We start from the raw sequence: 112,954 nt of genomic DNA, 5'->3' as shown, positions 1-112,954 counted from the left end.
GAGCGCCCCGACCACCGCCCTGACCGCCGAAGAACGTCTCGAAGATGTCTCCGAATCCGCCGAAGCCACCGAAGTCGCCACCACCAGCGCCGTCTCCGCCGCCCATGTCGTAGCGGCGGCGCGAGTCGCCATCGCTGAGCACGTCGTAGGCGTGCGTGACGAGCTTGAACTTCTCGGCGGCATCGTCTCCCGGGTTCACATCCGGGTGCAGCTGCCGAGCGAGCTTGCGATATGCCTTCTTGATCTCGTCCGTCGTCGCATCCTGCGACACTCCGAGAACCTCATAGTGGTCCGCCACAATCACCTTCCTGCCTGTGAGAACGACCCGCCTCAGCGGCTCGCATCGTCTTCGTCGAGCAAACGCGACAGGTAGCGGGCGACGGCCCGTGCTGCGGCGAGATTGCTCGGATAGTCCATTCGTGTTGGCCCCATGACGCCAACACGTGCTGTGCCGCCGGGTGCCAGATAATTGCTCGCGACAATGGATGCCTCGGGCAAGCCGAAAGGTTCATTCTCGGCACCGATGCTCGTCGCGAGACCGTGCTCGTCAGTCACCATCTCGCTCATGAGACGCAGGAGCGTCACCTGCTCTTCGATCGCTTCGAGGAGTGGATGGATGCTGCCGCGAAAATCTTGCTCGCGCCTGGCCAGGGTTGCCGCCCCCGCCATCACGAGGCGTTCCTGTCGGAACTCCGCAAGCTCTTCGCTGATGATTCCCGCCACTGTGCGCAGCGCGATATCGGTGCGGGAACCTGCGGTGGAATCGATCAGCCCCTGAACACGATCAGTAGCCTCACGCACCGATTGCGCGGTCAACAGTGCGGACAGTCGTGCACGCAGCACCGCGACATCGGCGTCCTCAAGATCAAGCGGTAGTCCAGCGATGCGCTGCGATACGCCACCCGCATCCGTCACCAGGATCACCAGAAGCCGATTCGGGGCAAGGGAGACGAGCTCGATGTGGGTGAGATGGGCGCGCGCAAAGGACGGATACTGCGCCAGCGCCACCTGACCGGTCACCTGGGTGAGCACGCGAACAGTGCGCGCCATCAGATCGTCAAGGTCTGCGGGGTCGGCCAGGAACGTCTCAATGGCGCTGCGCTGCGCGTTCGACAGCGGGCGCAGCTGCGCCAGGTGGTCCACAAAGACCCGGTAGCCCTTGTCCGTGGGCACCCGCCCTGACGAGGTGTGCGGAGCGACGATGAGATCCTCATCTTCAAGCTGCGCCATGTCGTTGCGAATCGTCGCAGCGGAGACCCCGAAGGAATGGCGTTCGACGATCGACTTGCTGCCTACTGGCTCATGCGTGGCCACATAGTCCTGCACGATCGCTTGGAGGACCTGAAGTCCACGTTCAGAGACCATCTGCCGACCCTCCCCTCTGGCACTCAAACACTTAGAGTGCCAATTCTAACCCGCCGTGCCGATGCCGCAGCGCTAATCCGTGAGCTCGCGAACCACGGCATCCGCCAGAAGCCGACCGCGCAAAGTCAGTCGAATCCGGCCCTTGAGGGCTGCCGCAGCATCCACCAGACCGTCGGCGATGAGTCCGGCCACCCGTGGGCGGTTCTGCTCGGGGATAGCTGCGACCGCGATGCCCTCGGCGAGCCGGCTCTCAAGAAGAACCCGCTCCAGCAACCGCGCCCGGGCATCGGGGCGCTCGGTTCCGGCGGCCGGCGATTCGGATGCCGCGAGCCGCTGGGCATACGCCGCCGGATGCTTGACGTTCCACCAGCGCAGGCCAGCGACATGGCTGTGCGCACCGGGGCCAAAGCCCCACCAGTCACTCCCCCGCCAGTAAGCGAGGTTGTGGCGCGACCGATTGCCTGCGGCGGACTCTGCTCCGTGCGATGCGCGCGCCCAGTTGCTCAGCTCGTACCATTCGAAGCCGGCCGCCGCGAGGCGTGAATCTGCGAGCTCGTACATGTCCGCCTGCAGGTCGTCATCGGGCGCGGGCACTTCACCTCGGCGGATCTGGCGCGCCAGCTTCGTGCCGTTCTCGATGATCAGCGCATATGCCGAGATGTGATCGGGTTCCAGAGCGACGGCAGCCTCCAGCGAAGCTTCCCAGTCGGCGAGGGACTCCCCCGGTGCCCCGTAGATCAAATCCACGCTGACGGCGAGACCGGCATCCTGCGCCGCTTCTACCGCGGTGCGGACGTTCTCCGGCTGATGCGTGCGATCCAGCGCGGCCAGCACGTGCGGCACGGCAGACTGCATGCCCACCGAGAGCCGGGTCACGCCGGCATCCACCAGCGTGCGCACGACCGCGGGAGTGACCGTATCGGGGTTGGCTTCGACGGTGATCTCGGCGCCTTCGGTGAGCCCGAACGCATCCACAGCGCCGTCCAGCATCCGCGCGAGATCGCCGGCTGGGAGCAGAGTGGGCGTACCGCCGCCGAAGAACACCGTGTTCATCGGGCGCAGTGCACCGGCATCCGCCAGCACCCGCTGGGCCAGCGCAATCTCGAGGCCGAGCGTGTCGGCGTACTCGTCCTGCCTCGCGCCGCGCAGTTCACTCGAGGTGTACGTGTTGAAGTCGCAGTAACCGCAGCGCACCCGACAGAACGGCACATGCAGATACGCCGAGAACGGCGCGCCGACATCGATCGGCAGGTCCTCAGGAAGTCGGCCGTCTGACGGCGCCGGATCTCCGAGCGGCAGGGGTCCGGCCATCAGAGCGGCGTCGCGTACAGCGGAGAGATCGCACGCAGGTATCGGGCGAAGAGCTCTTTGCGACGGCGCTTCACCAGACCCGGCACGAATCGATACAACCAGGAAGTCGGCGCGTCGAAAGCGCGCACCGTGAACCACACCTCATCGTTGTCTTCGCGCCATTCGACCTCGAACAGCTCCTCACCGCTGACGACCGAGCCGCTGACGGTGCCGAGCACGAAACCGATCCGCCGTGCGTCTTCGGTGACCGAGATCACTCGAAGCTCAGCATCCGCACGCATCCCAGAGACGCGTCCGCGAACGCGCAGCGTCATGCCAGCGCCGGCATACGGGGTGCCTTCGGCATCGAAACGCTGCTCGATCTCGCGTTTGCTGGGCACGACCGGATTTCCGTCGGCATCGAAGCTCACACCGGCATAGGTGGGACCGGCCGCCGGACGTACGTCCTCGAGCACGAGTCCCGCCGCCCGCTGTGCGGTCCAGGAAAGAAGTGCGTCGCCGGCGGTACGGAAGCGCTCTTCGCCGCTGCCCAGTCGCCACGCAGCTTCTGCCGGGATGCTGCGCTCCGGCGGATACTGCATCAGGTCAGGGGCATGGGTGGCCCCGACGGCTGCATAGTCAACCGTCTCGTCTCGGAAATTCCCGCGCCGCATGAGTTCCAGACTAGTTGGGCGTAGCTGAGTGATCGCCCCCACTCGCCGTGGGAGCGCACACCACTACTTCTTCTCTTTACCTTCGACGTCTCCGGAGAGCGCAGCGATGAACGCCTCCTGCGGGACCTCGACACGACCGACCATCTTCATACGCTTCTTGCCTTCCTTCTGCTTCTCCAGAAGTTTGCGCTTACGGCTGATGTCGCCGCCGTAGCACTTGGCGAGCACGTCCTTGCGCAGGGCACGGATCGTCTCTCGGGCGATGATTCGTGCGCCGATGGCCGCCTGAATCGGAACCTCGAAGTTCTGGCGAGGGATGAGTTTGCGCAGACGGTCGGTCATCAGCGTGCCGTAGGCGTACGCCTTATCCCGGTGCACGATCGCGCTGAACGCGTCGACCTTGTCCCCCTGAAGCAGGACGTCGACCTTCACCAGATCTGCCGTCTGCTGCCCGGCAGGTTCGTAATCGAGGCTGGCGTAGCCCTGCGTCTTCGACTTCAGATGGTCGAAGAAATCGAACACGATCTCCCCGAGCGGCATCATGTAGCGCAGTTCGACGCGCTCCTCCGAGAAGTACTCCATCCCCAGCAGCGACCCCCGTCGTGACTGGCACAGCTCCATCACTGTTCCGACGTAGTCCTTCGGAAGCAGGATGGCCGTCTTCACCATCGGTTCGGCGACCGAGGCGACACGCCCGTCCGGGTACTCACTCGGGTTGGTGACCGTCACCGTTTCGCCGGTATCGGTCGTGACCTCGTAGATCACGCTCGGAGCCGTGGTGATGAGATCGAGATCGAACTCGCGCGAAAGCCGCTCGGTGATGATCTCGAGGTGCAGCAGCCCGAGGAATCCGCACCGGAAGCCGAAGCCGAGGGCCACCGACGTCTCCGGTTCGTACTGCAGCGATGCGTCGGAGAGCTTCAGCTTGTCCAGCGCCTCGCGCAGATCCTCGTAGTCACTGCCATCGATCGGGTACACGCCGGAGAAGACCATGGGCTTCGGGTCGGTGTAGCCGGGAAGCGCTTGGGTGGCGCCATCGCGCACGGTGGTGACCGTGTCTCCGACCTTCGACAGGCGCACGTCCTTCACACCGGTGATCAGGTAGCCCACCTCGCCGACGCCGAGGCCCTGCGACGGAATCGGTTCGGGGCTGGAGACACCGATCTCGAGCAGTTCATGATGGGCGTGCGTCGACATCATCTGAATGCGCTCACGCGGGGACAGTGTCCCGTCGATCATGCGCACATAGGTGACCACGCCGCGGTAGGAGTCGTACACCGAGTCGAAGATCATCGCTCGCGCCGGGGCATCCGCATCACCCTGCGGAGCCGGGATCTCCTGAACGAGACGCTCCAACAGCTCCTCGACACCGACGCCGGTCTTACCTGAAACGCGGAGCACGTCCTCGGGACGCCCGCCGATCAGGTCGGCGAGCTCCTTGGCGAACTTGTCTGGATCAGCGGCAGGCAGATCGATCTTGTTCAGCACGGGGATGATGTGGAGGTCATTCTCCAGCGCCAGGTACAGGTTGGCGAGCGTCTGGGCTTCAATGCCCTGAGCAGCGTCAACGAGCAGGATCGCGCCCTCGCACGCGGCAAGAGAGCGCGAGACCTCATAGGTGAAGTCGACGTGCCCCGGGGTGTCGATCATGTTCAGAGCGAAGGTTTCACCGTCGACCGACCACGGCATCCGCACGGCCTGGCTCTTGATCGTGATGCCACGCTCGCGCTCGATGTCCATGCGGTCGAGATACTGAGCGCGCATGTCTCGGTCGGAGACCGCCCCCGTGATCTGCAGCATGCGGTCAGCGAGGGTCGACTTGCCGTGATCGATGTGAGCGATGATGCAGAAGTTTCGGATCTGCGAAGGCGGCGTCGCGGCAGGCGAGAGCGGAGTGAGAGCGCGTGGTGACATGTCCAGATGATTGTACGGTGACCACCTCACAATCATCGATTCGCGCCAAGCGATGATAGTCTCACGAGGTTGCCCTGCACGATCTCGGCGGAACCGGGTGTCATGCACAACCCGACTCCGTCCCAGGCGTTAGGACTGAGATCGGTCGCACAAACGAGTTGAAGATGTTTGACTACTTCGACTCAGCGCACCGTCGGCAGATCCCGAGCGCGCCTGCAAAGAGAAAGACAAAACCTTGATCAAGTATCTCCTGCGCCGTACTTTCGGCTGGCTGTTGATGATCGTGATCGCGACCAACATGACGTTCTTCCTGGCTTGGGGTTTCCTCAACCCACGGAACAACTTCGTCGGTCGACGCCCACCGCTCAGTGAAGAGCAGATCGTCAACCTCCTGGAACCACGAAACCTCAGCGATTCCGTACCCATCTGGGAACGGTGGTGGAACTGGTTCAGCGGAATCCTGTTCCGCTGGGACTGGGGCGTGAGCCCCACCGGCGGTTCGGTCAATGAGCAGGTCGCTTATCGCATGTGGGTCAGCGCTGAACTGGTGCTCGGTGCAACCGTGATCATGACCGTGCTCGGCATCGCTCTTGGTGTCTACACCGCTTCGCGCCAGTACAAGCTCGCCGACCGCATCGGCCAGGCGACCTCGATCATCACGATGAACATCAACATCATCGTCGCAGCCCTCGGCATCGTGCTGCTGGCGATCGCGCTGAACGACCTCGTCGGCGTCCGCATCTTCTACGTGACCGGAGCATCCAGCAAGGGGGTCGAGGGCTTCTTCCCGGTGCTCTTAGACAAGCTCCAGCACGTCACACTGCCCACGATCGCTTTGGTCATCACCGGGTACGCAGGTACGCACTTCCTGCAGCGCTCCCTGCTGCTGGACAACATCAACGCCGATTACGTCCGCACCGCCCGTGCCAAGGGACTGACCAAGCCGCAGGCTATCCGCAAGCACGCCCTGCGCACCTCGCTCATCCCGGTCGCAACGCAGGTCGCGTTCAGCATCCCCGGTGTGTTCACCGGCGCTATCCTCACCGAGCAGATCTTCGCTTGGAACGGTATGGGTGAGTACTTCATCGAGACGATCACGAAGAGTGACATCAACGGCGTGGTGGCCATCGCCGCCTTCGCCGGACTTTTGACCGCACTCGGAGCGATCCTCTCCGACATCGTGGTCGTCGTCCTTGACCCGCGAGTGAGGGTGAACTGATCATGGCAAACACCGCAACCGATACTGCCGTCGTCACGACGAGGCCGATGTCGAAGTGGACGCTGTACACGCGGCGGTTCATGCGCAACAAGCCGGCAGTCGCCGGCATCGTCATCTTCATCCTGCTCGTGCTGTTCGCGATCATCGGACCGCTGATCGCGAAGTTCGATCACGTCGAACTCGACTTCCTCGCGCTGAGCGAAGGCCCATCCGCGGACCACTGGTTCGGCACGACCGCGTCCGGTAACGACACCTTCGCCCAGGTCGCCGTCGGACTGCAGCGTTCGCTGATGATCGCCGTGAGTGTTTCGCTGGGAACCACTATCCTGTCGGCCATCATCGGCACCGCTGCCGCGTACTTCGGCGGTCGCACCGAGAAGATCACGCTGACTGTCATCCACTTCATGATGGTGATCCCGAGCTTCCTGATCCTCTCGCTGCTGTCGAACCGTTCCGGCGGCGACTGGCGAATCATCGCCCTGATCATGATCTTCGTGGTCGGCTGGTACTTCCCCGCGCGCGTCGTGTGGACAACAGCACTGTCACTGCGCGAACGCGAGTATGTGCATGCTGCTCGATACATGGGAGTGGGCGGCATGACCATCGTCATGCGGCACCTGCTGCCGAATATCGGTTCGCTCCTCGTCATCAACTTCACGCTCGGCATCGTCGGTGCGGTGATGGCTGAGACTGGCTTGTCCTTCATCGGCTTCGGCGTGAAGATCCCGGATGTCTCGCTCGGCTCCCTCATCGGATCCGGAGCGAGCACGATCACCAGCGCGCCCTGGCTGTTCTATTTCCCAGCCGCTGCGCTGACCATGCTCACCGTCTCGATGTCCCTGGTCGCCGACGGACTGCGCGACGCCCTCGATCCCACCTCGGCAGCCGGAGGACAAGCATGAGCGCCATCATCTCAGTACGTGATCTGAACGTCAGCTTCGCCTCGGAGGCAGGTCGCGTCGACGCCGTGCGTGGTGTTTCCTTCGACCTCGAAGCGGGCAAGACTCTCGGCATCGTCGGCGAGTCCGGCTCGGGCAAGTCGGTCACCTCTCTCGCTATCATGGGCCTGCTCGATGAGAACGCCCGTGTCTCCGGCTCGATCATCTACGACGGTGAGGAACTGCTCGGCAAGAACGACAAGCAGATGTCGGTCCTCCGCGGCAACGGCCTCGCGATGATCTTCCAGGACCCGCTGACCTCGCTTACTCCCGTGTTCACGATCGGTGATCAGCTGATCGAAGCGCTCACAGTGCACCGCGGTCTGTCCAAGAAGCAGGCGTGGGACCGCTCGATCGAGCTGCTCAACCTGGTCGGCATTCCGCAGCCGGAGAAGCGTATGAAGGGCTTCCCGCACGAGTTCTCCGGCGGAATGCGTCAGCGCGTCGTGATCGCGATCGCGATGGCCAACAACCCGAAGCTGATCATCGCGGATGAGCCGACCACGGCACTCGATGTGACCATCCAGGCGCAGATCCTCGACCTCATCGAGAAGGCGCAGGACGAGACCGGCGCCGCCACGATCATGATCACCCACGACATGGGTGTTGTTGCGCGTATGGCCGATGACGTCATGGTTATGTACGCGGGTCGCCCCATCGAGCATGCCCCCGTGAGTGAGCTCTTCCACCACACCCGGATGCCGTATTCGATCGGGCTTCTCGGCGCCATCCCGCGCGTCGACAAGTCCGAGAAGGAACCGCTCGTTCCCATCAAGGGCAACCCTCCCCTGCTGATCAACCTCCCCGACGCGTGCCCGTTCGCGAACCGCTGCCCGATCGTGATGGACGCCTGCCTCACACGCGAGCCCGACCTCGTCGCGGTGCAGACCGGAACCGGTGCCTCGCATCAGGCTGCCTGCATCCGCGCTCATGAGATCGAGGACGGCGGCCTCATCGGAGGTCTTCCCGTCTACCCGGTGCCGGAGATCCCGGAGAGTGACCTGACCCGCACTCCGCGCGAGCAGCGCCCCATCACGCTGGAAGTGCGCAACCTGAACAAGTCGTTCCCGCTCATGAAGGGCGCTTTCTTCAAGCGCAAGGTCGGCGAGGTGCATGCCGTCAAGAACGTCACATTCGACGTGCGCGAGGGCGAGACAATGGCCATCGTCGGCGAATCCGGATCCGGCAAGACGACGACGCTGCTGCAGATCATGGATCTCGTCAAGCAGAACGACGGCGACATCATCATCAACGGCACCAGCGTCAACGACATCACCAGTCGTTCCATCGAGCGCCAAGTGCGTCGCGACATCCAGATCGTCTTCCAAGACCCGATGGGTGCGCTCGATCCGCGTATGACGGTCTCCGATGTGATCGCCGAGCCGCTGCGTGCCATCGGTACTCCCAAGGCCGAGGTGCACCGCCGCGTTCAGGAGCTCATGGACCTGGTGGGGCTCAACCCTGCTCACATCGACCGATTCCCGGGTGCCTTCTCCGGCGGTCAGCGCCAGCGCATCGGCATCGCCCGGGCGATGTCGACCAATCCGAAGATCATCGTGCTCGACGAGCCGGTCTCGGCGCTCGATGTATCGATCCAGGCCGGCGTCATCAACCTGCTCGATGAGCTGAAGGTGAAGCTCGGGCTGTCATACCTGTTCGTGGCTCACGATCTCTCCGTGATTCGTCACATCGCCGACCGGGTCGCCGTCATGTACCTCGGTGATTTCGTCGAGCACGGCGACGTTGAGACGATCTTCGAGAACCCGCAGCATCCGTACACCAAGGCGCTGCTATCGGCGATTCCCGTGCCGAATCCCGACATCGAGCGCACTCGTGAACGTCTCATCTTCAACCCGGAAACGATGCAGGCTGAGCCTGTTACGCGCTGAGACTGTTACCGGCAGGTAACAGTCGGTCACTGTCCGATAACAGTTAAGCGCGATTCACTGTGCGCGGGGGAATTCGGGCGGTGTGCGAACTATTCTCGCCTTATGACACGCCGAAAGGCGAAAGGAGCACCATGAAGCAGTACAAGCTGATGGGGGCGCTCGCATTCAGCGGAGCCCTCGCACTTGCCCTCTCGGGCTGTGCAGCCGACACCGGAAACAACAAGGGTGACGGCGGCGACAAAGACGCAGCCCCCGTTGAGACCAAGTCCGCGGATTACAACCCGCAGGACCGCGAGAACCTTGCCAAGGGCGGCGAAGCGCGGTTCCCGATCAACGAGATCCCCGAGCAGATGAACGCCTTCCACGGCGATGGTTCTGCGGACACTGCCCGCGTTGCCGCGTGGTACATGCCGCAGGTCATGCTGCAGGAGGCCGACGGCACCCCGTACAAGAACGATGCCTACCTCGACGAGTGGAGCATCGACGAGGTCGACGGCAACACCCAGATCACCTTCACCTTCACGGATGAAGCGCACTGGAACGACGGCACCGACATGGACTGGACTGCCATCGACGCCACGTGGAAGGCCAACCGTTCCATCGACGAGGGCTTCGTCCCGAACGCCACTGATGGCTACAAGGCCATCAAGTCGGTCGAGCAGGGCGACAGCGCGAAGACCGCGATCGTCACCTTCGACGGCATCTTCGCCTGGCCGGAGATGCCCTTCCTGACGGGTGTCCTGCACCCCGCACTGGCAGACCCGACCACCTTCAACGAGGCTCTGATCGGCGAGCCGCACCCCGAGTGGGGCGCCGGCCCGTACAAGATCGAGGAGTTCGACAAGAACTCGCAGTACATCTCGTTCGTTCCGAACGAGCTGTGGTGGGGCAACGAGCCGCTCCTCGACCGCGTTTCCTTCCAGGCGATGGAAGCCTCCGCCTCGATCAACGCCTTCAAGGCTGATGAGATCGACATGGTCGGCGTGGGCACCAAGGACCGCATGGAGCAGGTCAAGGACATGGAAGACATCACGATCTACCGTTCCACGCAGACCGCGAACACTCTGCTCGAGATCGACGCTGACAAGCCGCAGTTCGAAGACGTCAAGGTCCGTGAGGCGTTCTTCAAGGCTGTCAACATCGACCAGCAGAAGGAGATCGCCTGGAACGGTCTGGACTACGAGGAGGAGCCGGCCGGCTCGTTCACGCTGTTCCCGTTCCAGCCTGGCTACTCCAACGCTCTTGCCGAGGCCGGCTGGGAGTACAACCCCGACGCCGCCAAGGAGCTTCTTGACGAAGCTGGCTGGACCGAGGGCGAAGACGGCATCCGCGAGAAGGATGGCGAAAAGCTCTCCGTCGTGTACCCGATCTTCGGCGATGACCCGACGACCGAAGCACTCGCCAAGGCACTTCAGGCGCAGCAGAAGGCTGTCGGCATCGACGTCCAGATCGAGGTTCGCCCCTCGACCGATTTCTCCAACGACTACGTGTCGAAGAACTGGGACATCGCGTCGCTGCGCTTCACCTCCTCTGACCCGTTCGGTGCTGCCTGGTTCTGCCAGCTGTACTGCATGGACATGGGCCTGAACCTCTCGGGCGTCCAGACGCCTGAGATGGACGAGCGCATCCACGAAGAGGTCGAGTCGCTTCCGACCGCCGACGAGCAGACGGCTGCGGCCATGAAGCTCGAGGCAGAGATCTTCCAGGAGTGGGGCCTGATCCCGCTCTACAACGGTCCGTCGATCTCGGCTGTCAAGACCGGTCTTGCTAACCTCACCCCTGAGCCCTACGTGGGCCTGGATGGCTTCGGCGTCCAGCCCGTAGAGAACGTGGGCTGGGAGAAGTAATCCCCTAGCCGTTCCCTGAGATTCTCGAAGGGGCGGCCGCGAAGCGGGGTCGGTGGTTTTCCACCGGCCCCGCTTTCTTTATGCTGGAGGCGTGAGCATCCAGGTTGTCCTCGTGCATGGCATCCGCACGTCGCAAACGATGTGGCGTTCGCAGCTCGCGCATCTCGCTGAACGCGATATCGAGGCCACAGCGGTCGAGCTGCCCGGGCACGGTACGCGCATGGCCGAGACATTCACCCTCACCGGTGCACTGTCCGCGATCGATGAGGCTGTGCAGGATTCGGCCGGCCGCGGGCCGGTGCTGCTCGTGGGGCATTCGATGGGTGGCCTGCTCTCGATTGCGTACGCCGGAGACGCATCTGCGCCGCCGGTCGCCGGATTCATCGGGGCGTCCTGCACCGCTTTCCCCCGCGGTGTCGGGCTGACAACCTATCGCACCCTCGCACGGACGTTCAATGCGCTCCCCGATCAGGGCATGTGGCTGACGAACCGGGTTCTTCAGGCGACGCTCCCCCGCGATACGCGCGCCGACTTCGCTGCCGGCGGCTATGCCTTCGATGCGCAGGACATCGCTCTGGCGAGTCTCGGCGCGCTCGATCTGGCCGCCGACCTGCATCGGCTGCGCATGCCACTGTGGTGGATCAACGGGCAGTTCGATCAGCTGCGCATGCAGGAGCGCCTCTTCCAGGGCCTCACACCGCATTCCGAGCTGATCGTCGTCCCGCGCACATCCCATCTCGTAACCGCGATGCGGCCGCGGGTGTTCAATGCCCTGTTGGATCTGGCAATAGCGACGCTGCAGAAAGACGAACGGCCACAGTCATAAGGGCGCCCACCGCTGACAGGATTCCGGCGATCAGGAACAGTAGCCAGAAACCGCCGACGACCGCGACCAGTCCTGCGCCCAGCAGCGGCCCCAACAGCTGTCCGAGGCTCGCCGAGACATTCACCACACCGACATCGCGGGCATGGTGTTCGACGCGCGGAAGCAGATCCGTGGCCAGCGCGAGACTCACCGCCATATAGGCGCCGTACCCCACACCCATCACACCGGCCGCTATCGCGGTTCCGATGAACGTCGGAGAGATCAGGATCATGACGGCTGAGAGCGCTTGAATGAGCGCCGCGATGAGCACGATCGATTTGCGCTTGCCGGTTCGGTCGGAGATGGATCCGGCAATGAGGGATGCTGCGACCACGAAGATGGTGTAGATCACGATGAGCACCAACAGATCATCCTCTGCGCTCTCGGCCGGAGAACCGACTCCATAGAGCAGGAAGAACAACAGCAACGCCGTTCCGAGCGCGTTACCGAGGTTGACTGTGAACCGGCTCACCAGCACCCACACGAAATTCCTGTCCTGCAGTGCACCGAGCCGATCACGTACACTCTCGGTGCTGTCTCGCTTCCGGTGAGCGACAACGGGGTCAGGCAGCAAAATCGCCGTTCCCACCCCGACGATGAGGATGATGCCGGCCAGCAGAAGGTAGCTGGCACCGATGCTGAGTCCCAGCAGCACCACGGCACCGACACCGACCACGATTCCGACCGCTTGGGCGGAGCTCACGAGGGCGGATGCTGTGCCCCGCTGCACGAAAACCTGATCGGCAATCATGGCGGTCAGGGCCGCAGACAACACAGCGACCCCGATCGAGACTCCCACCCAGGCTGCGCCGACAGCGAGCGGCTCCGTTGCCGCCCCCGTCAGCAGCAGTGAAACCGCGGCGAGTGTGGAGCCGCCGATCGCCCAGGGCCGGCGTCTTCCCCACCGGGATTCTGTGCGGTCGGACAGCATCCCGGCCAGCGGTCCGGCGAAAACCCCCGCCATTCCGCCGACCGAGAGGATCAGCCCCGACCAGATGACGCCGGTGATCCAATCGCTCTCGGCGCCCGGGGTATCCAATTGCAGCGGAAGCAGCAATTGCACCGGGGTGAGCTGTACGGTCCAGACTGCCAACCACGCCACGGCGAACAGACTCAGCCAGGTTGCACCGACTCTTCCCTCACGGGGCAGCAGCGACTTCATCGCCGGCTCTCCGCGATCAGCGTCCGGTACCAATCATAAGAGCGTTTCGGGGTGCGTTTCGAGGTTTCATGGTCGACATGCACGAGCCCGAAGCGCTGCGTGAATCCGTCGGCCCATTCGAAGTTGTCGAGCAGGCTCCACACCGTGTACTCCTCAATGCGCACGCCCTGGGTGATCGCATCAGCCACCGCGCCGATGTGACCGGCCAGGTAGGCGACCCGATCGCTATCTCTGATCGGGGCATCCACCGCATCCGGTTCTGGAAATGAGGCGCCGTTCTCACCGATGATGATCGGCGGCAGGCGGTCGCCGTAGCGTCGAGCGGCCTCGGTCAGAAACGCGGTCAAAGCAGCTGGGTCGATGGGCCACAGCTCACCGAAACCGGTGTGCGCGACTCCCGGCGTGGGCACCTGCACGAACGGCACGGGTGCATCGGCCGGCGCTGCGGCGATCGTGGTCGGATTGTAGAAATTCACGCCGTAGAAATCGGATGCCGTGGCGATGATGTCCATGTCGCCATCCTGTATCGGAAGGTCGACGCCCAACGGCCGCAGATCTGGATAGTTTCCGGTCAGTACGGGGTCGGCGAAGAGGCGGTTGTGGATGAGGTCGTACAGATGCGCCGCGGTCTGATCTGCCTCGGAGTCAGTGGCCGGACGCACCCAGGTGTGATTGTTGACGATGCCGACGGCATCCGCTCCGTGCTGACGAAGCACGCCGGTAGCGAGCCCGTGCGCGAGCAACTGGTGATGAACAGCCGGCAGCGCGTCGAACAGCAGCTGCCGACCTGGAGCCAGCTCACCGATCGCGTAGCCCTGCAGGGCGGTCGAGATCGGCTCGTTGATCGTGTACCAGTGCTTCACCCGATCGCCGAGCGCGGCGGCGACGATCTCGGTGTACTCCGCGAAGCGCTCGGCTGTGTCGCGGACGAGCCAGCCGCCGTCCGCCTCGAGCGTGGCGGGCAAGTCCCAGTGATACAGCGTCGGAAAGGGCGTGATACCGACCTCGAGTAAACCGTCGACGAGTCGGTCGTAGTATGCGATGCCCCGAGGTTCGGGCTTGCCGCGGCCGTCCGGCTGCACGCGAACCCACGAGATCGAGAAGCGATACCGGTCCACGCCGAGCCCCTGCAGCAGCGCGATGTCTTCCGCGAAGTGTTCGTAGCTGGCAGGTCCGGGTTCTGCGGTCGTGGCATCCACAACCTGTCCCGGAGTATCGACGAAGTCATCCCAGATCGACCGCCCACGGCCGTCGCCATGACGCGCACCCTCGATCTGGAAGGCTGCCGTCGCTGCGGACCAGCGCAGGCCCGCGGGCGGGGTTGACGGTCGGCCGAATGCATCCACCATGAAGAGCCCCTTTGCTCGGTTAGCGCCAGCATGCCGTATCCAGCGACACCGTGCGAGCGGCGCGCGATGAACTCAGCCGAGACCTGATAGAGTTGGTTCTTGGCTTGCGTGTGGGTTTATCCCTCACGAACGTCGAACAGCAGCCCTCTTCTGCTCTCGACATATCCCATCCATCACTGAACGGAAGTTTCCACGCGTGGCAAACATCAAGTCGCAGATCAAGCGCAACAAGACCAACGAGAAGGCTCAGGCTCGCAACAAGACTGTCAAGTCGGAGCTCAAGACTGTCGTCCGCAACGCCCGCGAGGCCATTGCCAAGGGCGACAAGACCGCTGCTGAAGCAACGCTCAAGCTCGCGTCGAAGAAGCTCGACAAGGCCGTCAGCAAGGGCGTCGTGCACGAGAACCAGGCTGCTAACCGCAAGTCCTCGCTCGCGAAGCAGGTTGCAGCTCTCTGAGCTGACTCAAGCCGAGCTGACTCAAGCCGAGCTGATTCAAGCCGAGCTGATTCAAGCCGAGCTGATTCAAGCCGAGCTGAAGCTTTTCGAGAAGCCCGTCCCGTTCGCGGGGCGGGCTTCTTGCGTTCCATTCCCGCGTGCGCGTCCGGACGCGCCCTCCCCGCGTGCACGCCCGGATGCAGGGCGATCGTACGGATGCAGGGCGAAACGCCGATGGATGCCCCTGCATCCGTGCATCGGCACTGCAAGTGTGCAGCGCGGAAGAGTTCCGGGGCGACCGGGTGGGGCGACTACTCGCCGAACGGGGCTCTCGTCGCAATGACGGTGACCATGCGCTCCAGCGCGAAGATCGGGTCGCGGGCAGCACCCTTGACCTCGGCATCCGCCCTCGCCGTCGCCTGGATGGCGAGGCCAAGAGACCGCTCATTCCACCCGCTGAGGTCGCGGCGGGCTCGATCCACCTGCCAGTCCTTCATTCCCAGCCGCTGTGCGAGGCTGCGGCTCGGCTCGCGCTGACCGGCCACGCGGGCCATCGTGCGCAGCTTCATGGCGAAGGCGGCAACCATCGGCACCGGATCGGCACCGGAATCCAGCGCGTGGCGCAGAGCGACCAGTGCCTCGCCGTACCGGCCCGCGATCGCCGTGTCGGCGACGACGAACGCCGATACCTCGACCCGCCCGCCGTAGTACTTGGTGACCGTGTCTTCGCTGACGTCTCCCTCGACATCGCGAATCAGCTGCTGACATGCAGAAGCAAGTTCTGTGAGGTCGTCAGCGAACGCTGAGACCAGGGCGCGCAGAGCCTGCGGGGCAATGCGGCGCCGGGCCGCGGTGAATTCCCCGGCGGCGAAATCAACCCGATCGCTGTCTCGTTTGATCGTCGGGCAGGCGATCTCGATGCCGCCGCCCGTGCCAGAACGCAGTGCGTCAAGAAGCTTCTTCCCGCGGACACTCGCACCGGTGTGCCGGAGCAGCACCGTCGCGCCCTCCTGCGGGTTGCTGAGGTACGACACCGCCTCCTGCAGAAAAGCATCCGAGCACTTCTCCACGCCGGCCACCCGAACCAGTCGCGGCTCGCCAAACAGCGACGGCGAGGTGAGCGCCAGCAGCGTGCCCGGGGCGTAGTCGTCCGCGCGAACGTCGCTGACTTCCAATGCCGGGTCTTCGACGCGCAGGTAGTCACGGATGCCGGCGATGGCGCGCTCAGCGCACACCTCTTCCGGCCCCGAAACCAGCACGATCGGCGCTGGTCGCGGTTCGCGCCAAGACACCTGCGGGACTTTCGTTGCCTTCGCGCCACCACGAGCTGAGGAACGAGGAGCGGCCATGTTCCGAGCCTACCCGGGGTTGGGGACATCCTCGGTGCTGTCCGGGCAGGGTGCAGCAGTGCTTTCGCGGATTACTCGGGCGCGGCAGACGTCGATGGCTCAGGCGTGCTGGGCGGCTCCGATGGCTCCTGCGTCGGAGCCGGCGGTGCCGGAGGTTCCGGCGCGGCCGGAGGGGCTGTGGGCTCCGGTGCAGATGGAGGTTGCGTGGGCTCCGGTGCCGCCGGAGGATCCGTGGGCTCCGGCGTGGACGGCGGGTCCGTGGGCGTGGGATCTGGAGTCGGTGTCGGCGTGCCTGGCGGGTTCGTCGGTGTCGGTGTCGGCGTGCCTGGCGGGTCCGTCGGCGTCGGATCCGGAGTCGGTGTCGGAGTGCCTGGCGGGCCCGTCGGCGTCGGAGTGCCCGTCGGTGTCGGTGTCGGTGTTGGTGTCGGCGTCGGTGTCGGTGTCGGTGTGGACGTCGGCTTCGCCGGCTGCTCCGGCTTCGGAGGCTCCGGAACCTGCGCTGGCGTGCCACCCGTGATCGGAGTCCACGGTGCAACCACGACGGGATCCCCTGCGCCATCGAGGTAGCGGCGTGGATCGACGGCCGTACCGTTGACCCGCACTTCGAAGTGCAGGTGATCACCGAAGCTGTGGCCGGTGTTCCCCACGAGGCCAATCGGATCCCCGGCTTCTACCCAGTCGCCTTCTTTGACGGCGCGGCTGCCGTGGGTCAAGTGCCCGTAGAGCGTCTGCACGCCGTTGATGTGTTGGATGATGACGGCGACACCGTAGCCGTAATGCGACTCGCTGGAGAGCACGACGATTCCGGGCGACGCAGCCGTGATCGGTGTTCCGCCCGCGGCGGCGAGGTCCATGCCTTGGTGCCGCCCGCCTCGCGCGCCGAAGTGGTCCGAGATCCTGGCGTTCGCGACCGGCCAGATGAACTCGCCGATGGACGACATCGCAGCAGCATCCGGGAACCGTGAGAGGTCGACATTCATACCAGATTCGATGGCCGACCGGATGAGAGCTTCCCGGGCCGCTCGACTCTTCTCGGCGAGCTCTTCCATCGTCGTCGCCGAGTAGACGCTTGCCGAGCGAACTGACGCCTCGGCGAGGGCGCTCTCAGCAAACCGTTTCGCCACCTCGGAGAATCCCGCGGTGTGCGACTCCGGAGCCTCGATGTGGTCTGACACATCGTGTTCTGTGCTCGAGGCAGCAGCCTGCGGAGGGTTCTCGTTGCGTGAGCCGAGGTGCGTACCCGCTCCGATTGTCGCGACAGCCAGCGCGGCCGTAGCCATGCACGCGTAAGAGACGCGCATCCACCGTTTCACACGGGTGCGCGTAGCGCTCGCATCTCGATCTGATTCACCGGCTTGCATTCTTCCCCCGCATCCATCCTGAGCGCTTCGGACGGATGATACAAGCCCTCCAGCGTCCCCAGGCCACAGCGCCTGCTAGGAACCCTTCTCCCGCTCCGTCCACACCAACAGTTCTCCGTCCCGGAGTCCGATCAGGATGCGGCCCTGAAGGTCCGTGCGTACAACGAGAGCGCCAGCAGCCTCAGCAAGGTCAAGAGCCTCATCACGCGGATGCCCGTAGTCATTGTCCACCCCGGCGCTGAAGATCGCCACAGCAGCCCCCAGACGCTCGTACAGGCCGGGATCCTGGTCAGCACTGCCATGGTGCGCAACCTTCACCACGGCGTAGGGGCCAGTCAGCTGCGGGCTGAGCATGCGTTGCGGCAACGCCGAGATGTCGCCGAGGAAGATCGATCGCGGCACGTCTCCCCCGTCGAATTCGATCACAACGCTGGCGTCGTTGCCTGCCGGGAACGCTGCCGAGTCCTTCCGTGGCCACAGCACCTTCCACGATGCTGATCCGAGCGTGCCGTGCAACCCGGTGGATGCGGAGACCAGCCGCGCCCCGCCACCAGCGAGGCGTTCGAGCAGTTCCCGCTGATCCGCCGATTCACTGGGTCCGTGCAGAACAGTGTCGACACGCCCCTCGATCACTGACACCGCCCCGACGTGGTCCGCGTCGAAGTGCGTCAAGACCAGCAGGTTGATCCGGTCGACCGCCAGCGCATTGAGGCACGTTGAGAGCAGGTCAGGGTCCATGCCGGTGTCGATGAGTGCAATCTGCCCGGCAGATCGTATGACGAGCGCATCGCCCTGACCAATATCGCATGCGGCGATCGACCACCGCTCCGGAACCGCCGTTGCCGCCAGCGGCCCGGTCAGCAGCATCCGAGATCCCAGCAGCGCCGCCATGATCACGAGCACCGCGATGGATGCTCCGCGCACCCAGCGGATCGCCGCAAACCCGCCCGTGCATAGCAGCGCCCCCAACGCACCGCTGAGAATCGTTACGAGCAGCGCAGACCCGATTCCCGGGACGATGAGCACGGTTCCGCCCGGTACATTCGCCGAAACCGTCGCGGTGGTCGAGATCCACGCGGCCGGCAACCAGGCGAACGCCGCGAACAGATCGGCCAGCGGCGGAATGGGAGCGGCCAGACAGGCCAGCAGGCCGATGACGGTAGCGATTGGTGCCATGGGCCCAGCGAGCAGATTCGCGGGGATGCCGACGATCGACTGCTGCTCGGCGAACAGCGCGATGATCGGGCCGCAGGCGAGTTGGGCTGCCAACGAGATGCCGATGGCCAGGGCCAGGGGCGCCGGCATCCACTGGGCAAGCCCCCGCGACACGGGCGGCGCGAGCACGATGAGTGCGGCGGTCGCCGCGGCAGACAGCGCGAACCCGGGCGTCGCCGCCAGCCACGGGTCAGCGATGAGAATCGCCACAGCCGCGAGGCAGAGCACGCCCACCCCGGCGCTCGGACGCCCGCACAGCAGCGTGAGCATCGCCAGCCCCGCCATCACGCCCGCGCGAATGACGCTGGGTTCGGGCGTTACGAGAACCACGAACGCGGCAAGGGCGATCAGAGCCAGAACCACCCGCAGCGTGCGGCCGCCGCCGCAGAGCGACACCAGCCAGAAGACCGCACCCACCACGATTGCACAGTTGGCGCCCGACACAGCGGTCAAGTGGCTGAGGCCCGATGTCAGCATGGCTGCGTTCAGCTCTTCGGACACTGCCCGGGTATCGCCCACCGCCAACCCGGGCAGCAATCCCGCCCCGGGTTCGGGCAGTGCGACGGCCCGCTCAACGAAGTCTTCTCGTACCTGCGCCGCGACGTCGAACACACCGCTCGCTGGCTGGATGATCTCCGCCCGCGTGCCGAAGATGACCAGCGCCGCGCGTTCGCCAGGATCGGTCGTTTTCGCCTGCCCACCGATTCGAACGAGCGCCCCCAGATCGAGTCCGGATACCGGATCGACTCCGACGCGCATCGGCACCGCCAGCGGATCGGGATCACCGGGAACACCCGCGCGCGAGGTTTGCACGTCGAACCACAGCCGCTGATCGGTTCCGATCGACGACGATGATGAGATCACAGCGACGACCTCGATGAAACGACCGTCGAGTTCTTCGGCTTCGGCTCGTTGCGGTGCAGCGAAACCGGCCGTCATCGCCACGGCAGCCATGGCCAGCGCCACGACTGCCATCAGTCCCCCGCTTGTGACCATCGACGTCAGACGCGACGCCGAACGTACGCCGCGCACGGACTGCCGCGCGAGCACGCCCAGCACGGCAGCGCCCACCACGACGCCGGCCGCGACGCACCAGCCCGCGGCATCCGGCACGAAGACGCAGACGAGCGCCGCAGCCCATACGCCCAGCGCGAGCGGCACGAGGCGAAGATCGCGCACACGCGTGCTGCCGTTCACACCCGCACCAGATCTTGCAGCCCGGCCAGAAGCTTCTCCCCGATGCCGGAGACCGCCAGCAGATCTTCCACGGCCTGGAAGCGGCCGTTCTTCTCGCGCCACTCGATGATTCGCTGCGCCAGCGCCGGTCCGATCCGGGGCAGCGCCTCCAAGGCCGCCTGATCGGCGCTGTTGAGATTCACCAACCCATCGCTGTGCTGTGCTGCCCCGCCGGTGTCGACAGGTTCCCCGATGGCCGGCACGAGCAGCTGCTCACCGTCGCTGAGCGGCCGTGCCAGGTTCACCGCCTGCAGGTCGGCATCATCCAGCGTCCCGCCCGCTGCGGACAGGGCATCCACGACGCGGGCGTCGACATCGAGCAGGTACAGCCCAGGATTTTCGACCTGGCCGAGCACATGCACATATATCTCGCCGCCGACCGCGCTCTCCTCGCCGCCTGCGACTTCCGTCTGCACCGTCTGCACCGGCTGCGTCTGCCCGCGCACGATGCCGAGACCGACCGCAGCAGACAGCACGACCAGCCCGAGCACGACGGCCGCGCCGATACTCAGCTTCAGGCGAGATGCCCTGGGGCGAGCGGTCGCCGATTCAGTCGCTGACACTCCGCCACGTTAGGCAGACCGTCATCCAGGCGGCGGCGCCGATCACGGCATCCGTGGAGAAGTCATGCCTCGGCGCGGGTGTGCAGAAAGACTCAGCCCTTGACGGCGAAGCTCACGATCTTCGGCGCACGGACGATCACCTTCACGATCTCCCGGTCGCCGATAGCGCGGATGACACGTTCATCAGCTCGCGCCAGCGCCTCAAGCTCTGCCTCGCTGATCTTCGCCGAGACCTCGAGCTGCGCACGAACCTTTCCGCCGACCTGCACCACAGCGGTGATCGTCTCGTCCACCATCAACGCCGGATCTGCTTGACGCCAGGTAACCAGGCCCACAGACGGCTCGTGCCCGAGTGCTTCCCACATCTCCTCCGCAGTGTGCGGCGCAATGAGATCGAGCATCACCGCGATGGTCTCCACCGCTTCGCGAACCGCGGGGTCCGCGGCTCCGGCGCCGGAGTCGATCGTCTTGCGGGTGAGGTTCACCAACTCCATGAGGCGTGCGACGAGCACGTTGAATTTCGTCTGTTCGACGAGCCCGGGTGCCTCAGCCAGCAGGTGGTGGGTGCCACGGCGCAGCGCCGCATCGCCGTCTTTGAACAGCACGTCGACGGGGCTCGCCACATCGTTGCTCAGTCGCAGCGCACGGGCGAGGAACTTCTGCGCACCGGTCGTCGAAACGTCGGCCCAGTCCTTGTCGTCCTCCACGGGTCCGGCGAACGCAAGGCCGACACGCAGAGCGTCGGCACCATGCTTGTCGAGCTCTTCCTGGAACAGCACCAGGTTGCCCTTGCTCTTGGACATCTTCGCGCCATCGAGGATGACCATGCCCTGGTTGATCAGGCTGCTGAACGGCTCAGTGAAGTCGATCAGCCCCATGTCGAACAGCACCTTGGTGATGAAGCGTGCGTACAGCAGGTGCAGAATCGCGTGCTCGACACCGCCGATGTACGAGTCGACCGGCGCCCAGCGGTCCGCCTCGCTCGTCTCGAACGCCACCTTGTCGTTGTTCGGCGAGAGGAACCGCAAGAAGTACCACGAGCTGTCCACGAAGGTGTCCATGGTGTCGGCATCGCGCAGCACGGGGTCACCGCTGACGGGGTCGACGGTCTGCACCCAGGATTCTGCAGCACCCAGGGGGGACGTCCCCTTGGGCGTGAGGTCGAGTCCGGCGACGCTGGGCAGCTTCACCGGCAGCTGATCTTCTGGCACCGGCGTGACGTGGCCGTCTTCGTGATGCAGCATCGGGATCGGTGTGCCCCAGAAGCGCTGCCGGGAGATCAGCCAGTCGCGCAGACGGTAGTTCTTGGCCGCACGACCATTGCCGTTGGCTTCGAGCTGCTCGATGGCGCGTGCGACGGCGTTGCGCTTGGACAGTCCGTTCAGCTCGCCCGAGTTGATCATGCGTCCCTCGCCCGTGAGCGCGACACCCGTGACCGATGGATGCTGGTCGTCGAGACTCGCAGCGCCCGTGTCAATCGGAACGCCATCCTCGTCAACCTCGATCACCGGCATCGCACCGGTGATCGGAGCCGTCGTGTCGACAACGACCTTGACTGGCAGATCGAATGCGCGAGCGAAGTCGAGGTCGCGCTGATCGTGTGCGGGAACAGCCATCACGGCGCCGTGACCGTAGTCGGCCAGCACGTAGTCCGCCGCCCAGACCGGCAGCTTCTCACCGTTGACGGGGTTGATCGCATAACGCTCGAGGAAGACACCCGTCTTCGGCCGATCCGTGGCCTGACGATCGATATCGGTGGTCTTCTGCACCTTCGCGAGGTACTCCTGGAAAGCCGTCTTCACATCCGGCGACGCATCGGCGACCAGCTCTGCAGCCAGCTCGGCATCCGGTGCCACCACGAAGAACGTTGCACCGTGCAGGGTGTCCGGACGCGTCGAGAACACCGTCACCGGCTCCTCGCGGCCCTCGATGACGAAGTCGACATCGGCACCGATCGAGCGCCCGATCCAGTTGCGCTGCATCTGCAGCACCTTGTGCGGCCAGCGACCCTCGAGCTGGTTCAGATCATCCAGCAGGCGGTCTGCGTAGTCGGTGATCTTGAAGTACCACTGCGTGAGCTTCTTCTTGATGACCTCGGTGCCGCAGCGCTCGCAGCGACCATCGACGACCTGCTCGTTCGCCAGCACAGTCTGGTCGTTCGGGCACCAGTTGACCGGGCTCTTCTTGCGGTAGGCGAGCCCCCGCTCGTGCAGCTTCAGGAACAGCCACTGGTTCCAGTGGTAGTACTCCGGGTCGGAGGTGTGCAGCTCGCGCGACCAGTCGAACGATACGCCGTAGGCCTTGAAGCCCACCTTCTGCTGATCGATGTTCTGGTACGTCCACTCGCGCGGGTCGGCCCCGCGGCGGATAGCGGCGTTCTCCGCGGGAAGCCCGAAGGAGTCCCACCCGATCGGGTTCAGAACGTTGTGTCCGCGGTGCCGCCAGAAGCGCGCGACGATGTCGGAGTACAGGTAGTTCTCGGCGTGCCCCATGTGCAGGTCACCGGAGGGATACGGGAACATCGCCAGCACGAACTTGCGCGGCCTGGTGTCTTCTTCACCGCCCGCGAGGAACGTGTCGTTATCCGCCCAGTACTTCTGCCACTTGGCTTGGACAGCGTGCACCGACAGCGACTCGTCGGCGGCCTCGGTGGAGGGGGACAGATTTTCAGACAACGAACGGCCAATCACATAGAAGCGGACTGCGCAAAAAGTCAGGAACTTCCAGGATATCCGATCCCTACCGGCGCCACGCTTCCGGAAGTTCCGCGCCCAGAGCCGTCAACGGCGCCCGTGCCTTCGTCGCGACCTCATCGACTTCGGCAACAGCCACCGAGCCCCAGGTGATGCCGCCACCCGCGCCGATAACGGCGTCCTCCGCTGTGATCACGATGCTGCGGATGACCATCGCCAGATCAACTGCTCCGTCAACACCGACGTAGCCGAAGCATCCGCTGTACACGCCCCGCGGCCGGTGGCCCTCGAGCTCGTGCAGCACGGTCATCGCCGACAGCTTCGGCGCTCCGGTCATGCTGCCGGCCGGAAAGGCTGCCGCCCACAGCTCGTTCACCGTGAGACCGCTGCTGGCCTTCCCGGTGACCGTGGACACCAGCTGATGAACGGCCGGATAGGACTCGATCTTCCATAGTTCGTCGACCTGTATCGAACCCGGAACGCAGACACGGGACAGGTCGTTGCGCATGAGGTCGACGATCATGACGTTCTCGGCGCGTTCTTTGGGACTGTCGAGGAGCTCTGCGGCGAGCGCCGCATCTTCTGCAGGTGTGACCCCGCGCGGACGCGTCCCCTTGATCGGCCGGGTCTGGATGTGGCCGCCGGATGCACGCAGAAAAGTCTCCGGACTGGCGCTGAGCAGTGCTGTGTCACCGATCCGCACGAATCCGCCGTGGTGGGCGGGGGTCGCGCTCCGCAGCCGCAGGTAGGTCTCCAGCGGATCGTGCCGGCCCGGCACGATGAACCGTGTCGTCAGGCACAACTGGTAGGCATCTCCGGCGCGGATTACGGCGCGGCACTGCTCGATGAGACTCTCGTACTCCTCCGGCGTGTGCCGTGCGACGGCGACGGTTCGGTCGGATGCTGCCGCGGATGCTGCGCCGGCCTTCACCTGCACACAGCGCTCGAGCACCGGGTCTGCCCCCAGCATCCATACCGCGCCGGTCGGGTGATGAATGGCAATGGCGGCGCGCACGCGTATCCAGGCGGGTCCGACCTCGGAGCCGGCCGCTGTTGCACCGGCAGCCGCCGCCCCTGATTCGAAGTCCAGCCATCCGACCCAGCCACCGCGAAACGGCGGAGCGTCTGCCGGCGCGGCGAGCACTGCGGGGTCCGCGTCGATCAGCACGTTCCCCGGCCCCTGCGCATCGACATCTCCGGTACCGAGAACACTCCAGCCCTGGGTTGCTCCGTCTCCGGCATCCAGCCAGAACACGTCGGTAAACTCCGCGGCGAGCGCACGGAACGCACCGACGACATCGAGGGAAGAATCCAGACGTCGAAGTTCCAGCGGCGAGAGGTGCGGCACCCTCTCAGCGTAAGGCTCGATCAAGCACGTATTCTCGTGTGCGTGGACGACTTCCTCCAATGGCTTCTCGATGCTGTACAGGCAGTCGACCCGATTGCCCGCACACTGATCGCCGGTATCGCTGTCATGTTGGAGACCAGCATCCTGATCGGCTTGATCGTCCCGGGTGACACCATCGTGATCATCGCGTCCATGGGCGTCGAAGGGGTGGCCGAAGCAGTGGCGATGGTGCTCGTCGTGGTGGCGGGAGCGTTGATCGGCGAGAGCATCGGCTTCTGGCTCGGACGTTGGCTGGGGCCACGCATTCGCCATTCCTGGATCGGGACGAAGGTCGGCGAACGGCATTGGATGCGGGCCGAGCAATATCTGGCGCGGCGGGGCGGCATTGCAATCTTCATCTCGCGCTTCCTCCCGGTCCTGCACTCCCTCGTCCCCCTCACAGTGGGCATGAGTACCTACTCGTACCGTCGTTTCCTCGCTTGGACGGCACCGGCATGCCTCATCTGGGCAACGGCATATGTGACGGTCAGCTCTCTGGCTGCCGGCAGCTTCCGTGAGCTCGTGGACCGGGTGCACTTCGCCGGTTACGTGTTCGTGGGAATCATCGTGCTTTTTCTGCTGGTGGTCTTCTTCGGCAAGAAGCTGCTGACCCGCTGGGAAGATCGGCATATGCGCAGCACAGACGACGGCGAGAATGCCGCGTCGAACATGAAAGACTGAAACGATGTCCGAAGACAGCCCCACCAAGACCAGGATTCACTGGTTCGCCCGCCTGGAGCACCGCCTGCACAGCTGGCGCGAGAGCAGGGCGAGACGGCGTGGACGCACCGCGACGATTCAACCCTTCGCCGGCTACGGCGGCAGCGGCTGGGTGCGCGTCGTCGGTCGTGTGCTGATCGTTCCCCCGCAGCGCCGCACCGAGAACGGCGAGTACGCGAGTGTGCGCGGGTGGCGCAGCTTCGTGGGTATTCCGGTCAGCTTCGCCACGGTGCGCGTCATGATCGGCGGACGCACTCATGAAGTGATCGCCGATCGCGGTGGTGTCATCGACACCGTGATCAACGCGGATCTGCAACCGGGCTGGCAGAGCTTCACCGTGGCAGTGGAGAATCAGGAGCCCGTCGAAGCCAGCGCGTTCATCGTGGCTGACGACGTGACGTTCGGTGTGCTCTCCGACGTGGATGACACGGTCATGGTCACTGCGCTGCCTCGGCCCTTCATCGCCGCCTGGAACTCCTTCGTCATCGACGAGCATGCTCGTCTTCCTGTCCCCGGTATGGCTGTGCTGCTCGAACAGCTGGTGCGCCAGCATCCGGGCTCCCCCATGATCTACCTGTCCACCGGCGCATGGAATGTCGCCCCCACACTCAGCCGGTTCATGAACCGGCATCTGTTCCCCCGTGGCTCGATGCTGCTCACCGACTGGGGTCCGACGCACGATCGCTGGTTCCGCAGCGGACGCGAGCACAAGCTCACCAATCTGCGCCGACTCGCCGAAGAGTTCCCGAACGTGCGCTGGCTGCTGATCGGCGATGACGGGCAGCACGATGAGTCGATCTACACCGAGTTCATGCAGGAGCACCCTGATCTGGTCGCCGGCGTCGCCATTCGTCAGCTCTCCGCCACCGAGGCCATGCTCGCCGGTGGTCGGGCCGCATCCGATGACCATTCCGAGGACACCGTGCTGTGGGTGGCGGCATCCGACGGCGCCGGGCTCCGCGAGCGGCTGACCGAGCGCGGCATCCTGCACTGATGCCTCCCACCGTGTCGCTCGACCGCACGAGGTGGCAGCAGCGCGAACGCCAGCACCAGGAACGTGCGGATGCTTTGACCGCTGCACACCGCGAACGTGCCTCGCGCGGCGAGAAGCATCCGGTATGGGATTTTCTCTTCACCTATTACTCGTATGCACCCGCGCAACTACGGCGCTGGCATCCCGGAGCCGACGTCCAGCTCGACAATGCACCCGAGCGGGCCGGATGGCGCTGGTACGCGCCCGGCACGCGCACAGATTCCGTCGTTCCCGATGCCGGGGCCTTCGCTCGCGAGAAACAGCAGTTGGCTTCTCTCACCGAGCGGATGCTGCGCCGCACGGCCGCACGCCCCGGACAGTTCGGCTGCTTCGGACTGCACGAGTGGGCAATGGTTTATCGCGCCGACGAGCATCGGCATGCAGTACCGCTGCGCCTCGGCCGGGCCGGTACTGACGCGGTTGTCGAATCGCACGAGTTGCGCTGCACGCACTTCGACGCGTTCCGCTTCTTCACCCCCGAGGCCGTACCGCTTAACCGTCAGGTACTGAGCCGCGCCGATCAGCCGGAACGGGAACAGCCGGGGTGTCTGCATGCCGGTATGGACCTGTACAAGTGGGCAATGAAGCTCGGACCGCTGATCCCCGGTGAAGTGCTGCTCGACACCTTCGAACTGGCCCGCGACATCCGGCTGCTCGATATGGAAGCCGCCCCCTACGACCTGTCCGACTGGGATGTTACGCCCGTGCCGATCGAGACGGCAGAGGGCAAGGCCGATTATGTGCGTCGACAGCGCGGCTTCGCCGAACGCGGTCAGGCGCTGCGCGAGCGGATGCTGTCAGCGTGGCTGGGTCAGGATGCCGGTTCACAGTCCGCGCACGGCGCCCAGACAGCACCGGATGCTGCCAGCTCCAGCCGCAGCGTCATCACGCGCTCTGCAGCATCCTGAAGCCGTTCGGCAGAAAGGGATCCGGACTCGACCGCGGTCGTGATCCCGGCGGTGAGTTCGGATGCGGTCTCCGGAGTCGTGTGCGCGATCGACAGGACGAGGTCGTTGCCGGCGGCCACTGCAGCCACCGCGTTGGCAATCGGATCGGCGTATTCGGGGATCCCGGTGGATTGCAGCATGCCTAGGTCGTCGGTGACGATCACGCCGTCGAAACCGAGGTCGTCGCGGGCGATCTCGTGCCACCGGGGAGAAAGCGATGCCGGTGCCGAATCGACTGCTGTGTACGACAGATGCCCGAACATCAGCAGCGAAGCTCCGGCCTCGATTCCGGCAACGAACGGCACCGCGTCCGACTGCCGCCACTCATCAAGCGTCTTATCCGTGCTGGGGATCAGCTCGTGCGAATCGCCCGGGGCGGCGCCATGCCCGGGGAAATGTTTGAGTGTGGAGGCGGCGAACTGCTCCTCCGCCGTCACGGCTGCCGCGACGCGTTCGGCAGCGCTCGCCGGATCGGCTCCGAGAGCGCGGCCGAAGATGAACGATGTACGCTCCGATGTGGTGTCGGCGACGATGCCGAAGTTCACATTTGCTCCTGCTCGGGCGACGAGTGATCCACGAGCAGCGAAAGAGGCAGCGACCTCCGCGGCCGGGCGTTCCTTGAGGGTGGTCGAAGCGGGAAATTGGTCCCAGGGTAGCCGGGAGACGATCCCGCCCTCCTGATCGATGGCGATGAGCGGGCCCGGCAGGGACGAATCGGTTGCGAGCGCCGCGGATACTCGCTGCAGTTCGGCCTCCGACCCCGGCACATTCGCTCCCATGAGGATGAATCCGCCGATGCCGGTCTGCTCCATGCACCCCGACAACTCGGCGGGGTTCTGCGAGGAGATGTGCCCCATCACGATGCTTGCGGCTCGCTCGGAGGTTGTCATCTCGGCCACGAGCCGTTGTGTGGCGGCCGATGTCTCCGGGGCATCGGCAGGGTGCACAAGAGTCGGCTGGCCGGTCGCGGTGGGTGCGGTCGCGGTGGGTGCGGCGATAGCGGGCCCGGTGGTGACAGCGGCCGTCATGGCCACGACGACGGCAGCCAGGACGAATGGATGGCGGCGGCGCATGCTCACCGCGCGAGCGCGAGCGCAATGGGTTCGGATGATTCCGGTGTGCCGTTGCCGAAGCGGATTGTGCGTCCGATCGTCAGTGGCTCCGTCAGCGTGGCAGCGATGACAGCTGCGACATCGGCGCGCGCCACGGCACCGCTGCCCTGGGCATCCAACTCGATCCGCCCGGTCGGTTCATCGAAGGTGAGAGCGCCTGGCCCGAGGATCGTGCCTTCGAGATCGGTCGCGCGCAGGTGCTCATCAGCGGCCCATTTCGCATCGGCGTAGGCGAAGAATGAGTCATCCTCCGGCACACCGTGATCCGCCGTGGACCCGATCCACGAGACCATCACATAGCGGGCAACGCCGGCGCGCGCGGCAGCATCCATCGAACTGATCGCGGCATCGCGGTCGACGGCGTAGGTGCGGTCGGGGTTTCCCCCGCCCGCACCCGCAGACCAGACCACCGCGTCATGCCCACGGATGATCTCGGCGAGGGCTCCGACATCCGCGGTTTCGACGTCTGCGACCACGGCGGTGGCCCCGGTGGCTTCGACGTCGGCCGCGTGGTCCGGGTTGCGGATGACCGCGGTCACGTGGTCACCGCGATCCACGAGCAGGGGTGCGAGCAGAAGGGCGATGCGGCCGTGGCCGCCGAAGACGATGACACGAGACATGCGTCCAGGCTAACGCTGATGCCGCATAGAATCACGGGAGCATTCACCGGCCCCGATAGGAGCAGTCATGATCGAGCGCGAGATCACGCAGCGGGTATCGCTCACCGCGGAGAACGGCGGGCTGAACCACGCCGCCCTGGGGTGGACGCGCACGCCGCTGCATGACACATCGGGGATTCCCGGCCGCGGCCAGTGGGGGCGCAATAAGCGCTGGGAGTACTGGAGCGTCATGACCCCAAAGCACATCATCGCGCTCACCGTCTCCTGCATCGACTACCTGTCGTTGCATTCGGTGTGGGTGTACGACCGTGCCACAGGTGAGGCGATCGACACCACGGTGCTCTCCCCCGGCGGACGCAGCGCCACACTGCCGGCATCCCTCGGCGATGGTCCTGCCCGAGCACGCACCAAGAAGGTGACGCTCGACATCGACGAGATCGATGGTGGCACCCGACTGCGCGGCACAACACCACGGGTGTCTTTCGACATCATCGCCGATCGTCCGGCCGGACATGAGTCGCTCGGCGTCGTCGTGCCGTGGCGGCGCGGCGGCAGCACCCGTCGGTTCCAGTACACGGTCAAGGATGCCGCGCGGCCCGCGCACGGCACTCTCACCGTCGATGGCACAGCGCTCAACGTGCCAGAGGGCAGCTGGGCTGTTCTCGATCATGGGCGTGGACGCTGGCCGTACCAGGTGTGGTGGAACTGGGCGTCTGGCAGCGGAATCGTCGACGGTCGAGTGATCGGCCTGCAGCTCGGCTCGAAATGGACCGATGGATCAGGGGCGACCGAGAACGCCGTCGTCGTCGACGGAACGCTCTCGAAGATCAGCGAAGAGCTGGTCTGGGACTACGACTCATCCGACTGGATGAAGCCGTGGCACATCCACGGCAAGCGGGCGGATCTGACGTTCACGCCGTTTTACAACAAGCATTCGCGGACGAACGTGCTGGTCATCTCGACGCGTACCGATCAGCTGTTCGGAACATGGAGCGGCTGGGTGCTGGATTCCACCGATGAGCGCGTCTCGGTCGATGGGATCGAGGGCTTCGCCGAGGACGTCCTCAACCGGTGGTGATGAGTTCTGCGGCACGTTTGAGCGACCGTTGCACGCCCGTGGCAGCGCTGCGTCCGGCACGGTTCGCGCCGATCGTGCTGGCTGAAGGACCGTAACCGACGAGTTGGATGCGGGGGTCGGCGACGGCTGTCGTGCCCCGTCCGTTGCGGTCGAGCTGGATGCCGCCTGCTGCACTGCGCAGACGCAGGGGCGCGAGATGGGCGATCGCCGGGCGGAAACCGGTGGCCCACAGGATCACATCGACCTCCTCGAACGACCTGTCAGACCATCGCACACCGTCCGGCTCGATCCGCTCGAACATCGGGCGTCGGCGGGCATAAGCGCCGAGGCGTTCGGCTTCGCGCTCCTGAGGACGCAGCATGAGACCGGTGACTCCGACGACGCTCTGCGGCGGCAGGCCCTGGGCGACCCGCTTTTCGACGAGGGCAACCGCTGCGGCGCCGGCCTCGGGTGTGAAGTCGTCATCGCGCCACACCGGCTCGCGGCGGGTGACCCAGAGAGTTTCCGTCACGGGCGCGAGTGCGCCGAGGAACTGCACGGCGGAGGCACCACCGCCGACGACGAGGACGCTTTTGCCGGCGAAGTGGGCCGGCCCCGGGTAATCGACGGTGTGCAGTTGTTCCCCGACGAAGGTCTCCACCCCCGGATAGTGAGGCAGGAACGGCTGTGTCCAGGTGCCTGTCGCATTGACGAGCGTTCTGGTGTGCCAGTGGCGATCACCCGCGTGCACGACCAGCAGACCGTCGTCATCGGTTACCCGGTCGATCTTCACCGGCCTGAGCACCGGAAGCGCATGGTCTCGTTCGTAGTCTGAGAAGGATGCTGGCACCGCGACGTTCGCGCGTTGCATGCCGCGTGTCGGTGCTTCAGCTCCGGGAAGCTCGGCGACCCCGTGTACGTCGTTCATCGTCAACGCATCCCAGCGATGCTGCCAGGCCCCTCCCGGAGCGTCGTTCGCATCGAGAACGAGGTGATCGATGCCCAACCGCTTCAGATGATAGGAGGTCGACAGGCCCGCCTGGCCTGCTCCGATGACGATGCTCTCCGTGATCTCCATATCCATCACAACGCATACACTCGTGCCGATGTTCCCGCATACGCGGGTCGAAACACCCGGCCGCCCGCTCAATTGGCTAACGACGCTTCAGATGTTGTATTCTTTTCAAGTTGCCCCGTTCACCCGGGGAAGCAAGACGGGCCTGTGGCGCAGTTGGTAGCGCACCTGCATGGCATGCAGGGGGTCAGGGGTTCGAATCCCCTCAGGTCCACCAAAAGAAGCCCCCGGGAAACCGGGGGCTTCTTCGTTTTGTATGCCTAGCCCGCGCGGCGGTCCGACTAGTGCAGGAATGACCTCGCTTAGCATCGAGGTATGCCCCGAACAGCGTTGATCATTGAGGCACCAGCATCAGCCACGCTTGCTGCCCTGAGACAGAAGTTGGCCGTCGATGCGTGGCTCGCGCCAGAATCGCCCGCCCCGTTTATTGAGCTCACTGCAGCAGTCACACACGTATTCCCGGCCTATCCGCCTTACGGAGGGTTACACGATGCGCCGGTACCCCATGCCACGGTGGGCGACTCCGCTGGCTATGAAGAATTGCAAGAGGCTGAGCGAGCTATCGCCGCGGAGTTGCCACTGAGCGGGACAGCATCTGCCGTCGTCCTCCTCGTAGAGGGCTCACACGGCCGATGGCACGAGGCGAGACGTTTCCCGCTCTCGCTGGGCAAGGACAAATGACCTCCGCCGTAACTGCTGGAAGACGCGGCGTTCGTACGTCCGTCATGTGATGAGACGCCATCGGGGCGAGCGCGTTCGCCCCACGCTATCTTCCGCTACTACTTCGCTCGAGCTGGGGTCCCCTCAGACGTCGCCATCCGCGATGCTGGCGAGAGCGGCAAGGTGGCCTTCCAGAGCGCGACTTCCGTCTGGCGTGATCGCTATCCACGTAAGTTTTCGGGCATCCGCGCGGAGGGGCGAGCTTTCTTTTCTGACGGCGACGAGGCCCGCTTCACTGAGTATCTTGAGGCTTCTCGACAGATTGACGTCAGTGATCTCAAGGGCCTCACGAATCACCCCAAATTCCAATTCCGCCACGCGCCGCAGCAGTCCGCAGATACGGAGGCGCGTCGGAGAGTGAATCACCTCGTTGAACATAGGAATGATCTTGGCGCTCATCGCGTCTGGTCTCTCGTGCCGGCAATCTCGTTCCGGAGGGCGTCGTCGTATCGACGGCCCAAGACGAGAGTGACAGTGAATGCAACAACCGCGGGAATAGCAACCCACCACGGGCTGGCGCCGACGACCTTAATCGCAACCCCTGCTAGGAACGCCAGAAGGACTACCCCTAGCGTCACCAGGAGCAGACGCCTACTAAGCGGTCCTGCCGGCTGGGTGACCGTCACTCCATAGCGACTGCTGTAGGTCATGGTGAGAACTGGAATGGCCACAATGCTGAGGGCCACCACCATAATTGACGCTGGGCCCGAGAATGCTTGCGATCCCACGAGCAGTGCCACGATCAGCCCAAGCGCCGTGTGGTACCACCAGGGAGTGACAACCCGTTGAGACAAGCTCTTACCATCAGCGTCGAGGGTATTTAGCGCCTCGCGTGCTTGCGCTGATGTCGGCTGTGCCGGGGGTTTCGGAGAATCTCCCGAAGAATCGTTTTCCATAATTGAAAGTCTATGTGTGATTTACACTTTTAGAAAGTAACTTTTCGCGCTTCATCGTGCGGTGCCGTGCGCTGCTTACTATCGACGCGGCCGATCGGATCGGCGCTCTCGCTGAGGGCAGCTCGGGCTGCGGGCCAGTTGCTTTCATCGACATGCAGAGCGGTCCGAAGATAGGCCGTGCTCATCCGCTGGATCACCGCGACCCGCTCCGGGTTCTCGTCGGTGGTCTCGGCGACTTCATATCCAACGATCCCGCCCAACGCATGCTCGGCGCCGTAGAAGGAGAGCAGGTCGGTAGCTCCCGGGCTGTACGTGAAGGCATCGGCAAACCAATCGGGTCCGCGACTCGACATCATTGACTGGTCTTGGTCGCCCGCAACGACGAGGGTTGGCGTGGCCAACTCCCGGAACGAGGGTCGCATGAACGGGAAGTTCGCCTGCGCAAACGGGTGCAGGTCGTCACCACCAACACCGGTTGCTGAGAACAGGATGCCCGCGGTAACGCGGCTGTCAGACATATCTTCACCGACTTCGCCTGCATCATTGAGGATCCGTGCGCCAAGGAGCGACTGAGCGGTTTGCCCACCCCAGGAATGACCGGTGGCGGCAACGCGACTGTGGTCGACGCGCCCCGCAAGGCTCGGGACGGCTGCCTCGATCGTGTCGAGCTGGTCTAAGACGCGCGTGAGATCCGCGATCCGCTCAGACCAAATCGACGGGAAAACCGGGTGATCGAGACCGAACCCATTGCGGCGCGAGTCCAGATGCGTCGGCTGAATCACGACGAATCCGCGGGAGGCCCAGAACGCCGTCAGCGGCGCGTACCCGTCGAGGTTCCACCCGTTCCCGTGAGAGAACACGACGATGGGGAGGTTCGTGCCGGTTGCCGGGGCAGACACTCGAACTTCCAATGGGACAGGTCGCCCCGAGGCGGACAACTCGACGGGAGCGACGGAGACGACCGGAGCGCCTCCCCCAACGATGCCGTCCAGCGTGTCGACGATGAATGAAGCCATGACAGGTTCCTTCCTCAGGGGGCGCTGTGCGATAGTAGTTATCGGAGCATTGTTCCGCAACAATACGGAACAACGTTCCGAAACACAAATGCACGCCGCCAGTTTCGATGGGATGTCACATGACCATTGCTCGTTCCAAGCAGGTTGGTCGCCCTAGAAGCAGCGCCGAAACACTGCTCAGCGCAGCGGCAGCAGTGTTCGTGACGTCCGGAGTTGATGCCCCGGTACGGGAGATCGCGGCAAAGGCTGGCGTCGGCGTGGGGACGATCTACCGCCACTTTCCGACGCGTCCGGAGCTGGTGGTTGCGGTCTACCGCCACCAGGTCGAGGCATGCGCAAATGCGGGACCACGACTGCTCGCGGAGAGCGCGACGCCAGAGGCGGCTCTGCGGGCTTGGCTGGCCTTGTTCGTGGATTTCCTCGTAACTAAGCACGGACTCGCCGGCGCAATGCAAGGAGACAGCGCCGGATCCGACGCTCTGCACACCTATTTCGTTGACCGGCTCGTCCCCGTGTGCGCCGCGCTCCTCGAGGCAGCGCGCGAGTCTGCACACGCAGTGCCCTCGGTGAATGCCTACAACGTACTCAGAGGAGTCGGGAACCTCTGCATCGGTGCAGCGAGCGACGATCGGTATGAGGCAGATACTCTCGTGCAATTGTTCATTTCGGGCGTTCTAGCCCCGGGTGCTCGCTGACACGCTGCTAGATGCGACTCACTTTAGGGGCTGCCAACGGCCGTCTCATAGGCATTTGCTACCCTGACGGTAGTCAGTGACACCGAGGGACGACCTTCGGCAGGTGCATCATCAGGGGACGGCCCCATCAAGGAGCCCGTGGTGTCCCCCACAGATCTGAAACACCTGGTCGGAGCATCCGACATCGTCCGCGTCGTACTCGGCTGGAGCGCATTCGGCGCGCTACTGCTCGTCCGTCCACTGCTCGCAGCACCAGTCCCGGCGGCACTGCTGATCATCGCGCTCGTCGTGATCATCGCCGTGATCCTGGTCTGCGCGTTCGGCGTCGTGAAGCAGGCGGAAGCACTCGCCCATCGTCTCGGTGATCCCTACGGCTCGCTCGTGCTCACCCTCTCGATCGTGCTCATCGAGGTGATCCTCATCTCAGCGGTCATGCTCGGCCCCGGCGAGCATGCCACGATCGCCCGCGACTCCGTCATGGCGGTGTCAATGATCATCCTCAACCTCGTCGTCGGCCTCGCCCTGCTCGTCGGCGGCATCCGTCACCGCGGTATGACTCACAACCGAACCGGTACTTCGGCGTATCTCGCGATGCTCGTCGTGCTCGTCGCGCTCGCGTTCGCCCTGCCCGCGCTCATCGGAGAGAACGGCTCGTACACGCCGACGCAGCAATTCCCGATCATCGTCATCACACTCGTGCTCTACAGCTTTTTCCTGTTCCGCCAGATGGGATCGCAGGCAGGGGACTTCGTCGAGGTCGATGAGCGAGTATCGTCTGCCCCGCAGCACGCGACCCAGACCGCGACTGGGAGGCTCGGCGTCCGGCAGGTGATCCGCACACACCGCACCGAAGTGCTCGTCCGTCTCACGTTGCTCGTGATCACCGTCGTCCCGATCGTGCTGCTGTCACACGATATGGCTGCGCTCCTAGACGACGGCCTCGGCCGCCTCGGCGCACCGGCCGCACTCGCCGGCGTACTCATCGCCGCCATCGTGTTCCTCCCTGAATCCATCACCGCCGTCCGTGCAGCACTGGGCGGCGAGGCCCAGCGTGTGAACAACCTCTGCCACGGCGCACTCGTCTCGACCGTCGGACTCACTATTCCGGCTGTGCTCGTGATCGGTATGCTCACCGGCCAGACCGTGATCCTCGCGGAATCACCGGCGAACCTGTTGATGCTCGGCGCGACGCTGCTGCTGTCCGTCACGACCTTCGCCGCGAAGAGCGTGACGGCAATGCACGGGGCAACGCACCTCGCCCTCTTCGCCGTCTACGCGATCATTCTCTTCAGCTGACAACTGTCCACCGCGCTGGAAACGCCCCGGAATCCGGCGCGTCCAGACCTTGCTATGGTGGAAAGGATGCTCGTGGCCTCACGAGCAGGGAGCGCTTGCGCGCTCTCACGCGGGACGCGCCCGACTGCGCGACAACCGCAACCGATCTACTTCCCCCTCGAGGATGCACCGTAATTCGGCGCGCCTCAAAGCACCCCGAACCGAAAGGAGTCGCACCCCGGGTCTCTCGTCTGTGTGCTGCCATGCACCTCAGTGACCCAGGTTCGTTCCCCGTCATGCTGACAGCATCATCGATTCATCTGCCCATCACCACCCCCTCTCACTACTCCCCCACTTAGCACGCACTTTCTCTTTTCAAACAGCGGCGCCTGCCGCACCAAGACGAGAAAGTGAGAACCACCGGTGGGAGACCTCCAAACACTGTCAGGACCGATCGTTGTCCTGCTCATGCTGCTGTTCTTCGGCGGCAGCCTGTACATGTCGATTCGCATCTCCAAGAAGAAGGAGAACGCCGACGGCTACATGACTGCCGGCGGCAAGCTCGGATTCGGCATCTCTGCCGCATCGATGACCGCCACATGGATCTGGGCATCGTCAATGTATGCCTCAGCCACATCCGGCTACACGTACGGCATCTCCGGCCCTATTCACTACGGGCTCTGGGGTGCCCTGATGATTCTGCTCATCTACCCCTTCGGCCGTCGTATCCGCAAGGTCGCGCCGAAGGCGCACACCATCGCCGAAGTGATGTTCGCCCGACACGGCCGCTCCAGCCAACTCATGCTCGCCGGATCCAACGTGCTCGGCAGCGTTATCAGCCTCACCTCGAATCTGATCGCTGGTGGTGCGCTCATCTCGATGCTGTCGCCGTTCTCCTTCACGCAGGGCATCGTCGCCATCGCGATCGGCGTGCTGGCTTACACACTGTGGTCCGGTTTCCGAGCCTCGGTGCTGACTGACTTCGCGCAGGTCGTAGCCATCCTGGGTGCCGTAGCGATCATCGTCCCGATCATCTTTTTCGCCGCAGGCGGGCCTGATCTGTTCGTCGCGGGAGCGAAGAACCTCACTCCGCAACAGGGAGACTTCTTCTCCTCTGACGCGTTCTTCAACCAGGGTGCGCCGTACATCGCTGCCGTACTCGCCTACGCGATCGGCAACCAGACCATCGCCCAGCGCCTGTTCGCCGTGCGCGAGGATCTGATCAAGAAAACGTTCATCACCGCCACCTTCGGGTACGGCGCGAGCATTATCGGTATCGGCATGCTCGGAGTGATCGCGCTGTACGCCGGCATCGAGCCGATGGGCGGCGACGTCAACAACCTGATTCCACAGATGGCGGCAACTTATCTGCCACCTGTCTTGATCTGCCTGTTCTTCGTCATGATCATCGGTTCGCTGTCCTCGACCGCAGATGCCGATATGACGGCACTTTCATCGATCATGATGGCGGACATCTACGGTCAGAACATCGCCGGCAAGAAGAACGCCAACCCGAAGACGATGCTGCTCGTCGGCCGACTCACCATGGTCGGAGCGACTGCGGCAGCACTGGGCTTCGCGTCGATGCAGTTCAACATCCTCGATCTGCTCGTCTTCGTCGGTGCGATGTGGGGTGCGCTCGTGTTCCCCGTGATCGCGAGCTTCTACTGGAACCGCGTCACCAACGTCGCATTCAGCGTCGCTGTCGTCGCAGCCCTCGCCGCGTTCCTGCCGGTGCGCTTCGAGTGGGTCGATCTGTCCGGCGGGCTCGGCGTGGTCAGCGACGTGGTATCGGTGATCGGCATCGGCGTCGTGCTGGCGCTCATGTCGTTCGGGTTCTTCGGTCTGAGGGTCGCTCTCATCGTCGGAACTGTCGCAACCGTGGCATCCGCCCCGTTCGCGATCGGATTCTTGCACACATACCCCGTGCTGTCGGGATCGCTGGTCGCCTATGCGGTCAGCACTGTCGTATGCGTCGCTCTGACGATGATGAATAAGACCAAACGCTTCGACTTCAACCTCATCAGACAGCGCACCGGTGACTTCGACACTGCAGAATCCGAGATCATCGCGCAGGCCGAAACCGTCGTGAAAGACGCGGATGTCACTGGCACCACGGCATTCACAGGAAAGGACGCATGATGGAGATCATTCTGCTGACGGCATATGTGCTGGTCTGGCCGGTTGCGGTCATCGGCGTACTCGCCGTGATCATTCGTGCATTCACCAAGGATGCGCGCGAGGCCAAGCGTGAAGGGCGTCAGATCATCTGACGCCCTTCACGGGATTCCCAAGTGCGATGATGATCACATGATCACGAATCTCACGGCGCTTCAGGAGCAACTGCTGTCCAAGGCACGTTCAACGAACGCCCAGCGCGCCGCGGAGACGGTCTATGGCGGTCGCGACGCTGTCCTGCGTCAGACTGCCATGGCCCTCCTCGCGGGGGCTGAGCTTCCCGAGCATGAGAGCCCGCCGGAGGCGACGCTGCAGGTGCTCGTCGGAAGCGTGCAGCTCAACGGGCAGGACAGGCACTGGCAACTCACTGCCGGAGACGTCATCCCGATTCCGCCCGAGCGGCACAGCGTCAGAGCAGAGCAGGACAGCGTCTTCCTGCTGACGGTGCGACGCTCGGTGGAGTAGCCAGACCCTGCTGATCAGCCGGACGGGTTCTCCAACGGCATCCCGTTCGCATCCGTCTCGGACTTGTCACCGACGATCACTGGCGCAGACGACTGACCTCCGCCGTCGCCGATGCCGCCGGTGGGCTCGGACTCGACGACCGTGTGGCGCGTTCCACGCTCGCCAGCCAGGCGTGCACCGGCCATAACAGCCTCCTACGATAGGTCGCAGGCGCACACACTCCGAGGCCCTTGCGCCCATCGGAGTGCGAAGCTACAAGGAATCAGACGCCGGGTCGAACCGAGAGATCCGTGATCTGTGCGTCGCGTGGCAGGTCGAGGGCGGTGAGAATCGTCGTCGCGACCGACTCGGGGTCGATGAAGCGCTCGGGCACGTACTCGGTGCCCTCTTGCTGATGTACTCGCTCCTGCATCGGCGTCGCCGTACGTCCGGGGAAGATCGAACTCACCCGCACACCGTGCTCTGCTTCCTCGGCGCGCAACGCGTCGGCGAGAGCTTTGAGGCCGTGCTTGGATGCCGCATACGCCGCCCACTCGGCGTTCGCCCGCAGACCAGCACCCGAGTTCACGAACAGCACCTGACCGCGCGACACGCGCAGCACCGGTAGCATCAGTCGCGTCAGCTCGGCGGGAGCGATCAGATTCACGGCCAGCTGCTGCTCCCACAGTGTCGGCGGAAGGTCGGCAACGCGGCCGAGGTCGACGACTCCGGCGATATGGATGAGCGAATCGATGCGCTCCGGCAGCGGCTGCTTCGAGAACGCCCAGGAAAGACGTCCCGGTTGACTCAAGTCGCCGACGAGGGTCGTCGCGCCGGGGAACTCGGCAGCGATCGCGCGTGCTCGACCGGCATCCCGTGCGAGAAGAACGAGCTCGTCACCACGCTCGTGAAGGCGGCGTGTCAGTGCTGCACCGATTCCGGAACCGGCGCCGGTGATCAGATGCACAGCCATGCTACGGACGCTCGGAGGCGGTCTCGGTCAGCTCGAACGGCACGACAGGGCAGTCCTTCCACAGGCGCTCCAACCCGTAGAACACGCGCTCTTCCGAGTGGAAGACGTGCACGATCAGGTCGCCGAAGTCCAGGAGAATCCATCGCGATTCTGCGCGGCCCTCGCGGCGGACGCGCTTATGTCCCGCCTCGATGAGCTTGTCTTCGACCTCATCGGCGATCGCGGCGACATTGCGCTCGCTGTTTCCGGTAACGAGCAGGAAAATATCGACGAGCGGCAGAGGCTCTGAGACGTTCAGCGCGACGAGATCCTCTCCCCCTTTGGAGGAAGCGGCGTCTACGGCGAGTTGCAGCATCTCTTCGGCTGTTTCAGGTGATTGCATTAGAACACATTCGAGGTGAAGGCGATGACCAGAGCCGCCGCCAGGACGAGCGCCAGACCACCGGCGGTAATCGCCAGAGTCAGCATGAGCTTGTTGCCCTTTTCGGGCGCCGGTGGGCGGATGACCTCGCCGGCGGGTTTGATCGTGCTGACCGCGGCACTGGCTGCGATCGGCGTGGGTGAGGATGCCGGAGGCAGTTCCCCATCGATGAGAACGGCGTCTGCTTCCTTGCCGTCGGCGGTGCCGTGGGCGTGCCCCTGCGAGCCGATGCCCCGCGGCAGTTCGTAGCTGCCGGTGACCAGAATCTCGCCGGTAGAAGCAACGGGCCCGGACAGCGAGCCCTCCCCTGCGGACGGAGTGAAGATCAGGGTGTTCGGTGCGAGGTTCTGTGATCCACCCGAGTCCGAAGTGATCAGTTCATCGAACGACGGTGTGAAGGCGGGAACAGCGGACTGCTCGGTGAACAGTTCCTTGCCGAACTCGGGATTGACTACAGGGGCTTCATCGACGACGTTCTCATCGACGACGTTCTCATCGACGACGTTCTCGTCGACGGGCTCGTCTTCAGCGGTCGGCAGGTCTGCTTCTGCGGGCCGCTCTTCAACGGCCAGTTCATCCGTCTCATCGGACTCTTCGACGGCTACGGGTTCGACAGCAACGGGTTCGACAACATCCCATTCGATCGCCGACTTTGCGGCAAAAGGCATTTCGGTCGCGGCTTCTTCGTCGACAGATTCTTCATCGACAGCTTCTTCGGTCGAAACAGCGTCATCGTCGACGAGCTCCGGCTCGATAACCGGAACAGATGCGGTACGAATGAGCTCCTGCTGTCGAACACGGCGACGAGTCAACGGCGCCTCGCCGGTTTCCGGATCGATCTCGGGTTCCGGAGCGGATGCGACGGGCGGGGCGGGCGACGGAACGGGCGCGACCTTTGCCGCCGCAGCGTCTTCTTCGCTGATGATCGGCGTGGTGCCGGTCAGACGCATCTCTCGCAATTGCTTGCGGGTCAGCGGCTGGCTTCCCGGCTGATCCGATGTTGTCATGCCTTGCTCCGATACAGATGATGCTTCGCTATGTACTGGACGACGCCGTCCGGAACGAGGTACCAAACGGGCTGGTCGTCACCTACACGGTCACGGCATGCAGTCGACGAGATCGACAATGCCGGAACCTCGAGTTGGCTGACATTCTCGCTCGGCAGGCCATCCGTACTCAGCTCGTGCCCAGGACGGGAGACCGCGACGAAATGAGCCAACTCCCACAACTCATCATGGTCCCTCCAACTGAGAATTTGCGCTACGGCATCTGCTCCGGTGATGAAGAACAGCTCAGCATCCGGACGCTCATTCTTGAGGTCACGCAGCGTGTCTTTCGTGTAGGTCGGACCGCCACGGTCGATGTCGACGCGACTCACCGTGAACTGAGGGTTCGATGCGGTCGCGATCACCGTCATCAGATAGCGGTGCTCACTGGGGCTGACATTCGCCTTCTGCCAGGGATGCCCCGTCGGGACGAAGACAACCTCGTCAAGGTCGAACGAGTGCGCAACTTCGCTCGCCGCGACCAGGTGCCCATGATGGATCGGGTCGAACGTCCCGCCCATCACTCCGATACGGGGGGCACGCGTGGTCGTCGTCTTCATACGCCCTAGTGGCCGTGTCCGTCGGTGCCGTGTCCGTCAACACCGTGCTGCTTGGCCCAGGCCTCTGCCTTAGCCGAGTGACGGTTGGCAACATGGCGGTACGAGAACGTAACCAACGCGAGCAGCCCGAACAGGATCGCGGCGATGACACCGAAGATAAATGTCTCCGCAGCCACGTTCCCGTGGTGCTCAGTTTCGGCGGTGGCCATCGCAAGCTGTGCGATGAGGTTCATCCTGACTCCGTTTCGTGACCGGTTGCGAGTAGACGCTCCCCCATCCTATCGCTCAGCCGCGGGTCTGACCTGACCCACGCGCCAGCCACTTGGTGCTGGTGAGCTCTGACAGTCCCATCGGCCCGCGCGCGTGCAGTTTCTGCGTCGAGATCCCGACCTCGGCTCCAAAGCCGAACTCGGCGCCGTCTGTGAAACGCGTCGATGCATTCACCATCACCACCGCGGAGTCCACCTCGGCGAGGAATCGCTCGGCACTGCGAGAATCCGTCGTCACGATCGACTCGGTGTGGCCGGTGCTGTACTCACGAATATGTGCCAGCGCCTCATCGAGAGTGTCAACGACCTTGATCGCGATCTCGAGGCCGAGATACTCGGTGGCCCAGTCCTCTTCCGTTGCCGGAATCACTTCGGTGACCAGGCCCGCCACCACATCGTCACCGTGGATAGCAACGCCTTCACTCTTCAGCGCAGCGCCGATCAGCGGAATCAGCCGCGGTGCTGCCGCACGCAGTACGAGCACGGTCTCCACCGCGTTGCACACGCTCGGACGCTGCACCTTCGCATTCACGACGATGTCCCGCGCCCACTCGTCCGGCGCGCTCTCGTCGAGGACGATGTGCACGTTACCGGCGCCCGTCTCGATGACCGGCACCGTCGATTCGGTGACGACGGTTTCGATGAGTCCTGCACTACCGCGCGGAATGAGAACATCCACGAAGCCTCTCCCCTGCATCAAAGCCTTGGCGCCGTCCCGACCGAAGTCGTCCACGGTCTGAATCGCCTCCGCTGTGATGCCGGCGTTCGTCAGTGCATCGCGCATGACCTGAACGAGCACCGTGTTCGATTCGCGTGCTGCACTGCCACCGCGCAGCACGCTCGCATTGCCGGAGCGCAGCGCCAGCGCAGCGATGTCTACAGTGACGTTGGGGCGGGCCTCGTAAATGGCTCCCACCACCCCGAAGGGCACGCGGACCTGTTCAAGAGCGACACCATTGGGCATGCGGTGTCCGCCGAGCACCTGTCCGACCGGATCGGCGAGGGCTGCGACCTCTCGGACCGACGAAGCGAGAGCCGCGACCCGCCGCTCGTCGAGCCGCAGCCGATCGATGAGAGACTCACCGATGCCATCTGCGCGTCCACGTTCGACATCACGGGTGTTCGCCTCGATGATGTCGGCCGCCTTCGCCTCGAGGGCGTGGGCGATCGCTTCCAGCGCTTTGGCCTTCTCATCGCTGGTCAGGCGTGCGGTCGCACGTGAAGCTTCTTTCGCACGCGAAAGCCGGTGCTGCGGGGTCTCGACGGTCATGCCGCCAGCTTATCGAGACTGCGTCCGGCGGGCGCCGCGTATGACGCTTCAGCCGATGGGCGACACGGCCTGCTCAGCAGGCTCGAACCAGGTACCGATATCGGCGCCCTTCAGCGCACTGTCGACAAGATTCGCACTGGTCACCAGAACTCCGATTCCGGATGCTGCCGCCAGCCGCGCTGCGGACGCCTTCGTGGCTGCACCTCCGGTACCGACACTGTTGACCACGGTCGCACCGAATTCCATCCCGGCGAGGTCGGCATCGGCGGCTATGACGTCGATCGGTTCAGCACCCGGCTCCGACGGCGGTTTCGTGTACAGCGCTTCGACGTCGCTCAACAGCACCAGGGCATCCGCCTCGATCAACTGCGCAACCAGGGCGGCCAACCGGTCGTTATCGCCGAAGCGGATCTCCTGCGTCGCCACCGTGTCGTTCTCATTGACGATCGGGATCACGCGCAGGCTCAGCATCCGATCCATGGCTCGGCGCGCGTTGCTGCGCGAGGTGACCTGCTCCAGATCACCGGTGGTCAGCAAAACCTGACCGGCGACGATCTTGAAGGGACGCAACGCTTCGAGATAGCGGTACACGAGCACATTCTGCCCGACTGCTGCCGCCGCCTGCTGGGTCGCCAGATCAGTCGGTCGGGCTTCCAGATCCAGATCCAGATAGGGAATCCCCGTCGCGATGGCACCGGATGAGACCAGGACGATCTCGCAGCCACGGGCATGCGCCGAAGCCAGCGCGTGCACGATCATCGGGATACGCCACGACGACTCACCACTGATGGACGAGGAACCGACCTTGACGACGATGCGCTCGGCGTGCGCAAGCTCCGCACGCGTACGTGCGGTCATGCGCCTTCTCCGTCGTAGTCCTCCTCGGCCGTGACACGACGCTTGTGCTCCTGCTCGGCCCGTTCCACTGCTCGCGCATCCATGCGCTCGTAGTACTGCTCGCGGCGCTCTTGCGTGGTGCGACGCGAGTTCGGGGCCAGTCGAGGATCGGTTCCGCGCGGTGCCGCCACCAGCTCGGCAGCCGAACGCACGGACGGCTCCCAATCGAATACGAGCCCCTCGCCTTCGCCGATGACGACGGTGGCGCCCGGTGTCGCACCGAGGCGGAAGAGCTCCTCCTCGACGCCGAGACGCTCGAGCCGGTCGGCGAGATAGCCGACGGCCTCTTCGTTCTGGAAGTCCGTCTGCTGCACCCAGCGCACCGGCTTATCGCCGATAATCCGGTAGTAGTTCCCGTAGGAGCCACCCTCCATCCGGATAGTGAACGCCTTCTCCGAACCACGCGGGCGAATGACGATCGGTTCAGCCGGCATCTCGACAGCGTTTTGCGCTCGGTGCTGCTCGACGATGTCGCCGAGAGCGAATGTCAACGGGCGAAGCCCCTCATGCGAGACCGTCGAGATGTCGAACACGCGGAACCCGCGCGCTTCCAACTCAGGGCGGACGAGATCAGCGAGATCACGAGCTTCAGGAACGTCGATCTTGTTGAGTGCGATCAGCTGCGGGCGATCAAGCAGGGGAATCTGCCCCTCTGGAACCTCGTACGCTGCGAGTTCGGCGAGAATGACGTCAAGATCAGAGATCGGGTCGCGTCCGGGATCGAGCGTCGCGCAGTCGAGCACGTGCAACAGCGCCGAACAGCGCTCGACGTGACGGAGGAACTCCAGGCCCAGCCCGCGCCCCTCACTTGCTCCCTCGATGAGCCCGGGGACATCCGCGATCGTGTAGCGGGATTCCCCGGCCTGCACGACGCCGAGGTTAGGATGCAACGTTGTGAACGGGTAGTCGGCGATCTTCGGCCGCGCAGCAGACACAGCCGCGATCAAGCTCGATTTACCGGCCGAGGGGTATCCCACCAGCGCCACATCGGCAACGGTCTTGAGCTCGAGGATGATCTCGCCCTCGAAGCCCGGCGTGCCCAGCAGCGCGAAGCCAGGGGCCTTGCGCTTGGTCGTGGCCAGCGCAGCGTTTCCGAGGCCTCCACGTCCGCCTTCGGCGACGACAACGCGCTGGCCTGGTGCGACCATGTCGACCAGGACCTCGCCGTCCACCTTCTTCACGACCGTGCCTACCGGAACGGGCAACACCAGTTCTTCACCGGCGTAGCCGGCGCGGTGATCGCCCATGCCGAATCCGCCGTTGCCGGAAGAACGGTGCTGTGAGTGGTGGTACGACAGCAGTGTTCCGACCTGCGGGTCGGCGACCAGGGTGATGTTGCCGCCATCGCCGCCGTTGCCGCCGTCCGGGCCGCCCAAGGGCTTGAACTTCTCACGGTGAACGGAGACACAACCGTTGCCGCCCTTACCGGCGCGCAGTTGCAGCTTCACCGTGTCGACGAACGTAACCATGTGTCCCTCTCAGTCCCTGCTTGTGACAGGCTCAGCGACCGGCCGAGTGCGGATACGCAGACGGGGCGGGCCGAAGCCCGCCCCGTCTGGATGTCTACTGTGTTGCGACTACTGAGCAGCAGCGACGATGTTGACGACCTTGCGGCCGCCCTTCGCGCCGAACTCGACCGCGCCCGCTTCCAGAGCGAACAGCGTGTCGTCGCCGCCACGGCCGACGCCTGCGCCGGGGTGGAAGTGCGTGCCGCGCTGACGGACGATAATCTCGCCTGCGCTGACCTGCTGGCCGCCGAAACGCTTTACGCCAAGACGCTGGGCGTTGGAGTCACGACCGTTACGGGTGGAGCTTGCGCCCTTTTTGTGTGCCATGTCCTGAGCCTCTTCTGTGCTTACTTGATGCCGGTGATCTTGACGCGCGTGAGCTCCTGGCGGTGGCCCTGACGCTTCTTGTAACCGGTCTTGTTCTTGTACTTCTGGATGACGATCTTCGGGCCGCGGAGGTTGCCGACGACCTCAGCCGTGACCTTGACCTTCGCGAGCGTGTCAGCGTCGGTGGTCACCGTAGCGCCGTCGACGAGGAGCACAGCGGGAAGCTCGATCTTCTCGCCCTGGGCTGCCTGAACACGATCGAGCTGAACGATCGTGCCGACCTCGACCTTCTCCTGCCGTCCACCGGCGCGCACTACTGCGTAAACCACTTGATACCTGTTTCGTTGGGGAGCTGAACGCTCCGTAAATCTCACGGGAAGACTGTGCCTGCGTTCATCGCAAGTCCGACGGTGCGAGCCCGGCTGTACCGCACTTACACGTGGGGACGACTCAGCTCGCGCACCAAGGGACAACTTTACCGGATCAGAGGCTCACTCGCAAAGCGAGCCTCTACCGTGTCGCGCAACAGTAGGATCACGGCGTGACCCTACTGATCGATGATCCCATCTGGCCCGCGCACGGACGTCGTTGGTCTCATCTGGTCAGTGACTTCAGTTTAGACGAACTCCACGCATTTGCGCGCCAAAATCACCTGCCGGCGAGATCTTTCGACCTCGACCACTATGACGTGCCTGAGGACGCCGTCCCCCGACTCATTGCCGCCGGTGCCGTACCGGTCGGCGGCAAAGAGCTCACCAGGAGATTGATCGCCTCAGGACTCCGAATCCCCGCTCGCGACCGAAGTCGCTGACGAGTTCACCGAGATCGGCGTTCCGGTCAGCGCAGCGGTCGTCACCCGGCGACGGTTGCGCCCCTGCCCCGGAGCCTTCGGCTCGGGAAGTGCATCCAGGACCGAATCCAGGAGTTGTTCAGCTTCAGTCTTGGGCGCCTTGCCGCGATCGGACGAACGCTTCTTGCGCGGTTTCTTCGGACGCTCCGACGCCACCGGCTCTTCGCGTTCGACGACCGGAACGATGACGGGTGCATCAGCTACCGGCGCAAGCGTCGACGCAGCGATCTGTGCGAGCGCGGTCTTTGCCCCTTCCGGGATGCTGTGCGCGACAGGGCTCGGAGCCTGCGAGTTCTGGTTCTGCTGGTTACTGTTTCCGCCGCGCTGGCGACGGTTGTTCGACTGACCGGAGTTGTTCGAGCTCGAACGGTGCTTCACGACCGGATCGTGATGCACGACGACGCCGCGGCCTGCACAGACCTCGCAGGCTTCGCTGAATGTCTCCAGCAGTCCCAGACCGAGCTTCTTGCGCGTCATCTGCACCAGACCCAGCGAGGTGACCTCGGCAACCTGGTGCTTCGTACGGTCACGACTCAAGCATTCGATGAGCCTGCGCAACACGAGGTCGCGGTTAGATTCGAGAACCATGTCGATGAAGTCGACGACGATGATGCCGCCAATGTCACGCAACCGCAACTGACGGACGATCTCTTCAGCCGCTTCGAGGTTGTTCTTCGTGACCGTCTCTTCGAGATTTCCGCCAGACCCGACGAACTTGCCGGTGTTCACGTCGACGACAGTCATCGCCTCGGTGCGGTCGATGACCAGCGATCCACCCGACGGTAGCCAGACCTTGCGGTCAAGCGCCTTCTCGATCTGCTCGGTGATCCGGAAAGCGTCGAACGGATCCGTCTCGTCCTCGTAGGGCTCGACCCGCTCCAGCAGATCAGGGGCAACGCTTTCGAGGTACCCCCGAATCGTGTTCTGGGACTCTTCGCCCTGAATCAGCATCTTCGTGAAGTCCTCGTTGAAGACGTCACGCACGATCTTGACCAGCAGGTCGGGCTCAGCGTGCAGCAGTGCCGGAGCCTGCTGGCTGTCGACCTGCTTGCGGATGTGCTCCCACTGAGCAGTCAGGCGCTGCACATCGCGCGTCAACTGGTCTTCAGTGGCGCCTTCAGCCGCGGTCCGGACGATAACGCCACTGGACTCGGGCAGCACCTCCTTGAGGATCCGCTTCAGGCGTGCCCGCTCGTTATCGGGAAGTTTGCGGCTGATGCCGTTCATCGACCCACCGGGCACGTACACCAGGTAGCGGCCGGGCAATGAGATCTGGCTGGTCAGGCGAGCGCCCTTGTGGCCCACCGGATCCTTCGTGACCTGCACGAGAACTCGGTCGCCGGGCTTGAGTGCGAGCTCGATGCGTCGCGGCTGATTTCCGGTCTCGACGCCGTCCCAGTCGACCTCTCCGGAATACAGCACTGCGTTGCGTCCGCGGCCGATGTCGACGAAGGCGGCTTCCATGCTCGGCAGCACATTCTGTACGCGGCCGAGGTAGACGTTGCCGATGAGGGACGCGTCCTGGTTGCGCGCGACGTAGTGCTCCACGAGCACAGCATCCTCAAGCACACCGATCTGGGTCCGTCCGTTCTTCGAACGCACGACCATCTTGCGGTCAACCGATTCGCGCCGAGCGAGGAACTCCGCCTCGGTCACGACCGGGCGGCGCCGTCCGGCGTCGCGCCCATCCCGCCGACGCTGTCTCTTGGCTTCAAGTCGCGTGGAGCCCTTGATCGCCTTCGGCTCGGTGATGTACTCAACAACACGCTGGCGCTGACGCGGCTCGTCGCGCTGTTCGTCCGTGTCCGTGCTGCCGCCACGGCGGCGGCGCCCACGGCGTCCGGAACCCGACTCCTCGTGATCGCGGTCATGGTCACGATCGCGATCACGGTCGCGGTGGCTTCCGTGATCAGGACCCGCGAGCGCAGGCAACGGAACGATCTCCGGCGCGTAGAAGTGCAGCTGCGTGGAAACCTGCGAGACGAACACCTCGGGGATCAGCCCCAGCGCGACAGCGGTCAGCGGCTGTTCGGCTTCGACCTCCTCGATCACGGAGGTTTCCGGCGTTATCGGACTCTCCGCGTTCTCGTCGATGGTAGGTGTGTTGTTGTCATTGTTCTCATCGGCCATCTCTGGCTTACTCCCTGCGCGGAACACCCGGTGCTCCGCGAATTCTCATGCGGCACCCGCAGGTTCCGCGAACTCACTAGGTTTGCGACCGGCTCGTAGCTCTGGTCGCGAGGGGCATTGGACCCCGAAGTCTGCGTCGATGCTTCGTACGGCACGCCGAGCGCATGCATCTCAGCTCATTATCGCACCATGTTGGCCAGTTCGCGGCATCCGGGGTCCACGGATGTTATTCGCGGCGCACTTCACGTCGCATCCATAGCGTTCGCTGAGATAATCCGGATATGAGCGAGCAGCGCACCCGGCCCACCTTCTACGCTGTATGGCTGATCATTGCCAGCATCATCGGCTGGTGGGCTGCTTTCCAGCTCACGATCGACAAGTTCATCCAATTGGCGAACCCGGATGCCGATCTCAGCTGCAACATCAGCACGATGATCCAGTGTGGCAAGAACCTCGACTCGTGGCAGGGCGAGGTCTTCGGTTTCGCCAATCCGATCATCGGGTTGACCGGCTGGATGGCTCCGCTGGTGGTCGGGGTGGCTATTCTCGCCGGTGCGAAGTTCCCGCGGTGGTTCTGGGCGGCCTTCGGCGCCGGCATCACCTTCGCGTTCGTCTTCATCTGCTGGTTGATCTCGCAGAGCCTCTACGCGACCAACCTCGGCTACCTGTGCCCGTTCTGCATGCTGACCTGGTCCGTCACGATTCCGACGTTCTTGGCAACAATGGTGCACCTGTTCCGTAACGGCACCTTCACCCGTTCCGAGCGAGTGATGGCGCGCGCTGACCGCCTGATGGCCTGGGTGCCGTTGGCGACGATCCTGGCCTACGCCGTCATCATCACAATGATCCAGATGCGTGGTCTAGATCTGCTGGGCGAAGTCGTCGGCATGATCTTCTGACGCGACAGCGACCCAGAAAAAGCGCGAAGCCCGCGACCTCAGGTCGCGGGCTTCGTGCTTTTCAGCTCAGATCAGGCGAACCAGATTCCCAGCTCACGGGCTGCGGATTCTGGGCTGTCCGAGCCGTGCACGAGGTTCTGCTGCACGGCCAGGCCCCAGTCGCGACCGAAGTCGCCACGGATGGTTCCTGGCGCAGCCCCCGTCGGGTCAGTCGTGCCGGCGAGCGAGCGGAAGCCCTCGATGACCCGGTTGCCTGCGAGGCGGATCGCCACGGAAGGTCCCGACATCATGAACTCCAGCAGCGGCTCGTAGAAGGGCTTGCCTTCGTGTTCTGCATAGTGGGCCGCGAGACGGTCGCGGTCGGGCTCGACGAGACGAATGTCCACGAGTGCGTAGCCCTTCGCCTCAATGCGGGCAAGGATGGATCCGGTCAGTCCGCGGGCGACGCCGTCCGGCTTGACGAGGACAAGGGTTTCTTCGGTGGCCATGTCAATCACTCTCTGTGTGAGTTTCGGTTTCAGAACTGTTCGGATTCGCGACGGCTGGACGTTGTGCATCCAACCGGGCCCCCATGATCGTCGCATATGCCCACATGCCGCCAAAAACCAGCGCCGCGATCACGATGGCAGGAACGAAGATTCCCGCTAGCGCCACGATGACCTGCAGCACCCATCCGGCCCCGATGGCCCAGGGTTTGGTGATCATGCCGGCGACGACGACCATCGCCAGCGCAACGACGGCGCCACCGACGATCGCCCACCATTGCGGGATACCGTCCGGCAGAGCATTCAGGCCGAAAATCGTAAGGCCGGCGAGAATGACCACGATCGCTTCAAAGCCGAGCACCATGGGCGCGAGCTTCTGTACCAGTGTGCGCGGAGCACGCGCGGGACGAGGAGCGGTTGCTGGATCATTCATGCGTGCCACCCTGACTTCCAGTCTTCCTCGTCCGCGAGCAGCATGGCCTCACCAGCGAGCACAATGGATCCGGCGATCACCACTGCGCGGCGCTCGGACGAGGCTGCCCATTCTCGAGCGGCGTCGGCAGCATCTGCGAGCGCGGGGAGAACCGTGACACGATGCCCGGTCGCCTCGACGAGATCGCCGATCAGGTCGGCGTCGCTCGCGCGCTCCGATGTCGGAGACGTCGCGAAGATGTGCGCTGCGGCCGGGGCGAGCTCAGCGATAATCCCGGCTGCATCCTTGTCGGCGAGTACACCGATGACCAGGCCCCATTCATCGAAGTCGAAGCTGTCGTCCAACGACTGAGCGAGTGCCTTCGCACCGTGCGGATTGTGCGCTGCATCCACGATCACCGTCGGCGCGATGCCGAGCAACTGCAGGCGTCCAGGAGACGTCGCCCCCTGCAGACCATCTGTGATGATGTCATCGGCGATGCGCTGTGATGCGCCGCCGATCAGCGACTCGACCGCCGCGACAGCAAGAGCTGCATTGTGCCCCTGGTGCGCACCATATATGGGCAGATACTCCTCGACATACACGCCGGCCAGACCGCGGATCGTGATCAGCTGCCCGCCGACGGCGAGCTTCTGCTCCGCGAGACCGAACTCGTCACCCTCGAACGCGATCGTTGCGTCCTGCTCTGCTGCGACACGGCGCAGCACAGCGGCCACGTCATCCGGTTGCTGCGCTGACACGACGGCTGCACCCTGCTTGATGATTCCGGCCTTGACCTCGGCGATCTGGGTGATCGTACTGCCCAAGCGGTCGACGTGGTCGATGGCAATGGGCGTGAACACCGCAACGTCGCCGTCGGCGGTGTTGGTCGAGTCCCATGCGCCGCCCATGCCCACTTCGAGAACGAGCACATCGACCGGAGCATCCGATGCCGCGACAAAAGCGAGAACAGTGAGCAGTTCGAAGAAGGTCAGCGGCTCGTCGCCAGCCGTTTCGAGCTCAGCATCCACAATCCCGACGAAGGGTTCGATCTCGTCCCAGGCGTCAGCGATCGCAGCATCCGCGATGGGCTCGCCGTCGATCTTGATGCGTTCGGTGAAGCGTTCCAGGTGCGGGCTGGTGAACAGGCCGGTGCGCAGGCCGTGCGCGCGCAGGAGACTCTCAATCATGCGCGCGGTCGACGTCTTGCCGTTGGTGCCGGTTATGTGCACGACGCGGTACGTCTTCTGCGGATCATCGAGCAGCTCGAGGATGCGGGCGGTGCGCTCCATGCGCGGTTGCACCCACCGCTCGCCGGCGCGAGCCAGCAGCGCGTCATACACAGCATCGGCGCGGTTGCGGTCAGACATTCTTCGCTCCCTCGATGTTCGTATCGATCGTCACGATGATGGCTGCCTTCTCTGATCCGAGCGTCGTGGCGCCACTACAGAAGACTCCGTCGCCGGGGTTCGTAACGTTCTGCACTAGCTCATCAATGTCATCGGTCGCCTGCACGGCAAATCCGATAGCGAGGGTCTCCCCCGCGATCAGCTCAGCGTGTGCCTGCAACGCCTCCGCGTTCGCCGCCGAGACGTTGAGTGCGAGCACGATACGGTCACTGACATCGAGACCGGCGTTCTTTCGCGCTTCCTGAACGACCCGGATGGCGTCACGCGCCATACCCTCGGATTCCAGCTCCGGGGTCGTCTGCGTGTCAAGCAGCACGAAGCCGCCGCTCGGGAGGATCGCGAGGGCTTCGCCCTCGGGCCGGCCGGAGGTTTCCAAAGCCATCTCGTACTCGGATGGTTCCAGCGCGATGCCGTCGACGACGACCACGCCATCGCGTTCTTCCCAGAGCCCAGCACGTGCACCCCTGATGACGTGCTGCACCTGCTTACCCAGACGCGGGCCGGCCGCACGGGCATTGACGCTGAGGCGATGGCTGATGCCGTACTCGGCGGCTGCGGTGTCTGTGAGCTTCACCAGCTCAACGGATTTGACGTTGAGCTCATCGCGCAGGATGTCCTCGAACTGACCGAGCGAATCGGCAAGTGGTGAAACAACACTGAACCGGGCAAGCGGCAGGCGCACACGCAGCTTCTCTTTCTTACGTAGCGCATTGCCGACGTTGGAGAATTCGCGCACAGCATCCATCGCGCCCTTGATGTCGTCGGCTGCGGGGAACGCATCAGCATCCGGCCAATCCGTCAGGTGCACACTGCGCCCACCGGTGAGCCCCTGCCAGACCTTCTCGCCGACCAGCGGAACGAGCGGCGCTGCCACCCGGCAGAGCGTCTCGAGTACCGTGTACAGCGTGTCGAAAGCCTCACGGCTCTTCGGCTCGTCGGTCACACCCACCCAGAACCGGTCGCGCGATCGGCGGATGTACCAGTTCGTGAGCACCTCGGCGAAATCACGCAGGCGAGCGGATGCCGTCGTCGAGTCCAGCCCCTCGAGATCGGATGCCACGTCCCGCACAAGATCGCCCAGGCGGGCGAGGATGTAGCGGTCAAGAACGTCGGTGGAGTCGGTGCGCCAGGTGGCCTCGTAGCCATCGCCGGACGCGTTCGCGTAGGTGACGAAGAAGTACCACGAGTTCCACAGCGGAAGCAGGAACTCCCGGACGCCCGCACGGATGCCCTCCTCCGTGACCGCGAGGTTGCCGCCGCGAAGAACGGAGCTCGACATCAGGAACCAGCGCATCGCGTCGGAGCCGTCACGGTCGAGCACCTCGGAGACGTCCGGGTAGTTGCGCAACGACTTCGACATCTTGTAGCCGTCACTGCCCAGGACGATGCCATGGCAGCTGACCCCGGTGAACGCAGGCCGGTCGAACAGCGCCGTCGAGAGCACATGCATCACGTAGAACCAGCCACGAGTCTGCCCGATGTATTCGACGATGAAGTCCGCCGGCGAATGCGAGTCGAACCACTCCTGGTTCTCGAACGGGTAGTGCACCTGCGCGTACGGCATGGATCCCGAATCGAACCACACATCGAAGACGTCCTCGATACGGCGCATCGTGCTCGCGCCGGTGGGATCGTCCGGATTCGGGCGCGTCAGGTGATCGATGTACGGACGGTGCAGGTCGATCTCGCCCTCGGGGTTGCGCGGCAGCGCTCCGAAATCGCGCTCGAGCTCTTCAAGCGAACCGTACGCGTCGACGCGCGGGTACTCCGGGTCGTCGCTCTTCCAGATCGGGATGGGCGAGCCCCAGTAGCGGCTGCGGCTGATCGACCAGTCGCGCGCACCCTCGAGCCACTTACCGAACTGGCCCTCCTTGACGTTTTCCGGCACCCAGGTGATCTGCTCGTTGTTCGCGAGCAGGTCGTCCTTGATGTCGGTGACGCGGATGAACCAGCTCGACACCGCCTTGTAGATCAGGGGGTTGCGGCAGCGCCAGCAGTGCGGGTAGCTGTGCTCGTAGCTCGCCTCACGGATCAGACGTCCGCTGTCCTTGATGAGACGGATCAACGGACGGTTGGCATCCATCCACAGTTCCCCGGCGACGTCGGTGACGTTCGGCAGGAACTTGCCACTGTCATCGAGGGACAGGATGGTCGGGATGCCAGCCTGATCGCTGAGCCGCTTATCATCCTCACCGTAGGCCGGGGCCTGGTGGACGATACCGGTGCCATCGGTGGTTGTGACGTAGTCATCGACGAGGATCTGCCACGCGTTCTCGGTGCCGTACGTCTCAACGTCCGTGTAGTAGTCGAACAGCGGCTCGTAGCGCAGGCCACCGAGCTCGGCGCCGGTGATGGCGCGCTCGACGGCTGCGGATGCGGATGCCGCATCCTCGTAACCGAGCTCCTTCGCGTAGCCGCCCAACAGGTCGACGGCGAGCAGGTAGCGTTCAGTGCCTTCGGCATGCGGCACGACCACGTAGGAGATCTCCGGCCCCACGGCGAGCGCGACGTTGGTCGGAAGCGTCCACGGGGTCGTCGTCCACGCGAGGGCGCGCACGCCGGCGAGGCCCTGGGCCTCAGCATCCGATCCCATCAGAGGGAAGGAGACCGTCACAGAGGGGTCCTGACGCATCTGGTAGACGTCGTCGTCCATGCGCAGCTCGTGGGCACTCAGCGGTGTCTCATCGCGCCAGCAGTAGGGCAGCACACGGTAGCCCTCGTAGGCGAGGCCCTTGTCGTACAGGGTCTTGAATGCCCACAGCACGCTCTCCATGTAACCGAGATCGAGCGTCTTGTACCCGCGGTCGAAGTCGACCCAGCGCGCCTGACGCGTGACGTACGCCTTCCACTCCTCGGTGTAGGCAAGAACGGAACTCTTCGCCTTCTCGTTGAAGACGTCGATACCCATGTCTTCAATCTCGGCCTTCTCGGTGAGTCCGAGTTGCTTCATCGCCTCAAGCTCGGCGGGAAGACCGTGGGTGTCCCAGCCGAAGACACGGTCGACCTTCTTACCGCGCATGGTCTGGAAGCGCGGGAAGAGGTCCTTGGCGTATCCGGTCAGCAGATGACCGTAGTGCGGCAGCCCGTTAGCGAAGGGAGGGCCGTCGTAGAAGACCCACTCGTCGGCGCCGTCACGCTGGGCGATGGATGCCCGGAAGGTGTCGTCCTGCTTCCAGAAGTCGAGGATCTCCTGCTCGATCTGCGGGAACCGCGGGCTGGACGGAACGGCGGCGGGGCCGAAGGCTGAGGTGCCTGCGCTGGCCGAAGGGCGTGGGTAGGTCATCATGTCTCGCAGTGTCGTGGGCGGATGCTGCTTGCGAGGACGATCTTGTGCAAAGACCGCGGTACCACCCCACGTGCTCTTCGCCCCTTCGACAAACTCAGGGATCGATGAACCACTCTCACTGCGGCGATGACGGGCCTGCCCCGCTCGGTTCTAGTTGCAGTCACCTGCGTTCTTCCGAGAGCTCCCCGGTGATGGCCGGATCAAAGCGTGTACGTCCATTGTACGCGCGGAGGGCGCTGCGCAGGAACTTCGCAGAACATCACGAATCTCGCAGGTTTGAGGCGAATCTCTGCGAGATTGATGCGGTCCTGCGGGGTATGCGCTCGGGCTGCGCGGCTCAGGCACGTCGGGAAGCGAGATGCAGCCCCTGCGCAACAGCGCGCATGATGAGATCTTGCACCATGTGCCACTCATCCATCAGTTGGTCGTAGCTGATGCGGATCACGTGGTAACCCATGAGCTTGAGCTCCGCGTCATGCCGAATATCTTCGGAACGCTGCTCGCCGACATGGTGTCCGCCATCGATCTGCAGCACGAGCCGGTCACCGATCAAGGCGTCCACACGATGCCCGGCAATCCAGATCTGCGTCCGAATGGGGAGCTTCAGCCAGCGCAGGCGCGGACGCAGATAGCTCTCGGTTCCGGCGTCCGCGAACGGCTGCACTTCGCTCAGCAGTCGACGAGCGGACGGACGAAGCGGGAGATTCCCCATCGACTCACGGGCAATCAGGCCGAGCTTGAGCGCCGATTCCCAGGTCGCCAGAGCCTGTTCGTACGGCTCACACTCCGCGATGATGGCAAGCACGTTCTCGATCGAATCCTCCAGCACCCCCGGTGGGCGGGGAATCAACGGCTTGGACCAGTGCACGCGGATGTGCGTCGGCTTCCCGCCTGCGCTCCCCGGGGTCGCTGCTACGTGCACGCCCGGGTTCTGGTCATGCACCCAGACTCCGAGCCGGCGGGCCTGCGTCACACAGGAGAGCACGACCCCGCGCTGCGCAGCCGAGACCAGCAGCGGCGACGCATCAGGCAGGGCCACCCACCCCTGCCTGATGCGCTGAATCGCACCGGTGGCAAGAGCAGCGTCGAAATCGGCACGACGAAACCCGAGATCGATCAGCGCGGACACTCGTGCGACACCGCCGAGGTCTGCGACTTCGAGGGAGATATCTCGACGTGCGCGTGGATGCATGAACGAGACTGTGGCACAGCATCGGCACAGCCGTGGCGCTCGATCACGTGTTCTGCGTAGAGGCCTGGGAACTCTCGATCTGTGCAGAACGAGTGGCGATCCCTCGCAGAACAACCCATAGTTCGCAGGAACCGCGGCGGATCGTGCGAAATTAGTGCGGTCCTGCGAAGTTCGTGCTGAGTCTTACCCCGGCACCAGCCCGAACACGGCGACGTCGTGGCGGACAGGGCCCACTGGCAGCGCGCTGCGCAGAGTTCCCTCGTGGGTGAAGCCCAGGCGTTCAGCCAGGCGGATGCTGCGGACATTGTGCGCGGCAGTACGAATCTCCGCGCGTTCGATGCCATCGGCGAACATGTCTGAGATCAGAGCTTGACAGGCCCGCAGGACGATCCCTTTGCCCTCGGCCTCAGCTGCGATCCAGTAGCCGAGCTCCCCCGTCCGGTAGTACCGATCCAGCTGCGCAGACACCGATCCGATCGGCCGCCCGTGTTGCAGCACCACCGTGGGGATGGCAGTACCGGCAATGAACCGCCGCAGCTGCTCGCTGTTCCAGTCGTCGTCCACCCCGTCAGGGTCGAGATTGTGTGCCCAGGGCTCCCACTGACGCAGCCGCTCGAGATTGGCCAGGGCAACCGGACGCACCGCCCGAGCCAGATCGGGTGTCCGCAAGGCCAAGGTGATCCCGTCGCCGAGGTCCCGCTCGAAGCCCATCAGCGGTGGTATCCGTGCATGTCGTCCTGAACGCCGTTGATCCAGATCTCATCGCCGCCATCGGGGTCGGCAATGCGGATCGTGCGCGCAAAGGCCTCATCCACGACGGATGCTGCAAACCCGGCATCCCGCAATCGCGCAGCACGAGCATCGAGGTCTCCGCGTGCCTCGAACGAGAGTCCGATCCGTGGCTCTCCGGCGTGCAGTCCGATCGAGCCCCCATCACAGAGCATCTCGGTCCAGCCGCCGCGATCAGCGGCGATCCCGGCCCGGAATCCGAGCGCCTCAAGAATCGCACGCGGCTGCGTGAGGTCTTTCTGGAACCAGATCGGCTGCACGGCGATCTCGCCGGCACCGCGCTGCACTGCTCCCTCAGACACGGAGATCGAGACACCGGATGCCGCACGCACCACGAGCATCTCCCCCACGCCTTCCATCGTCATCGCCTCGACGTCGAATGCAGCAAGGGCGGATGCCGCAGCATCCGTGTCTTCGACGATGAGGTGGATCTCGGTCACACCCGGTCGGTGCTCGTCCGTCGCCCCGTGCACGGCGAGGACGCCGTCGGCGTGAAACTCGGCCCACTCCGGTGCCGGCGGGAAGGGGGCAACGAACCCGAGGGCCTCGGCCAGCGTCCACCAGCGCTCGGGCTGCGCGGTGTACAGGATCTGCTGTACGACGGTCATGACTGTTCCTCCAGGTATCCCCGCAGCGCTGCCTCGACGAGCCCAGACAGACTCGTGCCCTCATCGATTGCTCGGTGCTTGATCTCGCGGATCAACTCCGGAGGGAGATAGACGTTGAACTGCGCCTTCTTCTCGCCAGACCCACTTGCTTGCATGCTAGCAATTTAGCATGCAGTACCCGATAGCCTCGACCTATGGCCCGAGTAACCGATTCTCCTGCAGCTCCGCGACTCTCACCGCCCGATCTCCCGCCGCACCTCGAGCCAGCACGCCCCTCTCGCGGCGCCGACATTCTGCAGTCGGCGCTGGAACTGTCCGGTGACGTCGATCTCGCCCATTGTTCGCTCGAGCAGTGCACCATCACGGCCGACGCGAACAGCATCGATCTCACCGGAGCCACGATTCTCGACGTCGCCGCCACAGATCTGCGCGCCGCGTCCATCACGCTGCGCAATGCTGGCATCCGTCGTCTGCGCATCAGCGGCGGACGCATCGGGACCCTCGACCTCAGCGGCACGCGCATCAACGAACTCGAGATCCGCGACGTGCGCATCGATTATCTGACGCTCGGCGGTGCGAAGGCGACAGACGTCCTCATCACGGACGCGACCATCCGCACCCTCGATCTCCCCCAGGCCGAGATCTCACGCATGGCGTTCAGTGGATGCCGCAGCGAAGAGGTCGACCCACGCGGCCTGCGCGCCAAGGACGTCGATCTGCGCGGACTCGACGCTGATGTCTTCGTGGATGCCACGAGTCTGCGCGGCACGACGCTCACGACCTTTCAGATCCAGCAACTCGCCCCGGCGATCGCCGCGGGGCTGGGCATTCGGATCCTGGACTGAGCCCCCTGGCCTGATCAGTCAACGCCGACGAGCAGGTCCGCCAGGGATCCCAATGCGCCGATCCCGGTGAGCTCTCCTGGCAGGAGCGGTATCTCGACGAGTGGCATGTCGGGGAGCGTTTTCCGCACCGTCCCGAGGTGCCGATCTTCCAGAGAGCGACGCGCGCGCAGCAGTTCACCGGCGTCTGCGGGCGAACGTCGATTCGCAACCAGCGCCGCCACTGGCACCTGCAATTCGCGTAGGGCATCGACGACTTCGATCGTCTCGGCCACTGGCAACGCTTCAGCAGTGAACACAACGATGAACCCGGCAGTTGACGGATTACTGATCGCCTCTTGCAGCGCGTCAAAGCGCGCACGACGCGCCTGCAGCGTACGGCGCAACTGCGCGTCTGAATCCGCGGCCGGTTCCGCCCGCCCGGCCAATCCACGCATCGCCGCAGAGAAGCGTTCTGATCGATCTCGGTTGCGCAGGAGAGACTCGGTCCATCCGGACAGCTGACCGGGCAGTGCAAGCAGCCGGAGAGTATGACCCGATGGGGCGGTATCGAAGACCACGAGGTCGTATTCGTTGCGCGCCAGCTCCGCAGCCTCGGCGATCCGCTCCAGCACGGCGGACTCATGACTCCCCGGAGCATGCCGAGCACGATCGAGGTGTTCTCGCGCCTGTGCGTGCTGACGCTCGGGCAGCATGCGCAGCATGGTCTGCTCAACCGCTGCGAGGTGTCGCTCGACCGTGGCGTGCGGGTCGATCTCCATCCCGTCGACCGCGCCCGCCGGTACGTCGCTGTTCACGTCGAAGCGGGCCAGACGCACCGGCTGATCCCCGACCTGACACTCCCAGAGATGTCCAAGATTGTGCGCCGGGTCCGTGGAGACCACGAGCACTCTCGCACCCTCTCGCGCCCGGGCGAGGGCCACGGCCGAGGCCAGCGAAGTCTTCCCGACGCCACCTTTTCCGCCGAGGAACACCACACGTCTGTCGCGGATCAGATCTAACAGCATGCGACCTGATCCAACGGCGAGCGCGGCATCCCCATACGCCGATGCCACGCATGAAAGTCATCCGCGAGCATGGGCATCAGCTCGACGCTGTAGTACGCAGCAGGATCGGGTACACCCAGAGCCTCACCAAGAACGACCATCGTGAACAGATCGTCCTCATCGCGTCGCTCCCGAGCGAGAGCCTGCCGATAGGGGCCGGCGTAGTACTCCGCCAGCCCCGATTGGAAGGCGGCCCAGCGCCGGGACAGGCGCCGGGCCGCCTCTCTGTATGTCACAGATCAGACCTCCTCGCGAACCGCCTGCAGCTGTGCATCCTCATCCTCATGCTCGGGCGGCTCTTTCGCGGCTTTACGCATCGCGATGACCGCCTCAACAGCGACCCAGATGCTGGCGACGATGATAATGACGTCGAGCACGAACAGCAGCCAGTCCGGCTCGCCGGGGTTAGCGAACGCCGCGAGCTGCTCGATCGCCGCCCAGAACGACATCACGAACACCAGGACCAGCGGGATGAGCGCCACCAGCGGATTACGCCGCTTCCGGATGAGCATCACCGCGATGATCGACAGAGTAAGCGAGGCCATGAGCTGGTTTGTCGTACCGAACAGCGGCCAGATCCGCAGCCCTCCGTCTCCTCCGAGCCCCTGCGAGAAGGTCAACCCGAGCCCGAGCACCACAACAACGACGGTCGCCGGGAACTTCGTGATGCGAATCTTCATAGATTCGCCCATCTCCTGCACGACAAAGCGGAGCAGACGCATACCTGTATCCATAGTCGTCGCGGCAAACAACACCGCCATCGTCGCCAGCACTGTCGCGCTCAGCGACGCCGGAAGCCCGATACCGGTCTCCATAAGTTGCCCGCCACCCTGAACGAACGCCTCAACACCGCCAGCGCCGAAGGAGCTGTAAACCTCATTCCACTCAGCCACCGTGCGGAAGCCGCCGATCACTGCGAGAATCGTGCCCAGCGCGAGCAGCCCTTCGCCGACAGCTCCGAAGTATCCGACGAAGCGAGCGTCAGTCTCCTTGTCGAGTTGCTTCGAACTGGTACCCGAGGACACCATGCCGTGGAAGCCAGAAATGGCTCCGCACGCGATCGTCACGAACAACAGTGGAATCATGCTCGGCGTACCTTCCGGTACCGCCATGTTGATCATCGGGGCGACGATCTCGGGCTTATCTGCGGTGAAGAGAGTTGCGATCAGCACCGCGCCATACAGGAGGATCAGTCCCACGAAAAGCTGCACGCCGTTGATGTAGTCGCGCGGCTGCAGCAGCACCCACACGGGCAGCAGCGAGGCGATCGCGCCGTAGACGAACAGCGCCACAATCCAGAACGTGGCCGGGCTCATCCCCAGCGTGCTTTCCGGCAGAACCACCGGCACCTGGTCACCGAGCACGATGAGTGCATACAGCGCGACGACACCGACGACGGTGATGGGAATCAGCGGCCAGCGCAGACGGTACACGGCGACGCCAACCAGCAGCGCCACGATGATCGCGCCCCATGTCGGAATGACCGCCGACGGCGTGCTGATCAGCAGGTTTTTGATGACCACGGCGAACGCTGCGATGACCATCAGGAGCAGCAGGAAGATGACGACGAGGAACAGGTTGGCTCCGCGTTTGCCGATGTACCGGGCAGAGAGCGCGCCGATTGAACGCCCCTTGTTCCGCGTAGAGGCCCACAGCGCGCCCAAGTCGTGCATTCCTGCGAAGAGCACCGTGCCGATGGTGACCCAGAGGAATGCGGGCAACCAGCCCCAGATGACAGCGATCGCGGGCCCGACAATGGGCGCGGCTCCCGCGACCGAGGTGAAGTGGTGCCCCCACAGAATGTATTTGTTGGTCGGAACGTAGTCGACGCCATCATTCAACTCATGCGATGGCGTCTTGAATGACGCGTCGAGCTTGAACACGCGCTTCGACAGATATTTGGAGTAGACGAAGTAACCGAAGACAAACATCGCGATGCCGATGAGCATCAACAATAGGGGAGTCATGAGACGTTTTCCTCTCCAGCAGCGACGGCTTTGTCACTGCGTGCTCTTACGCTAGCAAACCTGAGAGTTCCCTGATAGAGACGCGCTCAACGTCCGGCCGCCAGCAGCTCCCTGGTGAACGGATGCTGCGGTGCGGCGAACACATCCGCCACCGGCCCCTGTTCGACGATCGCCCCGTCGAGCATGACGAGAACGTCATCGGCAACGGCCGCGACGACATCAAGATCGTGCGAGATCAGCACCATTGAGAGCCCTCGTTCGCTCTGAAGCCGTTTCAACATCTGCAGCACCTTCTCGCGTACTGACGGATCCAGCGCCGAGACCGGTTCGTCAAGGATCAGCACGTCGGGCTCTGCGGCGAGCGCACGGGCGATAGCCGCTCGCTGGCGTTGTCCTCCAGACAGCTGCGCCGGTCGGCGACGCGCGAGCTCCGCCGAGAGATCCACCTCGGCCATCAGCTGTGCGACGCGCGCCTTCCGTGCGTTACGCGCAACGCCGCCCGCAGCCAGTGCTTCACGCAACGAGCGGCCGATGCTCCAGCGCGGGTCGAATGCGCCGAGCGGATTCTGATGCACAAGCTGCACCCGGCTCCTGCCGCGCCAACGAATGCTGCCGGCATCCGGGGTCTCGACTCCGACGAGCATGCGGGCGAGTGTGGTCTTTCCTGATCCCGACTCCCCCACGATCCCCAGCGTCTGGCCCTCGAGCAGAGTGAAAGATGCATTCGCCACGGCCGTCCTGCCAGCGAAGCTCTTCGACAGTTCGACGGCGCCCAGCACCGCGGTACCGAGTCCGAAACGATCCTCCGACCGCGGCTCATGCCGGCTGGCTGCGATCAGCATGCGGGTGTAGTCCTCGCGAGGCGCATCGAGCACCTCAGTGACGAGTCCCTGCTCGATCACACGCCCTGCTCGCATCACGAGTACGCGATCAGCGACGCGCCGAACCGCGGCGAAGTCATGACTGATAAAGACGACGGCGGTGCCAGCATCTACGATCTGGCGCATCAGCGTCAGCAAGCGCGCCTGCACAGTCGTGTCCAGCGCCGTCGTCGGTTCATCGGCGATCAGGACGGCGGGGCCTGCGGCGAGCGCTGAGGCGATGAGCGCCCGCTGACGCAGACCGCCGCTGAGCTGGTGAGGATACTCCCGTGCACGCACCTGAGGGAACGGCATGGCAACAGATTCAAGCAGTTCGACTGACCGATCACGACGCTGGGAGCGGGTCAGGTCGGTATGTATGGCCAGGGGCTCGGCCACCTCGGCCCCGATTCGGCGCAGCGGGTCCAATGAGACCAGGGCGTCCTGGGAGACCAGCCCGATGCGGTTGCCGCGCAGCGCGCGCCACTCGCGATCGCTGTGCCGCCGAGCATCCACGCCATCGACAGTGAGCGTGTGAGCGGAGACGCGAGCGGTATCGGGAGCCAAGCCCAGCAGCGCGGCCGCGGTCAGCGACTTCCCGGCCCCCGATTCGCCGACGATGGCGAGGCATTCGCCGGGAGCGACGGTGAACGAGACACCGTCGACGAGTAGCGCCCCGCCGATGGAGATCGACAGTTCCTGCACATCGAGGGCCCTCATATGCGCCTCCCTTCGGCCCGCGCCCGCAGCGTGCGGCCGACGACGGTCGCCGATATGACCGTCAGCGTGATCGCGAGTCCGGGGAAGAGGGCGATCCACCAGGCTTGCGCGAGGACATTGCGCCCGCCGGAGAGCATCAGGCCCCATTCCGGGACCGGCTCGATCGGACCGAGACCGAGAAAGCTGAGGCCTGCGGCGGCCAGGATGCTGGAGCCGACCCCGATCGTGGCCAGCACGCTGAGTGCACCCAGCACGCCGGGGATCACGTGCCTGGTGAAAGCCGGCACGGGCGGCACGCCGAGGATGCGCGCCGCTTCCACGTGCTCGGCACGCACGAGGATGCGCGTCTGCACCCGCGCCAGTCGCAGGTACACCGGGATCGCGGCGATCGTCACGGCGATCGCGATGTTGACCGGTCCGGGTCCGAGGATGGCGACGACCACGAGGGCTACGAGAAATTCCGGAAACGCCATCCAAACGTCCGCGACCCGCATGAGAACAGCATCCACTGCCCGCGGAGCGATCCCACTGAGCGCACCGATGATCAACCCGACGACCAGGGCGAGGGCTGTGGCAAGCAAGCCGATCCCGACGGAGCGCCCCGCTGCGTAGACAACGCGGGAAAAGACATCGCGTCCGCTCTGGTCGGTTCCAAACAGGTGGGCGGCGCTCGGCGCTTCGAGGGCGGCCCGTACGTCGGTGCGCAGCGGGTCGTGCGTGGCGATCAATTGGGGCATCAGCGCCATCACCGCCACCACGGCAAGAACGAGCAGGGCCGCGCCGAGCAGGATGCGTCGCGACGCCGTCATGCGCTCACCTGCCGTCGCTGACGCGGATCCAGCACGGGCTGCAGCAGTTCGACGAGGAGATTCACAACGACGAACACGACGGCACTGAACAGGATGATCCCGGTGATCACCGGAAGATCACGATCGGAGATCGCCGCGAGGGTCACCCGGCCGAGCCCTGGTCTCGCGAACACCGTCTCGACCAGCACAGCGCCGCCGAGCAGCGATCCGATCAGATAGGCCGTGAGTGTCAGAGCGCCCGCTGCCCCGTGCCGGAGGGTGTGGTGCATTGCCAGCCGGGTGTACCCGGCGCCGCGTGCGCGTACCGTGGTCGCGAACGGCTGGCGTTCAGCCGCCTCGATGCCATCGCGGAGCACTTGGCCAAGGAGAGCTGAGACCGGAAGAGCGAGCGTCACCGCCGGTAGCACGATGGTCGCCGGATTGCGGGTTCCGGCGACCGGGAACCAGCCGAGACCGAAGGCGAACACGCTGAGCAGAATGAGGCCGATCCAGAACACCGGCGATGACAGCACAATCAGCTCGATCCCTGCGATCACGGTCCGCGAGATCTGCCCGTGAAACAGCAGCGTCCCGCAGAGCGCGAGAATCACAGCGATGACCAGGGCCAGTGCGGTCAGCTGCACGGTGGAGCCGAGCTGGCGGCCGATCACCTCGGTCACCGGCATCCGCAACTGGTAAGACTCTCCGAGGTCGCCGCGCACGAGCTGCCCGAGATAGCTCAGGTACTGCTCCCCCGGCGGGCGATCCAAACCGAGCTGAGTGCGAATACCGTCCTTGACTGCGTCACTGACCTGGGCCTGCGGCCCGAGCATCACCGAAACCGGATCGCCGGGGATGACTCGGAATGCGAGGAATGCGACGGTCGCCGCGCCCCACAAGACGACGATGACGGATGCCGCGAGCTCCGCAATCCGCGTCAGGGTGGCTCTCACCGTTCCCCCTCCGCCGAGATCAGCTGACCGTCGCCGCGTAGAACAGCGGCCGTCCGTACAGATCGTAGGCCAGGCCGTCGACGCTGTCGTTCACTGCGGTGATCAGCGACGGACTGTACAGCGGAACAATCGCGGTGTACTTGGCGTTCCACTGCTGCAGCTGCTGGTATATCGCGGTGCGCTCTTCCGTGTCGGTGGTCGCGATGCCCTGCTCTAGCAGAGCATCCACGTCCGCGTTCGACACCTGTGACGCGTTCTGGAAGCCATCGGTGTGCAGGTGGCTGCGCAGCAGGTCGCCGTCGACTCCGGAGAAGCCCCAGTCCGTCAGGTCGAAAGTCTTCGGCCCGTACTGCTCGTTGTACGCGCCCGGCTCGAGGACCTCGCGCACGACCTCGAAGCCGATGTCGGCGAGGTCGGACTGAATCGCATTGCCGAGAGCCGCCTTGTCATCGGGAACCGGCGTCCACGCGATCCAGCGCACTGACAAGCGCTCGCCGTCTTTCATCCGGATGTCGTCGGCATCGCGCTCGGTCCACCCGGCGTCGTCGAGCAGCTGATTCGCCGCATCCTGGTCGAACGGCCAACTGCCCTCGAGGGAGGCGTCATAGCCTGGCGTGGTCGAGCCGAGGATGCTCCAGGCCCGCGGGAACTGGCCGAAGAAGATCTCCTCCACTGCTGCGTCGATGTCAATGCCACGCGCAAACGCCTGCCGCACCTTCTGATCTGCGAACACCCCGTACTTCTCATTGAGGTACAGCGAGTACGGCAGGCCGGGGTACTCAAGAGACTCGACAGTCAGTGTGTCGGGAAGCGTGGCGGCGAGGTTCGGCGGCAGATTGCTGGCGAGGTCTGCCTCGCCGCTCTCCACGACGCCGGCACGCACTGAGGCCTCAGGCAGAATCTCCACGCGCAGGGTCTCGAACTTCGCAGCCTCTGCACCATCAGGGCCCCACGCATAGTCGGGGTTGCGGGTGTAGACGAGCTCTTGATCGGGCGTGTACTCGGTGAGCTCGAAGGGACCGGTACCCACCGTCACGTCGGGTCCGCCGGCCTTTAGCTGATCGGCAGAACTTTCCAGTACAGCTGGCGAGTAGAACCCGAGTTGCGCGGTGCTCGCAGCCTGCAGGAACGGCGAGTACGGCTGAGTGAAGTTCACCTCCACGGTGAACTCGTCGATGACTTCGGTGCCCGCGTAGAAGTCAGCGCCAAGCATGCTGGCGGCCTGCGCTGATGCCGTCTCCGGATCGACGATGCGGTCGAAGTTCGCTTTGACCGCTTCGGCGTTGAAGGGCTCACCATCATGGAATGTGACATCGTCGCGGAGCTCGAAGGTGTAGCTGGTGGCATCCTCGGAGACCGTCCAGTCCGCAGCGAGCCACGGTGAGAATGACCCATCAGCCTGCTGGGAGACCAGAGAATCCAGGACGACGCGCTGCACCATGCCAGACACGTCGAGCTGACTGGTCTGCGGGTCCATGTGACCGGCCGAGAGATTCGCTCCCTCGATGGCCCAGACGACCTCGCGGTTCTCAGCCGCTGGTGGATCGTTCACCGTGCCCGTGCAGGCACTGAGGGCGAGTGCGGCAGCAGCGGCGAGCGCGGTGATGGGCAGAATACGACGCACGAGTGGAGTGGGCATGCGGGTCCTCAGAAAGGGTGAAGGGGGTCGACCCAGTCTACTCGCAATTGTTGGACTCGGTCGAACTAGCCCCCGCTCCACCGCGCTCACTCTTCGTTAGACTGGTCAGCACATTCCACACTCAGGCACGCTCACACAGTGCCGCATACATCGCGCAAGGAGACCTTCATGGCCGCGTCCAGTCAGAATCAGATCCCTGAAAAGCCCGTCCTCGAAGGTCTCGAAGCGAAGTGGGACGGCACCTGGTCCGCGCAGGGCACTTATCTGTTCGATCGCGTCCGCGCAGCAGAGATCGGTCGCGAGGGCGTTTACTCGATCGATACACCTCCGCCGACGGCATCCGGTTCTCTGCACATCGGACACGTGTTCTCGTACACGCACACCGATGTGAAGGCGCGCTACGAGCGCATGCGCGGCAAGAGCGTCTTCTACCCCATCGGGTGGGACGATAACGGCCTGCCCACCGAGCGCCGCGTGCAGAACTTCTACGGAGTGCGCGTCGATCCGACCCTCCCCTACGACTCCGATTTCACTCCTCCGTTCGAGGGCAATGCGAAGAGCCTGAAGGCCGCCGACCAGCAGCCCATCAGCCGCCGCAACTTCATCGAACTGTGCGAGCGCCTCACGATCGAAGACGAGAAACAGTTCGAAGAGGTTTTCCGCCAGCTTGGCCTCAGCGTCGACTGGACCCAGACATACCGCACGATCTCGGATGAGACGATGCGCCAGAGCCAGCTCGGCTTCATCCGCAACCATGAGCGCGGCGAGGCATACCAGGCGCTCGCCCCGACGCTGTGGGACGTCGACTTCCGCTCCGCCATCGCGCAGGCGGAGCTCGAAGATCGCGAACAGCAGGCCGCCTTCCACCGACTCGCCTTCCACAAGACCGACGGCACCGGCGACATCCACATCGAAACCACCCGCCCCGAGCTTCTCGCGGCATGTGTCGCGCTCGTGGCGCACCCGGATGATGAGCGTTACCAGTCGTACTTCGGCCAGACCGTGCGCACCCCGCTGTTCGATGTCGAGGTTCCGGTGCTCGCGCATCATCTCGCCCAGCAGGACAAGGGGTCCGGCATCGCGATGGTCTGCACCTTCGGTGATGTGACCGACATGATCTGGTGGCGCGAGCTCGACCTGCCGATCCGTGCGATTCTGGGGCTGGACGGCCGCGTGATCGCCGATGCTCCGGAGGCGATCATTTCGGATGCCGGCAAGAGCGCCTATGCCGAGTTGGCAGGCAAGACCGTCTTCAGCGCCAAGAAGCGCATCGCCGAACTGCTCGAGGAATCCGGCGAGCTGCTGGAGGTCTCCAAGCCCTTCAACCACGCCGTGAAGTTCTTCGAGAAGGGCGACCGCCCGCTGGAGATCGTGTCGACGCGTCAGTGGTACATCCGCAACGGCGCCCGCGACGAGAAACTGCGCGAGCAGCTCATCGACCACGGACGCCAGATGCAGTGGCACCCGGACTTCATGCGCGTGCGCTACGAGAACTGGGTCGGCGGTCTCACCGGCGACTGGCTCGTTTCTCGCCAACGCTTCTTCGGTGTGCCGCTGCCGGTCTGGTACGGCCTGGACGCGAACGGTGACCGCGACTATGACCGCGTCATCATGGCTTCCGCCGAGCAGTTGCCGGTTGACCCGACCGTGGATGTGCCGGTCGGTTACACCGAGGATCAGCGCGGCCAGGCCCTCGGCTTCGAGGCCGAGGTCGACATCCTCGACACCTGGGCCACCTCGTCTCTGACGCCGCAGCTGGCCGGCGGATGGCAGCGCGATGAGGAGCTGTGGAACCTGGTTGCACCCTTCGACGTGCGCCCGCAGGGACAGGACATCATCCGCACGTGGCTGTTCTCGACGATGCTGCGCTCGACGCTGGAAGACCAGCGCTCGCCGTGGCAGCACGCGTCGATCTCCGGCTTCATCGTCGACCCCGACCGCAAGAAGATGTCGAAGTCCAAGGGCAATGTGGTCACCCCGGCCGACATTCTCGAGAAGCATGGATCGGATGCTGTTCGCTACTGGGCGGCCTCCAGCCGCCTCGGTGTGGATGCCGCCTTCGACCCGCAGAACCCGACGCAGATGAAGATCGGTCGCCGCCTGGCGATCAAGATCTTGAACGCGGCGAAGTTCGTCCTGTCGTTCCCGGTTCCCGAAGGTGCCGAGGTCACGCACGCTCTGGATGCTTCGATGCTCGCCACGCTCGATGGTGTCGTCGCCGAAGCCACCAAGGCGTTCGACGCGTTCGATCACGCCCGCGCACTGGAGATCACTGAGTCGTTCTTCTGGACGTTCTGCGACGACTACCTCGAGCTGGTCAAGGAGCGCGCCTACGATCAGACCGACGTCGGACAGCCCTCAGCTGCGCTCGCACTGCGGATCGCCCTGTCGACGCTGCTGCGGCTGCTCGCCCCCGTCGCGTCCTTTGCGACGGAAGAGGCCTGGTCCTGGTTCGAGGAGGGCTCGATCCACACCGCTGCCTGGCCGACCAGTGGTGACCTTGCCGGCGGCGACGCATCCGTGCTCACCGCCGCCAGCGCCGCTCTCATCGGCATCCGTCGGGCCAAGACCGAGGCGAAGGCCTCGCAGAAGACGCCGGTATCACGCGCCGTGATCGTCGCCCCCGCCGAGACCCTCGAGTCCATTCGCGCGGCCGCAGATGATCTCCGGGCCGTTGGCCGCATCGCCGAGTTGGAATTCGTCGAGGGCGCTGAACTCGCTGTCACCGAGATCGAGCTGGTTCCTGTGGAGGAGAGCTGATGCAGCTGGGTACGCGTTGGGCGGCGGGATCGGATGCTCCGGCATCCGTCCCCGCTGTCCTGCGTCCAGCGATCACTGAAGTGGAGGCCCGCGGTCTCGCCGGGCACTGGACGCTCACCTGGCTCGAGGGCCGTCCGATTGCAGAGTTGGATGCCGGGTGGGAGGTCTTCGTGACCGCCACCGGCGAGGTGATTGCGCGTGAGTTCGAGGACTGACGACCTCAGCGCAGTGGCAGGCCCATGTGCAACAGGGCATGGTCAGTGGCGCGCGGATCAGGCTTGCGAGTCTGTTCCGCTTTGATCGCTGCGAGCATCGCCTCTCGCCGATCCTGTCGACGCTCTACTCTGCGGGTTGCCCAACGCGTCATCGCATCGGCCAGCCTGATGGAGCCCCGCTCGAGAGCGTTCGCTCCGCGCGGCACGGGAGATGTACGGGTGACTGCGACAGCGCTCATGATGCGGACTCCTTGTTCGTCGTATGACTCTTCAGTGGGAAGACGTCGGCTCGAACACTGACCCGCCGCACACCCTCGCCCTTCTGATCCCGATACTGTTCAGCAGCCTCGTCGATGAGCGCCTCGATCTTCTTCGTGAGTTCGATGGTCTGCTCTGCGGTCATGCTGATCCCGCTGGTCATCGAGGTGCTGGCACCCCTCCATTCGACCGGCTCTTTATCAATGCGCCCGGTGAAGAACTCCATGAGCTCGTCATGCCGGCGGCGATGCACCTCTGCGACCGCGACCTGGAGTGCGGCTTCCCCCGAGGGTGAGCCCTGCACCGCGCGGGAGTCGTAGACGATCCCGCCCACCGGCCGCTCCCACCAGCGCTCTCGGCCTGCCCTGACACCGTCGACCTCACGGATCAGGTCGTGGCTGGCCAGCGACCGCAGGTGGTAGCTGGTCGCACCGGACGACTCCCCCAGTATTTCAGCGAGCGTGCTGGCGGTCTGCGGTCCCTCATTCGCGAGGATGTCGAAGATCCGCACCCGCAGCGGGTGCGACAGTGCCCTGAGTGCACCAGCATCCAGAACGCGACGTTCTGCTGCAGCGGGGGTCTTCTTTGCTTCGCTCATAATGCAAAGATATCCTTGCAAGGCTTTCTTTGCAAGCTTTATTTTGCAATCGTTTCTTTGCACGACACCATGCGCGCGCGTCGTAGGCTCGTTTTATGACCGATGCCGCGAACCCGCTCCTGACGCCGTCCGCTCTTCCCTATGCACTTCCGGACTATGCCGCGATTCGCCCCGAGCACTATCTCCCCGCTTTCCAGGCCGCGTTCGAAGAGCACCTCAATGAGATCGCCGCGATCACCCGCGTGCGATCGATGCCCACATTCGAGAACACAATGATCCCGCTCGAGCAGGCGGGAGCCCTGCTCGAGGCCGTTGCACACGCCTTCTACACGGTGAGCTCCGCGGACGCTACCGACGAGATCCAGGCGATCGACGAAGAGTTGGCGCCCCTGATGGCCGCTCATGAAGACGCCATCCGGCTTGACGCTCAGCTGTACTGGCGTGTGAAGAACATGTACGAGCAGCTCGATCAGCTCGACCTCGATGGCGAGAGCCGATACCTCGTGGAGCGGCACTACCGTGAGATGACGCACGCTGGCGCTGGACTGGATGAGGCCGCAAAGGCCCAGCTGACCGCGCTGAACCAGAAGCTGTCGATGCTGACGACGACGTTCGAGAAGAATCTGCTGGCCGATACCAACGACCTGGCTGTGCTCTTCGAGAGCGCGGAGGAGCTGGACGGCCTTTCCGAAAGCGAGCTGTCCGCGGCATCTCGGGCAGCGAGCGAACGCGGCGCTGATGGCGGCTACCTGATCTCGCTGCCGCTGTTCACCGGGCATCCGTATCTCGCTTCGCTGACGAACCGCGAGAGCCGCCGACGGATCATGGCCGCATCGCGCTCGCGCGCCACGCGCAACAATGCCAACGGCAACCGGGCCACCCTCACGGAGATCGTCGCCGTGCGCGCAGATAGAGCTCAGCTGCTCGGATATTCCTCGCACGCCGCCTACGTCACCGCTGATGAGACAGCTGGCACACCGGAGGCCGTGTCGGAACTGCTGCACCGGCTGGCCCCTGCCGCGGCAGCCAACGCTCGCACTGAGCAGGCTGCCCTGCAGGCGATCATCGACGAGACAGAAACCGATCCTTTCACCCTTGAGGCGCACGACTGGGCGTTTTATACCGAGAAGGTGCGCACCGCAAAGTACGACATCAATACGGCCGCGCTGCGGTCCTGGTTCGAGGTGGAGCGCGTCCTGCAGGACGGCGTGTTCTTCGCCGCAACGCAGTTGTACGGCGTGACGTTCGTCGAACGCGACGATCTTGTCGCGTACCATCCGGGTGCGCGGGTATTCGAGGTGCACAACGCCGGCGGCAGCGCGCTGGGGCTCTACGTTCTCGATCTCTACACCCGGGACTCCAAGCGCGGCGGTGCCTGGATGAACCCGATTGTCAGCCAATCCGCGCTGCGCGGCACAGCGCCCGTCGTCGTGAACAACCTCAACGTGTCGCAGCCGGGAGAAGGGCAGCCGACGCTGCTGACCCTCGATGAGGTGACGACGCTGTTCCACGAATTCGGGCATGCGCTGCATGGGCTATTCGCGACAGTCAACTACCCGCATTTCGCGGGCACCAATGTGTTCCGTGATTTCGTGGAGTTCCCCAGCCAGGTCAACGAGATGTGGATCCTGTGGTCGGAAGTGCTCGACAACTATGCGCGGCATTTCGAAACCGGCGAGGCGCTGGATGCTGCGGTCGTCGAGCGGCTGCGCGCGACAGAGACCTTCAACCAGGGGCACGACACGAGTGAATATCTCGCCGCTGCCTGGCTCGATCAGGCCTGGCATCGGCTCGCGGCTGACGAGTCGGTTTCGGATGTCGCGGCATTCGAGGCGGCAGCGCTTGCTGAGATCGGGCTAGACAATCCGGTCGTCCCCACCCGCTACTCCTCGACGTACTTCGCGCACATCTTCTCGGGCGGGTACAGCGCGGGTTACTACTCCTACATCTGGAGCGAGGTACTCGACGCCGACACCGTGGAGTGGTTCCGTGAGAATGGCGGGCTCACCCGCGAGAACGGCGACCGTTTCCGCGCAAGGCTGCTCGGTGTCGGCGGCTCAAAGGATCCGCTGGATGCATACCGTGACTTCCGCGGCCGCGACGCCGATATCGCGCCGCTGCTGAAACGCCGCGGGCTGGACGGGTGACACAGATCGACGCGATCCCCTAGCGCTCTCGCGCTGATGGGCGACTCACTCGGAATTTTCAACGTGGATCGTCGCTGACGGGCACAGTTCCGCCGCTTCGCGAACTGCCGCCCATTCGGATTCTGGCGGGCTCGCGTCGAGAAGCCGGACGAACCCGCCGTCTTCGTCCCTGTTGGCGAACACCCGGGGCGCAGTCCTACTGCAATGCGCCGAGGCGACGCAGGCGGTCGGGTGCACGGTGACCTTCATGATCTCTACTCTCGTTGTCGTGGTTGCTCATCCGCGATACTCGCGGACCAGCGGACAGGTATACAAGTCACGGTTCATGTGCCCCACCTGGTTCAGGTAAGCGAGAATCGTCCGAAACGACTGACTGAGTGTGGCTTCTTCGTAGGGGATGTCGTTGGCCGCACAGTGTCTGCGGACGATCTTCTGCAGGGCAGGAAGACTCGGTCGCGGCGCCTTCGGGAACAGGTGGTGCTCCACCTGATACTCCAGGCCTCCCATGAAGAAGTGCACGAGCGGACCACCGCGCACGTTCCGCGACATGCGCACCTGGCGCCGCAAGAAGTCGATTTTCGCGTCATGCGGAACCGTGGGCATCCCGATGTGGTTGGGCGTGAACGCACCGCCGAGGAGGAATCCGAACACGGCCACCTGCACCGCCGCGAAGGCCGCAGCCATGAGCGGCGGAAGGACGAGGAAGAGGAACGCGAGAAAGCCGACGATGCGGATTCCGACGAAGAGGATCTCCGTCCAGCGATGCGTCACATTCTTGCCGACGAGGATCGTCTTGACCGAGTCAATATGAAGGGAGAACCCTTCGAACAAGAGAAGCGGGATGAAAAAGAATCCCTGGAATCGGCCGATCCGTGACAGGAATCCCGTACGCCCATCAGTGCCTTCTGGGGTGAAGGAAAGCACGCCCGCCCCCACATCCGGATCCGAACGCTCCTTGTTCGGATTTGCGTGATGACGACCATGCTTGTCGACCCACCAGCCGTAGCTGAGGCCGGTGAACAGACCCGCGAGAACCCGGGCTGTCCAGTCGTTCCAGCGACGTGACTCGAACATCTCCTGGTGAGCCGCCTCATGACCGAGGAAGCCGAGTTGCGCCATGCACAACCCGAGCAGCGCTGCCAGGATCAGCTGGAACCAGGTGTCTCCGAGAAGAATCACGCCTACGAGAATCACCACTGCCGACAGCATCCAAAAGAGCATCATTGCCCAGTAGAAGCCGTAACGCCTGCGCATCAGATCGGCCTCATTCACCTCTGCCGCAAGTTGATGGTAGGCCTCCGTATACCGCTCGTCATGCATCGTTGCTCCTGTGATCACCGCCAGCGCAGTACAAATACAACATCTGTCGATGCTAACCAGTGGCGCTCGAATGATGCCACCCCTGGACCCGTTGCTGCGGGACAGGGATACTACGCACTCAGAGCAGTCCGAGCCCGGAGGCGAACTCGCGCATCCTCGTCGCCATTGCCTCCGGCACCTCGGCGATCGCGAAATGCCCACCCTCCGGCATCCGTCCGAAGGAACGCAGGTCGCGGTAATACGCCCACGCAACGCTCTCGGGGTAGTCATACTCGTGCCGCTGGATTGCGACTGCGGCTGGCACCTCGACGGGAGGGATGCGCTCATACTCGCCGCCGTCGAAGTAGCTTCGGAAAGAGGTTGCAATGCTCTGCGTCGACCAGTAGATCATCGCCTCGGTGAGGATGCGATCGCGCGAGATCCTGCGCTCGAGCAGCTCTGGTCGAGCCGTCGGAGTATCGCTCCATTCCACAAGTTTCTCGGTGATCCATGCGATGAGACCCGCCGGAGAATCGTTCAGAGCCGCGGCAAGCGTGTCCGGACGTGTCCCCTGGACATGCCCGTAGGCACCGTCCGGACCGCCGCTGGCAGCGAGGCGTGCAAAGAACGCGCGAGCGGCCGGGTCTTCCGCGTGCGCCCGTTCCTCATCCGTGCCGAAATGCGCATGTGTCGCGAAGATGCCCTGCACGCTTTCAGGGTACGTCGCCGCGATCAGATCGCTCACGTTGGCGGAGAGGTCCTCTCCGTAGGTGAGATACCGTTCGTAGCCCAGTGTGTCGCTCATCAGCGAGTGCATCAGCCGAGCCATCACGCCCTCTGACATGGTTCCGTCGTACGCAGCAGAGAATGCGAATCCGGGCAAGCTCGGGACGACCACGTGGAAATCAGGAAGCAGCCGAGCGAACTCGAGCTGAAGCGCGAAGGTGTGCGGCCACCCATGCATCACCAGCAGCACAGGAGCATCAGCGCGTTCCGAGCGCAGATGAACGAAATGAATATCGGTGCCCTCGACCTCGGCGATGAACTGGGGGTGCTCATTCAACCATCGCTCGCGCGCGCGCCAGTCAAACACGGCCCAGGCTTCGACGAGCTCGCGCAGATAGGCCGCCGACAGCCCGGACTGCGGGCGCCGGGGTGAGTCCGCAAGCAGGCGCGCATGCAAAAGCCGCTCGCGCAGGTCATCGATGATGCCATCAGAGATCGAGATTCGGAAGCTTCGCATGGCGTCACCTTAGACCGGAGCGCCGACATCCGAGGCGATGAGCTGTGTCTGCGGAATCAGAGTGGCGGCGCGGTATACAGCTGCGTCGAGCAGCCTTGCTCACCAGGTTGGAGCCAAATCTGATCGTACGAGGGGGCGAGCAGAGCCCCCGTTGCATCCTTGACCCGCAGAATGCAACCCGTCCCCGGTCGCACGCCGACGGCAACGACAACCTCTCCCGCTTCGGTCTTGACGACCTCGATCGTGAACTCCTCCCCCGGAAACTCGGCGCGCAAGCGGTCGGCCACTGTCGAACCGGGAGCGTCTGTCAGAATTATTTCCACCCGCTCCGCGGCGCCGTCAGGGAGCGCCGGGCGATTCGACGCTGGCGGCGTTCGCAGTTCCGGTAGCTCGGCGCAAGGGATCATTTCGAAGCGGACATCCTCGCGAAGCGTGATCGTGTACCGGTAGCACTGCACGGCCGACCCGGCCGAGTTGAACGGTCCGTAGTATCCACCGATGGAGTTCTCCGTGACGCTTGCGCTGAGGCGGGCTTCGATCGTGCCTGTCTGCTCGAGTCCGATCGCCCCCGTCCAAGTCAACGGTTCGACCGTCGCAGCACGCGAATGGAATCTTTCGGCGGCCACCGTCTCTGCATCAATCGGCTCACGGATGCCGTCAAGGTCCTGAGCCAGAGCACGAGCGACGTCCTCGACCCGCGCGGCAGCAAGCTCGTCACCATCCCGGTCTCGCATAGCTGAGATGAGGATGACCACGAGGACGACCGCGACGACCACGACCGTCAGCACCGCAATCGTGAAACTCGCCCCCAACTTTCGCACGAGCGCGCTCATCGCCACCTCAGCAGCTGCATCGCCTTGTACCAGGTGAGCTGATGGAAACTCTGCAGCAGCCACTCGCCGGCCTTTGCCAACGGCACGACGCGCACGGAAATGAGTTCGCCGGCATCGAGCGATTGTGCCGCCACCTGTGTACAGTCGCGAGCGAGGAAGTGGTGAACGCGGTTCGTATGGTTGCCGAAGTTCGCCCAGGTGGCGCCGAGGTCAATGATCTCGCTTGCTTCGCAACCTGTTTCCTCGCGAAGCTCCCTCGCCGCAGCGTCCTGCGGCAACTCTCCGGCATCGACCGCTCCACCGATCGTGCCGAGCGCCATGACGCCCGCGCCGTGTCGGTACTCCTCGACGAGCATCGCATCACCGTCGGCGTTCAGCGCGAGGACCGAGATCCACTCCGCTGGCTCCATTACGTAGTACGGCGCGATTGTGCGACCGGCGGCATCCAGGCACGTGTCTGCACGCAGTCGGATCCAACGATCGGCCACGACGATCTCGGAATCAACCACCGTCCACGGCGCAGGCTGTACCCGGGCCGCAGTCATCGTCCGCTCAGGCGCTCTTGCGCTTGCGCTCCAACACGACCGTGGGTGCCGCGCCATCGTCAACAGCCTCGCGGGTGACAATGACCTTCTTCACGTCTTCCGCCGACGGGATCTCGAACATGATCGGGCCGAGCACATCTTCCAGGATCGCACGCAGACCGCGCGCACCTGTCTTGCGCTCTACTGCAAGATCGGCGATCGAGCTCAGCGCATCATCGTCGAACTCGAGCTCCACACCGTCGAGCTGGAACATGCGCTGGTACTGCTTGACCAGGGCGTTGCGAGGGCCCGTGAGGATCTCGATCAGCGCCTTCTGGTCGAGCGGCGTGACCGATGCGACCACCGGCAGTCGACCGATGAACTCGGGAATCAATCCGAACTTGTGCAGATCCTCGGGCAGCACCTCGCTGAACAGGTCGAGGTCTTTGCTCTTGTCATGCAACGGTGCACCGAACCCGACGCCGTGCTTGCCTACCCGCGAGGAGACGATGTCTTCCAGCCCGGCGAAAGCACCGGCGACGATGAACAGCACGTTCGTGGTGTCGATCTGCAGGAACTCCTGATGCGGGTGCTTACGACCGCCCTGCGGTGGCACCGCCGCGACAGTCCCCTCGATGATCTTCAGAAGCGCCTGCTGCACGCCCTCGCCGGAGACGTCACGAGTGATCGACGGGTTCTCCGACTTGCGAGCGATCTTGTCGATCTCGTCGATGTAGATGATGCCCTGCTCGGCACGCTTCACGTCGTAGTCGGCGGCCTGGATGAGCTTCAGGAGAATGTTCTCGACGTCTTCACCCACGTAACCTGCTTCGGTAAGCGCTGTGGCATCGGCGACGGCGAAGGGTACGTTGAGCCGCTTGGCCAGAGTCTGCGCAAGGTAGGTCTTACCGCAGCCGGTGGGGCCGATCATCAAGATGTTGCTCTTCGCGATCTCGACTTCGTCGGCCTTCTGCTCGGCGAGCTGCAGGGTGCCATGCGCACGAACGCGCTTGTAGTGGTTGTAGACGGCGACAGACAGCGAGCGCTTGGCCTGCTCCTGTCCGACGACGTATTCCTCGAGGAAGCTGTAGATCTCGCGCGGCTTGGGCAACTCGAAGTCCGCGACGCCCTCGGCCGAGGATTCCGCCATGCGCTCTTCGATGATCTCGTTGCACAACTCGACGCACTCGTCGCAGATGTACACACCGGGGCCAGCGATCAGCTGCTGCACCTGTTTCTGGCTCTTTCCGCAGAATGAGCACTTGAACAGGTCAGCGCTTTCACCGATTCGGGCCATGCGCGTCCTCCTTGGGGAGACTGAGAAACTCCTTCGAGCCTAACCGCTACCTCCGACACTGCGCCGCATTGGCACGGTCGGAGCGCACACTCCCGTGTCGATTGTCAGTAGTCGCTGGCTGTCTCGACGTCTTCGACGATTGCGCGGGTGCTCGAGACGCCCAGGCGTGTCGCGCCCGCGGCGATCATGGCCTCGGCAACCTCACGCGTGCGAATTCCGCCGGAAGCCTTAACCTCGAGACGGTCGCCGACGGTGCTCTTCATCAGCTCGACCGCGTGAACGGATGCTCCACCCGCCGGGTGAAAACCGGTCGATGTCTTCACGAAATCCGCTCCGGCGGCTTCTGCCGCGCGGCTGACGGCCACGATGGCCTCATCGCTGAGCGCCGCCGATTCCATGATCACCTTGAGCACGATGGGCGCGGGAGCAGCTTCCCGGACGGCGCGGATATCGGACTCCACTCGGGCGTAGTCACCCTCGATCGCGGCTCCGATGTCGATGACCATGTCAAGCTCGTCGGCACCCTGTGCCACCGCAAGCGCAGCCTCTGCAGCTTTGATCTCTGAGTGGTGCTTACCGCTGGGGAAACCGATCACGACAGCCAGCTTCAATCCCTCGGGCAGATCGATCGGGAGCATCGACGGCGACAGGCACACACTGTAAGCGCCGAGCTCGGCTGCCTCTGCAATGGTCGCGGCGACATCAGCTCGGGTTGCCTCCGGCTTCAGAAGAGTGTGGTCGGCGTAACGCGCGAGGTTCTGCGTCATGAGTGTTCTCCTTGAGATCTGGATCGGACAGATGTGGGTCATCGGCACGATGGCCGATGACCCACATCTCGATTAGGACCGCTTACGCGTCGTCAACACCTGGTCAACGACACCATAGTCAAGAGCCTCAGCCGCGGAGAGAATCATGTCGCGGTCGATGTCCTTGTTGACCTGTTCAACGGGCTTGCCGGTGTGCTTGGCCATGGTCTCTTCGAGCCACGTGCGCATGCGCAGGATCTCGGCAGCCTGGATCTCAATGTCCGACGCCTGACCGTGCCCTGCTTCACCCATTGCCGGCTGGTGCATCAGCACGCGGGCGTTGGGCAGAGCGAGACGCTTGCCTGGTGCTCCTGCTGCCAGCAGCACCGATGCGGCAGAGGCCGCCTGGCCGAGAACGACAGTCTGAATCTGCGGCGCAACGTACTGCATCGTGTCGTAGATCGCCGTCATCGCGGTGAAGGATCCCCCGGGTGAGTTGATGTACATCGTGATGTCACGCTCGGCGTCCTGGCTCTCGAGCACCAAGAGCTGCGCCATGACGTCGTCAGCGGAGACGTCGTCGACCTGTACGCCCAGGAAGATCACGCGATCTTCGAAGAGCTTGTTGTACGGATCCTGACGCTTGAAGCCGTACGCCGTGCGCTCCTCGAACTGCGGGAGCACGTAGCGGCTGGAGGGCAGGTTGCCAGCGGATTGGAAAGTAGGGGTGTACATAGATATCCTCTCGAATCCGTTATTCAGCCGAGTCGGCGGTGCCGCCGCCGCCGATGACATCGGAGGCCGACTCGCGAATGTGATCGACGAAGCCGTACTCGAGCGCCTCAGCTGCTGTGAACCAACGGTCACGGTCACCGTCTTCGTTGATCTGCTCGACGCTCTTCCCGGTCTGTGCGGCCGTGATCTCGGCCAGACGGTTCTTCATCGAGACGATCAACTGGGCCTGCGTCTGGATGTCACTCGAGGTGCCACCAAAGCCGCCGTGCGGCTGGTGCAGCAGAACGCGGGCGTTGGGCGTGATGTACCGCTTGCCCTTGGTCCCAGCAGTGAGCAGCAGCTGCCCCATGGACGCCGCCATGCCGATGCCGACCGTGACGATGTCGTTGGGCACGAACTGCATCGTGTCGTAGATCGCCATACCCGCGGTGATCGAGCCACCGGGCGAGTTGACGTAAAGATAGATGTCCTTCTCCGAGTCCTCTGCGGCGAGAAGAAGAATCTTCGCGCAAATCTCGTTGGCGTTATCGTCACGCACCTCTGACCCCAGCCAGATGATGCGGTCCTTCAGCAGTCTGTCAAAGACGCTTGTCGCGACAAGGGGTTCTGCAGCCATTTCAGCTCCTGTTTCCGTGTTCGGTGATTCGAATCTACCGGCGCACGCGCCGCGCTCAGGCCGTGTTCGCCGTCGGCATATCAGCGTGGCGCACCAGATGAACGATCGCCGAGTCAGCAGACCTGTTCAGACGCCGGTAGCGTCGAGGTATGAGTGATACCGCACCCCTGCTCGGACTGCTGCTCGATGTCGATGGCCCGATCGCCAGCCCTGTGACCCGCACGGTCGCGATTCGGTCGATTGTGACCGATCTGGTGGAGCTTGCCGGCGCTGGCATCCCGATCGTTTTCAATACCGGACGCTCCGACGCTTTTCTGCGCGAGGAAGTCGTCATGCCGCTTGTCGCCGCCGGTCTTCCCGAGCATGCGCGGGTTTTCGCCGTGTGCGAGAAGGGCGCCGTGTGGTTCGCCATCACTCCCGAAGGTGCTGGCGAGATCGAGGTGTCGCATGAACTCGCGGTTCCGGCATCCTACGCAGAATCGATCGAAAAGCTCGTCGGGGAGCGATTCGATGATCACATGTTCTTCGACCGCACCAAACGCGCCATGGTTTCGATCGAGCAGCACACGAGTATCGACAACGCCGCCTACAAGGTGCGACAGGTTGAGTTCGACGCCGCGGCCTTCGATGAGATGGGCCGGCACGATCTAGGGATCGAACACAATGGCAAACGCGCCGCGGATGCTGTCGGCGACGTCGGGTACCGCATCGACTCGACGATCATCTCCACCGATATCGAATCGGTCCGGCTCGGCAAGGATCTCGGCGCAATGCGCGCGATCGAGATGCTGCTGCCGAATGGCCCGCTGCCTCAGCAGTGGCGCACGGTGGGCGACTCGCGCACCGACTACGCGATGGCCGACTGGCTACACGAGCAGGGCTTCGCTGTTGCTCATGTCGATGTGCGGCCGGCCGATGGCATTCCGGAGACGCCCTACCCCGTACTGACCGCCGGAGAGTTGATCCACGACGAAGCAGGGGCTGCGTTCCTCACGCGCTGGGTCGAGATGGTGCGCGGCACGGCCACGCACGATACCGACGTGCGCTGAGCTCCTCGAGAACGAGTTCGTTCTCGAAGCTTCCCGCTTCAACGCGAAAGGACGGATGCCGAAGCATCCGTCCTTTCGTCAAATTACAGCGCGATTACTCGGCTGCGTCAGCCTTCTTCGCCGGAGCCTTCTTGGCGGCCGGCTTCTTCGCAGCGGGCTTCTTCGCGGCCGGCTTCTCGTCAGCAGCGTCAGCGTCGGTAGCCTCAGCGTCAGCAGCCTTCTTGGCGGCCGGCTTCTTAGCGGCGGCCTTCTTCGCCGGAGCCTTCTTCGCAGCAGGCTTCTCATCGGCGGAAGCGTCAGCCGACTCAGCAGCCTCGTCCTCGTCATCGACGGCGACCAGGCTCGACAGGTCCACGGGCTTGCCGTTGGTGTCGACCACGTTGACCTTGCCCAGGGCGATCGCGAGCGCCTTGTTGCGGGCGACCTCGCCGACCAGTGCGGGCAGCTGGTTCGAGGACTGCAGCGCCTCGACGAACTCCTGCGGAGCCATGCCGTACTGCGCAGCGGACTGGATCAGGTACTGGCTCAGCTCTTCCTGCGAAACCTGCACGTCAGCCTGCTCGGCGATCGTGTCGAGGAGGACCTGCGTGCGGAACTGCTTCTCGCTGGCCTCGGTAACCTCAGCGCGGTGCTCGTCATCCTCAAGGCGGTTCTCACCTTCGAGGTGGTTGTGCACCTCGTCTTCGATGAGCTGCGGCGGAACGGGGATTTCAACCTTCTCGAGCAGCGCCTCGATGAGCTTGTCGCGTGCGGCCGAGCCCTGTGCGAAGATGGCCTGCTCGCTCACGCGCTCGGCGAGGCTGTCGCGCAGCTCAGCGATGGTGTCGAACTCACTTGCGATCTGAGCGAAGTCGTCGTCTGCCTCAGGAAGCTCGCGCTCCTTGACAGCCTTGACGGTCACGGATACCTCGGCCTCGGCGCCGGCGTTGTCGCCACCGACGAGCTTCGAGCGGAACGTCGTGTCCTCGCCAGCAGTGAGCGACTCAACGGCGTCATCGATGCCCTCAAGCAGCTCGCCGGAGCCGACCTCGTAGGAGACACCCTCGGCGCGGTCGATCTCGTTGTCGTCGATCGTGGCAACCAGGTCGAGCTCAACGAAGTCACCCTTCGCTGCCGGACGGTCGACGGGGATGAGCGTGCCGAAACGGGCGCGCAGCTGGTCAAGCTCAGCGTCCAGCGCAGCGTCGTCAGCTTCGACTGCGTCAACGGTCAGCGTGATCTCGTCGAACGCGGGAACCTCGATCTCGGGGCGCACGTCCACCTCGACATCGACGAGCAGGTCTCCAGAGAAGTCCTTCTCGTTCGGCCACTGGGTGATGTCAGCGGACGGACGGCCGACGACGCGGAGCTTGTGCTCGTTGGCAGCCTCGCGGAAGAACTTGTCAAGCGACTCGTTGGCAGCGTGCTCGATGACGGCGCCGCGGCCGATGCGCTGGTCAATGATAGGAGCGGGGACCTTGCCCTTGCGGAAGCCGGGGATCTGGACGTCCTGCGCGATGTGCTCATACGCGTGCGCGATGCTGGGCTTCAGGTCGTCCGGGGTGACCGTGATGGTGAGCTTCACCCGGGTCGGGGTCAGCTTCTCGACGGTGCTATTCGCCATGCTTGTGTGTCTCCTTTTGGATTTCCGCGCAACGGCGCGGCCGTGAGGTTTTAGGGGGCCGTTGTCGGGGCGACAGGATTTGAACCTGCGACTTCCCGCTCCCAAAGCGGGCGCTCTACCAAGCTGAGCTACGCCCCGGTCGATCCCGTAGACGGGAACGGCCTCGTCGAGTCTAACGGACAGGAACACTCTCAACGTCCGCTATGCTAATCAGGTCCGGTTTTGACCGGGTTCGGTCCCAGAGCTAGTCGATGGGTCCGGGGCTGTAGCTTAGTGGTAAAGCCTCTGTCTTCCAAACAGATGATGCGAGTTCGATTCTCGTCAGCCCCTCCACTTCTTCGGAAGGATGCGCCGTGACCGAGTCACCAGCTCCTCCGGGTTCAGCACGACGCATCATTGTCATTCGCCTGGCAGTGACTGTTGCTGTGATCGGCATCCTGTTCGGAGCTGTTCAGCTGACAGCGAATCTGCTTTATGACGACGCGCGACGCGCATTCGATTCGCTCGCAACGGATGCCGAGAACAGTCACTCATCCTTGGTCGAAGCCGTCGACGAACTTCACGCGGTCAGCAAAGCTGGAGAGAGCGTCATCGCCACAGCCAGCGTCTGGCTGATGGATGCTGAGGCCAAGCAGAACCTCGCCACTGCTGTTGACGACGCTGCGCCCGTGGCGGAGCAGATGACCACGACGGCAGGCGAAACCGTACCCACAGCAACGACGAAGCCCGGGTGGGCATGGGAATTGTTCGGCGCGACAGCGCAGCTCAATGCCGATTCTTCGACGACCGTCCGACTGATCGACGGCTACAGGTCGGCGAGTCAGGATGCTGCGGCCGCCACGAGTGTGCTGCAAGAAGCGGGCACCGCTGCTGTGACCTCGGCAACCGAATCAGCCGAACAGTTCGAGGCCGACCATATCTCGGCGCGCAACCCCGATATCGTGGCTTTTCGCGCTGCTACTCAACGCCTGACTCGGTCTTCCGATGACTTCTCCACCGAAGCATCCACCGCTTACTTGGACATGGAACAGGCAGCTGCCGCCATGCTTACATCCGAGCATGCCGAACTCATGGAGAAGAGTGGCCCGCTGAACTCCGCTCGAGACGAGGTCGAGACCTTCGCTCGCAGCCTCGCACCCGGCCTCCTTCTTGACTTCGACTGGGCACCGCTCGTCAACGGATTCGGGGATGCAGACAGCATGGGCGGTTACGCAAGTTGGTGGTACGGCGATCCGGGCTACGCGAATATCGAGTTGTCGAACTCGGTGGCGGAGCGCTGGCCGAGCGAGCGCAGCAGAGCCCTGGTCGCGCATGAGGTCGGTCACGCGATCAGCGTTCGATGCGAGGGCGCATATGACGATTCGTCACAGGACAAGGTCGAGGACTGGGCGACAGCGTGGGCCATCAGCATGGGCTACCTCAACCGGGCCAACGGAACATCCACCTACGGCACTCCCCCACAAGAACTGATCGACACTGCCGCTGCATGCCGTTAATGAGCCCGATTTGCATGCGTTCGCATATGGATTTGGTATGCTGATGTTTTTACCGATATCGACCAAGGCCTCAACGGGGGTTATGGTGTCGAGTAACAGGGCGTCCTACCCAAACGCCCACTATGAGGGGGATCCATCATGACCGAAGCTGTAGCCACACCTAAATCTGTCAGTTCTCGCACGAAGGCGATCGTCGCCATCGCCGCTGGAGCCGTTCTCCTGCTCGGCGGCGGAACCACGCTCGCGTACTGGTCGACGACACAGACGCTAGCCGGCGGAACCGTCGCCAGTGGTGACCTCGACATCCAACCCGTCGGCGGACAGACGTGGACCCTTGTCGGAGAGGACGGTACAGAAGTCGTCGTCACCGATCTGTCCACCATCGACATCGTCCCCGGCGACACGCTTCAGCTCACCGGTGATTTCGCGCTCACCCTCATCGGTGACAATCTCGTTGCCGACCTCACCGTGTCTGACGTGGCTAATCTTCCCGCTGGTATCGTCACACCCGTTGTTGTGAACGTCGAGGATTCAACGGGCGTCGCCTTCCCCGGTACCGGGTTGACCAGTGACCTGAATGGGGAGACTGTCAGCGTCAACGTCGACTTCCAGTTCGATCCCCAAACCGTCGGCACCGACTTGCAGTTGACCGATTTTACTTTCGAGGACATCACGCTGACGCTCACGCAGGTTCAACCGTAAGGCAACGTCTGAAGCAGCGGTAAGCATGCGTCGCCTGGTGATCGGTGCCGCCGCCGGGGTCCTCGTGGCCCTAGCGGCGGCAACCGGAGTGTCCGCTTACTGGCAGGCACAGCAGACAATTCCAGGCGAGGTCGTCACGAGCGGGGACTTGGCAATCTCGGCTGACTGGCTAGGGGGTACCCCGGTATGGGCGGCGCTCTACCCTGGGCAGAGCACAGCGGATGCCATGATTCGCGTGACTTCGACCAACTCAGGAGACAACCTTGCTTGGAAGGTACGTCTCACCGGCGCTGTCCCTGCCAGTTTCGATCCGTATGCCACCCTCCAGGCGTGGGTGGGCGCATGCGGCACAGGTGCGCCGATCCCGGCTGATGGATACGGAGAGTTCACCTCAAGCACGAGCGCCGTCGACATCTGCGTGCGCTACGGTTTGTCGGCAAGCGCGCCAAACACTCTGCAGGGACAAGTGCTGGACCCGACGATCACAGTGACCGCCGAGCAGGTGAGTCCGTGAAACCTCAGCGAGCGAAGAAGTTCCGCCGCGCCGGAGTCGCCGCAGTTCTGGCCGCGGTGCTGGCATTCGGCGTGTCGTCATCGTCGTGGGCGTACTGGAGCGCGAGCGCAACGCTTCCTGCCGTGCCACTCGTCGCTGCGGTTCCGACGCCATCAAATTTCACATGCACGAGCATCCCTGGCGGTTTACTAAACATCCCGCCGCCATATGTGCGCCTCAATTGGGAAGCAGCGTCACCTGCGACGGGGTGGACGTATCAAGTCGTCCTGCGCACTGACACGCAAGAAGCCGTGCTGACCACTACCTCGGCGAGAAGCTACGACGTCAAGGGGAACCTGCTATCGGGTGTGACAGGCACCCTCGCGATAGTCGTCAACGCACTGCTGACAGGTAGCTCGCAGGTCTACGTGGAGGTGCGGGCGATCCAGACCTCGTCTGGTTGGGTATCTGACCCCACAGTCGGTCACCAGATCGCGCTTTCTGGTGGGCTTCTAGGTGGCCTGTTAGGCGGATTGCGATGCGCACCTTAGCCCAACGGAGCTCACGCCCATTGGCACGCACCCGCCGCATCGTTGGCACGATTGTGCTGTCCGCCGTCTGCGCCCTTGCTTTCTTCACCGTCGTCATCCCCTTCGTGCTCGGCGCGCAGAGCTACACGGTCCTCACTGGCAGCATGCGTCCGGCTCTTGACCCCGGCCATCTCATTGCCGTCCGGGAGACACCAATCGACGAGATCAAAGTCGGCGACATCGTCACTTTTCAGATCGAATCAGGTAAACCCGAGGTCGCGACACACCGCGTCGTCGGCATCGGCTATGGCGCGGACAGTGACCGTTTGCTCATCACTCAAGGTGACGCGAACAACGTGCAGGATGCGAACCCTGTGCAGGAGGTCCAGCTACGCGGGGTTGTCGTCTATGCGATCCCCTGGCTCGGGTACATCAATATCTGGGCCACGCCAGCGGTGAAGTCCACCCTCGTCACGGTTCTCGGTGTCGGCGCGATCGGCTGGGGCCTGTTCATGCTCGTGAAAGACACCCGGACGCGACGACGGGTGGCACGGGCGGGAGCAGCCGTCACCACCGCCGCACTGCTGGTCATCGCATTCCCTTTCGCCACGACCACGCCAGCTCAGGCTGCTACAACTTCGGAGTATCTCCTTCTCAGCACCGACGGCATCACCTGGACGACGGGATCGAACCTCGCTCTGCCTGACGTCGCCAAGCGGATCGTCCCTGGCAAGCAGGTTCCGATCGAACTCTGGGTGCGCAACGCGAGCAGTGATGCCGCTGAGTTCACGATCACCGGACTCTGGTCGCCCGGCGACTCGACCGCCCCAGAAGATATCGCCCTCGCGGCCGATCTCATCCCGCCGCGACTCGAAGGTCAAGCACTCGCCCCGGGCGACAGCGTCCAGGCTCCCGTCTCCGTTGGCCTCGCCGCATCCTCCAACAACTCGACGCGCACGGCATCCGCGGTCCTTACCGTGAGTGTCACGCTCACGCAGTCCGTCGGATCGCCCATCGATGATCCGCTGGCTACGACCGGCGCCACGATCCCCACCGGGCTCATCATCTCCGCAGCCGTTCTCGTCGGCGCCGGGCTGCTCGTGCTGCTTATTCGCCTCATCGCAGCCAGACGAAAAAACCGCCGCGACCCATAAGGATCACGACGGTTTCGTCAAAGAACTAAAGCGGCGGCAATCAGGCCTGTCCGCGGCGCTCGCGTAGTTGAGTGAGCGCGTCCTCCAGCAGCTGAACAGCCTCGTCGTCGCTGCGACGCTCCTTCACGTACGCGAGGTGCGTCTTGTATGGCTCGTTCTTGCCGATTTCGGGCGGGTTGTTCTTGTCGCGGCCGGCCGGCAGCCCCGAACGGGGGTGGTCGATCGTCTCAGGAATCTCTTCGTCGGGAAGCCCCGCAGCGAAGTAGCGAACAGTCTCGTTGCCGAGGCCGTCCCAGTACGAGACCGCGATGCGGTCGGCGTGGTAACCGTGGTCTTGTTCACCCATCGGGCCAGAACCGACACGGGTTCCGCGGATGGCGTTTCCTCCGGTAGCCATATTAGGCCACCACCTCCAGTTTGGTGATGAGCCCCAGCGCCACGATGGAGACGAACCACACCAGCGCGAGGATGATTGTGAAGCGGTTGAGGTTGCGCTCTGCGAGACCGGAAGATCCGACAGCAGAGGTCATCCCCCCACCGAACATGTCGGAAAGGCCGCCGCCGCGGCCCTTGTGGAGAAGGATGAGGAGAGTCAGCAGGACGCTGGTGATGCCCAGCACAACCTGCAGGACGAACTCAAGAATTGCCACGAGGGAGAGCCTTTCGCTGGGACAGAATTCCCGTAAGGGTCAAGTATACGACGGAGGCGGGGCCGAAACCCCGCCGCCGCTCATACGCCGACGTGCTTTTCGAATCGGATGATTGCGGCGAAGTCGTCAACGACGAGGCTCGCGCCACCGACCAAGGCACCGTCAACATCGGGTTCACGCATGAAGCTTGCGATGTTCGCTGCCTTCACCGAGCCACCGTAGAGAACACGGGTGCGCGCAGCAGCGTCCTCGTCCAGGCTCTTCGCCAAGACGCCGCGAAGCGCAGCGCACACATCCTGTGCCTGCTGCGGCGTCGCTGCCTGTCCAGAGCCGATGGCCCAGACCGGCTCGTAGGCGACCACAACGTCAGCGGATGCCGGAACGCCCTTGAGCGCCGCTTCCAACTGACCGGCCGGCACCGCACTGGCACCGAACTTCTCGAGGTCTTCTGCGGTCTCACCGACGCAGATCACGGGAACGAGCCCGTGCTTCAGCGCCGCCTGAACCTTCGCAGCCACAACGTCGTCACCCTCAGCGTGATACTCACGACGCTCCGAGTGGCCGATGATGACGTACTTCGCGTCGAGCTTGGCCAGGAATGCACCCGAGATCTCCCCCGTGTACGCACCCGAATCGTGTGCAGAGACATCCTGCGCACCCAGCTCGAACGGAATCTTGTCCGCATCGATCAGGGTCTGCACGCTGCGGATGTCGGTGAAGGGCGGGAACACCGCGACCTCGACCGAGCCCTCTTCGTGCTTGGCATCCTTCAACGCCCAGTGCAGCTTCTGAACGAAGGCGACCGCCTGCAGGTGGTCCAGGTTCATCTTCCAGTTGCCCGCAATCAGCGGGGTACGAGCTGTTACGCCCATCCGAGCACCTCCAGGCCGGGTAGTTTCTTGCCCTCGAGGAATTCGAGGCTGGCGCCTCCACCCGTCGAGATGTGACCGAACTGGTCATCGGCGAAGCCAAGCTGACGAACAGCCGCTGCCGAGTCACCGCCGCCGACCACGCTGAGGCCGTCGACCTCGGTGAGAGCCTGAGCGACTGTCTTTGTACCAGCAGCGAACGCTTCGAACTCGAACACGCCCATCGGGCCGTTCCAGAACACCGTCTTCGAGCTGCGGATCGCCTCGGCGAATGCCGCAGCGGTATCAGGTCCGATGTCGAGGCCGATGCCGGAAGCACCGAATGCGGACTGCTCAATGGCGTCTGCTGCGGTCACTTCGTACGCAGCATCCGCAGCGAACTTCTCGGCCACGACGACATCCGTCGGCAGCACGATCTCCACACCGCGCTCGGCTGCTTCAACGAGATAACCGCGAACAGTTTCGAGCTGGTCTTTCTCCAACAGGCTGGATGCCACAGCGTGGCCCTGCGCTGCGAGGAAGGTGAACAGCATCCCGCCACCGACCAGAATCCGGTCGACACGCGGAAGCAGATGCGAGATGACACCGAGCTTGTCGCTGACCTTCGAGCCACCGAGCACGACCGTGTAGGGGCGCTCCGGGTTCTCCGTCAGTCGGTCAAGAACCTCGAGCTCTGTCGCGATCAGGAGTCCAGCAGACGAGGGCAGCAGCTCCGCCAGTTCGTAGACGCTGGCCTGCTTGCGGTGCACGACGCCGAATCCATCAGAGACGAGCGCGTCGCCCAGTTCCGCAAGTTCAGCGGCGAAAGCCTGACGGGTTCCGTCGTCCTTCGACGTCTCTCCCGCATTGAAGCGCAGGTTCTCGATGACGACGACGCCGCCGTCCTCCAGCGAAGCAACAGCCTCACGGGCGGACTCGCCCACCGTGTCGCGAGCGAACGCGACCGGCTTGCCGAGCAGCTCGGCCAGCCGCTGCGCCACAGGCGCAAGGCTGTACTGCGGGTCCGGGGCGCCATCGGGGCGTCCCAGGTGTGAGCACACGATGACACGTGCGCCCGCATTGATGAGGGCATTCAAGGTCGGCAACGAGGCACGAACACGGCCATCGTCCGTTATGACGCCGTCCCGCAGAGGAACGTTCAGGTCACAACGGACGATGACGCGCTTGCCCTCGAGCGAACCCAGTGATTCCAGGGTGCGCAGGGTCATGATCTTCTTAGAGACGCTCTGCGACGTACTCGGTCAGGTCGACGAGACGGTTGGAGTAGCCCCACTCGTTGTCGTACCAGCTGGAGACCTTCACGAGGTTGCCGCTGACGTTGGTCAGCGTCGCGTCGAAGACCGACGAGTGTGCGTTGTGCACGATGTCGCTCGAAACGATCTCGTCCTCGTTGTACTGCAGGTAGCCCTTGAGGCGACCGTCAGCCGCTGCCTTCTTGTAGGCGGCGTTGACCTCGTCGACCGTGAGGTCGGAACGATCGGAGATGATCGTCAGGTCGACGATCGAGCCGGTGGGAACCGGCACGCGGTAGGAAGAGCCGCTGAGCTTGCCGTTGAGCTCGGGGAGCACAACGCCGATCGCCTTGGCAGCACCGGTCGAGGCCGGCGTGATGTTGATCGCTGCGCCACGTGCGCGACGCAGGTCGCTGTGCGGGCCATCCTGCAGGTTCTGGTCAGCCGTGTAGGCGTGCGCAGTCATCATGAAGCCGCGCTCGATGCCGAACTCATCGTTGAAGACCTGTGCCAACGGAGCGAGGCAGTTGGTGGTGCAGGACGCGTTGGAGATGATGTTGTGCGCGGCCGCGTCGTAGGTGTCCTCGTTCACGCCCATGACGAACGTGGCGTCGACGTCGGCGCCGGGAGCAGAGATCAGGACCTTCTTGGCGCCTGCATCGATGTGCTTCTGGGCGAGCGCACCCTTGGTGAAGAAGCCGGTCGACTCGATGACGATGTCGACACCCAGCTCGCCCCACGGGAGGTTTGCGGGGTCGCGCTCTGCGAACGCCTTGATCTTCTTGCCATTGACCGTGATGCTGTCGTCGTCGTAGCTGACTTCGGCATCCAGAACGCCGCTGACAGAGTCGTACTTGAGCAGGTGCGCAAGCGTCTTGTTGTCGGTGAGGTCATTCACCGCGACGATTTCGAGGTCTGCTCCCTGCGCGAGTGCTGCGCGGAAGTAGTTACGTCCGATACGGCCGAAGCCGTTGATGCCGATTTTGACAGACACTAAGGTCTCTCCCTGTTTCTCGAGCGCTCTCGCGCATTTTCAATAGAGAATTGGTGTGGACAACGGCGTCCCGACGAGCTGAATGCCCATCGGGACACTCGTCTTGGTTACGACAGTACCAGCAGGCCCTTCGTCTGGTTACGTGCAGTTTCGAGACGCTGGGCGACGTTCTCCCAGTTCGCGATGTTCCACGCGGCCTTGACGTAGTCAGCCTTCACGTTGAGGTAGTCCAGGTAGAAGGCGTGCTCCCACATGTCGAGCTGGAACAGCGGAATGGTTCCCATCGCCGTGTTCGAGTGCTGGTCGAACATCTGCTGGATGATCAGACGCTGGCCGATCGAGTCCCAGCTGAGTACAGCCCAGCCAGAACCCTGGATGCCCATCGCTGCAGCAGTGAAGTGCGCCTGGAACTTCTCGAACGAGCCGAAGAACTCGTCGATGGCAGCCTTGAGCTCACCCTCGGGCTGACCGCCGCCGTTCGGCGACAGGTTCGTCCAGAAGATGGAGTGGTTGACGTGGCCACCGAGGTTGAACGCGAGGTCCTTCTCGAGCTTGTTGACGTTTGCGAGGTTGCCGCTGTCGCGAGCCTCAGCGAGACCATCGAGCGCAGCGTTTGCACCAGTCACATACGCCTGGTGGTGCTTGTCATGGTGCAGTTCCATGATCTTGCCGCTGATGTGCGGTTCCAGGGCCGCGAAGTCATAGGGAAGGTCGGGAAGCGTGTAGATCGCCATGTCGTTTCATCCAATCCGCGCCGTACCGCGGCGCTTGTCGGTCCTCCACGCCACCCACATGCGGCGAGGAGCAGACTTTTTCATCCTACTGACGACAACGCCCGAGCGGTGGGGTTCCTTCCGCGGGTGGAGAAAATTGTCTGTCCTCTACCCGGGGGCGTGGGGATCAGACGTCGAGCCCGGCGGGGACGGCAGCTTCCGTGTTCGAGATGCCCTCCTGCTGGGCGCGCTTGTCTGCCATGGCCAGCAAGCGACGGATTCGGCCGGCGACGGCATCCTTCGTCAGCGGCGGCTCAGCGTGGTGACCGAGCTCATCCAGGCTGGCGTCACGATGGGCAAGACGCAGTTCACCGGCAAGGCGCAGGTGGTCGGGAACATCTTCGGCGAGGATCTCCAGCGCGCGCTCCACGCGGGCGCAGGCGGCCACTGCGGCCTGAGCTGAGCGACGCAGGTTCGCGTCGTCGAAGTTCACCAGGCGGTTGACGCCCGCTCGCACCTCGCGGCGCTGCCGCATTTCTTCCCAGGTGGCGGCCGTCTTCTGCGCGCCGATCTGGCTCAGGAGCGAACGGATAGATTCGCCTTCGCGGACGACCACTCGCGGCGTGCCACGTACTTCGCGTGCCTTCGCTGCGACCCCGAGCCGATGTGCGGCACCGACGAGGGCCATTGCAGCCTCGGAGGTCGGGCAGGTCACTTCGAGCATCGCCGAGCGTCCGGGCTCCGACAGCGTGCCGGCCGCGAGGAACGCACCGCGCCACAGACCGGCAATCTCTTCGCGAGACCCGGTGGTCAGACGGTTCGGAAGCCCGCGCACGGGACGACGGCGCTGATCCAAGAGGCCGGTCTGGCGAGCAAGGGTCTCCCCTGCCGCAATCACACGGACGGCGTAGCGTGCACCATCGTGGGAGCTGGCCGACTGCACCTGAGCGATTTCGGGGCGAACGCCGTAGATCTCGGCGAGGTCGCGTGCGACGCGACGCGCCAGCAGGTCGGCGTCCACCTCTGCCTCGACTGCGACGCGACCGGCGATCGAGTGAAGACCACCGGCGAAGCGGAGGATCGCAGTGACTTCAGCGACCCGCACTGTCGGGGGTGCGTTGCGGATGCTGATGAGTTCAGCCTTGACATCGGTGGTTAGCGCCACGGGACTCCTTGTAAAACCTGATGCGTCGGATCGCGACGCAAAGAACTAGTTTACCCGGCGCGGCACCGTTCTATTCCCGGCCGAGGTCGCGGTGACGCACGCTGATCGCGATACCGGGAATCACCGATAGCCGCTTGGCCAGTTCCTCCGCCATCGCAACAGAGCGGTGCTTGCCTCCGGTGCATCCGATCGCCACCGTCGAATGCCCCTTGTTCTCGCGCTGGTAGCCGGCAAGAACCGGGTCGAGCATCGTGGCGTAAGCGTCAAGGAATTCCGTTGCTCCCTCACGCGAGAGCACGTAGTCGCGCACGGTTTCGTCTTGTCCGGTCAGCCCGCGCAACTCTTCCCGCCAGTACGGGTTCGGCAGGAAGCGCATGTCCGCGACCAGATCGACATCGGTGGGCAGGCCGTATTTGAAACCGAAGCTCAGAATCGTCAGACGGTGGCGCGCTGCGCCCTCGTCAGAAAACGTCTCCGAGACCTGGGTCGCCAGCTGGTGGATGTTCAGCGATGAGGTGTCTATGACGATGTCGGCTGCCTCGCGAACCATTGTCAGCCGACTGCGCTCCAGACGGATGCCGTCCAGCAACGTGCCGTCCTCTTGCAAGGGGTGCGGGCGGCGAACGGCCTCGAATCGGCGAACGAGCACGTCATCAGAGGCATCCAGGAAGACCACCCGGACACTGCCTCGCGAGCGAAGGGCCCGCGCCACTTCCGGGAAATCGTTGAACAGGTTGCGGCCGCGCACATCGACGACTGCGGCCACCTTGGGCAGCGCTCCCCCGCCGAGATCCGTGAGATCAAGCAGAGGACGCAGCATCTGCGGCGGCAGGTTGTCCACGACATACCAGCCCAGGTCCTCCAAGGCATTCGCTACTGTCGAGCGCCCTGCACCGGACATGCCGGTGACGATGAGGAACTCGTTCTTCTCCTCGGCGGTCATCGGTTCTCCCTCTTCCTGTGAAGACCAGCCTATCGAGTCGCGAGATGCGTGTGGATGCTCTCCGCCAGCGCGGGTCCGATACCCGGCACTTCCTGAATCTCAGACGGGGTCGCCGAGCGCAGCGCGGTCACGGAGCCGAAGTGTCTCAGCAGCACCTTGATGCGCGCAGCGCCCAAGCCAGGCACCTCCTCGAGAACCGTGGAGATGTCGCGTTTGCGACGCTTACGCTGGTGAGTAATCGCGAAGCGGTGAGCTTCGTCTCGCAACCGCTGCAACAGGTAGAGCGCCTCGCTGGTGCGCGGCAGAATCACGGGAAAGTCTTCCCCGGGCAGCCAGATCTCCTCGAGCCGTTTGGCTATGCCGCACAGTCCGATCTCGGTGTGCCCGGAATCGCGCAATGCGCGTGCTGCCGCTTCTACCTGCGGCTTTCCGCCGTCGACGAGCAAGAGCTGCGGCGGATATGCGAACCGCGGCTTCTTCTTCGTCATGACGACTTCGGCATCTTCGGTGCCGTCGACAACGGTCTCATCGACTTCTTCCGGCCGATCCAGGTACGCGAGGCGACGCATGAGCACCTGGTACATCGAATCGGTGTCATCCGTCGTCTCGGCGATATTGAACGAGCGGTACTGATCTTTGCGCGGCAGCCCGTCTTCGAAGACGACCATCGACGCGACCACATTGGTGCCGCCGAGGTGCGAGATGTCGAAGCACTCGATGCGCAGTGGCGCGGCCTCGAGATCGATCGCCTCCTGCAGGTCGGTCAGCGCCTGCGTGCGCGCCACGTAATCGCTCGTGCGACGGGTTTTGTGTCTGATGAGCGCCTGCTGGGCGTTGACTGTTGCGTTGCGCATCAGTTCGGCGCGCTGGCCGCGCTGAGCGACAACGACCTCGACACGCCGACCCCGTCGCTCGCGCAGCCACGCTTCGAGATCTGCGGCGTCATCGGGCAAAGCGGGGACGATGATCCTTCGTGGCACGTCGACACCTTCGCCGTAGGCACGCTGCAGCACCTGGTCGACGAGTTCTGAGCCGGAGATGTCGATCTCCTTCTCGATCGTCGTCGCACGCACCCCGCGCACGCGTCCACCGCGAATAACGAACTGCTGCACAGTCGCGGCGAGCTCGTCCTCCGCGATACCGAACAGATCAGCATCCTCGTCCGCCGCAAGAACTAGCGAGCTCTTCCCGAGCACCGCTTCGATCGATGCCAGCTGATCGCGGTATTTCGCCGCTGCCTCGTAATCCATCGCGGCCGAGGCCGCCAGCATCCGCTTGGTTATCTGCTTAGTGAACCGTTCATCTCCGCCGGCCATGAACGCGACGAAGTCGTCGACCATCGCGCGATGCTCTTCGATGGATACCCGCATCGAACAGGGTCCGCCGCATTTGCCGATCTGGCCGGGAAAACACGGACGCCCCGTGGCCATCGCGCGCTTGTAGCTGGAGTCGCTGCAGGTGCGGATCGGGAACGCCTTCACCATCAGATCGATGGTCTCGTGCACTGCCCAGACTTTCGGGTAAGGCCCGAAGTACCGCGCACGCGGAATCCTGCGGTTGCGGGTGACCAGTACCCGTGGAGCTTCGTCTCCGAGAGTGACCGCCATGAACGGGTAGGACTTGTCGTCCTTGTAGCGCACGTTGAACGGCGGATCGAACTCTTTGATCCACATGTACTCAAGTTGCAGCGAGTCGACATCGGTGGGCACGACCGTCCACTCGACCGAAGCCGCGGTGGTGACCATCCGGCGGGTGCGCTCATGCAGTGTTCGCAGCGGAGCGAAGTAGTTCGATAGCCGCTGGCGCAGGTTCTTCGCCTTGCCGACGTAGAGCACACGCCCCTCGGCATCCAGAAAGCGATACACCCCTGGATTGGTCGGGATCTCCCCTTGGCGGGGTTTGTAGGGCAGGATGTCGGCCATCAGCCGACCTTCCGAGCCCCGCGTCCCGCACCGAGGATCTCGTCGAGGAACATGCCAGTGTGGCTTTCCTCGGCGCGAGCGATCTGCTCCGGCGTGCCGGTAGCGATGATCTGGCCGCCGCCGGAGCCGCCCTCGGGTCCGAGGTCGATGACCCAGTCCGCGGACTTGATGACATCGAGATTGTGCTCGATGACGATCACCGTGTTGCCCTTGTCGACCAGCCCGTTCAGCACTTCGAGGAGCTTACGAACGTCTTCGAAGTGAAGACCCGTCGTGGGCTCGTCCAGAACATAGATGCTGCGGCCGTTGCTGCGGCGCTGCAGTTCCGTGGCGAGCTTGACGCGCTGCGCCTCGCCACCGGACAGCGTCGTGGCAGACTGACCGAGCCGCACGTATCCGAGGCCCACATCCACGAGCGTCTTCATGTAGCGGTGGATCGCCTGAATGGGCTCGAAGAACTCGGCAGCCTCTTCGATCGGCATCTCCAAGACCTCGGCGATGTTCTTGCCCTTGTAGTGCACGGCCAGCGTGTCGCGGTTGTAGCGCTTGCCCTGGCAGACCTCGCAGTCAACGTAGACGTCGGGCAGGAAGTTCATCTCGATCTTGATCGTGCCATCACCGGAGCAGGCCTCGCAGCGCCCACCCTTGACGTTGAAGCTGAACCGGCCAGGCAGGTAGCCGCGCACCTTCGCCTCGGGTGTTTCGCTGAACAGCGTGCGGATCCGATCGAACACACCGGTGTAGGTGGCCGGGTTTGACCGCGGTGTGCGGCCGATCGGCGCCTGATCGACGTGAACCACCTTGTCGAGATTGTCGAGCCCGGTCACGCGGGTGTGCTTTCCCGCGAGGGTTCGCGCACCGTTGAGCTTGGATGCGAGCACGCGGTACAGGATGTCGTTCACGAGCGAGGACTTACCCGAACCGCTCACACCGGTGACGGCAGTCAGCACGCCGAGCGGGAAGTCCGCCGTCACGTTCTGCAGGTTGTTCGCACGCGCACCGACGACGCTCAGCATGCGCTTCTTATCGATCTTGCGCCGCTTCTTCGGTGTGGGGATCTCGCGCCGACCGGCGAGATAGTCGCCCGTCATCGAGTCGGTGTCGCTGAGCAGAGCCGCGTACGGACCGGAGTGCACGACGCTGCCGCCGTTGACACCAGCACCGGGGCCGATGTCGACGACCCAGTCAGCCGCTTCGATCGTCTCCTCGTCATGTTCGACGACGATCAGCGTGTTGCCGAGATCACGCAGTTTCTGCAGCGTCTCGATCAGCCGCCTGTTGTCTCGCTGGTGCAGACCGATCGATGGTTCATCGAGAACGTAGAGAACCCCGGTCAGCCCCGAGCCGATCTGCGTCGCGAGCCGAATGCGCTGCGCCTCGCCACCGGACAGCGAACCTGCGGCTCGGCTGAGGTTGAGATATGCCAGCCCCACCTGGAGCAGGAACTCGAGACGCAGTCGGATCTCGCGCAGCACCTGTGCTGCGATCTTCGCTTCACGGTCAGTGAGTGACAGCGTGTGCATGAACGTCGAAGCGTCGGCAAGGCTGAGATGCGAGACTTCGGCAATCGAGTGTCCGTGCACGCGGACGGCGAGCACCTCGGGCTTCAACCGGTCGCCGTTGCACGCCTGGCACGGCACCTCGCGGAGGTACTCGCCCCAGCGGGCGCGCTGGTTGTCGCTCTCGGCCTGCGCGTACTGTCGTTCGATGTAGGGCACGACGCCCTCAAAACCGGAGGCGTAGCGCATTTCGCGCCCGTAGCGGTTCTTCCACTTGACGGTGACCTTGTAGTTGTCGCCGCGGAGGATGGCATCCTGCACGTCCACGCGCAGGTCTTTCCACGGGGTATCGAGATCGAAGTTCAGATCACGTGCGAGGCCTTCGAGCAGCCGCTCGTAGTACTGGAACAGTCCCTTGCCCTGGGTCGTCCACGGGATGATGGCACCCTCGCGGATGGAGAGCTCTTCATCGCCCAGCATCAGGTCAACGTCGACCGACATGCGCGTGCCCAGACCCGAGCAGGTCGCACACGCTCCGAACGGGGCGTTGAAGGAGAACGTGCGCGGCTCGATCTCCGTCAGCGTGATCGCGTGCCCGTTGGGGCACGCCAGCTTCTCAGAGAACGACTGCCAGGCCTCGTCTCCTTCTGCGTCGACGAAGTTGATCTGCACGACGCCGCCGGCCAATCCCAGCGCGGTCTCCACCGAATCGGTGACGCGTCCGAGAATGTCAGCGGACGCCACGAGCCGGTCGACGACGACGGCGATATCGTGCTTGTAGCTCTTCTTCAGCTTCGGCGGTTCGGCGAGCTGGATGAGCTCGCCATCGACGATCGCGCGCGAGTAGCCCTTGGCGCCCAGCTCGCGGAACAGATCGACGAATTCGCCCTTCTTCTGCGAAACGATCGGTGCCACGATCTGATAGCGCGTGCGCTCTTCAAGCTCCATGAGCTGATCGGCGATCTGCTGGACGGTCTGACGCTGGATCTTCTCGCCGCACTCCGGGCAATGCGGGATGCCGATGCGGGCCCAGAGCAGTCGCATGTAGTCGTAGATCTCGGTGATCGTGCCGACCGTCGAACGCGGGTTGCGGTTGGTCGACTTCTGGTCGATCGAGACCGCAGGGCTCAGTCCCTCGATGAAGTCGACATCAGGACGATCCACCTGACCGAGAAACTGTCGTGCATAGGCACTGAGCGACTCGACATAGCGGCGCTGACCCTCAGCGAAGATGGTGTCGAATGCGAGGCTCGACTTCCCCGATCCGGACAGACCGGTGAACACGACGAGAGAATCGCGAGGAATGTCGATATCGACGTTCTTGAGGTTGTGTACGCGAGCACCGCGGACACTGAGTTTTCCGGGGCTGACAACGGGGACAATAGGCACCGGACAAGTCTACGAGGGGCCACAGACATTGGCTCTGTTAGGGCATTCAGGAACGCCTGCGCGAGTGCCCCAGAGCCAATATCAGCACAATGACGAGTATCGCGAGTGCCCCAGCACCAATGATCGTCGCCCCCGAGACCGTGACCGCCGTGCCGGTGAAGACCAGCATCACCAGGAGGGTCACCGGCTGGGCGATGAGTTGGATCAGCAGCAGTCGGCGCAGCGTCGGCCGAAGCGCCACCAGGACCACCCGCGAGTTCCATCTCAGCACGAGAAGCAGCGACGACAGTACGTGAATCACGTGCACAGCGAAGACAGCAACCGCCGTTTGCCACAGCATCGGTTCGCTCATCAGCATCCCGATCGCGATCCCGGCAATGGCGATCCATCCGCCGAAACTCTGCGGGAACACGATCCCGACCGCTGTTGCCAGCACGACGATGATCTGCCAGCCGACCACGGGCACCAGCAGCAGAGCGGTGCCAGAAACGAACACGAGGAAAAGCACCCATACAACGACGGCCGGAACAGCAGCAGTCGTGCGGACCGTGTCGTGCTTACGGCGCAGCTGGATCATCGTCGCGTCCTCGCCAACACGCTCAGGCTCGCCTCGATGCCTTCGCGCCACGCAACGGTGTCGACTCCGGTGTTGGCCAGGTCATGCATCACTTCATCGCGGTCCGCGAGCACGACACGAAGCGCCACCTGCTGCTCTCTGCTCAGTCGCTCGCGATTGAGCGTCGGCAGAGTATCTATGGCAACCACTCGGTGTCCGGCAGCCCGCCACATCAGTGCGACATCGGATGCTGCACCCTCGAAGAACGTGGAGACAACAAAGATCACCGACCCGTGCGGCACCGGCGGCGTGCGGTGGAATCGTGCGTCTTCACCGGCTTGGCCTGTTGCGGCGATCGCCGCTTCAACTTTGGCGAGATGGCGCGCTCCCGCGCCGCTGCGCACAGATCGGCCGCCGTGCATCAGCACGTGAAAAGCGACGCGATCTCCTGCGCCGACCGCCGCTGTCGCGATCGACGCGGCGGCCTCTCGCGCCAGATCCAGCGAGGTCACTCCGCTGCGCTTGAGGTCTCCGCTCCCCCAGGTTGCGACAACGGCGCCGAGGTCATCGGCGGTGTCCATCGATATGACGATGGTCGCATCGCTCAGCGTGTTGGTGCGTCGCACCAGGAGATCGCCTGGGCGTCGCGCCATGCGCGCAGTGGCGCGCCAGTCGACGCGGCGCAGCTCATCACCGGGGACGAACGGGTGGATGTCGCGGAAGTCTCCGCCCTGCCCGGGCCGGCGTCCTTCATGGTTGCCGTGCATGCCGGTGAGCCGGGGCGACAGAGGCAGCGGAGGCAACGCTGTCTGCGCAGGTGCGACGTTGCGGACGAGTTCAGCGATCTCGGTCGCAGGCCCGAGGATGGCGCCATCGGCAGAGAATCCTCTGGCGGATGCCCGAACCGCGGCCACTGGCCCCGAGTGCAATGCGGCACTGACGGACACCACGGGCGCCCCGCCAACGGGAAGAATCAGATGCCGTCGGCGCCGCGCCGACTGCACGATGACGAGTTCAGCGACTTCGGCGTCACCCGTCACCGCGACTTCGGTATGCAGCGTCCCATCGTTCGTCAGTGGCAGCGCCCGCACCGCGACAGTCGTCTGCTCGCCAGCATCCGCTCGGGTCAGAGCCAGCGCGCTGGCGATGGCCAGGGGCAGCCCCATCGCCGCTACATCAGGGCGAGAGAAGACGAGACCGAGGCAGGCGAGGCCGGTCGCAACGATGACTCCGATGACGAGGCCCGGCCCCCATCGACGTCTGGTGATGGGGCGTGTCACGCTGGCGCGCCGACCGTCGGAGGAACGGGCACCTGGCCCACAACCTGCTGCACGATCTGCTCTGCGCTGGTCCCCTGCGCCCAGGCCTGCGGGGTCAGCGTGAGCCGGTGCGCAAGCACGGGGACAGCGATCCTCTTGATGTCGTCAGGGCGCACGAACTCACGACCATCCAGCGCCGCGAGTGCGCGCCCGAGCAGCAGCAGTGCCAGCGAGCCGCGCGGCGATGCCCCGACCGCAACGTTCTGCGCCTGCCGAGTAGCCGCTGCGATGTCGACGCAGTATCGCGCGATGTCCGGATGAACCGAGATCGCCTCCACTGCGTGCTGCACTTCGAGCAGTCGCTCAGCGTCGATCACGGCGTCGACCGTGGTGGCTTCGGCTCTGCGGGCTACCCGGTTCAGGAGAATCTGCGTCTCACCCGACACCTCCGGGTATCCCACCGCAAGGCGCACCATGAAGCGGTCCAGCTGCGCTTCCGGCAGAGCGTAGGTGCCCTCATATTCGATCGGATTCGAGGTTGCGATCACGTGGAACGGCGCGGGCAGCGGAAAGCTGTTGCCTTCGACGGTGACCTGTCGCTCGGCCATTGCCTCCAGCATCGCCGACTGTGTCTTCGGCGTTGTGCGGTTGATCTCGTCGGCCAGCAACAGCCCGGTGAAGATCGGGCCCTGCCGAAAAACGAAGTCGCCGGTGTCCGGCGCGTAGACATACGATCCGGTGACGTCGCCGGGGAGCATGTCCGGGGTGCATTGCAGGCGACGAAAGCCGAGCCCGAGGGCGGATGCCAGGCTCCGAGCGGCAAGCGTCTTACCGAGTCCGGGCACATCCTCGAACAGCACATGTCCGCCGGCGAGAATCGTCGCGAGTGCGAGTTCGATCGGATCATCCATTCCCACCACAGCCGTGCGGACTGCTGCGAGGATCTGCGCTCCGGTCTCGGCGATCGTCATGTTCTGCGTCATTGCTTCTCCTTGGTCCGCGAAAGCGTGTCGATGGCATCCAGCGCACGCTCGATATCGTGACGTGTGGTGCCGGATCCGATAAGCCGCTCCCAGATGTCGAGGTCGATCAACGCCGCGATAGCGGCGCGATCGTCAGGATTGTCCGGATCGAGGTCTCGTCTTCCCAGGCAGCGCTTGAGCGTGTCGCGAACGCGACGGGTGATGAGCGCCCCGGCTGCTCCCGTTGTCGGGTTGAGCGACCATGCCATCCGCGCGATGGCGGTCCCTCGGCGTTCGGGCCCGGCGGTGATCGTCGGGGAATCGAGACGCGGTTCGTCCGGGATCCCCACGCGCAGACATACCGTCAGGATGCCAGCGAGGATGCCCCAGCCGACGGCGAAGGTGAGCTGCACACCGATGGCAAACACGAGGATGAGCGTGACGCCGGCAGCGACGGCGAGCGCCGTGATGATGTGTGAGCGCGTCATTGCCATCCCTCCTCGATAGTCTTCAGCGCAGTGCGCGCGGTGTCGCGGTCCTGTTCATCGGCGACATAGCTGCCGAATCGAACGCTCTCATACAGGCGCAGCAGTGCGTCAGCGGCATCTGAGATGCCTTCGCGCTGGGTGATGATGCGGATGGCGAACTCCGCCGGAGTCTCACTCATGCCACGAGCTATGCCAGCATCGGCTGCGCTTTCTTCCAGGCCGACCCACGAAGCGATGATGGCATCCGCGGGAATCGCGCGCTCGTCGATGAGTTTGAGCGCGCCTTCGATGCCGCGTCGGATCACCGGGGCGGCGGCTGCGGTGTCCTCGGCAGTCGGCTCTTCCACAAGGTCGTGGCCCGTGTCGCTTCCGGGTTGCGCACGCAGCGGACGATCTCGCCAGGCCCGCAACAGCGCCCGCACCACGAGAAAGAGAACGGCGATCACTGCCAGTGCGGCAAGAATCAGGAAGATGGTTCCGATGATCGCGCCGACGATGTCCGAGCCTGTCTCCGGAAGTGGAGCCGCGGAGCCGGTCGGCATCGGTTGCGCAGGTTCAGTGAACGTCGGGGCGCTCGGCGCGGGGAAGACGGGCGGGTTGATCGTCGGCGCACCTTGCACTGCTGCTGCAAAGATGACGAGGAGGAATAGTCCGCCGACCGCGGCCACAATCGCCGGCCGCTTCACACTGCACCCGGATCGGGTCTCGGTGAAGAACGGGGCATGCGTTCACCCTATGGGGTCACTGCTTCTCTACGCGTCCGGCAAACGGCGAAAGCCCTTCACGAAGCGTCGCAATCTGCTCAATACCCATGCTCACCGCGGCCATCACCTGGTGCGGCACATCGACGGCACGTGCACGGAGTTCGCGACCGGCTTCGGTGAGCGTGATGTCTAATCGGCGCTCGTCTTCGCGACTGCGCTCGCGCGCGACCAGTCCTTCTTTCTCCAGCCTCTTCAGCAGCGGCGATGCGGTAGCGGGATCAAGAGCAAGGTCAGCAGCCAGATCGTTCAGCGGTCGCGGCGAGCGCTCCCACAGTGCCAGCATCACCAGGTACTGCGGATGAGTGAGCCCGAGCGGCTCGAGAATCGGCCGGTAAATCGACACGACATTTCGGGCTGCTGTCACGAGGGCAAAGCACAACTGGTTCTCCAGCTTGAGCAGATCGTCAGAACTCGTCACATTTCGATTATACGTCTGCACTAATAGTTAGTACACTCAGCACTATGGAGAATCCGTCAGAGAGCGTGCCGCTTCGCACACGTATCCGCGAGGCGGGTGGGCTGTACCGCTGGTTCAATACGAACCTGATCCGCTTGGCGGGGCCTGCCGCGGTCGGCCCCTATGAAGCAACACCTCCTCCTACCCAAGCGCAACGCGCTGAGCGCGCGTGCCCGCTGTGCGGACAGGCGATGAACGCGCACGAAATCGATCGATCAGGGCCGAAGCCCCTGATTCGGTGCCCGTAGCTCGCACCACCGAGTACCCGCAGTATCGGTAACCTATGGCCAGCAGAGAGATTTATTCGCAGCTGGAGGGGTGACGATGCTCGAGGTGAGCGAAGCGGTCGACTGGGATGCCGCACCGGAGGGCTTGGATCGGATCACCGCTGACCTGCGCGCCATGCGAAACGCAGCCGGCGCCCCGTCGTTCAACGAGATCACTCGACGCATCAGTGTTCTTCGCGAGCAGCGCGGTATTCCTCTGCACGAAAGACGTGTTGCCAGGAGCACCGTGTGGGCATCGTTCCAGGAGGGACGCCGGCGCCTTGACGCTGACGCCGTCGTCGAGATCGCGGCCGCCCTGGGACTACCTGAGCCGTTCCATGCCACCTGGGCGCAGCGTGTGCGTGCTGCTCGAACCGCAGCGGATGCTGCTTTCGTCGCCGTCGCCCGACCCCAGGCCCCCGTACCGGTACCCTCTTTCGCCGGCCGTGCGCGAGAAGTCTCTGCCACGGCCACTGCGCTGTCTGAAGACCGCCGAGTCTGGATCACCGGAATGCCTGGCTCCGGCAAGACGCAATTGGCGTTCATGGCCGTGCAGCAGCTCAACAGCGGCGGGAGTGTGTTTCTCGATCTGCGCGGGCGCAACGCCGAGTCTCCGCCGGTAGCCCCCGAGGCGGCTCAGCGCGCGATTCTTCGGCAGCTGAAGGTTGATGACAGCGCAACGAAGACCTCGGCCGACCGCGCGCATCTGATTCTCACTGCGCTCGCCGTGCAGGATTGTGCACTCATCCTGGACGATGCGACTGACTACTCCCATGTCGATGCGATCATCGGGCCCGGTGGCACGGGTCGAGTCGTCGCGACAAGCCGGAGCCTCCATGAAGACGCAGACTGGCAGATGATCCGGCTGCTCGGACTCGACCAGAACGAGACCACGGCGCTGCTGCGCCGTTTCGCTCCGGGAGTCGACATCTCTGCCGCTGATTCCGAACGACTTTCGACGATCTCCGGCGGCTTGCCGCTGGCGGTCGCCCTGGTCGGTGCACGGCTGGCCACACACGCGGAGTGGACACTCGGCGAGCACATTGATCTCATGACCGAGCGGCTGAATTCTGACCGAGTCGATGATGAAGTGCGCGCGACACTGGAGCTGTCTTACGCCGAACTCGATGCACACGCCGCACAGCTGCTGCGCATCTTCGCTGATCTACCCATCGCCGAGATTGATGCGGAGAGCGCCGCGGCTGCGATCGAGACCGAGCCGGGCGCAGCGACCGTGCGCATCGCTGCGCTGGCTGATGCCAACCTGGCCATTCGGCGCGACGATGATCGCATCGCTCTCCACGCGCTCGTGCGCGCATTTGCCCGCGAGCGCGCCAACGAAACGGATCCGCCGCGCATGCGCTCATCAGCATTCGAGCGGGTCGCGCTCCAGGCGACGCAGAAGACATGGGGAGCATACGCGACGATCGCTCGCAGCATGAGCGACAGCCCCCGCCGGAGCGACTTCGTATATCCGGAGCGCGATTGGACTGCAGATGAGGCTAGCGACTGGCTCTATTCTCAGCTGTCATCGCTGCTGGCGATGGCGCATGCGGCCCCAGAACGCGGACACCCGGAGATTCTCTTCCACCTGTCGGATGGGCTGAGTTGGTGGATGAACATCGCCGGCCGTACGACCGAAGCGCTGAGACTGCATCAGGCAGCTGCCGAGGTGGCTTCCGAGATCGGCGCTGGGCGGGCTCTGGCGACAAGCAGCCTGGATGCCGGCCAGCTGCTTCTGTACAGCGATGACCCGAGAAGCGCGCAGGCTCATTTCGATCGAGCCCGAATACTCGTTGATGAGACCGGACAGAACCCCGATCTGAGAATGGCGGGGCTTCTGACGAACATGTCAGCACTGGTGGATCTGCGGCTGGGGCAAGTTCCCGCTGCGATCGAGAAGCTGCAGCGCACAGTGCAACTGCATGAGAACAAGGACGACGAGGTCCCGCTGTGCCTGTCGGCGCTGGTAAATCTGGGACTCTCCTTGCATACCGCCGGGCGCTTCGATGAAGAGCGCGACACTGTTTTGCGGGGACTCGAGCTGGCCGTTTCTGTCGGACATCGTCTGTTCGAAGCGAATCTGCGAACGAACTATGCAACCGTCCTGCTGGAGTACGACCAGTTCGAGGAGGCGATCCTCTCAGCTGACGCAGCCCGGACGATCGCCGAGGAACTCGGCCATCCGTATCTCACGGTATACAGCGAGGTGACCGCTGCGAAGGCGATGATGCGACTCGGTGACCCCACCGCGGCATTGGTCCGGGCAGAAGATGCGATTACAACGTCGCGCAGTCTGGGACAGCCGCTGGTGACGACGGAGGCGCTGATCCACTCGACACCCATCGCGCTGGCCGCCGGCGAGCACGATCGAGCGATGCGCATGCTCGACGAGGCCGAACCACAGCTCGGCGAGCAGGCCGACAACGTGCTGCGCGGTCGCCTTCTGCAGCTGCGCGCTGACAGCGCCACGGATCCGGCTGACCGCGACAAGCTGCTCCGCGCCGCCGTCGAGCAGTTCGAACTCGCCGGGTCGTATCTCGCGAACGACATCAGGGACCAGGTCGGAGCCCGCTGAGCCGAAACGGCTGGCGACGCTCGCGTTCCGATTCGTCCCGAATAGGAGCGCAACTGCTCCCCCTCTCGCCAGGATGTGCGTGATATGTGCCGTTGGCCGTGCACACCACGACCATCCACCGAGAGGGATCATGACATCATCACGTCGAAGCGCTCAGCGCTTCTTGCACCGCAGAAAGCTCGTACACCCCGCTGCCGTCACGATGGGCACGGGCATCGCATTCGCGCTTGTTCTCGCCTCGGCGTTGCCCGCCGCCGCCCTGGATGACTCGCAGCGCAACGCTGACGAGACCACTATCCCCGCACCAGCCGCCGCGCCCGCGGCAGCCGAAAAACTCGCTGGCGCCGCGGAGACCTTCGCCGTCCACGTCAATGCAGAAATCATCACGCAGGCGGAACTGGACATCGAAGGGCTCATCATCCAGGGCGTCGACTTCCCGGCAGGTTCCGAAGCGACCATCAGCATCCCTGGTGTCGTGTCAGAAACAGCCACTGTCGATGCCGACGGCTGGGTGTTCGCAACCCTGACCGCGCGTCTCGACGCTGGCAGCTACGTCGCGCGTATTTCAGCCGGCGGGATCACCCAGGAGACGGCCTTTGAAGTAACCGCGGGTGGTTACGAACCCTGGCTGTATCTCGAGGGTGAAGACGGCATCGCGCAGTGGGACATCAAACACAGCGGCATGCTCACCACCGGTGACGGGTTCCCGACGGATGCCACGCTCGATGTCCTGATCGACGGGGTCGCAGAGCACCAGGTCACGTCCGATGAGGCGGGTTACACCGAGTTCACCATCAGCGGCGAGTTCTCGGTCGGCGAGTACGACCTCACGCTCGCGGCAGCCGATGTGGAGGCATCCGCTTCACGGACTTTCGTCGTCGATGACGATGCTGATTGGTACTCCGGCTGGGATCAGCCCACTATCTCAGCGTCTGCGTTTGTCGTCACAGAATCAGAGCTCGCCGCCACCGCACTGGTTATCGACGGCGAGGGGTTCCCCGACTACGCCACCGTTGAACTGACGGTGGATGATGGTGCTCCGACGGCTGTCCGCGCCGATGTCCTCGGCGACGTCGAGGCAGAGGTGTCCGGTCCGCTCAGCGTGGGCGAGCACACCGTCACACTCACACACCCCGTTGGCACCGCATCGGTGACCTTCAGCGTCGTGCCCGATGAGCAGGGTGCTTTCCCCGCCCCCGGAATCTACGAGGGCACATCACGGCAGACGCACGCGAGCAGCAATGAAATGAATGACCCGGAAGTTCGGCCGTTCTCTCTTGAGGTGAATGATTCGGGCGCGATCACCCTGGTGACGGGCGAATACTGGTGGGCCTGCGTCACTGCCGGCTACCACGGATCGGGCTTCGATGACTTCTCCACCGATCCGATTCCGACAACACCCGTAACTGTCGGCCTGCCCTTCGAGATCGATTGGGAGGGGATCGCGATGACCTTCAAGCTACACGGCACCATCAATGCTGACGGCTCCGCGAGCGGACGAATCTGGGCAAACCTCGGCGTATGCGGTTCGTCGATCCTCGATTGGACTGTGCAGGGAGATGCTGCCCCGCAGCCGGTCGATCCTGACCCGACCGAGCCCGACCCGACCGAGCCCAAGCCGACCGAGCCGGCACCGACCGAGCCCAAGCCGACCGAGCCCAAGCCGACCGAGCCGGACCCCACGGAGCCCAAGCCGACGGAGCCCAAGCCGACCGCACCAGCGGCGGACTACCCGGCACCGGCCGAGGATCAGTTGACGGACGCCACGCTGGGCGAGATCACCACGGTCACCACCGCTCAGGCGGGCCAGACCATCACGGTGCACTTCGCTGGTGACCGGGCTGGTCAGAGCGCTGGCATGTGGCTGCTCTCGACGCCGTCGCCGCTCGGTGTGAAGACGGTGTCCGCCGAAGGCACGGTACAGATCACGCTGCCGAAGAATGTCACCGGAACCCACCGGATCGCAGCTGTTGCGGCTGACGGAACCGTTATCGGATGGCAGCAGATCACGATCACAGCGGCAGAAGACGAGCCGGGGCTGGCCGCCACCGGCGGTGAGGTGTCTTCTGCACTCATCTCGATCGCGGGGCTTACCGTGATCGCCGGAGCGTTGCTGATGCTGCGCCGTCGCACCGCCTGATCGATCGACTGGTAAGTGAGGCTTGTGCCCTGGAGTTTCTTCGGGGCACAAGCCTCACTTGTTTAACTCAAGCGTGGCCCGCACGCTCCATCGCCCGCAGCTCCTTCTTCATATCTTGCACTTCATCGCGTAGGCGACCGGCGAGCTCGAACTTCAGCTCTGCCGCAGCCGCAAGCATCTGGTTCGACAGATCCTCGATCGTCGCCTCCAGCTGCTGCGCACCCTCTGCCGCGATTCCCTGGCGTCGCAGCCCCGGAGTCGGGCTCTTGCCTTTGCCCGATCTCGCGTTCCCTCTGCCGCGCAGCATCTCCTGCGTGTCAGATGCTTCCCTCGCCAGGACGTCAGTGATGTCGGCGATGCGTTTGCGCAGCGGCTGCGGGTCGATCCCGCGCTCCAGGTTGTACGCAACCTGCTTCTCGCGCCGACGATCGGTCTCGTCGATTGCTTTCGCCATCGAATCGGTGATCCGGTCGGCATACATGTGCACCTGCCCAGACACATTTCGTGCTGCACGGCCGATTGTCTGGATGAGGGAGGTCCCCGATCGAAGGAACCCCTCCTTGTCAGCATCCAGAATCGCCACGAGAGATACCTCAGGCAGATCCAGGCCCTCACGCAGCAGGTTGATGCCGACCAGCACGTCGTACACACCCGCCCGCAACTCGCTGAGCAGTTCTACGCGTCGAAGGGTGTCGACATCCGAGTGCAGATATCGCACCCGCACACCATGTTCGCCGAGGAAGTCGGTTAGCTCCTCTGCCATCTTCTTCGTCAGCGTCGTGACCAAAACACGTTCATCGCGCTCGACGCGCACGCGGATCTCTTCCAGCAGATCGTCGATCTGCCCCTTGGACGGCTTCACGATGATCTCAGGATCGACCAGTCCGGTCGGACGGATGATCTGCTCGACAACGCCATCGGCGATGCCCATCTCGTACTTCCCTGGCGTGGCCGAGAGGTAGACCGTCTGCCCGATGCGGTTCTTGAATTCGTCCCAGCGCAGGGGGCGGTTGTCCATCGCGCTGGGAAGTCGGAACCCGTGTTCCACCAGAGTGCGCTTACGCGATGCATCGCCCTCGTACATCGCTCCGATCTGCGGCACAGTCGCATGGGACTCGTCGATCACCATCAGGAAGTCGTCGGGGAAGAAGTCCAACAGGGTGTGCGGCGGCTCTCCCGGTTCACGGCCATCCATGTGGCGCGAGTAGTTCTCGATTCCGGAGCAGAATCCCAGCTGCTGCAGCATCTCCAGGTCAAACGTCGTGCGCATGCGCAGTCGTTGCGCCTCAAGCAGCTTTCCTTGGCGCTCGAACTCGGCCAGGCGCTGTTCCAGCTCAGCTTCGATGGTTCCGATCGAGCGCTGGATGACATCTGTTCCGGCGACATAGTGCGAAGCGGGGAAGATGGGCACCGCGTCGAGTTTTTCGATGACCTCACCGGTGAGTGGATGCAGCGAGTACAGCGCCTCGATCTCATCGCCGAACAGCTCGATGCGGATCGCCGTCTCCTCGTAGACGGGAATGATCTCGATCGTGTCGCCGCGAACACGGAAGTTGCCGCGCGAGAAGTCGACGTCGTTGCGGTTGTACTGCATCGCGATGAACTGGCGGATGAGAGCGTCGCGGTCATAGCGCTCCCCCACCTGGAGCGCGACCATGGCTCGCAGATACTCTTCCGGCGCGCCGAGGCCGTAGATGCAGGACACCGTCGAGACCACGACGACATCGCGCCGCGACAACAGCGAGTTGGTCGTCGAGTGCCGCAACCGCTCGACTTCGGCGTTGACTGAGGAGTCCTTCTCGATGAACGTGTCTGTCTGCGGTACGTAGGCCTCAGGCTGGTAGTAGTCGTAGTACGACACGAAGTACTCGACGGCGTTGTTCGGCATGAGTTCACGGAACTCATTCGCCAGCTGCGCCGCCAGGGTCTTGTTGTGCGCGAGCACCAGAGTCGGGCGCTGAACCTGCTCGATCAGCCAGGCAGTCGTCGCCGATTTTCCGGTACCTGTCGCGCCGAGCAGCACCACGTCGGTCTCACCCGCGTTGATACGCGCGGCCAGCTCAGCGATCGCCTGCGGCTGGTCACCGGCCGGGGCATAATCGCTGATCACCTCGAACGGACGGACGCTGCGCGTGGGTTGCATACTTCCAGCGTAAGCGCAGCCTCAGACATCGGCATCGCGCATCTAGAGTAAGGCTGTGATCGAGTTTCTGATCGGCTCCAGCCTCGCAGCATCCGCTGGCCTGAACGCGTGGATGCCGCTGTTCCTGCTGGGACTGGCCGACCGCTTCCTGCCCACTGTCGAGCTGCCCTCCGGCTGGTCGTGGATCGCCAGCGACATTTCCCTGTGGGTACTCGGCACACTGCTGATCCTCGAGGTCGTCGCCGACAAGATCCCAGCCATGGACTCGATCAACGATGTGATCCAGAGCGTTCTGCGTCCAGCATCCGGTGGAATCGTGTTCGGCGCCGGATCCAGTGCGCAGACTCTCGCCGTCGATGACCCGTCTGCATTCTTCTCCGAGAACACCTGGGTGCCGATCATCACCGGCATCGTCATCGCGCTCATCGTGCACGTGGTCAAGGCGACCACCCGCCTTGCAGCGAACACCGTCACGGGCGGACTCGCCGCCCCGGCTCTCAGCACGGCCGAAGACGGAGCGTCCTTCCTGCTCGCGGCCCTCGCCATCGTGGTGCCGATTCTTGCCGGACTGCTCCTGATCGCGCTGATCGTCGCGGTCGTCATGTTCTTTCGCCGACGTCGACGCAAGCGCGAGCGCCGAGTCACCCCGCCGGACGGTCCGAACGCAGTAGCACCGTCGCAATAGTGGCGGCGAGCACGGCCATCGCGATCACCACGGTGAGAAACCAGCCCCAGCCGGCTTGGCCGAAGACCATGCCCAGCATCCAGCCGAACAGGCTCGATCCGGCGTAGTACGCAAAATAGTAGAGCGATGGCGCCTGCGCCCGAGTCTCCGCATCCGCGATTACCGGTGCCCAACTGGACGCGATCGCATGTGCTCCGAAGAATCCGGCAGTGAAGACGACGAGTCCCGCGAGGATCACGATCGGATGAGGTACGAGCATGAGCAGCACGCCGCTCAAAAACACGCCGATCGATCCGAGCAGAACGGTGCGACGCCCGACTCTGCTCGCGAGCGCCCCCGCCCACGGCGACGAGAGAGTGCCGGCGAGGTACGCGAGGAACAGAAGCGTGACCAGCCACACCGGCAACAGGAACGGCGGCGCTATGAGGTAGAATCCCAGATAGTTGTATACCGCGACAAAGGCCCCCATCAGCAGAAACCCTTGGGCGTACAGGGCCAGCAGCGGGAGGGAGCGCAGCGGACGGATAAGCCGAGTCAGCATGCCCGGACCAGCATCCGCACGCTTGCGACCAGGAATGAACCTTCGCGCACGTGGAACCAGCCGGAGAAACAGCACTGCCGCGAACGCGCAGAACACGATGACGCTCCACACGCCGACGCGCCAATCGAAAAGCTCGCCCAGCGGGCCTGCGATCAGACGCCCGGAAAGACCGCCGACTGTGGTGCCGGCGGTATAGCTGCCAGCGGCGGCCGCGACGTGACCTGCGCGGATCTCCTCGCTGAGATAGGCCAGGGCCACCGCTGGAACAGCCCCGAGTGCCAGCCCTTCCCCCAGGCGCAGCACGAGGAGTACCGCGATCTCGGTACTCAGCGGGGCAGCCAGACCGAGCACGGTCGCGGCGATGATTCCGATCGCCATCGCCGGAACACGGCCGATCCGGTCGGCGACGAGAGACCACGGGATGACCGCTGCGGCAATGCCGAGTGTCGCCGCCGAGATGCTCAGCGCGGCTGTCGACGGTGCCACTCCCAGGTCGGATGCGATCTGCGGGAGCACAGCCTGCAACGAGTACAGCTGGGCAAACGTCGCCACCCCCGCGAAGAACAGTCCCCAGATCAGCCGTCGGTAGGAGCGCGTCCCGCGGCTGTGGCCCGTGAACTCTTCGGCATTCACCCCGCCTCGAGCTGCTTCCAGAGAGCATCCGTCTGCTGATAGGTCTGCTCCATCGTGCCCGCGGTGTCAATCACGACATCCGCGATAGCAAGGCGTTTGTCGTCGGAGACCTGCGCGTTGATGCGGTCCTGGGCTGCGTGCGGCTCCATGCCACGCAGTTCGATCAGCCGGCACAGCCGCTCCTCGGCCGGCGCGTGCGCAACCACGATCATGTCCCACGGGTCATCGACGCGCGCTTCCACCAACAGCGGCACGTCGTATACGACGACGGCGGATGCGTCATCGGAGAATGCCGCATCCATTCGGCGCTGCGATTCCACACGCACCGCAGGATGCACGATGCCGTTGAGGCGTGCAAGTGCGTCCTGATCGGAGAACACTCGTTCTCCGAGGGCGGCCCTGTCCAGCGCACCGGATGCGTCGATAACGTCGGTCCCGAACGTCGCTGCGATCTCCTGGAGCACCGCAGAGCCGGGAGCTTGCACGTCACGCACGATCTGATCCGCGTCGATGACGACAGCGCCGTGTTCTTCGAGACGGCGAGCGATCGTGGACTTTCCGGATGCGATTCCGCCGGTCAGCGCGATGAGAGGCATGTTTACATCCTGGCACGCGGATGCCGCAGCATCCGCCCCAGCGAATGCGAAACGGACCGCCACCCGAAGGTGACGGTCCGTTTCAGAAGAGGCGTGGCTTACGCGTTGCCGCCCGAGAGCTTCTCGCGGAGAGCCGCGAGAGCTTCGTCGTCAGCAAGCGTGCCGGCACCGGACGAGTCGCTCGTGAACGACTGACCAGCGGCAGCGCCGAAGTCGTCGCCCGCAGCGGCCTCGGCCTCGGCTGCCTTGGCAACCGCAACCTTGTGAGCTTCCCAGCGAGCCTGGGCTGCAGCGTATTCCTGCTCCCATGCCTCGCGCTGAGTGTCGAAGCCTTCCTTCCAAGCACCGGTCTCGGGGTCGAAGCCCTCGGGGTACTTGTACTCGCCGTTCTCGTCGTACTCGGCAAGCATGCCGTACAGAGCCGGGTCGAACTCGGTGCCGTTGGGATCAACCGACTCGTTGGCCTGCTTGAGCGACAGCGAGATACGACGACGCTCGAGGTCGATGTCGATGACCTTGACGAAGA

Annotated in this window: 109 protein-coding genes and 3 tRNA genes (2 of these 112 only partly in view); 33 read left to right on the top strand and 79 right to left on the bottom strand. The window is 64.0% G+C overall.

Annotated elements, in window-relative coordinates; genetic code table 11:
• The 5 genes from dnaJ to lepA all read right to left on the bottom strand — a co-directional run.
• Positions 1-298 carry the beginning of a molecular chaperone DnaJ gene (gene dnaJ, locus ACSU1L_RS01140; RefSeq protein ID WP_438255766.1) on the bottom strand. 815 nt of this gene lie to the left of the window's left edge, so only the first 298 of its 1,113 coding nucleotides appear in the window; its start codon is at positions 296-298; its stop codon lies beyond the left edge, outside the window.
• 32 nt (positions 299-330) lie between these two features.
• On the bottom strand, positions 331-1,365 hold the full coding sequence (hrcA, locus tag ACSU1L_RS01135; RefSeq protein ID WP_438255765.1) for a heat-inducible transcriptional repressor HrcA: 1,035 nt from the start codon (positions 1,363-1,365) through the stop codon (positions 331-333).
• Between the two features lie 72 nt (positions 1,366-1,437).
• The gene (gene hemW / locus ACSU1L_RS01130) at positions 1,438-2,676 is read right to left on the bottom strand and encodes a radical SAM family heme chaperone HemW (RefSeq protein WP_439254333.1); all 1,239 of its coding nucleotides are present in this window, start codon (positions 2,674-2,676) and stop codon (positions 1,438-1,440) included.
• Positions 2,676-3,329 carry a DUF1990 family protein gene (locus ACSU1L_RS01125; RefSeq protein ID WP_438255763.1) on the bottom strand — a complete coding sequence of 218 codons (654 nt, stop codon included), beginning with the start codon at positions 3,327-3,329 and terminating at the stop codon, positions 2,676-2,678. The genes hemW and ACSU1L_RS01125 overlap by 1 nt, the downstream gene beginning before the upstream one ends.
• A 63-nt stretch (positions 3,330-3,392) precedes the next feature.
• Positions 3,393-5,243 carry a translation elongation factor 4 gene (gene lepA / locus ACSU1L_RS01120; RefSeq protein WP_439254331.1) on the bottom strand — a complete coding sequence of 617 codons (1,851 nt, stop codon included), beginning with the start codon at positions 5,241-5,243 and terminating at the stop codon, positions 3,393-3,395.
• A 235-nt stretch (positions 5,244-5,478) separates the two neighbouring features.
• Here lepA and ACSU1L_RS01115 point away from each other — a divergent pair, with 235 nt between their 5' ends.
• From ACSU1L_RS01115 to ACSU1L_RS01095, 5 genes are all read left to right on the top strand, one after another.
• Positions 5,479-6,462 (top strand): ABC transporter permease, encoded by a 984-nt coding sequence (locus ACSU1L_RS01115; protein ID WP_439254329.1) that lies wholly within the window; start codon positions 5,479-5,481, stop codon positions 6,460-6,462.
• Between the two features lie 2 nt (positions 6,463-6,464).
• On the top strand, positions 6,465-7,364 hold the full coding sequence (locus tag ACSU1L_RS01110; RefSeq protein WP_439254327.1) for an ABC transporter permease: 900 nt from the start codon (positions 6,465-6,467) through the stop codon (positions 7,362-7,364).
• Entirely contained in the window at positions 7,361-9,289 is a 1,929-nt protein-coding gene (locus tag ACSU1L_RS01105; RefSeq protein WP_439254326.1) for an ABC transporter ATP-binding protein, read from the top strand. Before ACSU1L_RS01110 ends, ACSU1L_RS01105 begins: the two co-directional genes overlap by 4 nt.
• A gap of 131 nt (positions 9,290-9,420) precedes the next feature.
• Positions 9,421-11,136 carry an ABC transporter family substrate-binding protein gene (locus tag ACSU1L_RS01100; protein WP_439254325.1) on the top strand — a complete coding sequence of 572 codons (1,716 nt, stop codon included), beginning with the start codon at positions 9,421-9,423 and terminating at the stop codon, positions 11,134-11,136.
• Positions 11,137-11,227: 91 nt separating this feature from the next.
• Positions 11,228-11,962, top strand: coding sequence for an alpha/beta fold hydrolase (locus ACSU1L_RS01095; protein ID WP_438255757.1), 735 nt, complete (start codon positions 11,228-11,230; stop codon positions 11,960-11,962).
• On the opposite strand, the gene ACSU1L_RS01090 is transcribed toward ACSU1L_RS01095, so the two are convergent.
• Together ACSU1L_RS01090 and ACSU1L_RS01085 are read right to left on the bottom strand one after the other, a co-directional pair.
• Positions 11,901-13,163 (bottom strand): MFS transporter, encoded by a 1,263-nt coding sequence (locus ACSU1L_RS01090; RefSeq protein ID WP_439254323.1) that lies wholly within the window; start codon positions 13,161-13,163, stop codon positions 11,901-11,903. The genes ACSU1L_RS01095 and ACSU1L_RS01090 overlap by 62 nt on opposite strands.
• The gene (locus ACSU1L_RS01085) at positions 13,160-14,512 is read right to left on the bottom strand and encodes a GH1 family beta-glucosidase (protein ID WP_439254322.1); all 1,353 of its coding nucleotides are present in this window, start codon (positions 14,510-14,512) and stop codon (positions 13,160-13,162) included. The genes ACSU1L_RS01090 and ACSU1L_RS01085 overlap by 4 nt, the downstream gene beginning before the upstream one ends.
• Positions 14,513-14,708: 196 nt before the next feature.
• On the opposite strand from ACSU1L_RS01085, the gene rpsT reads away from it, so the two are divergent.
• Positions 14,709-14,969, top strand: a complete 261-nt coding sequence (gene rpsT, locus ACSU1L_RS01080; protein WP_438255754.1) for a 30S ribosomal protein S20 — start codon at positions 14,709-14,711, stop codon at positions 14,967-14,969.
• Positions 14,970-15,259: 290 nt separating this feature from the next.
• On the opposite strand, the gene holA is transcribed toward rpsT, so the two are convergent.
• The 6 genes from holA to ACSU1L_RS01050 form a co-directional block, all read right to left on the bottom strand.
• Complete coding sequence (gene holA / locus ACSU1L_RS01075) at positions 15,260-16,297, bottom strand: DNA polymerase III subunit delta (RefSeq protein ID WP_439254321.1); 1,038 nt, start codon at positions 16,295-16,297, stop codon at positions 15,260-15,262.
• Between the two features lie 71 nt (positions 16,298-16,368).
• Entirely contained in the window at positions 16,369-17,598 is a 1,230-nt protein-coding gene (locus ACSU1L_RS01070) for a M23 family metallopeptidase (RefSeq protein ID WP_439254319.1), read from the bottom strand.
• 135 nt (positions 17,599-17,733) lie between these two features.
• Positions 17,734-20,070 (bottom strand): ComEC/Rec2 family competence protein, encoded by a 2,337-nt coding sequence (locus tag ACSU1L_RS01065; protein WP_439254318.1) that lies wholly within the window; start codon positions 20,068-20,070, stop codon positions 17,734-17,736.
• Positions 20,067-20,672 (bottom strand): helix-hairpin-helix domain-containing protein, encoded by a 606-nt coding sequence (locus tag ACSU1L_RS01060; RefSeq protein ID WP_439254316.1) that lies wholly within the window; start codon positions 20,670-20,672, stop codon positions 20,067-20,069. Before ACSU1L_RS01060 ends, ACSU1L_RS01065 begins: the two co-directional genes overlap by 4 nt.
• A gap of 92 nt (positions 20,673-20,764) precedes the next feature.
• Positions 20,765-23,347 (bottom strand): leucine--tRNA ligase, encoded by a 2,583-nt coding sequence (gene leuS / locus ACSU1L_RS01055; RefSeq protein WP_439254315.1) that lies wholly within the window; start codon positions 23,345-23,347, stop codon positions 20,765-20,767.
• Between the two features lie 64 nt (positions 23,348-23,411).
• Positions 23,412-24,737 carry an anthranilate synthase component I family protein gene (locus ACSU1L_RS01050; RefSeq protein ID WP_439254314.1) on the bottom strand — a complete coding sequence of 442 codons (1,326 nt, stop codon included), beginning with the start codon at positions 24,735-24,737 and terminating at the stop codon, positions 23,412-23,414.
• 18 nt (positions 24,738-24,755) lie between these two features.
• On the opposite strand from ACSU1L_RS01050, the gene ACSU1L_RS01045 reads away from it, so the two are divergent.
• From ACSU1L_RS01045 to ACSU1L_RS01035, 3 genes are read left to right on the top strand one after another with little or no spacing between them, the layout of a single operon-like run.
• Complete coding sequence (locus ACSU1L_RS01045; RefSeq protein WP_438255747.1) at positions 24,756-25,433, top strand: DedA family protein; 678 nt, start codon at positions 24,756-24,758, stop codon at positions 25,431-25,433.
• A gap of 4 nt (positions 25,434-25,437) precedes the next feature.
• The gene (locus ACSU1L_RS01040) at positions 25,438-26,466 is read left to right on the top strand and encodes an App1 family protein (protein ID WP_438255746.1); all 1,029 of its coding nucleotides are present in this window, start codon (positions 25,438-25,440) and stop codon (positions 26,464-26,466) included.
• The gene (locus tag ACSU1L_RS01035) at positions 26,466-27,413 is read left to right on the top strand and encodes a 3-methyladenine DNA glycosylase (RefSeq protein ID WP_439254312.1); all 948 of its coding nucleotides are present in this window, start codon (positions 26,466-26,468) and stop codon (positions 27,411-27,413) included. Before ACSU1L_RS01040 ends, ACSU1L_RS01035 begins: the two co-directional genes overlap by 1 nt.
• Here ACSU1L_RS01035 and ACSU1L_RS01030 read toward each other — a convergent pair.
• Together ACSU1L_RS01030 and ACSU1L_RS01025 are read right to left on the bottom strand one after the other, a co-directional pair.
• Positions 27,317-28,525, bottom strand: coding sequence for a glycoside hydrolase family 3 N-terminal domain-containing protein (locus tag ACSU1L_RS01030; protein ID WP_439255028.1), 1,209 nt, complete (start codon positions 28,523-28,525; stop codon positions 27,317-27,319). The two genes, ACSU1L_RS01035 and ACSU1L_RS01030, sit on opposite strands and share 97 nt — an antisense overlap.
• A gap of 2 nt (positions 28,526-28,527) precedes the next feature.
• The gene (locus ACSU1L_RS01025) at positions 28,528-29,184 is read right to left on the bottom strand and encodes an SDR family oxidoreductase (protein ID WP_439254311.1); all 657 of its coding nucleotides are present in this window, start codon (positions 29,182-29,184) and stop codon (positions 28,528-28,530) included.
• Positions 29,185-29,251: 67 nt separating this feature from the next.
• Between ACSU1L_RS01025 and ACSU1L_RS01020 the strand changes: the two genes are divergently transcribed.
• Positions 29,252-30,262, top strand: a complete 1,011-nt coding sequence (locus ACSU1L_RS01020; protein WP_439254310.1) for a DUF2804 domain-containing protein — start codon at positions 29,252-29,254, stop codon at positions 30,260-30,262.
• Here ACSU1L_RS01020 and ACSU1L_RS01015 read toward each other — a convergent pair.
• Positions 30,249-31,319 carry an NAD(P)-binding domain-containing protein gene (locus ACSU1L_RS01015; protein WP_439255027.1) on the bottom strand — a complete coding sequence of 357 codons (1,071 nt, stop codon included), beginning with the start codon at positions 31,317-31,319 and terminating at the stop codon, positions 30,249-30,251. The genes ACSU1L_RS01020 and ACSU1L_RS01015 overlap by 14 nt on opposite strands.
• Before the next feature lie 138 nt (positions 31,320-31,457).
• Between ACSU1L_RS01015 and ACSU1L_RS01010 the strand changes: the two genes are divergently transcribed.
• Both ACSU1L_RS01010 and ACSU1L_RS01005 read left to right on the top strand, forming a co-directional pair.
• Positions 31,458-31,533 (top strand) — tRNA-Ala (locus ACSU1L_RS01010).
• Positions 31,534-31,631: 98 nt separating this feature from the next.
• Positions 31,632-31,997 carry a 2'-5' RNA ligase family protein gene (locus tag ACSU1L_RS01005; protein ID WP_439254309.1) on the top strand — a complete coding sequence of 122 codons (366 nt, stop codon included), beginning with the start codon at positions 31,632-31,634 and terminating at the stop codon, positions 31,995-31,997.
• A 123-nt stretch (positions 31,998-32,120) separates the two neighbouring features.
• Here the strand turns inward: ACSU1L_RS01005 and ACSU1L_RS01000 are convergent, their stop codons facing one another.
• Genes ACSU1L_RS01000 through ACSU1L_RS00990 form a run of 3 tightly spaced genes read right to left on the bottom strand, consistent with a single transcriptional unit; the run spans position 32,121 to position 33,948 of the window.
• Positions 32,121-32,435: a transcriptional regulator gene (locus tag ACSU1L_RS01000; protein ID WP_439254308.1), complete on the bottom strand. Its 315-nt coding sequence runs from the start codon at positions 32,433-32,435 to the stop codon at positions 32,121-32,123.
• Positions 32,432-32,932: a hypothetical protein gene (locus ACSU1L_RS00995; protein ID WP_439254307.1), complete on the bottom strand. Its 501-nt coding sequence runs from the start codon at positions 32,930-32,932 to the stop codon at positions 32,432-32,434. The genes ACSU1L_RS01000 and ACSU1L_RS00995 overlap by 4 nt, the downstream gene beginning before the upstream one ends.
• 29 nt (positions 32,933-32,961) lie before the next feature.
• Positions 32,962-33,948, bottom strand: coding sequence for an alpha/beta hydrolase family protein (locus ACSU1L_RS00990; protein WP_439254306.1), 987 nt, complete (start codon positions 33,946-33,948; stop codon positions 32,962-32,964).
• Positions 33,949-34,067: 119 nt separating this feature from the next.
• On the opposite strand from ACSU1L_RS00990, the gene ACSU1L_RS00985 reads away from it, so the two are divergent.
• The 5 genes from ACSU1L_RS00985 to ACSU1L_RS00965 all read left to right on the top strand — a co-directional run bounded on the left by ACSU1L_RS00985 (position 34,068) and on the right by ACSU1L_RS00965 (position 38,561).
• Positions 34,068-34,643, top strand: a complete 576-nt coding sequence (locus tag ACSU1L_RS00985; RefSeq protein WP_439254305.1) for a TetR/AcrR family transcriptional regulator — start codon at positions 34,068-34,070, stop codon at positions 34,641-34,643.
• A 141-nt stretch (positions 34,644-34,784) separates the two neighbouring features.
• The gene (locus tag ACSU1L_RS00980) at positions 34,785-35,939 is read left to right on the top strand and encodes a calcium:proton antiporter (protein ID WP_439254304.1); all 1,155 of its coding nucleotides are present in this window, start codon (positions 34,785-34,787) and stop codon (positions 35,937-35,939) included.
• Positions 35,940-36,386: 447 nt separating this feature from the next.
• Positions 36,387-38,060 carry a sodium:solute symporter family protein gene (locus ACSU1L_RS00975; RefSeq protein ID WP_439255026.1) on the top strand — a complete coding sequence of 558 codons (1,674 nt, stop codon included), beginning with the start codon at positions 36,387-36,389 and terminating at the stop codon, positions 38,058-38,060.
• Positions 38,057-38,191 carry a putative transporter small subunit gene (locus ACSU1L_RS00970; RefSeq protein WP_439254303.1) on the top strand — a complete coding sequence of 45 codons (135 nt, stop codon included), beginning with the start codon at positions 38,057-38,059 and terminating at the stop codon, positions 38,189-38,191. The genes ACSU1L_RS00975 and ACSU1L_RS00970 overlap by 4 nt, the downstream gene beginning before the upstream one ends.
• Before the next feature lie 37 nt (positions 38,192-38,228).
• A complete protein-coding gene (locus ACSU1L_RS00965; protein ID WP_439254302.1) occupies positions 38,229-38,561 on the top strand; it encodes a cupin domain-containing protein in 333 nt (110 codons plus the stop codon).
• A gap of 14 nt (positions 38,562-38,575) precedes the next feature.
• On the opposite strand, the gene ACSU1L_RS00960 is transcribed toward ACSU1L_RS00965, so the two are convergent.
• The 11 genes from ACSU1L_RS00960 to rplU all read right to left on the bottom strand — a co-directional run bounded on the left by ACSU1L_RS00960 (position 38,576) and on the right by rplU (position 46,140).
• Positions 38,576-38,746 carry a hypothetical protein gene (locus ACSU1L_RS00960; protein WP_439254300.1) on the bottom strand — a complete coding sequence of 57 codons (171 nt, stop codon included), beginning with the start codon at positions 38,744-38,746 and terminating at the stop codon, positions 38,576-38,578.
• A 77-nt stretch (positions 38,747-38,823) separates the two neighbouring features.
• The gene (locus ACSU1L_RS00955) at positions 38,824-39,513 is read right to left on the bottom strand and encodes an SDR family oxidoreductase (RefSeq protein WP_439254299.1); all 690 of its coding nucleotides are present in this window, start codon (positions 39,511-39,513) and stop codon (positions 38,824-38,826) included.
• 1 nt (position 39,514) lies between these two features.
• The gene (rsfS, locus tag ACSU1L_RS00950; protein ID WP_438255441.1) at positions 39,515-39,895 is read right to left on the bottom strand and encodes a ribosome silencing factor; all 381 of its coding nucleotides are present in this window, start codon (positions 39,893-39,895) and stop codon (positions 39,515-39,517) included.
• Positions 39,895-40,941, bottom strand: coding sequence for a hypothetical protein (locus ACSU1L_RS00945; protein ID WP_439254297.1), 1,047 nt, complete (start codon positions 40,939-40,941; stop codon positions 39,895-39,897). Before ACSU1L_RS00945 ends, rsfS begins: the two co-directional genes overlap by 1 nt.
• Positions 40,938-41,540 (bottom strand): nicotinate-nucleotide adenylyltransferase, encoded by a 603-nt coding sequence (nadD, locus tag ACSU1L_RS00940; protein WP_438255439.1) that lies wholly within the window; start codon positions 41,538-41,540, stop codon positions 40,938-40,940. Before nadD ends, ACSU1L_RS00945 begins: the two co-directional genes overlap by 4 nt.
• A gap of 5 nt (positions 41,541-41,545) precedes the next feature.
• On the bottom strand, positions 41,546-41,773 hold the full coding sequence (locus ACSU1L_RS00935) for a hypothetical protein (protein ID WP_438255438.1): 228 nt from the start codon (positions 41,771-41,773) through the stop codon (positions 41,546-41,548).
• Between the two features lie 52 nt (positions 41,774-41,825).
• Entirely contained in the window at positions 41,826-43,079 is a 1,254-nt protein-coding gene (locus ACSU1L_RS00930) for a glutamate-5-semialdehyde dehydrogenase (protein WP_439254294.1), read from the bottom strand.
• A 48-nt stretch (positions 43,080-43,127) separates the two neighbouring features.
• On the bottom strand, positions 43,128-43,937 hold the full coding sequence (proB, locus tag ACSU1L_RS00925; RefSeq protein WP_438255436.1) for a glutamate 5-kinase: 810 nt from the start codon (positions 43,935-43,937) through the stop codon (positions 43,128-43,130).
• Positions 43,934-45,445, bottom strand: coding sequence for a GTPase ObgE (obgE, locus tag ACSU1L_RS00920; RefSeq protein WP_438255435.1), 1,512 nt, complete (start codon positions 45,443-45,445; stop codon positions 43,934-43,936). The genes proB and obgE overlap by 4 nt, the downstream gene beginning before the upstream one ends.
• Before the next feature lie 108 nt (positions 45,446-45,553).
• Positions 45,554-45,811: a 50S ribosomal protein L27 gene (gene rpmA / locus ACSU1L_RS00915; RefSeq protein WP_438255434.1), complete on the bottom strand. Its 258-nt coding sequence runs from the start codon at positions 45,809-45,811 to the stop codon at positions 45,554-45,556.
• A gap of 20 nt (positions 45,812-45,831) precedes the next feature.
• Positions 45,832-46,140 (bottom strand): 50S ribosomal protein L21, encoded by a 309-nt coding sequence (rplU, locus tag ACSU1L_RS00910; protein WP_438255433.1) that lies wholly within the window; start codon positions 46,138-46,140, stop codon positions 45,832-45,834.
• Between the two features lie 212 nt (positions 46,141-46,352).
• On the opposite strand from rplU, the gene ACSU1L_RS00905 reads away from it, so the two are divergent.
• Positions 46,353-46,622, top strand: coding sequence for a DUF4031 domain-containing protein (locus ACSU1L_RS00905; protein ID WP_438255432.1), 270 nt, complete (start codon positions 46,353-46,355; stop codon positions 46,620-46,622).
• Here ACSU1L_RS00905 and ACSU1L_RS00900 read toward each other — a convergent pair.
• Positions 46,584-48,791 carry an Rne/Rng family ribonuclease gene (locus ACSU1L_RS00900; RefSeq protein WP_438255431.1) on the bottom strand — a complete coding sequence of 736 codons (2,208 nt, stop codon included), beginning with the start codon at positions 48,789-48,791 and terminating at the stop codon, positions 46,584-46,586. The two genes, ACSU1L_RS00905 and ACSU1L_RS00900, sit on opposite strands and share 39 nt — an antisense overlap.
• A gap of 281 nt (positions 48,792-49,072) precedes the next feature.
• On the opposite strand from ACSU1L_RS00900, the gene ACSU1L_RS00895 reads away from it, so the two are divergent.
• The gene (locus tag ACSU1L_RS00895; protein WP_439254293.1) at positions 49,073-49,690 is read left to right on the top strand and encodes a vitamin K epoxide reductase family protein; all 618 of its coding nucleotides are present in this window, start codon (positions 49,073-49,075) and stop codon (positions 49,688-49,690) included.
• Between the two features lie 71 nt (positions 49,691-49,761).
• Here the strand turns inward: ACSU1L_RS00895 and ndk are convergent, their stop codons facing one another.
• The 8 genes from ndk to ACSU1L_RS00855 form a co-directional block, all read right to left on the bottom strand.
• Positions 49,762-50,178 carry a nucleoside-diphosphate kinase gene (gene ndk, locus ACSU1L_RS00890; RefSeq protein WP_438255429.1) on the bottom strand — a complete coding sequence of 139 codons (417 nt, stop codon included), beginning with the start codon at positions 50,176-50,178 and terminating at the stop codon, positions 49,762-49,764.
• Between the two features lies 1 nt (position 50,179).
• Positions 50,180-50,608, bottom strand: a complete 429-nt coding sequence (locus ACSU1L_RS00885) for a DUF4233 domain-containing protein (protein ID WP_439254292.1) — start codon at positions 50,606-50,608, stop codon at positions 50,180-50,182.
• Positions 50,605-51,957 carry a bifunctional folylpolyglutamate synthase/dihydrofolate synthase gene (locus ACSU1L_RS00880; protein WP_439254291.1) on the bottom strand — a complete coding sequence of 451 codons (1,353 nt, stop codon included), beginning with the start codon at positions 51,955-51,957 and terminating at the stop codon, positions 50,605-50,607. The genes ACSU1L_RS00885 and ACSU1L_RS00880 overlap by 4 nt, the downstream gene beginning before the upstream one ends.
• Positions 51,950-55,279: an isoleucine--tRNA ligase gene (gene ileS / locus ACSU1L_RS00875; RefSeq protein WP_439255025.1), complete on the bottom strand. Its 3,330-nt coding sequence runs from the start codon at positions 55,277-55,279 to the stop codon at positions 51,950-51,952. Before ileS ends, ACSU1L_RS00880 begins: the two co-directional genes overlap by 8 nt.
• A gap of 340 nt (positions 55,280-55,619) precedes the next feature.
• Positions 55,620-56,474, bottom strand: coding sequence for an endonuclease domain-containing protein (locus ACSU1L_RS00870; RefSeq protein ID WP_439254289.1), 855 nt, complete (start codon positions 56,472-56,474; stop codon positions 55,620-55,622).
• Between the two features lie 183 nt (positions 56,475-56,657).
• A complete protein-coding gene (locus ACSU1L_RS00865; protein WP_438255425.1) occupies positions 56,658-57,185 on the bottom strand; it encodes a GNAT family N-acetyltransferase in 528 nt (175 codons plus the stop codon).
• Positions 57,185-57,871, bottom strand: a complete 687-nt coding sequence (locus tag ACSU1L_RS00860) for a hypothetical protein (RefSeq protein WP_439254288.1) — start codon at positions 57,869-57,871, stop codon at positions 57,185-57,187. Before ACSU1L_RS00860 ends, ACSU1L_RS00865 begins: the two co-directional genes overlap by 1 nt.
• Positions 57,868-58,026, bottom strand: a complete 159-nt coding sequence (locus ACSU1L_RS00855) for a CopG family transcriptional regulator (protein ID WP_439254287.1) — start codon at positions 58,024-58,026, stop codon at positions 57,868-57,870. The genes ACSU1L_RS00860 and ACSU1L_RS00855 overlap by 4 nt, the downstream gene beginning before the upstream one ends.
• Before the next feature lie 39 nt (positions 58,027-58,065).
• On the opposite strand from ACSU1L_RS00855, the gene ACSU1L_RS00850 reads away from it, so the two are divergent.
• Positions 58,066-58,716 carry a pentapeptide repeat-containing protein gene (locus ACSU1L_RS00850; protein WP_438255422.1) on the top strand — a complete coding sequence of 217 codons (651 nt, stop codon included), beginning with the start codon at positions 58,066-58,068 and terminating at the stop codon, positions 58,714-58,716.
• Between the two features lie 14 nt (positions 58,717-58,730).
• On the opposite strand, the gene ACSU1L_RS00845 is transcribed toward ACSU1L_RS00850, so the two are convergent.
• The 7 genes from ACSU1L_RS00845 to ACSU1L_RS00815 form a co-directional block, all read right to left on the bottom strand.
• Positions 58,731-59,720, bottom strand: coding sequence for an ArsA family ATPase (locus ACSU1L_RS00845; RefSeq protein ID WP_438255421.1), 990 nt, complete (start codon positions 59,718-59,720; stop codon positions 58,731-58,733).
• Positions 59,711-59,995, bottom strand: a complete 285-nt coding sequence (locus ACSU1L_RS00840) for a cory-CC-star protein (RefSeq protein WP_438255420.1) — start codon at positions 59,993-59,995, stop codon at positions 59,711-59,713. Before ACSU1L_RS00840 ends, ACSU1L_RS00845 begins: the two co-directional genes overlap by 10 nt.
• A gap of 3 nt (positions 59,996-59,998) precedes the next feature.
• Entirely contained in the window at positions 59,999-61,726 is a 1,728-nt protein-coding gene (locus ACSU1L_RS00835; protein WP_438255419.1) for a carbon starvation CstA family protein, read from the bottom strand.
• A gap of 86 nt (positions 61,727-61,812) precedes the next feature.
• Positions 61,813-63,306 carry a dipeptide ABC transporter ATP-binding protein gene (locus ACSU1L_RS00830; RefSeq protein ID WP_439254285.1) on the bottom strand — a complete coding sequence of 498 codons (1,494 nt, stop codon included), beginning with the start codon at positions 63,304-63,306 and terminating at the stop codon, positions 61,813-61,815.
• Complete coding sequence (locus tag ACSU1L_RS00825; protein ID WP_439254284.1) at positions 63,303-64,115, bottom strand: ABC transporter permease; 813 nt, start codon at positions 64,113-64,115, stop codon at positions 63,303-63,305. Before ACSU1L_RS00825 ends, ACSU1L_RS00830 begins: the two co-directional genes overlap by 4 nt.
• Positions 64,112-65,047: an ABC transporter permease gene (locus ACSU1L_RS00820; RefSeq protein WP_439254283.1), complete on the bottom strand. Its 936-nt coding sequence runs from the start codon at positions 65,045-65,047 to the stop codon at positions 64,112-64,114. The genes ACSU1L_RS00825 and ACSU1L_RS00820 overlap by 4 nt, the downstream gene beginning before the upstream one ends.
• Positions 65,048-65,066: 19 nt before the next feature.
• Positions 65,067-66,686 (bottom strand): ABC transporter substrate-binding protein, encoded by a 1,620-nt coding sequence (locus ACSU1L_RS00815; protein WP_439254282.1) that lies wholly within the window; start codon positions 66,684-66,686, stop codon positions 65,067-65,069.
• A 168-nt stretch (positions 66,687-66,854) separates the two neighbouring features.
• On the opposite strand from ACSU1L_RS00815, the gene valS reads away from it, so the two are divergent.
• A complete protein-coding gene (gene valS / locus ACSU1L_RS00810; RefSeq protein WP_439254281.1) occupies positions 66,855-69,446 on the top strand; it encodes a valine--tRNA ligase in 2,592 nt (863 codons plus the stop codon).
• Positions 69,446-69,661 carry a hypothetical protein gene (locus ACSU1L_RS00805; RefSeq protein WP_438255413.1) on the top strand — a complete coding sequence of 72 codons (216 nt, stop codon included), beginning with the start codon at positions 69,446-69,448 and terminating at the stop codon, positions 69,659-69,661. The genes valS and ACSU1L_RS00805 overlap by 1 nt, the downstream gene beginning before the upstream one ends.
• A 5-nt stretch (positions 69,662-69,666) precedes the next feature.
• On the opposite strand, the gene ACSU1L_RS00800 is transcribed toward ACSU1L_RS00805, so the two are convergent.
• Together ACSU1L_RS00800 and ACSU1L_RS00795 are read right to left on the bottom strand one after the other, a co-directional pair.
• The gene (locus tag ACSU1L_RS00800) at positions 69,667-69,900 is read right to left on the bottom strand and encodes a hypothetical protein (RefSeq protein ID WP_438255412.1); all 234 of its coding nucleotides are present in this window, start codon (positions 69,898-69,900) and stop codon (positions 69,667-69,669) included.
• Positions 69,897-70,517 (bottom strand): ArsR/SmtB family transcription factor, encoded by a 621-nt coding sequence (locus ACSU1L_RS00795; RefSeq protein ID WP_438255411.1) that lies wholly within the window; start codon positions 70,515-70,517, stop codon positions 69,897-69,899. Before ACSU1L_RS00795 ends, ACSU1L_RS00800 begins: the two co-directional genes overlap by 4 nt.
• Positions 70,518-70,612: 95 nt before the next feature.
• Between ACSU1L_RS00795 and ACSU1L_RS00790 the strand changes: the two genes are divergently transcribed.
• Complete coding sequence (locus ACSU1L_RS00790) at positions 70,613-72,664, top strand: M3 family metallopeptidase (RefSeq protein WP_439254280.1); 2,052 nt, start codon at positions 70,613-70,615, stop codon at positions 72,662-72,664.
• Between the two features lie 45 nt (positions 72,665-72,709).
• Here the strand turns inward: ACSU1L_RS00790 and ACSU1L_RS00785 are convergent, their stop codons facing one another.
• The 9 genes from ACSU1L_RS00785 to ACSU1L_RS00745 form a co-directional block, all read right to left on the bottom strand.
• Positions 72,710-72,913 carry a ferredoxin gene (locus ACSU1L_RS00785; protein ID WP_439254279.1) on the bottom strand — a complete coding sequence of 68 codons (204 nt, stop codon included), beginning with the start codon at positions 72,911-72,913 and terminating at the stop codon, positions 72,710-72,712.
• 27 nt (positions 72,914-72,940) lie between these two features.
• Positions 72,941-73,984 carry a fatty acid desaturase family protein gene (locus ACSU1L_RS00780; RefSeq protein ID WP_439254278.1) on the bottom strand — a complete coding sequence of 348 codons (1,044 nt, stop codon included), beginning with the start codon at positions 73,982-73,984 and terminating at the stop codon, positions 72,941-72,943.
• Positions 73,985-74,102: 118 nt separating this feature from the next.
• Entirely contained in the window at positions 74,103-75,206 is a 1,104-nt protein-coding gene (locus tag ACSU1L_RS00775) for an epoxide hydrolase family protein (RefSeq protein ID WP_438255407.1), read from the bottom strand.
• A gap of 56 nt (positions 75,207-75,262) precedes the next feature.
• A complete protein-coding gene (locus tag ACSU1L_RS00770; protein ID WP_439254277.1) occupies positions 75,263-76,039 on the bottom strand; it encodes a hypothetical protein in 777 nt (258 codons plus the stop codon).
• Positions 76,036-76,548 (bottom strand): NUDIX hydrolase, encoded by a 513-nt coding sequence (locus ACSU1L_RS00765; protein WP_439254276.1) that lies wholly within the window; start codon positions 76,546-76,548, stop codon positions 76,036-76,038. Before ACSU1L_RS00765 ends, ACSU1L_RS00770 begins: the two co-directional genes overlap by 4 nt.
• A 43-nt stretch (positions 76,549-76,591) precedes the next feature.
• Positions 76,592-77,860, bottom strand: a complete 1,269-nt coding sequence (gene clpX, locus ACSU1L_RS00760; RefSeq protein WP_438255404.1) for an ATP-dependent Clp protease ATP-binding subunit ClpX — start codon at positions 77,858-77,860, stop codon at positions 76,592-76,594.
• A 104-nt stretch (positions 77,861-77,964) separates the two neighbouring features.
• Complete coding sequence (deoC, locus tag ACSU1L_RS00755) at positions 77,965-78,627, bottom strand: deoxyribose-phosphate aldolase (RefSeq protein ID WP_439254275.1); 663 nt, start codon at positions 78,625-78,627, stop codon at positions 77,965-77,967.
• A 72-nt stretch (positions 78,628-78,699) separates the two neighbouring features.
• Positions 78,700-79,341, bottom strand: a complete 642-nt coding sequence (locus ACSU1L_RS00750; RefSeq protein WP_438255402.1) for an ATP-dependent Clp protease proteolytic subunit — start codon at positions 79,339-79,341, stop codon at positions 78,700-78,702.
• A 19-nt stretch (positions 79,342-79,360) separates the two neighbouring features.
• Positions 79,361-79,957 carry an ATP-dependent Clp protease proteolytic subunit gene (locus tag ACSU1L_RS00745; protein ID WP_438255401.1) on the bottom strand — a complete coding sequence of 199 codons (597 nt, stop codon included), beginning with the start codon at positions 79,955-79,957 and terminating at the stop codon, positions 79,361-79,363.
• A 149-nt stretch (positions 79,958-80,106) separates the two neighbouring features.
• Between ACSU1L_RS00745 and ACSU1L_RS00740 the strand changes: the two genes are divergently transcribed.
• Positions 80,107-81,006 carry a hypothetical protein gene (locus ACSU1L_RS00740; RefSeq protein WP_439254273.1) on the top strand — a complete coding sequence of 300 codons (900 nt, stop codon included), beginning with the start codon at positions 80,107-80,109 and terminating at the stop codon, positions 81,004-81,006.
• Positions 81,007-81,100: 94 nt separating this feature from the next.
• Here ACSU1L_RS00740 and tig read toward each other — a convergent pair whose 3' ends face one another.
• Positions 81,101-82,609, bottom strand: coding sequence for a trigger factor (gene tig, locus ACSU1L_RS00735; RefSeq protein WP_439254272.1), 1,509 nt, complete (start codon positions 82,607-82,609; stop codon positions 81,101-81,103).
• Positions 82,610-82,673: 64 nt separating this feature from the next.
• Positions 82,674-82,747: transfer RNA gene (locus ACSU1L_RS00730), tRNA-Pro, on the bottom strand.
• Between the two features lie 121 nt (positions 82,748-82,868).
• Here ACSU1L_RS00730 and ACSU1L_RS00725 point away from each other — a divergent pair.
• The 6 genes from ACSU1L_RS00725 to ACSU1L_RS00700 all read left to right on the top strand — a co-directional run bounded on the left by ACSU1L_RS00725 (position 82,869) and on the right by ACSU1L_RS00700 (position 86,984).
• Positions 82,869-82,942, top strand: a tRNA-Gly gene (locus tag ACSU1L_RS00725).
• 20 nt (positions 82,943-82,962) lie between these two features.
• Positions 82,963-84,105: a hypothetical protein gene (locus tag ACSU1L_RS00720; RefSeq protein WP_439254271.1), complete on the top strand. Its 1,143-nt coding sequence runs from the start codon at positions 82,963-82,965 to the stop codon at positions 84,103-84,105.
• A 138-nt stretch (positions 84,106-84,243) separates the two neighbouring features.
• Positions 84,244-84,807 (top strand): alternate-type signal peptide domain-containing protein, encoded by a 564-nt coding sequence (locus ACSU1L_RS00715; RefSeq protein ID WP_439254269.1) that lies wholly within the window; start codon positions 84,244-84,246, stop codon positions 84,805-84,807.
• A 25-nt stretch (positions 84,808-84,832) separates the two neighbouring features.
• Positions 84,833-85,321 carry a hypothetical protein gene (locus ACSU1L_RS00710; RefSeq protein ID WP_439254268.1) on the top strand — a complete coding sequence of 163 codons (489 nt, stop codon included), beginning with the start codon at positions 84,833-84,835 and terminating at the stop codon, positions 85,319-85,321.
• Positions 85,318-85,851: a hypothetical protein gene (locus tag ACSU1L_RS00705; protein ID WP_439254267.1), complete on the top strand. Its 534-nt coding sequence runs from the start codon at positions 85,318-85,320 to the stop codon at positions 85,849-85,851. The genes ACSU1L_RS00710 and ACSU1L_RS00705 overlap by 4 nt, the downstream gene beginning before the upstream one ends.
• Before the next feature lie 20 nt (positions 85,852-85,871).
• Complete coding sequence (locus ACSU1L_RS00700) at positions 85,872-86,984, top strand: signal peptidase I (protein ID WP_439254266.1); 1,113 nt, start codon at positions 85,872-85,874, stop codon at positions 86,982-86,984.
• Between the two features lie 40 nt (positions 86,985-87,024).
• Here the strand turns inward: ACSU1L_RS00700 and ACSU1L_RS00695 are convergent, their stop codons facing one another.
• The 16 genes from ACSU1L_RS00695 to ACSU1L_RS00620 form a co-directional block, all read right to left on the bottom strand.
• Positions 87,025-87,381 (bottom strand): RNA polymerase-binding protein RbpA, encoded by a 357-nt coding sequence (locus tag ACSU1L_RS00695; RefSeq protein WP_438255393.1) that lies wholly within the window; start codon positions 87,379-87,381, stop codon positions 87,025-87,027.
• 1 nt (position 87,382) lies between these two features.
• Complete coding sequence (gene secG, locus ACSU1L_RS00690; protein WP_438255392.1) at positions 87,383-87,634, bottom strand: preprotein translocase subunit SecG; 252 nt, start codon at positions 87,632-87,634, stop codon at positions 87,383-87,385.
• Between the two features lie 80 nt (positions 87,635-87,714).
• A complete protein-coding gene (tpiA, locus tag ACSU1L_RS00685; RefSeq protein ID WP_438255391.1) occupies positions 87,715-88,506 on the bottom strand; it encodes a triose-phosphate isomerase in 792 nt (263 codons plus the stop codon).
• A complete protein-coding gene (locus ACSU1L_RS00680; protein WP_438255390.1) occupies positions 88,497-89,711 on the bottom strand; it encodes a phosphoglycerate kinase in 1,215 nt (404 codons plus the stop codon). The genes tpiA and ACSU1L_RS00680 overlap by 10 nt, the downstream gene beginning before the upstream one ends.
• 7 nt (positions 89,712-89,718) lie before the next feature.
• Positions 89,719-90,729 carry a type I glyceraldehyde-3-phosphate dehydrogenase gene (gene gap / locus ACSU1L_RS00675; RefSeq protein ID WP_439254263.1) on the bottom strand — a complete coding sequence of 337 codons (1,011 nt, stop codon included), beginning with the start codon at positions 90,727-90,729 and terminating at the stop codon, positions 89,719-89,721.
• A gap of 107 nt (positions 90,730-90,836) precedes the next feature.
• A complete protein-coding gene (locus ACSU1L_RS00670) occupies positions 90,837-91,463 on the bottom strand; it encodes a superoxide dismutase (protein ID WP_438255388.1) in 627 nt (208 codons plus the stop codon).
• Between the two features lie 166 nt (positions 91,464-91,629).
• Positions 91,630-92,607: a DNA-binding protein WhiA gene (whiA, locus tag ACSU1L_RS00665; protein WP_438255387.1), complete on the bottom strand. Its 978-nt coding sequence runs from the start codon at positions 92,605-92,607 to the stop codon at positions 91,630-91,632.
• A 70-nt stretch (positions 92,608-92,677) separates the two neighbouring features.
• On the bottom strand, positions 92,678-93,550 hold the full coding sequence (rapZ, locus tag ACSU1L_RS00660) for an RNase adapter RapZ (protein WP_439254262.1): 873 nt from the start codon (positions 93,548-93,550) through the stop codon (positions 92,678-92,680).
• A 29-nt stretch (positions 93,551-93,579) separates the two neighbouring features.
• The gene (uvrC, locus tag ACSU1L_RS00655) at positions 93,580-95,472 is read right to left on the bottom strand and encodes an excinuclease ABC subunit UvrC (RefSeq protein WP_439254261.1); all 1,893 of its coding nucleotides are present in this window, start codon (positions 95,470-95,472) and stop codon (positions 93,580-93,582) included.
• Complete coding sequence (gene uvrA / locus ACSU1L_RS00650; RefSeq protein WP_439254260.1) at positions 95,472-98,360, bottom strand: excinuclease ABC subunit UvrA; 2,889 nt, start codon at positions 98,358-98,360, stop codon at positions 95,472-95,474. The genes uvrC and uvrA overlap by 1 nt, the downstream gene beginning before the upstream one ends.
• A gap of 46 nt (positions 98,361-98,406) precedes the next feature.
• Entirely contained in the window at positions 98,407-98,937 is a 531-nt protein-coding gene (locus ACSU1L_RS00645) for a hypothetical protein (RefSeq protein WP_439254259.1), read from the bottom strand.
• The gene (locus tag ACSU1L_RS00640; protein WP_439254258.1) at positions 98,934-100,196 is read right to left on the bottom strand and encodes a DUF58 domain-containing protein; all 1,263 of its coding nucleotides are present in this window, start codon (positions 100,194-100,196) and stop codon (positions 98,934-98,936) included. Before ACSU1L_RS00640 ends, ACSU1L_RS00645 begins: the two co-directional genes overlap by 4 nt.
• On the bottom strand, positions 100,193-101,158 hold the full coding sequence (locus ACSU1L_RS00635; protein ID WP_438255381.1) for an AAA family ATPase: 966 nt from the start codon (positions 101,156-101,158) through the stop codon (positions 100,193-100,195). Before ACSU1L_RS00635 ends, ACSU1L_RS00640 begins: the two co-directional genes overlap by 4 nt.
• On the bottom strand, positions 101,155-101,625 hold the full coding sequence (locus tag ACSU1L_RS00630) for a hypothetical protein (RefSeq protein WP_439254257.1): 471 nt from the start codon (positions 101,623-101,625) through the stop codon (positions 101,155-101,157). The genes ACSU1L_RS00635 and ACSU1L_RS00630 overlap by 4 nt, the downstream gene beginning before the upstream one ends.
• Positions 101,622-102,311 carry a DUF4129 domain-containing protein gene (locus tag ACSU1L_RS00625; RefSeq protein WP_439254256.1) on the bottom strand — a complete coding sequence of 230 codons (690 nt, stop codon included), beginning with the start codon at positions 102,309-102,311 and terminating at the stop codon, positions 101,622-101,624. The genes ACSU1L_RS00630 and ACSU1L_RS00625 overlap by 4 nt, the downstream gene beginning before the upstream one ends.
• A 55-nt stretch (positions 102,312-102,366) precedes the next feature.
• A complete protein-coding gene (locus tag ACSU1L_RS00620; protein ID WP_439254255.1) occupies positions 102,367-102,807 on the bottom strand; it encodes a MarR family winged helix-turn-helix transcriptional regulator in 441 nt (146 codons plus the stop codon).
• 363 nt (positions 102,808-103,170) lie between these two features.
• Here ACSU1L_RS00620 and ACSU1L_RS00615 point away from each other — a divergent pair, with 363 nt between their 5' ends.
• Both ACSU1L_RS00615 and ACSU1L_RS00610 read left to right on the top strand, forming a co-directional pair.
• Positions 103,171-105,690 carry an NB-ARC domain-containing protein gene (locus tag ACSU1L_RS00615; RefSeq protein ID WP_439255024.1) on the top strand — a complete coding sequence of 840 codons (2,520 nt, stop codon included), beginning with the start codon at positions 103,171-103,173 and terminating at the stop codon, positions 105,688-105,690.
• 130 nt (positions 105,691-105,820) lie between these two features.
• Positions 105,821-107,830: an LPXTG cell wall anchor domain-containing protein gene (locus ACSU1L_RS00610; protein WP_439254254.1), complete on the top strand. Its 2,010-nt coding sequence runs from the start codon at positions 105,821-105,823 to the stop codon at positions 107,828-107,830.
• A gap of 67 nt (positions 107,831-107,897) precedes the next feature.
• Here the strand turns inward: ACSU1L_RS00610 and uvrB are convergent, their stop codons facing one another.
• A complete protein-coding gene (uvrB, locus tag ACSU1L_RS00605; RefSeq protein ID WP_438255376.1) occupies positions 107,898-109,973 on the bottom strand; it encodes an excinuclease ABC subunit UvrB in 2,076 nt (691 codons plus the stop codon).
• Between the two features lie 55 nt (positions 109,974-110,028).
• Here uvrB and ACSU1L_RS00600 point away from each other — a divergent pair, with 55 nt between their 5' ends.
• Positions 110,029-110,658 carry a DUF4126 domain-containing protein gene (locus tag ACSU1L_RS00600; protein WP_438255375.1) on the top strand — a complete coding sequence of 210 codons (630 nt, stop codon included), beginning with the start codon at positions 110,029-110,031 and terminating at the stop codon, positions 110,656-110,658.
• On the opposite strand, the gene ACSU1L_RS00595 is transcribed toward ACSU1L_RS00600, so the two are convergent.
• The 3 genes from ACSU1L_RS00595 to rpsA form a co-directional block, all read right to left on the bottom strand.
• A complete protein-coding gene (locus ACSU1L_RS00595; protein ID WP_438255374.1) occupies positions 110,615-111,832 on the bottom strand; it encodes an MFS transporter in 1,218 nt (405 codons plus the stop codon). The two genes, ACSU1L_RS00600 and ACSU1L_RS00595, sit on opposite strands and share 44 nt — an antisense overlap.
• Positions 111,829-112,428 (bottom strand): dephospho-CoA kinase, encoded by a 600-nt coding sequence (coaE, locus tag ACSU1L_RS00590; RefSeq protein WP_439254253.1) that lies wholly within the window; start codon positions 112,426-112,428, stop codon positions 111,829-111,831. Before coaE ends, ACSU1L_RS00595 begins: the two co-directional genes overlap by 4 nt.
• Positions 112,429-112,526: 98 nt before the next feature.
• A protein-coding gene (gene rpsA / locus ACSU1L_RS00585) for a 30S ribosomal protein S1 (RefSeq protein WP_438255372.1) crosses the window boundary here: on the bottom strand, positions 112,527-112,954 show its final stretch. Its footprint extends 1,036 nt past the window's final position; only the last 428 of its 1,464 coding nucleotides appear in the window; its start codon lies beyond the right edge, outside the window — the gene reads right to left on this strand; the stop codon is at positions 112,527-112,529.

Origin of the sequence: Microbacterium sp. A94, assembly GCF_051842855.1 — a bacterium.
GTDB lineage: Bacteria > Actinomycetota > Actinomycetes > Actinomycetales > Microbacteriaceae > Microbacterium.
This window is presented reverse-complemented; position numbering and strand designations above follow the sequence as displayed.

What these genes read in the sequence shown, in the direction of transcription:
- ACSU1L_RS00850 (WP_438255422.1), top strand. Translation starts at nt 58,066, where the DNA reads ATGGCCCGAGTAACCGATTCTCCTGCAGCTCCGCGACTCTCACCGCCC.
- ACSU1L_RS00885 (WP_439254292.1), bottom strand. Translation starts at nt 50,608, where the DNA reads ATGAATGATCCAGCAACCGCTCCTCGTCCCGCGCGTGCTCCGCGCACA.
- ACSU1L_RS00775 (WP_438255407.1), bottom strand. Translation starts at nt 75,206, where the DNA reads ATGCGAAGCTTCCGAATCTCGATCTCTGATGGCATCATCGATGACCTG.
- ACSU1L_RS00880 (WP_439254291.1), bottom strand. Translation starts at nt 51,957, where the DNA reads ATGTCTGACCGCAACCGCGCCGATGCTGTGTATGACGCGCTGCTGGCT.
- ACSU1L_RS01100 (WP_439254325.1), top strand. Translation starts at nt 9,421, where the DNA reads ATGAAGCAGTACAAGCTGATGGGGGCGCTCGCATTCAGCGGAGCCCTC.
- ACSU1L_RS00830 (WP_439254285.1), bottom strand. Translation starts at nt 63,306, where the DNA reads ATGAGGGCCCTCGATGTGCAGGAACTGTCGATCTCCATCGGCGGGGCG.
- ACSU1L_RS01005 (WP_439254309.1), top strand. Translation starts at nt 31,632, where the DNA reads ATGCCCCGAACAGCGTTGATCATTGAGGCACCAGCATCAGCCACGCTT.
- ACSU1L_RS00740 (WP_439254273.1), top strand. Translation starts at nt 80,107, where the DNA reads ATGAGTGATACCGCACCCCTGCTCGGACTGCTGCTCGATGTCGATGGC.
- ACSU1L_RS00790 (WP_439254280.1), top strand. Translation starts at nt 70,613, where the DNA reads ATGACCGATGCCGCGAACCCGCTCCTGACGCCGTCCGCTCTTCCCTAT.
- proB (WP_438255436.1), bottom strand. Translation starts at nt 43,937, where the DNA reads ATGACCGCACGTACGCGTGCGGAGCTTGCGCACGCCGAGCGCATCGTC.
- ACSU1L_RS00870 (WP_439254289.1), bottom strand. Translation starts at nt 56,474, where the DNA reads ATGCATCCACGCGCACGTCGAGATATCTCCCTCGAAGTCGCAGACCTC.
- ileS (WP_439255025.1), bottom strand. Translation starts at nt 55,279, where the DNA reads ATGACCTACCCACGCCCTTCGGCCAGCGCAGGCACCTCAGCCTTCGGC.
- ACSU1L_RS00805 (WP_438255413.1), top strand. Translation starts at nt 69,446, where the DNA reads ATGCAGCTGGGTACGCGTTGGGCGGCGGGATCGGATGCTCCGGCATCC.
- ACSU1L_RS00955 (WP_439254299.1), bottom strand. Translation starts at nt 39,513, where the DNA reads ATGGCTGTGCATCTGATCACCGGCGCCGGTTCCGGAATCGGTGCAGCA.
- ACSU1L_RS00990 (WP_439254306.1), bottom strand. Translation starts at nt 33,948, where the DNA reads ATGGCTTCATTCATCGTCGACACGCTGGACGGCATCGTTGGGGGAGGC.
- ACSU1L_RS00710 (WP_439254268.1), top strand. Translation starts at nt 84,833, where the DNA reads ATGCGTCGCCTGGTGATCGGTGCCGCCGCCGGGGTCCTCGTGGCCCTA.
- ACSU1L_RS00825 (WP_439254284.1), bottom strand. Translation starts at nt 64,115, where the DNA reads ATGACGGCGTCGCGACGCATCCTGCTCGGCGCGGCCCTGCTCGTTCTT.
- ACSU1L_RS00680 (WP_438255390.1), bottom strand. Translation starts at nt 89,711, where the DNA reads ATGACCCTGCGCACCCTGGAATCACTGGGTTCGCTCGAGGGCAAGCGC.
- ACSU1L_RS00750 (WP_438255402.1), bottom strand. Translation starts at nt 79,341, where the DNA reads ATGTACACCCCTACTTTCCAATCCGCTGGCAACCTGCCCTCCAGCCGC.
- ACSU1L_RS00670 (WP_438255388.1), bottom strand. Translation starts at nt 91,463, where the DNA reads ATGGCGATCTACACGCTTCCCGACCTTCCCTATGACTTCGCGGCCCTG.
- ACSU1L_RS00975 (WP_439255026.1), top strand. Translation starts at nt 36,387, where the DNA reads ATGCTGCTGTTCTTCGGCGGCAGCCTGTACATGTCGATTCGCATCTCC.
- ACSU1L_RS01125 (WP_438255763.1), bottom strand. Translation starts at nt 3,329, where the DNA reads ATGCGGCGCGGGAATTTCCGAGACGAGACGGTTGACTATGCAGCCGTC.
- ACSU1L_RS00895 (WP_439254293.1), top strand. Translation starts at nt 49,073, where the DNA reads ATGAGCGAGCAGCGCACCCGGCCCACCTTCTACGCTGTATGGCTGATC.
- ACSU1L_RS00865 (WP_438255425.1), bottom strand. Translation starts at nt 57,185, where the DNA reads ATGGGCTTCGAGCGGGACCTCGGCGACGGGATCACCTTGGCCTTGCGG.
- ACSU1L_RS00935 (WP_438255438.1), bottom strand. Translation starts at nt 41,773, where the DNA reads ATGAACCTCATCGCACAGCTTGCGATGGCCACCGCCGAAACTGAGCAC.
- ACSU1L_RS00845 (WP_438255421.1), bottom strand. Translation starts at nt 59,720, where the DNA reads ATGCTGTTAGATCTGATCCGCGACAGACGTGTGGTGTTCCTCGGCGGA.
- ACSU1L_RS00745 (WP_438255401.1), bottom strand. Translation starts at nt 79,957, where the DNA reads ATGGCTGCAGAACCCCTTGTCGCGACAAGCGTCTTTGACAGACTGCTG.
- holA (WP_439254321.1), bottom strand. Translation starts at nt 16,297, where the DNA reads ATGGCCGCTCCTCGTTCCTCAGCTCGTGGTGGCGCGAAGGCAACGAAA.
- ACSU1L_RS00945 (WP_439254297.1), bottom strand. Translation starts at nt 40,941, where the DNA reads ATGACAACATCGGATCAGCCGGGAAGCCAGCCGCTGACCCGCAAGCAA.
- ACSU1L_RS01070 (WP_439254319.1), bottom strand. Translation starts at nt 17,598, where the DNA reads ATGCGCGTCTCTTACGCGTGCATGGCTACGGCCGCGCTGGCTGTCGCG.
- hemW (WP_439254333.1), bottom strand. Translation starts at nt 2,676, where the DNA reads ATGGCCGGACCCCTGCCGCTCGGAGATCCGGCGCCGTCAGACGGCCGA.
- ACSU1L_RS00815 (WP_439254282.1), bottom strand. Translation starts at nt 66,686, where the DNA reads ATGCCCACTCCACTCGTGCGTCGTATTCTGCCCATCACCGCGCTCGCC.
- ACSU1L_RS00785 (WP_439254279.1), bottom strand. Translation starts at nt 72,913, where the DNA reads ATGAAGGTCACCGTGCACCCGACCGCCTGCGTCGCCTCGGCGCATTGC.
- ACSU1L_RS01090 (WP_439254323.1), bottom strand. Translation starts at nt 13,163, where the DNA reads ATGAAGTCGCTGCTGCCCCGTGAGGGAAGAGTCGGTGCAACCTGGCTG.
- ACSU1L_RS00630 (WP_439254257.1), bottom strand. Translation starts at nt 101,625, where the DNA reads ATGACGCGCTCACACATCATCACGGCGCTCGCCGTCGCTGCCGGCGTC.
- deoC (WP_439254275.1), bottom strand. Translation starts at nt 78,627, where the DNA reads ATGACGCAGAACCTCGCGCGTTACGCCGACCACACTCTTCTGAAGCCG.
- uvrC (WP_439254261.1), bottom strand. Translation starts at nt 95,472, where the DNA reads ATGGCCGACATCCTGCCCTACAAACCCCGCCAAGGGGAGATCCCGACC.
- clpX (WP_438255404.1), bottom strand. Translation starts at nt 77,860, where the DNA reads ATGGCCCGAATCGGTGAAAGCGCTGACCTGTTCAAGTGCTCATTCTGC.
- lepA (WP_439254331.1), bottom strand. Translation starts at nt 5,243, where the DNA reads ATGTCACCACGCGCTCTCACTCCGCTCTCGCCTGCCGCGACGCCGCCT.
- ACSU1L_RS00610 (WP_439254254.1), top strand. Translation starts at nt 105,821, where the DNA reads ATGACATCATCACGTCGAAGCGCTCAGCGCTTCTTGCACCGCAGAAAG.
- ACSU1L_RS01035 (WP_439254312.1), top strand. Translation starts at nt 26,466, where the DNA reads ATGCCTCCCACCGTGTCGCTCGACCGCACGAGGTGGCAGCAGCGCGAA.
- ACSU1L_RS00965 (WP_439254302.1), top strand. Translation starts at nt 38,229, where the DNA reads ATGATCACGAATCTCACGGCGCTTCAGGAGCAACTGCTGTCCAAGGCA.
- ACSU1L_RS00635 (WP_438255381.1), bottom strand. Translation starts at nt 101,158, where the DNA reads ATGACGCAGAACATGACGATCGCCGAGACCGGAGCGCAGATCCTCGCA.
- ACSU1L_RS01025 (WP_439254311.1), bottom strand. Translation starts at nt 29,184, where the DNA reads ATGTCTCGTGTCATCGTCTTCGGCGGCCACGGCCGCATCGCCCTTCTG.
- ACSU1L_RS01000 (WP_439254308.1), bottom strand. Translation starts at nt 32,435, where the DNA reads ATGAGCGCCAAGATCATTCCTATGTTCAACGAGGTGATTCACTCTCCG.
- ACSU1L_RS00715 (WP_439254269.1), top strand. Translation starts at nt 84,244, where the DNA reads ATGACCGAAGCTGTAGCCACACCTAAATCTGTCAGTTCTCGCACGAAG.
- ACSU1L_RS00770 (WP_439254277.1), bottom strand. Translation starts at nt 76,039, where the DNA reads ATGAGCGCGCTCGTGCGAAAGTTGGGGGCGAGTTTCACGATTGCGGTG.
- nadD (WP_438255439.1), bottom strand. Translation starts at nt 41,540, where the DNA reads ATGAAGACGACGACCACGCGTGCCCCCCGTATCGGAGTGATGGGCGGG.
- tig (WP_439254272.1), bottom strand. Translation starts at nt 82,609, where the DNA reads ATGGCGAATAGCACCGTCGAGAAGCTGACCCCGACCCGGGTGAAGCTC.
- rapZ (WP_439254262.1), bottom strand. Translation starts at nt 93,550, where the DNA reads ATGACCGCCGAGGAGAAGAACGAGTTCCTCATCGTCACCGGCATGTCC.
- ACSU1L_RS00860 (WP_439254288.1), bottom strand. Translation starts at nt 57,871, where the DNA reads ATGACCGTCGTACAGCAGATCCTGTACACCGCGCAGCCCGAGCGCTGG.
- ACSU1L_RS00795 (WP_438255411.1), bottom strand. Translation starts at nt 70,517, where the DNA reads ATGAGCGAAGCAAAGAAGACCCCCGCTGCAGCAGAACGTCGCGTTCTG.
- ACSU1L_RS00855 (WP_439254287.1), bottom strand. Translation starts at nt 58,026, where the DNA reads ATGCAAGCAAGTGGGTCTGGCGAGAAGAAGGCGCAGTTCAACGTCTAT.
- rsfS (WP_438255441.1), bottom strand. Translation starts at nt 39,895, where the DNA reads ATGCAATCACCTGAAACAGCCGAAGAGATGCTGCAACTCGCCGTAGAC.
- rpmA (WP_438255434.1), bottom strand. Translation starts at nt 45,811, where the DNA reads ATGGCACACAAAAAGGGCGCAAGCTCCACCCGTAACGGTCGTGACTCC.
- ACSU1L_RS00960 (WP_439254300.1), bottom strand. Translation starts at nt 38,746, where the DNA reads ATGGCCGGTGCACGCCTGGCTGGCGAGCGTGGAACGCGCCACACGGTC.
- ndk (WP_438255429.1), bottom strand. Translation starts at nt 50,178, where the DNA reads ATGGCCACCGAAGAAACCCTTGTCCTCGTCAAGCCGGACGGCGTCGCC.
- ACSU1L_RS00615 (WP_439255024.1), top strand. Translation starts at nt 103,171, where the DNA reads ATGCTCGAGGTGAGCGAAGCGGTCGACTGGGATGCCGCACCGGAGGGC.
- valS (WP_439254281.1), top strand. Translation starts at nt 66,855, where the DNA reads ATGGCCGCGTCCAGTCAGAATCAGATCCCTGAAAAGCCCGTCCTCGAA.
- coaE (WP_439254253.1), bottom strand. Translation starts at nt 112,428, where the DNA reads ATGCCTCTCATCGCGCTGACCGGCGGAATCGCATCCGGAAAGTCCACG.
- obgE (WP_438255435.1), bottom strand. Translation starts at nt 45,445, where the DNA reads ATGGTTACGTTCGTCGACACGGTGAAGCTGCAACTGCGCGCCGGTAAG.
- ACSU1L_RS00970 (WP_439254303.1), top strand. Translation starts at nt 38,057, where the DNA reads ATGATGGAGATCATTCTGCTGACGGCATATGTGCTGGTCTGGCCGGTT.
- ACSU1L_RS00695 (WP_438255393.1), bottom strand. Translation starts at nt 87,381, where the DNA reads ATGGCTACCGGAGGAAACGCCATCCGCGGAACCCGTGTCGGTTCTGGC.
- ACSU1L_RS01030 (WP_439255028.1), bottom strand. Translation starts at nt 28,525, where the DNA reads ATGCGCCGCCGCCATCCATTCGTCCTGGCTGCCGTCGTCGTGGCCATG.
- ACSU1L_RS00900 (WP_438255431.1), bottom strand. Translation starts at nt 48,791, where the DNA reads ATGGCCGATGAGAACAATGACAACAACACACCTACCATCGACGAGAAC.
- ACSU1L_RS00800 (WP_438255412.1), bottom strand. Translation starts at nt 69,900, where the DNA reads ATGAGCGCTGTCGCAGTCACCCGTACATCTCCCGTGCCGCGCGGAGCG.
- ACSU1L_RS01015 (WP_439255027.1), bottom strand. Translation starts at nt 31,319, where the DNA reads ATGGAGATCACGGAGAGCATCGTCATCGGAGCAGGCCAGGCGGGCCTG.
- hrcA (WP_438255765.1), bottom strand. Translation starts at nt 1,365, where the DNA reads ATGGTCTCTGAACGTGGACTTCAGGTCCTCCAAGCGATCGTGCAGGAC.
- ACSU1L_RS01110 (WP_439254327.1), top strand. Translation starts at nt 6,465, where the DNA reads ATGGCAAACACCGCAACCGATACTGCCGTCGTCACGACGAGGCCGATG.
- ACSU1L_RS01020 (WP_439254310.1), top strand. Translation starts at nt 29,252, where the DNA reads ATGATCGAGCGCGAGATCACGCAGCGGGTATCGCTCACCGCGGAGAAC.
- ACSU1L_RS00985 (WP_439254305.1), top strand. Translation starts at nt 34,068, where the DNA reads ATGACCATTGCTCGTTCCAAGCAGGTTGGTCGCCCTAGAAGCAGCGCC.
- uvrB (WP_438255376.1), bottom strand. Translation starts at nt 109,973, where the DNA reads ATGCAACCCACGCGCAGCGTCCGTCCGTTCGAGGTGATCAGCGATTAT.
- ACSU1L_RS01105 (WP_439254326.1), top strand. Translation starts at nt 7,361, where the DNA reads ATGAGCGCCATCATCTCAGTACGTGATCTGAACGTCAGCTTCGCCTCG.
- ACSU1L_RS00645 (WP_439254259.1), bottom strand. Translation starts at nt 98,937, where the DNA reads ATGATCCAGCTGCGCCGTAAGCACGACACGGTCCGCACGACTGCTGCT.
- ACSU1L_RS01085 (WP_439254322.1), bottom strand. Translation starts at nt 14,512, where the DNA reads ATGGTGGATGCATTCGGCCGACCGTCAACCCCGCCCGCGGGCCTGCGC.
- ACSU1L_RS00780 (WP_439254278.1), bottom strand. Translation starts at nt 73,984, where the DNA reads ATGCATGACGAGCGGTATACGGAGGCCTACCATCAACTTGCGGCAGAG.
- ACSU1L_RS00930 (WP_439254294.1), bottom strand. Translation starts at nt 43,079, where the DNA reads ATGACCGTCGAGACCCCGCAGCACCGGCTTTCGCGTGCGAAAGAAGCT.
- ACSU1L_RS01040 (WP_438255746.1), top strand. Translation starts at nt 25,438, where the DNA reads ATGTCCGAAGACAGCCCCACCAAGACCAGGATTCACTGGTTCGCCCGC.
- ACSU1L_RS00995 (WP_439254307.1), bottom strand. Translation starts at nt 32,932, where the DNA reads ATGGAAAACGATTCTTCGGGAGATTCTCCGAAACCCCCGGCACAGCCG.
- ACSU1L_RS00835 (WP_438255419.1), bottom strand. Translation starts at nt 61,726, where the DNA reads ATGACTCCCCTATTGTTGATGCTCATCGGCATCGCGATGTTTGTCTTC.
- tpiA (WP_438255391.1), bottom strand. Translation starts at nt 88,506, where the DNA reads ATGGGCGTAACAGCTCGTACCCCGCTGATTGCGGGCAACTGGAAGATG.